At 34.8% G+C, this 115,343-nt stretch carries 104 protein-coding genes and 6 tRNA genes; 47 read left to right on the top strand and 63 right to left on the bottom strand.

Annotated elements, in window-relative coordinates; all coding sequences use genetic code 11:
• Positions 1-643: 643 nt before the first annotated feature.
• Positions 644-1,618, bottom strand: coding sequence for an ornithine cyclodeaminase family protein (locus FcAc13_RS01410; protein WP_187754423.1), 975 nt, complete (start codon positions 1,616-1,618; stop codon positions 644-646).
• A gap of 287 nt (positions 1,619-1,905) precedes the next feature.
• Here FcAc13_RS01410 and purL point away from each other — a divergent pair, with 287 nt between their 5' ends.
• Positions 1,906-5,790, top strand: a complete 3,885-nt coding sequence (gene purL / locus FcAc13_RS01415) for a phosphoribosylformylglycinamidine synthase (RefSeq protein WP_223064496.1) — start codon at positions 1,906-1,908, stop codon at positions 5,788-5,790.
• Between the two features lie 79 nt (positions 5,791-5,869).
• Here the strand turns inward: purL and pflA are convergent, their stop codons facing one another.
• The 21 genes from pflA to focA all read right to left on the bottom strand — a co-directional run bounded on the left by pflA (position 5,870) and on the right by focA (position 30,029).
• Positions 5,870-6,649, bottom strand: coding sequence for a pyruvate formate lyase 1-activating protein (pflA, locus tag FcAc13_RS01420; protein WP_223064497.1), 780 nt, complete (start codon positions 6,647-6,649; stop codon positions 5,870-5,872).
• A gap of 343 nt (positions 6,650-6,992) precedes the next feature.
• Positions 6,993-7,568 (bottom strand): TerD family protein, encoded by a 576-nt coding sequence (locus FcAc13_RS01425; RefSeq protein WP_187754424.1) that lies wholly within the window; start codon positions 7,566-7,568, stop codon positions 6,993-6,995.
• Between the two features lie 16 nt (positions 7,569-7,584).
• Complete coding sequence (locus tag FcAc13_RS01430) at positions 7,585-8,163, bottom strand: TerD family protein (RefSeq protein ID WP_187754425.1); 579 nt, start codon at positions 8,161-8,163, stop codon at positions 7,585-7,587.
• Between the two features lie 29 nt (positions 8,164-8,192).
• Entirely contained in the window at positions 8,193-9,227 is a 1,035-nt protein-coding gene (locus FcAc13_RS01435; RefSeq protein WP_187754426.1) for a TerC/Alx family metal homeostasis membrane protein, read from the bottom strand.
• Between the two features lie 142 nt (positions 9,228-9,369).
• A complete protein-coding gene (locus FcAc13_RS01440) occupies positions 9,370-10,539 on the bottom strand; it encodes a TerD family protein (protein WP_425499461.1) in 1,170 nt (389 codons plus the stop codon).
• Complete coding sequence (locus FcAc13_RS01445) at positions 10,539-11,132, bottom strand: TerD family protein (RefSeq protein ID WP_187754428.1); 594 nt, start codon at positions 11,130-11,132, stop codon at positions 10,539-10,541. Before FcAc13_RS01445 ends, FcAc13_RS01440 begins: the two co-directional genes overlap by 1 nt.
• 76 nt (positions 11,133-11,208) lie before the next feature.
• Positions 11,209-12,117 carry an HpcH/HpaI aldolase/citrate lyase family protein gene (locus tag FcAc13_RS01450; protein ID WP_187754429.1) on the bottom strand — a complete coding sequence of 303 codons (909 nt, stop codon included), beginning with the start codon at positions 12,115-12,117 and terminating at the stop codon, positions 11,209-11,211.
• Complete coding sequence (locus FcAc13_RS01455) at positions 12,117-13,193, bottom strand: cysteine protease StiP domain-containing protein (RefSeq protein WP_187754823.1); 1,077 nt, start codon at positions 13,191-13,193, stop codon at positions 12,117-12,119. The genes FcAc13_RS01450 and FcAc13_RS01455 overlap by 1 nt, the downstream gene beginning before the upstream one ends.
• A gap of 2 nt (positions 13,194-13,195) precedes the next feature.
• Positions 13,196-13,984, bottom strand: a complete 789-nt coding sequence (locus FcAc13_RS01460) for an HAD family hydrolase (protein ID WP_187754430.1) — start codon at positions 13,982-13,984, stop codon at positions 13,196-13,198.
• Entirely contained in the window at positions 13,977-15,098 is a 1,122-nt protein-coding gene (locus FcAc13_RS01465; RefSeq protein ID WP_187754431.1) for a phosphoribosyltransferase domain-containing protein, read from the bottom strand. Before FcAc13_RS01465 ends, FcAc13_RS01460 begins: the two co-directional genes overlap by 8 nt.
• On the bottom strand, positions 15,095-16,165 hold the full coding sequence (locus tag FcAc13_RS01470) for an ATP-grasp domain-containing protein (RefSeq protein ID WP_223064498.1): 1,071 nt from the start codon (positions 16,163-16,165) through the stop codon (positions 15,095-15,097). The genes FcAc13_RS01465 and FcAc13_RS01470 overlap by 4 nt, the downstream gene beginning before the upstream one ends.
• Before the next feature lie 36 nt (positions 16,166-16,201).
• Complete coding sequence (locus FcAc13_RS01475; protein ID WP_187754432.1) at positions 16,202-16,807, bottom strand: HAD family hydrolase; 606 nt, start codon at positions 16,805-16,807, stop codon at positions 16,202-16,204.
• Between the two features lie 123 nt (positions 16,808-16,930).
• On the bottom strand, positions 16,931-18,430 hold the full coding sequence (locus tag FcAc13_RS01480) for a helix-hairpin-helix domain-containing protein (RefSeq protein WP_187754433.1): 1,500 nt from the start codon (positions 18,428-18,430) through the stop codon (positions 16,931-16,933).
• Positions 18,431-18,471: 41 nt separating this feature from the next.
• Positions 18,472-19,980: a PP2C family serine/threonine-protein phosphatase gene (locus FcAc13_RS01485; RefSeq protein ID WP_187754434.1), complete on the bottom strand. Its 1,509-nt coding sequence runs from the start codon at positions 19,978-19,980 to the stop codon at positions 18,472-18,474.
• Positions 19,980-21,005: a TerY-C metal binding domain-containing protein gene (locus FcAc13_RS01490; RefSeq protein ID WP_187754435.1), complete on the bottom strand. Its 1,026-nt coding sequence runs from the start codon at positions 21,003-21,005 to the stop codon at positions 19,980-19,982. The genes FcAc13_RS01485 and FcAc13_RS01490 overlap by 1 nt, the downstream gene beginning before the upstream one ends.
• A 17-nt stretch (positions 21,006-21,022) precedes the next feature.
• Positions 21,023-21,661 carry a vWA domain-containing protein gene (locus tag FcAc13_RS01495; protein WP_187754436.1) on the bottom strand — a complete coding sequence of 213 codons (639 nt, stop codon included), beginning with the start codon at positions 21,659-21,661 and terminating at the stop codon, positions 21,023-21,025.
• On the bottom strand, positions 21,661-22,302 hold the full coding sequence (locus tag FcAc13_RS01500) for a TerD family protein (protein ID WP_187754437.1): 642 nt from the start codon (positions 22,300-22,302) through the stop codon (positions 21,661-21,663). The genes FcAc13_RS01495 and FcAc13_RS01500 overlap by 1 nt, the downstream gene beginning before the upstream one ends.
• Before the next feature lie 37 nt (positions 22,303-22,339).
• A complete protein-coding gene (locus FcAc13_RS01505) occupies positions 22,340-22,978 on the bottom strand; it encodes a vWA domain-containing protein (protein WP_187754438.1) in 639 nt (212 codons plus the stop codon).
• 957 nt (positions 22,979-23,935) lie between these two features.
• Complete coding sequence (gene ltrA / locus FcAc13_RS01510; RefSeq protein WP_223064499.1) at positions 23,936-25,600, bottom strand: group II intron reverse transcriptase/maturase; 1,665 nt, start codon at positions 25,598-25,600, stop codon at positions 23,936-23,938.
• 1,225 nt (positions 25,601-26,825) lie between these two features.
• A complete protein-coding gene (pflB, locus tag FcAc13_RS01515) occupies positions 26,826-29,108 on the bottom strand; it encodes a formate C-acetyltransferase (RefSeq protein ID WP_187754439.1) in 2,283 nt (760 codons plus the stop codon).
• Positions 29,109-29,177: 69 nt separating this feature from the next.
• Positions 29,178-30,029, bottom strand: coding sequence for a formate transporter FocA (focA, locus tag FcAc13_RS01520; protein ID WP_187754440.1), 852 nt, complete (start codon positions 30,027-30,029; stop codon positions 29,178-29,180).
• Between the two features lie 352 nt (positions 30,030-30,381).
• Between focA and serS the strand changes: the two genes are divergently transcribed.
• Complete coding sequence (gene serS / locus FcAc13_RS01525) at positions 30,382-31,674, top strand: serine--tRNA ligase (protein WP_187754441.1); 1,293 nt, start codon at positions 30,382-30,384, stop codon at positions 31,672-31,674.
• A gap of 212 nt (positions 31,675-31,886) precedes the next feature.
• On the top strand, positions 31,887-32,786 hold the full coding sequence (gene rarD, locus FcAc13_RS01530; protein WP_187754442.1) for an EamA family transporter RarD: 900 nt from the start codon (positions 31,887-31,889) through the stop codon (positions 32,784-32,786).
• A 61-nt stretch (positions 32,787-32,847) separates the two neighbouring features.
• On the opposite strand, the gene FcAc13_RS01535 is transcribed toward rarD, so the two are convergent.
• Together FcAc13_RS01535 and aroB are read right to left on the bottom strand one after the other, a co-directional pair.
• Positions 32,848-33,921: a 3-deoxy-7-phosphoheptulonate synthase gene (locus FcAc13_RS01535; protein WP_187754443.1), complete on the bottom strand. Its 1,074-nt coding sequence runs from the start codon at positions 33,919-33,921 to the stop codon at positions 32,848-32,850.
• 346 nt (positions 33,922-34,267) lie between these two features.
• A complete protein-coding gene (aroB, locus tag FcAc13_RS01540; protein WP_187754444.1) occupies positions 34,268-35,350 on the bottom strand; it encodes a 3-dehydroquinate synthase in 1,083 nt (360 codons plus the stop codon).
• A 130-nt stretch (positions 35,351-35,480) separates the two neighbouring features.
• On the opposite strand from aroB, the gene FcAc13_RS01545 reads away from it, so the two are divergent.
• Positions 35,481-37,100 carry an NAD+ synthase gene (locus FcAc13_RS01545; protein ID WP_187754445.1) on the top strand — a complete coding sequence of 540 codons (1,620 nt, stop codon included), beginning with the start codon at positions 35,481-35,483 and terminating at the stop codon, positions 37,098-37,100.
• Between the two features lie 34 nt (positions 37,101-37,134).
• Complete coding sequence (glnB, locus tag FcAc13_RS01550) at positions 37,135-37,473, top strand: nitrogen regulatory protein P-II (RefSeq protein ID WP_187754446.1); 339 nt, start codon at positions 37,135-37,137, stop codon at positions 37,471-37,473.
• On the opposite strand, the gene FcAc13_RS01555 is transcribed toward glnB, so the two are convergent.
• Positions 37,466-38,122 carry a hypothetical protein gene (locus FcAc13_RS01555; RefSeq protein WP_187754447.1) on the bottom strand — a complete coding sequence of 219 codons (657 nt, stop codon included), beginning with the start codon at positions 38,120-38,122 and terminating at the stop codon, positions 37,466-37,468. The genes glnB and FcAc13_RS01555 overlap by 8 nt on opposite strands.
• Before the next feature lie 377 nt (positions 38,123-38,499).
• Between FcAc13_RS01555 and FcAc13_RS01560 the strand changes: the two genes are divergently transcribed.
• A complete protein-coding gene (locus FcAc13_RS01560; protein WP_187754448.1) occupies positions 38,500-38,715 on the top strand; it encodes a DUF4177 domain-containing protein in 216 nt (71 codons plus the stop codon).
• Between the two features lie 594 nt (positions 38,716-39,309).
• On the opposite strand, the gene FcAc13_RS01565 is transcribed toward FcAc13_RS01560, so the two are convergent.
• Positions 39,310-39,672: a hypothetical protein gene (locus tag FcAc13_RS01565; RefSeq protein WP_187754449.1), complete on the bottom strand. Its 363-nt coding sequence runs from the start codon at positions 39,670-39,672 to the stop codon at positions 39,310-39,312.
• Positions 39,673-40,158: 486 nt separating this feature from the next.
• Between FcAc13_RS01565 and FcAc13_RS01570 the strand changes: the two genes are divergently transcribed.
• Positions 40,159-40,791, top strand: a complete 633-nt coding sequence (locus FcAc13_RS01570; protein ID WP_187754450.1) for a TfoX/Sxy family DNA transformation protein — start codon at positions 40,159-40,161, stop codon at positions 40,789-40,791.
• Positions 40,792-40,918: 127 nt separating this feature from the next.
• Here FcAc13_RS01570 and FcAc13_RS01575 read toward each other — a convergent pair whose 3' ends face one another.
• On the bottom strand, positions 40,919-41,284 hold the full coding sequence (locus tag FcAc13_RS01575; RefSeq protein WP_187754451.1) for a hypothetical protein: 366 nt from the start codon (positions 41,282-41,284) through the stop codon (positions 40,919-40,921).
• A gap of 332 nt (positions 41,285-41,616) precedes the next feature.
• Here FcAc13_RS01575 and rpsF point away from each other — a divergent pair, with 332 nt between their 5' ends.
• The 7 genes from rpsF (at position 41,617) to tadA (ending at position 45,246) form a co-directional block, all read left to right on the top strand.
• Positions 41,617-42,021, top strand: a complete 405-nt coding sequence (gene rpsF, locus FcAc13_RS01580) for a 30S ribosomal protein S6 (RefSeq protein WP_187754452.1) — start codon at positions 41,617-41,619, stop codon at positions 42,019-42,021.
• A gap of 3 nt (positions 42,022-42,024) precedes the next feature.
• Complete coding sequence (gene priB / locus FcAc13_RS01585) at positions 42,025-42,324, top strand: primosomal replication protein N (protein WP_187754453.1); 300 nt, start codon at positions 42,025-42,027, stop codon at positions 42,322-42,324.
• A gap of 18 nt (positions 42,325-42,342) precedes the next feature.
• Positions 42,343-42,570 carry a 30S ribosomal protein S18 gene (rpsR, locus tag FcAc13_RS01590; RefSeq protein WP_039103572.1) on the top strand — a complete coding sequence of 76 codons (228 nt, stop codon included), beginning with the start codon at positions 42,343-42,345 and terminating at the stop codon, positions 42,568-42,570.
• 21 nt (positions 42,571-42,591) lie between these two features.
• Entirely contained in the window at positions 42,592-43,044 is a 453-nt protein-coding gene (rplI, locus tag FcAc13_RS01595) for a 50S ribosomal protein L9 (RefSeq protein ID WP_187754454.1), read from the top strand.
• An 80-nt stretch (positions 43,045-43,124) separates the two neighbouring features.
• A complete protein-coding gene (gene bamJ / locus FcAc13_RS01600) occupies positions 43,125-43,736 on the top strand; it encodes a BamJ family beta-barrel-assembly machinery protein (protein WP_187754455.1) in 612 nt (203 codons plus the stop codon).
• Positions 43,737-43,902: 166 nt separating this feature from the next.
• On the top strand, positions 43,903-44,724 hold the full coding sequence (dapB, locus tag FcAc13_RS01605) for a 4-hydroxy-tetrahydrodipicolinate reductase (RefSeq protein ID WP_187754456.1): 822 nt from the start codon (positions 43,903-43,905) through the stop codon (positions 44,722-44,724).
• Between the two features lie 21 nt (positions 44,725-44,745).
• A complete protein-coding gene (tadA, locus tag FcAc13_RS01610) occupies positions 44,746-45,246 on the top strand; it encodes a tRNA adenosine(34) deaminase TadA (RefSeq protein ID WP_187754826.1) in 501 nt (166 codons plus the stop codon).
• On the opposite strand, the gene mltF is transcribed toward tadA, so the two are convergent.
• A complete protein-coding gene (gene mltF, locus FcAc13_RS01615; RefSeq protein WP_187754457.1) occupies positions 45,223-46,695 on the bottom strand; it encodes a membrane-bound lytic murein transglycosylase MltF in 1,473 nt (490 codons plus the stop codon). The genes tadA and mltF overlap by 24 nt on opposite strands.
• A 349-nt stretch (positions 46,696-47,044) precedes the next feature.
• Here mltF and nadR point away from each other — a divergent pair, with 349 nt between their 5' ends.
• Positions 47,045-48,274 carry a multifunctional transcriptional regulator/nicotinamide-nucleotide adenylyltransferase/ribosylnicotinamide kinase NadR gene (gene nadR, locus FcAc13_RS01620; RefSeq protein WP_187754458.1) on the top strand — a complete coding sequence of 410 codons (1,230 nt, stop codon included), beginning with the start codon at positions 47,045-47,047 and terminating at the stop codon, positions 48,272-48,274.
• 12 nt (positions 48,275-48,286) lie between these two features.
• Complete coding sequence (gene pnuC, locus FcAc13_RS01625; protein WP_187754459.1) at positions 48,287-48,961, top strand: nicotinamide riboside transporter PnuC; 675 nt, start codon at positions 48,287-48,289, stop codon at positions 48,959-48,961.
• Between the two features lie 70 nt (positions 48,962-49,031).
• Here pnuC and FcAc13_RS01630 read toward each other — a convergent pair whose 3' ends face one another.
• On the bottom strand, positions 49,032-49,358 hold the full coding sequence (locus FcAc13_RS01630) for a YnfA family protein (protein ID WP_187754460.1): 327 nt from the start codon (positions 49,356-49,358) through the stop codon (positions 49,032-49,034).
• A 196-nt stretch (positions 49,359-49,554) separates the two neighbouring features.
• On the opposite strand from FcAc13_RS01630, the gene FcAc13_RS01635 reads away from it, so the two are divergent.
• Positions 49,555-50,151: a hypothetical protein gene (locus FcAc13_RS01635; RefSeq protein WP_187754461.1), complete on the top strand. Its 597-nt coding sequence runs from the start codon at positions 49,555-49,557 to the stop codon at positions 50,149-50,151.
• A 41-nt stretch (positions 50,152-50,192) separates the two neighbouring features.
• Here FcAc13_RS01635 and acuI read toward each other — a convergent pair whose 3' ends face one another.
• The 4 genes from acuI to FcAc13_RS01655 form a co-directional block, all read right to left on the bottom strand.
• Positions 50,193-51,176: an acrylyl-CoA reductase (NADPH) gene (acuI, locus tag FcAc13_RS01640; protein ID WP_187754462.1), complete on the bottom strand. Its 984-nt coding sequence runs from the start codon at positions 51,174-51,176 to the stop codon at positions 50,193-50,195.
• A 25-nt stretch (positions 51,177-51,201) separates the two neighbouring features.
• The gene (gene acuR / locus FcAc13_RS01645; RefSeq protein WP_220679481.1) at positions 51,202-51,867 is read right to left on the bottom strand and encodes an acrylate utilization transcriptional regulator AcuR; all 666 of its coding nucleotides are present in this window, start codon (positions 51,865-51,867) and stop codon (positions 51,202-51,204) included.
• Between the two features lie 227 nt (positions 51,868-52,094).
• Entirely contained in the window at positions 52,095-53,366 is a 1,272-nt protein-coding gene (locus tag FcAc13_RS01650; RefSeq protein ID WP_187754463.1) for an MFS transporter, read from the bottom strand.
• Positions 53,367-53,378: 12 nt separating this feature from the next.
• Complete coding sequence (locus FcAc13_RS01655) at positions 53,379-54,815, bottom strand: M20 family metallopeptidase (RefSeq protein ID WP_187754464.1); 1,437 nt, start codon at positions 54,813-54,815, stop codon at positions 53,379-53,381.
• A gap of 537 nt (positions 54,816-55,352) precedes the next feature.
• Here FcAc13_RS01655 and FcAc13_RS01660 point away from each other — a divergent pair.
• The 3 genes from FcAc13_RS01660 to FcAc13_RS01670 are packed head-to-tail and all read left to right on the top strand — an operon-like array spanning position 55,353 to position 60,375.
• On the top strand, positions 55,353-56,426 hold the full coding sequence (locus FcAc13_RS01660; protein ID WP_187754465.1) for an HlyD family secretion protein: 1,074 nt from the start codon (positions 55,353-55,355) through the stop codon (positions 56,424-56,426).
• Between the two features lie 12 nt (positions 56,427-56,438).
• Entirely contained in the window at positions 56,439-59,240 is a 2,802-nt protein-coding gene (gene rbbA, locus FcAc13_RS01665) for a ribosome-associated ATPase/putative transporter RbbA (protein ID WP_187754466.1), read from the top strand.
• 4 nt (positions 59,241-59,244) lie between these two features.
• Positions 59,245-60,375, top strand: a complete 1,131-nt coding sequence (locus FcAc13_RS01670; RefSeq protein WP_187754467.1) for an ABC transporter permease — start codon at positions 59,245-59,247, stop codon at positions 60,373-60,375.
• Between the two features lie 233 nt (positions 60,376-60,608).
• Here the strand turns inward: FcAc13_RS01670 and FcAc13_RS01675 are convergent, their stop codons facing one another.
• The 8 genes from FcAc13_RS01675 to rpsU all read right to left on the bottom strand — a co-directional run bounded on the left by FcAc13_RS01675 (position 60,609) and on the right by rpsU (position 69,450).
• The gene (locus FcAc13_RS01675) at positions 60,609-60,827 is read right to left on the bottom strand and encodes a helix-turn-helix domain-containing protein (RefSeq protein WP_187754468.1); all 219 of its coding nucleotides are present in this window, start codon (positions 60,825-60,827) and stop codon (positions 60,609-60,611) included.
• A gap of 13 nt (positions 60,828-60,840) precedes the next feature.
• Positions 60,841-61,410: a DUF2975 domain-containing protein gene (locus tag FcAc13_RS01680; protein ID WP_187754469.1), complete on the bottom strand. Its 570-nt coding sequence runs from the start codon at positions 61,408-61,410 to the stop codon at positions 60,841-60,843.
• 407 nt (positions 61,411-61,817) lie between these two features.
• The gene (uspA, locus tag FcAc13_RS01685; protein ID WP_187754470.1) at positions 61,818-62,279 is read right to left on the bottom strand and encodes a universal stress protein UspA; all 462 of its coding nucleotides are present in this window, start codon (positions 62,277-62,279) and stop codon (positions 61,818-61,820) included.
• Positions 62,280-62,341: 62 nt separating this feature from the next.
• Entirely contained in the window at positions 62,342-63,844 is a 1,503-nt protein-coding gene (gene pitA / locus FcAc13_RS01690) for an inorganic phosphate transporter PitA (protein WP_187754471.1), read from the bottom strand.
• A 232-nt stretch (positions 63,845-64,076) separates the two neighbouring features.
• The gene (locus FcAc13_RS01695) at positions 64,077-65,048 is read right to left on the bottom strand and encodes a bile acid:sodium symporter family protein (protein WP_187754472.1); all 972 of its coding nucleotides are present in this window, start codon (positions 65,046-65,048) and stop codon (positions 64,077-64,079) included.
• A 185-nt stretch (positions 65,049-65,233) separates the two neighbouring features.
• Positions 65,234-67,072, bottom strand: coding sequence for an RNA polymerase sigma factor RpoD (rpoD, locus tag FcAc13_RS01700; RefSeq protein WP_187754473.1), 1,839 nt, complete (start codon positions 67,070-67,072; stop codon positions 65,234-65,236).
• A 274-nt stretch (positions 67,073-67,346) separates the two neighbouring features.
• Positions 67,347-69,134, bottom strand: a complete 1,788-nt coding sequence (gene dnaG, locus FcAc13_RS01705; RefSeq protein ID WP_187754828.1) for a DNA primase — start codon at positions 69,132-69,134, stop codon at positions 67,347-67,349.
• 100 nt (positions 69,135-69,234) lie between these two features.
• Positions 69,235-69,450, bottom strand: a complete 216-nt coding sequence (gene rpsU / locus FcAc13_RS01710; protein WP_039103609.1) for a 30S ribosomal protein S21 — start codon at positions 69,448-69,450, stop codon at positions 69,235-69,237.
• Between the two features lie 439 nt (positions 69,451-69,889).
• On the opposite strand from rpsU, the gene hemB reads away from it, so the two are divergent.
• Positions 69,890-70,897, top strand: a complete 1,008-nt coding sequence (hemB, locus tag FcAc13_RS01715; protein WP_187754474.1) for a porphobilinogen synthase — start codon at positions 69,890-69,892, stop codon at positions 70,895-70,897.
• Positions 70,898-70,965: 68 nt separating this feature from the next.
• Here the strand turns inward: hemB and ybaK are convergent, their stop codons facing one another.
• The 4 genes from ybaK to glyQ all read right to left on the bottom strand — a co-directional run bounded on the left by ybaK (position 70,966) and on the right by glyQ (position 75,486).
• On the bottom strand, positions 70,966-71,451 hold the full coding sequence (gene ybaK, locus FcAc13_RS01720) for a Cys-tRNA(Pro) deacylase (RefSeq protein ID WP_187754475.1): 486 nt from the start codon (positions 71,449-71,451) through the stop codon (positions 70,966-70,968).
• Entirely contained in the window at positions 71,435-72,265 is an 831-nt protein-coding gene (locus FcAc13_RS01725; protein ID WP_187754476.1) for a YciC family protein, read from the bottom strand. The genes ybaK and FcAc13_RS01725 overlap by 17 nt, the downstream gene beginning before the upstream one ends.
• 203 nt (positions 72,266-72,468) lie before the next feature.
• Positions 72,469-74,541: a glycine--tRNA ligase subunit beta gene (gene glyS, locus FcAc13_RS01730; RefSeq protein ID WP_187754829.1), complete on the bottom strand. Its 2,073-nt coding sequence runs from the start codon at positions 74,539-74,541 to the stop codon at positions 72,469-72,471.
• A 9-nt stretch (positions 74,542-74,550) separates the two neighbouring features.
• Positions 74,551-75,486: a glycine--tRNA ligase subunit alpha gene (glyQ, locus tag FcAc13_RS01735; RefSeq protein WP_187754477.1), complete on the bottom strand. Its 936-nt coding sequence runs from the start codon at positions 75,484-75,486 to the stop codon at positions 74,551-74,553.
• Positions 75,487-75,621: 135 nt separating this feature from the next.
• Here glyQ and FcAc13_RS01740 point away from each other — a divergent pair, with 135 nt between their 5' ends.
• The 3 genes from FcAc13_RS01740 (at position 75,622) to FcAc13_RS01750 (ending at position 77,710) form a co-directional block, all read left to right on the top strand.
• Entirely contained in the window at positions 75,622-76,191 is a 570-nt protein-coding gene (locus FcAc13_RS01740; RefSeq protein WP_187754478.1) for a DNA-3-methyladenine glycosylase I, read from the top strand.
• Positions 76,192-76,200: 9 nt separating this feature from the next.
• A complete protein-coding gene (locus tag FcAc13_RS01745; RefSeq protein WP_187754479.1) occupies positions 76,201-76,626 on the top strand; it encodes a MerR family transcriptional regulator in 426 nt (141 codons plus the stop codon).
• A 127-nt stretch (positions 76,627-76,753) separates the two neighbouring features.
• Positions 76,754-77,710: a hypothetical protein gene (locus FcAc13_RS01750; RefSeq protein WP_187754480.1), complete on the top strand. Its 957-nt coding sequence runs from the start codon at positions 76,754-76,756 to the stop codon at positions 77,708-77,710.
• Between the two features lie 231 nt (positions 77,711-77,941).
• Here the strand turns inward: FcAc13_RS01750 and FcAc13_RS01755 are convergent, their stop codons facing one another.
• A complete protein-coding gene (locus FcAc13_RS01755) occupies positions 77,942-79,288 on the bottom strand; it encodes an MFS transporter (RefSeq protein ID WP_187754481.1) in 1,347 nt (448 codons plus the stop codon).
• Positions 79,289-79,590: 302 nt separating this feature from the next.
• Here FcAc13_RS01755 and mnmE point away from each other — a divergent pair, with 302 nt between their 5' ends.
• The 4 genes from mnmE to FcAc13_RS01775 all read left to right on the top strand — a co-directional run bounded on the left by mnmE (position 79,591) and on the right by FcAc13_RS01775 (position 83,349).
• A complete protein-coding gene (gene mnmE / locus FcAc13_RS01760) occupies positions 79,591-80,952 on the top strand; it encodes a tRNA uridine-5-carboxymethylaminomethyl(34) synthesis GTPase MnmE (RefSeq protein WP_187754482.1) in 1,362 nt (453 codons plus the stop codon).
• Positions 80,953-81,072: 120 nt separating this feature from the next.
• A complete protein-coding gene (locus tag FcAc13_RS01765) occupies positions 81,073-82,008 on the top strand; it encodes an ABC transporter ATP-binding protein (protein WP_187754483.1) in 936 nt (311 codons plus the stop codon).
• The gene (locus FcAc13_RS01770; RefSeq protein WP_187754484.1) at positions 82,001-82,771 is read left to right on the top strand and encodes an ABC transporter permease; all 771 of its coding nucleotides are present in this window, start codon (positions 82,001-82,003) and stop codon (positions 82,769-82,771) included. Before FcAc13_RS01765 ends, FcAc13_RS01770 begins: the two co-directional genes overlap by 8 nt.
• A 41-nt stretch (positions 82,772-82,812) precedes the next feature.
• On the top strand, positions 82,813-83,349 hold the full coding sequence (locus FcAc13_RS01775; protein ID WP_187754485.1) for a ClbS/DfsB family four-helix bundle protein: 537 nt from the start codon (positions 82,813-82,815) through the stop codon (positions 83,347-83,349).
• Positions 83,350-83,367: 18 nt separating this feature from the next.
• Here FcAc13_RS01775 and pth read toward each other — a convergent pair whose 3' ends face one another.
• The 3 genes from pth to mnmC2 all read right to left on the bottom strand — a co-directional run bounded on the left by pth (position 83,368) and on the right by mnmC2 (position 85,840).
• On the bottom strand, positions 83,368-83,952 hold the full coding sequence (pth, locus tag FcAc13_RS01780; RefSeq protein ID WP_187754486.1) for an aminoacyl-tRNA hydrolase: 585 nt from the start codon (positions 83,950-83,952) through the stop codon (positions 83,368-83,370).
• A 59-nt stretch (positions 83,953-84,011) separates the two neighbouring features.
• On the bottom strand, positions 84,012-84,959 hold the full coding sequence (locus FcAc13_RS01785) for a ribose-phosphate diphosphokinase (RefSeq protein WP_187754487.1): 948 nt from the start codon (positions 84,957-84,959) through the stop codon (positions 84,012-84,014).
• A 170-nt stretch (positions 84,960-85,129) separates the two neighbouring features.
• A complete protein-coding gene (gene mnmC2 / locus FcAc13_RS01790) occupies positions 85,130-85,840 on the bottom strand; it encodes a tRNA (5-methylaminomethyl-2-thiouridine)(34)-methyltransferase MnmC2 (protein ID WP_187754488.1) in 711 nt (236 codons plus the stop codon).
• Between the two features lie 119 nt (positions 85,841-85,959).
• On the opposite strand from mnmC2, the gene FcAc13_RS01795 reads away from it, so the two are divergent.
• From FcAc13_RS01795 to rfaC, 5 genes are all read left to right on the top strand, one after another.
• A complete protein-coding gene (locus FcAc13_RS01795) occupies positions 85,960-86,706 on the top strand; it encodes a 1-acylglycerol-3-phosphate O-acyltransferase (protein WP_187754489.1) in 747 nt (248 codons plus the stop codon).
• A 12-nt stretch (positions 86,707-86,718) separates the two neighbouring features.
• Positions 86,719-87,480, top strand: coding sequence for a methyltransferase domain-containing protein (locus FcAc13_RS01800; RefSeq protein ID WP_187754490.1), 762 nt, complete (start codon positions 86,719-86,721; stop codon positions 87,478-87,480).
• Positions 87,481-87,577: 97 nt separating this feature from the next.
• Positions 87,578-88,510 carry an ADP-glyceromanno-heptose 6-epimerase gene (rfaD, locus tag FcAc13_RS01805; protein ID WP_187754491.1) on the top strand — a complete coding sequence of 311 codons (933 nt, stop codon included), beginning with the start codon at positions 87,578-87,580 and terminating at the stop codon, positions 88,508-88,510.
• Between the two features lie 21 nt (positions 88,511-88,531).
• Positions 88,532-89,593 carry an ADP-heptose--LPS heptosyltransferase RfaF gene (rfaF, locus tag FcAc13_RS01810; protein WP_187754492.1) on the top strand — a complete coding sequence of 354 codons (1,062 nt, stop codon included), beginning with the start codon at positions 88,532-88,534 and terminating at the stop codon, positions 89,591-89,593.
• A complete protein-coding gene (rfaC, locus tag FcAc13_RS01815; RefSeq protein ID WP_187754493.1) occupies positions 89,594-90,565 on the top strand; it encodes a lipopolysaccharide heptosyltransferase RfaC in 972 nt (323 codons plus the stop codon).
• Positions 90,566-91,433: 868 nt separating this feature from the next.
• Here rfaC and FcAc13_RS01820 read toward each other — a convergent pair.
• The 8 genes from FcAc13_RS01820 to FcAc13_RS01855 all read right to left on the bottom strand — a co-directional run bounded on the left by FcAc13_RS01820 (position 91,434) and on the right by FcAc13_RS01855 (position 94,471).
• Positions 91,434-91,508: transfer RNA gene (locus FcAc13_RS01820), tRNA-Gln, on the bottom strand.
• 8 nt (positions 91,509-91,516) lie between these two features.
• A tRNA-Leu gene (locus tag FcAc13_RS01825) sits at positions 91,517-91,602 on the bottom strand.
• Positions 91,603-91,937: 335 nt separating this feature from the next.
• A tRNA-Gln gene (locus FcAc13_RS01830) sits at positions 91,938-92,012 on the bottom strand.
• Between the two features lie 239 nt (positions 92,013-92,251).
• Positions 92,252-92,326, bottom strand: a tRNA-Gln gene (locus tag FcAc13_RS01835).
• Positions 92,327-92,346: 20 nt separating this feature from the next.
• Positions 92,347-92,431 (bottom strand) — tRNA-Leu (locus FcAc13_RS01840).
• 17 nt (positions 92,432-92,448) lie between these two features.
• Positions 92,449-92,525, bottom strand: a tRNA-Met gene (locus tag FcAc13_RS01845).
• A gap of 125 nt (positions 92,526-92,650) precedes the next feature.
• Complete coding sequence (locus tag FcAc13_RS01850) at positions 92,651-93,832, bottom strand: multifunctional CCA addition/repair protein (RefSeq protein WP_187754494.1); 1,182 nt, start codon at positions 93,830-93,832, stop codon at positions 92,651-92,653.
• A gap of 9 nt (positions 93,833-93,841) precedes the next feature.
• A complete protein-coding gene (locus tag FcAc13_RS01855; RefSeq protein WP_187754495.1) occupies positions 93,842-94,471 on the bottom strand; it encodes a TIGR04211 family SH3 domain-containing protein in 630 nt (209 codons plus the stop codon).
• A 347-nt stretch (positions 94,472-94,818) separates the two neighbouring features.
• Here FcAc13_RS01855 and moaC point away from each other — a divergent pair, with 347 nt between their 5' ends.
• The 4 genes from moaC to FcAc13_RS01875 all read left to right on the top strand — a co-directional run bounded on the left by moaC (position 94,819) and on the right by FcAc13_RS01875 (position 96,820).
• The gene (gene moaC / locus FcAc13_RS01860) at positions 94,819-95,325 is read left to right on the top strand and encodes a cyclic pyranopterin monophosphate synthase MoaC (RefSeq protein ID WP_187754496.1); all 507 of its coding nucleotides are present in this window, start codon (positions 94,819-94,821) and stop codon (positions 95,323-95,325) included.
• The gene (gene moaD / locus FcAc13_RS01865; RefSeq protein WP_187754497.1) at positions 95,318-95,563 is read left to right on the top strand and encodes a molybdopterin synthase sulfur carrier subunit; all 246 of its coding nucleotides are present in this window, start codon (positions 95,318-95,320) and stop codon (positions 95,561-95,563) included. Before moaC ends, moaD begins: the two co-directional genes overlap by 8 nt.
• A 4-nt stretch (positions 95,564-95,567) precedes the next feature.
• Complete coding sequence (locus tag FcAc13_RS01870; RefSeq protein ID WP_187754498.1) at positions 95,568-96,017, top strand: molybdenum cofactor biosynthesis protein MoaE; 450 nt, start codon at positions 95,568-95,570, stop codon at positions 96,015-96,017.
• Between the two features lie 74 nt (positions 96,018-96,091).
• Positions 96,092-96,820, top strand: a complete 729-nt coding sequence (locus FcAc13_RS01875; protein WP_187754499.1) for a Bax inhibitor-1/YccA family protein — start codon at positions 96,092-96,094, stop codon at positions 96,818-96,820.
• A 95-nt stretch (positions 96,821-96,915) separates the two neighbouring features.
• On the opposite strand, the gene gloA is transcribed toward FcAc13_RS01875, so the two are convergent.
• Positions 96,916-97,323, bottom strand: coding sequence for a lactoylglutathione lyase (gene gloA / locus FcAc13_RS01880; RefSeq protein ID WP_187754500.1), 408 nt, complete (start codon positions 97,321-97,323; stop codon positions 96,916-96,918).
• 17 nt (positions 97,324-97,340) lie between these two features.
• Positions 97,341-97,823, bottom strand: a complete 483-nt coding sequence (locus FcAc13_RS01885) for a glycine zipper 2TM domain-containing protein (RefSeq protein ID WP_187754501.1) — start codon at positions 97,821-97,823, stop codon at positions 97,341-97,343.
• A gap of 655 nt (positions 97,824-98,478) precedes the next feature.
• Between FcAc13_RS01885 and FcAc13_RS01890 the strand changes: the two genes are divergently transcribed.
• The 4 genes from FcAc13_RS01890 to copM all read left to right on the top strand — a co-directional run bounded on the left by FcAc13_RS01890 (position 98,479) and on the right by copM (position 102,414).
• Entirely contained in the window at positions 98,479-98,988 is a 510-nt protein-coding gene (locus FcAc13_RS01890) for a replication initiation regulator SeqA (protein WP_187754502.1), read from the top strand.
• Positions 98,989-99,074: 86 nt separating this feature from the next.
• Entirely contained in the window at positions 99,075-100,709 is a 1,635-nt protein-coding gene (pgm, locus tag FcAc13_RS01895; RefSeq protein WP_187754503.1) for a phosphoglucomutase (alpha-D-glucose-1,6-bisphosphate-dependent), read from the top strand.
• A 225-nt stretch (positions 100,710-100,934) separates the two neighbouring features.
• Positions 100,935-101,756: a hypothetical protein gene (locus tag FcAc13_RS01900; RefSeq protein WP_187754504.1), complete on the top strand. Its 822-nt coding sequence runs from the start codon at positions 100,935-100,937 to the stop codon at positions 101,754-101,756.
• A gap of 370 nt (positions 101,757-102,126) precedes the next feature.
• A complete protein-coding gene (copM, locus tag FcAc13_RS01905) occupies positions 102,127-102,414 on the top strand; it encodes a CopM family metallochaperone (protein ID WP_246415076.1) in 288 nt (95 codons plus the stop codon).
• 79 nt (positions 102,415-102,493) lie between these two features.
• On the opposite strand, the gene FcAc13_RS01910 is transcribed toward copM, so the two are convergent.
• The gene (locus tag FcAc13_RS01910; RefSeq protein ID WP_187754506.1) at positions 102,494-103,672 is read right to left on the bottom strand and encodes an aminotransferase-like domain-containing protein; all 1,179 of its coding nucleotides are present in this window, start codon (positions 103,670-103,672) and stop codon (positions 102,494-102,496) included.
• Positions 103,673-103,845: 173 nt separating this feature from the next.
• Here FcAc13_RS01910 and alr point away from each other — a divergent pair, with 173 nt between their 5' ends.
• The 4 genes from alr (at position 103,846) to nrdG (ending at position 108,866) form a co-directional block, all read left to right on the top strand.
• On the top strand, positions 103,846-104,958 hold the full coding sequence (gene alr, locus FcAc13_RS01915) for an alanine racemase (RefSeq protein WP_187754507.1): 1,113 nt from the start codon (positions 103,846-103,848) through the stop codon (positions 104,956-104,958).
• A gap of 18 nt (positions 104,959-104,976) precedes the next feature.
• Positions 104,977-105,996: an endolytic transglycosylase MltG gene (gene mltG, locus FcAc13_RS01920; RefSeq protein WP_187754508.1), complete on the top strand. Its 1,020-nt coding sequence runs from the start codon at positions 104,977-104,979 to the stop codon at positions 105,994-105,996.
• A 239-nt stretch (positions 105,997-106,235) separates the two neighbouring features.
• Positions 106,236-108,371, top strand: coding sequence for an anaerobic ribonucleoside-triphosphate reductase (gene nrdD, locus FcAc13_RS01925; protein ID WP_187754509.1), 2,136 nt, complete (start codon positions 106,236-106,238; stop codon positions 108,369-108,371).
• A 24-nt stretch (positions 108,372-108,395) separates the two neighbouring features.
• Positions 108,396-108,866, top strand: a complete 471-nt coding sequence (gene nrdG, locus FcAc13_RS01930; protein WP_187754510.1) for an anaerobic ribonucleoside-triphosphate reductase-activating protein — start codon at positions 108,396-108,398, stop codon at positions 108,864-108,866.
• A 113-nt stretch (positions 108,867-108,979) separates the two neighbouring features.
• Here the strand turns inward: nrdG and can are convergent, their stop codons facing one another.
• A complete protein-coding gene (can, locus tag FcAc13_RS01935; protein ID WP_187754511.1) occupies positions 108,980-109,642 on the bottom strand; it encodes a carbonate dehydratase in 663 nt (220 codons plus the stop codon).
• 221 nt (positions 109,643-109,863) lie between these two features.
• Between can and FcAc13_RS01940 the strand changes: the two genes are divergently transcribed.
• Together FcAc13_RS01940 and FcAc13_RS01945 are read left to right on the top strand one after the other, a co-directional pair.
• The gene (locus FcAc13_RS01940) at positions 109,864-112,131 is read left to right on the top strand and encodes a heavy metal translocating P-type ATPase (protein WP_187754512.1); all 2,268 of its coding nucleotides are present in this window, start codon (positions 109,864-109,866) and stop codon (positions 112,129-112,131) included.
• Between the two features lie 149 nt (positions 112,132-112,280).
• Entirely contained in the window at positions 112,281-112,481 is a 201-nt protein-coding gene (locus tag FcAc13_RS01945; protein WP_187754513.1) for a heavy-metal-associated domain-containing protein, read from the top strand.
• A gap of 61 nt (positions 112,482-112,542) precedes the next feature.
• On the opposite strand, the gene FcAc13_RS01950 is transcribed toward FcAc13_RS01945, so the two are convergent.
• Both FcAc13_RS01950 and FcAc13_RS01955 read right to left on the bottom strand, forming a co-directional pair.
• The gene (locus FcAc13_RS01950) at positions 112,543-112,995 is read right to left on the bottom strand and encodes a surface-adhesin E family protein (protein ID WP_220679505.1); all 453 of its coding nucleotides are present in this window, start codon (positions 112,993-112,995) and stop codon (positions 112,543-112,545) included.
• Between the two features lie 1,093 nt (positions 112,996-114,088).
• Positions 114,089-114,931 (bottom strand): DUF6708 domain-containing protein, encoded by an 843-nt coding sequence (locus tag FcAc13_RS01955; RefSeq protein ID WP_187754515.1) that lies wholly within the window; start codon positions 114,929-114,931, stop codon positions 114,089-114,091.
• Between the last annotated feature and the right edge of the window lie 412 nt (positions 114,932-115,343).

Raw genomic sequence — 115,343 nt, forward strand, 5'->3', positions numbered from 1 at the left:
TTATCTAAATCCATTAATCGAAAGTGTAGTTTATCTTTGATGGGCATTCAAGCTTTATGTTTAATATTAGAAATAAATATTATTATTGTTAAACTAATTTGTTGTTTATTCATCTAAATTTAATTGGACGGTTTTGGGGGGCTGTGCTCTTTAGAGTAGGGATGATAAAAGCGATACCCACAGCATTGCTTTTTTGTAAGGGGTTATTGTTTCAATGATTAAACTCGGTCCAACCGCTACATGAGCTTAAGCAATAGCAACAAATAAACGTAAATTTATTTGGCAGAATAATATTAACCTTTATCATGAAAAAGGTATCAAGTGAAGTGAAAACATTCTGTACGCTTAGCTTTGCTAGTGCTGATTTTAGTGGTTAATATCTTGGTTCGAATTTGGCTTAACGAATAACCCTTTAAAAACTATCTGAAATACCAATTGAGGTATGATCCAAACTAAATTGTTTTTCGCATTTAGAAAAATGTAAAACCTATATTGGCACGCTCAACCTTAGCTATGGTATAAATATCAAAAAATGACATAACTCACTAGTGATAGTGAGTATTTTTATAAAGTAGTTTGACATAATTTCCATCAATAGACCTTATTAAAGGTTATAAAATCATTGTATTTTGTCTGTAATTAATTAAATGTTAATACCAATATTCATGGCTTTTGCTTTGCAATAAATATCATAACCAACATAGACATCTAATATTGCCGTACCCACACTTTTAAAGAGTGTAATTTGCTGATCATTTTGCCGCCCATATTGTCTATTTAATACTAATTCTCCTAGTTCGATAAATTCTTCAGGTTTAACGAGGTTAGCTTGTATTGGGTCAATAATATCACCGGCTTCGCTAAATACACCTTCTTTCGTATCTAGGACTTTTAATGATGCTTGTTTAACAATGTTTTCCGGAATTTCATGCATTTCGGGTGTGTAAGAACCGATTCCATTAATATGTGTACCTGCTTGTACTAATGCACCATTAAAGGTTGCTTGATGTGATGTTGTAACAGTTGTAATAATATCGGCTTTGGCAATATCTGCATCAAGATTTTGGGAATAATACATATTAGCACCAAAATGGGCAAATCGATGATTCATATCATAGATAAATTGCTGAGCTTTAGCTTTGTTTAACCCATAAATTGCCACATTTTTCAATTTTCTTACGGTTAGCATGGCTTCTAACTGTGAGGCAGCTTGCCCACCAGTACCAATTAATACTGCGTTATCGCACTCTTTTTTAGCCAATAATTCGGTCGCGGCACCTTGTACGGCTCCGGTACGCAACTGTGTTAAATAAGTACCGTCAATCATTGCACATACTTCACCTGTTTGTGGCTCAAGGATAAAAACTTGTGCGGGAACGGCTGGTTTGCCTAATTGTGGATTAGCTGGGAAAATTGATACGACTTTTAAACCACAAATATCTAAATCTTTAATGTGGGCTGGCATAATCAGTGTTTGCCCATGCTGTGAACGAAAATGGTTACGTAAGGGTACATCACTTTGTCCTTCAGTGTAACTTTTCAAAGCTTGTTTATCCGCTTCGATAGCATCGCGCATAGTATAAATTTGCTGAATATCATTGGCACGGAGTATTAACATAGTTTTTCCTTGCTAAACGTTAGTGGTATCAGATAATAATTAATATGAAGCTATTTTTTATTTATAGGCAAATACTAACTTTAAGGTTTAAAGCTAAATTGCTACCAAAGCATATGCTAGGTTAAATTGAACGTCAAATAATAGTTTTTGCTGAAAAGTAATCTGATAATAAGTCATGATTTATCATTCACTTCACTGAAGAGATAATTTAAATTTTAACCATTTTCATTTATACTAATGCTCTATTTTCAGTTAGCCGATTATAATCTTAATAAAAGAGAATTATTATGGAAATCTTACGTGGCTCACCTGCATTATCGACCTTTCGAATAAATAAATTGCTTACTCTTTGTCATAATCAACACCTCCTTATTGAAAAAATTTATGCTGAATATGTACACTTCGTTGATTTATCTGCGCCATTAGAACGTGATGAAAAGTTGACCTTAAATCAGTTATTAAGCTATGGCCCTCACGCTGAACAACAGGAATTAACGGGACAGATTTTTGTGGTGATACCAAGAATTGGTACAATTTCACCATGGTCTTCAAAAGCTACCGATATCGCACATAATTGTGGTTTAAAACAGATTAGACGAATTGAACGTGGGATTGTTTACTGTATTGAAGGTGAATTGTTAACAGAGTCTCAATTCACTGAGTTCAGTGCATTAATTCATGACCGTATGATGGAAAGTGTATTAACGAATTTAGCGGATGCTGAACAATTATTTTCCTTACAGCAGCCAGCGCCATTAACTACAATTGATATTTTAACGCAAGGTCGCCAAGCGTTGGAAGAAGCCAATAAACAATTGGGATTAGCGCTAGCAAGCGATGAAATTGAATACTTATTGGAAAGTTTTAATCAATTACAACGTAATCCGAGTGATATTGAACTGTATATGTTTGCGCAGGCAAATTCTGAGCATTGTCGGCATAAAATTTTTAATGCTGATTGGATAATTGATGGAAAACCGCAAACGAAATCATTATTTAAAATGATTAAAAATTCCTTTGAAAAAACACCAGAGTTTGTCTCTTCAGCATATAAAGATAATGCAGCGGTGATGGATGGCTCAATGGTGGGGCGTTTTTTTGCTGATAGTGATAATAATAGCTATCGATTTCATCAAGAATATGCTGATATTTTGATGAAAGTGGAAACACATAACCATCCGACTGCTATTTCACCTTGGCCGGGTGCGGCAACGGGGAGTGGGGGTGAAATTCGTGATGAAGGTGCAACGGGTCGAGGAGCGAAGCCAAAAGCGGGCCTAGTCGGTTTTTCCGTATCTAATTTACGGATCCCGAATTTTGAGCAACCATGGGAAGAGGACTTTGGTAAGCCTGATCGTATTGTTTCGGCATTAGATATTATGCTTGAAGGTCCTTTAGGTGGTGCAGCATTCAATAATGAATTTGGTCGTCCGGCATTGCTTGGGTATTTCCGCACTTATGAAGAAGAAGTGCAAAGTCATAATGGTAAGGAATTACGCGGTTATCATAAACCAATCATGTTAGCCGGTGGTATAGGTAATATTCGTAAGGAACATATTCAAAAAGGTGAATTTCCACCCGGATCAAAATTAATCGTATTAGGTGGTCCATCGATGAATATTGGTTTAGGGGGGGGAGCTGCCTCATCAATGACTTCCGGTCAATCAGACGAAAATTTAGATTTTGCCTCCGTACAACGTGATAATCCCGAAATGGAACGACGCTGCCAGGAAGTAATTGACCATTGTTGGCAATTGGGCGAAAACAATCCAATTTTATTTATTCATGATGTCGGCGCTGGGGGATTGTCTAATGCTATGCCTGAACTAGTGAGTGATGGCGGTTGTGGCGGACAGTTTGAATTACGCAAAATATTAAACGATGAGCAGGGAATGTCGCCGTTACAAATTTGGTGTAATGAATCTCAAGAGCGTTATGTATTAGCGATTGCACCCGAAAGTTTATCATTATTTGAGGCATTATGCCGGCGAGAACGGGCGCCTTATGCCGTTATTGGTGAAGCGACGGCTAAGCAAGATTTAGTCTTGCACGATGAGTATTTTAACAATAATCCCATTGATTTACCGCTAGATGTGCTACTAGGTAAAACGCCTAAAATGTTACGTAATGTCACCTCACAACAGGCTAAAGGTGATCATTTAGCGCTAGAAAAAATAGATATTGCTGATGCGATTAAACGAGTCCTTCATCTACCAACCGTGGCAGAAAAAACCTTTTTAATTACCATTGGTGATCGCTCGGTAACTGGGATGGTAACGCGTGATCAAATGGTTGGACCTTGGCAGATTCCGGTTGCCGATTGTGCTGTTACATCTGCTAGTTTAGATAGTTATTATGGTGAAGCGATGGCGATGGGAGAACGAGCACCGGTAGCCTTACTCGATTTTGCTGCCTCTGCCAGATTGGCAGTTGGTGAGGCATTAACTAATATTGCAGGCAACCAGATTGGTGATATAAAACGGATAAAATTGTCGGCTAATTGGATGGCGGCGGCCGGTCATGCAGGTGAAGACGCAGGGTTATATGCCGCAGTAAAAGCCGTTGGTGAAGAACTTTGCCCTGCTTTGGGGTTAGCCATTCCAGTGGGTAAAGACTCCATGTCAATGAAAACAACATGGCATGAAAATGGTATTCAAAAAGAGATGACAGCACCATTATCTTTAGTGATTTCAGCATTTGCGCGCGTTGAAGATGTGCGAAAAACGGTTACACCGCAATTAACGACATCGGCTAATCGTTTATTGTTTATTGATTTAGGTTGTGGACAGCAAACCATAGGAGCTACTGCATTAGCACAAGTTTATCGTCATTTAGGTAATCAAGCTGCCGATGTCCGAAATGTGGAAGTATTGGCGAACTTCTATCGAGCAATGCAACAGTTAGTGGAAAAAAGTCAGATTGTTGCTTATCACGATCGTTCTGACGGGGGATTGATTGTCACATTATTAGAAATGGCTTTTGCAGGACATTGTGGTTTAGCCATAGATATTTCAGCTTTAGGCGATAATCCAATCACCGCATTATTTACTGAAGAGCTTGGTTGTGTTATTCAGGTTGCTGATAACGCACTGAAGGATGTAAATCATTGTTTAGCTTCTTTTGGGCTGGCTGATTATGTTTATGATCTAGGTCAGTCAACGGTGGGCGATCAGATAACCATTATTCATAATCAGCAATTGATTTACCAACAAAAACGCAGCCTGTTAAGAACTGTATGGGCTGAAACAACGTGGCAAATGCAACGGTTACGAGATAATCCAGAATGTGCTGATGATGAACACTTTGCCAAACAGCGTGAAGAGGATCCAGGATTGAACGTTAAATTGACGTTTGATATTCATGAGGATATTGCTGCACCTTATATTGTAAAAGGTATTAAACCTAAAATTGCGATATTGCGTGAACAAGGTGTGAATTCTCATGTTGAAATGGCTGCTGCATTTTATCGTGTTGGATTTGCTGCGTTTGATGTTCATATGACGGATCTCTTATCAGGCAGAACGCAATTAGATGATTTTCAAGCATTAGTTGCCTGTGGTGGTTTCTCTTATGGTGATGTTTTAGGTGCAGGTGGTGGTTGGGCTAAGTCAATTTTATTTAATCCTGCAGTGCGTGATGCCTTTGCGAGATTTTTCCAACGTTCAGATACCTTATCATTAGGAGTATGTAATGGTTGCCAAATGATGTCACACCTCAAAGAGTTAATACCTGGCGCTGAGTTATGGCCACGTTTTGTTCGTAATTTATCTGAACGTTTTGAAGCACGTTTTAGTTTAGTGCAAATTCAAAACAGTCCATCACTCTTTTTTGATGGTATGGCTCAATCGCATATGCCTATCGCCGTATCACATGGTGAGGGACGTGTTGAGGTTAAGGATAATGAACATTTAAATGCATTGGAACAATCACAGTTAGTCGCCGTGCGCTATATTGATCATTTTGCAACTGTTACCGAGGATTATCCAGCTAATCCAAATGGTTCGCCACGCGGTATTACAGCCGTCACTACGCCAGATGGTCGAGCAACGATTATGATGCCACACCCAGAGCGGGTGTTTAGAACGGTGAGCAATTCATGGCATCCTGATAATTGGGGCGAAGATAGTCCGTGGATGCGAATGTTCCGTAATGCGCGTAAACAATTAAATTAAAAATGGTAGTAAAAATAAAAGGGGCATCATTAAGATTAGCCCCTTTTTAATTGTAATCACCATGATTTGATAACAATCACTATTTACTAAAGGTAACTTCATGGCCATAGCTTTGGATAATTTGTTGAATACGATCCATAGTTTCACGTGGTGGTGGTTCGACTCCTTCCAACATATATTTATCGCCTAAGGTAGCCCATTTGTATGCCCCCATTTTGTGATAAGGAAGCATTTCGACTTTTTCAATATTTTGCATACCTTGAATAAATTTACCTAGACGATGGGCTGAATCATCATCATCAGACCAACCCGGTACAACCACATAACGAATCCATGTGCGTTTATTAATTTTTTGCAAATATTTGGCGAATTCTAAAACACGTTTATTCGATACGCCGACTAGTTTTTGATGAATATCATCGTTAAGTTGTTTAAGATCAAGCATAACTAAATCAGTTTGTTCCATTAAAGCATTGGTCGTTGCATCAATATTACGTGCATAACCATTAGTATCTAAACAGGTGCCAATACCTTGCTCATGACAGGCTTTAAACCATTGTGTTACAAACTCGGCTTGCAGCATGGCTTCACCACCTGAAGCAGTAACACCGCCGCCATTGGGAATGATGAAATGTTTGTAAGTTACAATCTCTTTCATCAGCTCATCAACGGTAACTTCACGACCTGCTTTAAGATCCCAAGTATCGCGGTTATGGCAATACAGACAACGCATTAGGCAGCCTTGAAAAAAAACGATAAAACGAATACCGGGACCATCCACCGTACCAAAGGATTCAAAAGAGTGAATCCGACCCTTTATCGCTTGTTTGGTTGTCATAATAATATTTTGTTGCTCCATAAATAATCTCTAATAATTGCTCACATTGTTGTAACTGAGACATTTTAACCTAGATAACTTTCGATATATATCAATTGTAACAATTAAATATGGGTTTTATTTTTCCCATACAATCTATTTTAAATGATCAATGTGGGATTTTTAACGCAGCCAATTGGGTTAAACAATAGATAACGTGAAGGTAAAATACATAATAGAGGAATAAAAAATAGTGCCCAAAAGGACACTATTTTGCTTTTTAATTACTTTATTGCAACGTTTAATAAAATGTTAAGTCAATTTATAGGAAAACCTAAAAAGTAGACTAATTAATATTTTATTCGTTTACATGCTGTGAAAAAGGTTAAATGGAAACACCATAGTTTGCAGCAACGGCAGCTAAACCACCGGCAAATCCCTGACCGACGGCTTTGAATTTCCATTCAGAACCATGGCGATATAGTTCACCGAATATCATAGCGGTTTCTGTTGAAGCATCTTCTGACAGATCGAAACGCGCTATTTCAACACCAGTATCATTATTAAAAATGCGAATAAAGCTATTACTTACCATACCGAAGTTTTGCTTACGCTTTTCAGCATCATAGATAGTTACACTAAATACCAGTTTTTTTACATCAGCTGGCACTTGCGTTAAGTTAATTTTAAGTTGTTCATCATCGCCGTCACCTTCACCAGTTAGGTTATCGCCCTGATGCTCAACTGAGCCGCACGGGCTCGTTTTGTTATTAAAGAAAATAAAATGAGAATCTGACAAGACTTTATCATTCTCGCTAACCATAAATAAGGAAGCGTCTAAATCAAATGCTTGTCCGTCTGTAACTCTTGCATCCCAACCTAAGCCAACCATAGCTACAGTCATAGTAGGTGCTTCTTTAGTTAATGATACATTGCCACCTTTAACTAATGATACTGCCATTTATAATACCTCCAGATTAAGATGCATTAATACCATATTGTTGACATACTGAAGCTAAACCACCGGCATAGCCTTGTCCAACAGCGCGGAATTTCCATTCACCATTATGACGATAAAGTTCACCAAATAACATTGCTGTTTCAGTAGAAGCATCTTCGGTTAAATCGTAACGAGCAACTTCAATTTGAGAATCATCATTAACTAAGCGAATAAATGCCCCTGTAACTTGACCAAAGCTTTGTTTACGAACTGTAGCATCGTGAATGGTTACCACAAACACTAATTTAGCAACATCAGCGGGAATTTTATCCAGTTTGATTTTAATTGATTCATCATCACCTTCACCTTCACCGGTTCTATTATCACCCGTATGTTCGACAGAACCATCAGCTGAACGTAAGTTATTATAAAATATGAAGTCTGAATCACTACGCACTTTGCCATTGTCAGCTAAAAGGAAAACTGAAGCATCAAGGTCATAATCTTGACCATCGGTAGCACGTACATCCCAACCTAATCCAATTAGGACATTCTTCATACCTGGATCAGTTTTACTTAAAGAAACATTACCACCTTTAGAAAGTGAAACACCCATTTTAAACTCCTTGTATTATTAAATTACATTTACTTATTTTCATCTTCTTGTTTAGAAGGGAATAAAAAACTGGCAATAATACCGATAGCTAATACAACTAATATGATAATTAGGCTTGCTGTAGCTGAAATACTATAACCATGATGCCATAAATGCTCTGAGGCATTTAAAAATAATTTAAAAGCAATAAAAAATAATATGACAACAACGGATTTTTCGAGATGCACTAAAAATCGTTTTAATGCTTCTAAAACAAAATATAAACTACGTAAGCCAAGAATGGCGAACATCATTGCGCTATAAATTATCAATGGTTCGCGACTTACCGCAATAACAGCTGGCACTGAATCAAATGCAAACATGACATCGGAAATTTCAATAACTGCTAAACATAAAAATAGAGGCGTGGCATAGATGGCAGATTTTGCTGTGCGATTTACCACAAGATCTTTATTTTCGGGTTTAGTTAATTCTTCATCGACATGTTGCCGATTAATAAAGAAATTGTGACCATATATTTTTGGCCAAACGGGGAAAAATCGTTTAACTAAACGATAAGCCAAATGTTGAGAATAATCTTCGATTTCTTCTTCATTATCATTACTTTTTAGCATCATTACTGCAGTCCACCCGACCACTAGTGCAAACGCTAACTCAACATATGAACCTAAACTAAGTAATCCCGTTCCTATAACAACAAAAATACCTCTAAATATAATGGCGCCTATAATGCCCCAATACAAAATTCGATGCCAGTATTTGCTTGGTATGGAAAACCAAGAGAAAATGGCCATCATCACAAAGAGATTATCAACTGACAGCACTTTTTCTAAGGCATAACCGGTTAAAAACAAACTTCCGACCTCAGAACCAAAATCGTAAAAAAGATATGCTGCAAATAGCATGGATACGGCAATCCAAAACACAGACCAAAGTGCAGCACTTTTTAAACTAATTACACTATCTTTACGATGTGAAAAGAGATCAATAAAAAGGGCACCAACCAATAAAACTACAAATACAATGGCGGTTTGAATTGGGAAACCAAGAAATGTTGTTGTCATTTTCATCCTAACTTATTCATAAATTTATTTATTAGTTCTAATACATCATATGATTTACCATAACATTGTTTTAGAACGACTTTCTTACTTCTATTTATATTTTAATGATTTATAGGGATTTTAACACAATTAATTACTTAATTTATTTTCTCCCTGCACTCCATCTAAAACCCCAACCATAGGCATAATCTAATTCTCTTTGGCTACGAAAATAGCGATTAATACGTTCGACGTTTATCGCCCCATTATCATTTTTTAATCGTGCTATAGCACATAAGATATTGCTGTTATTGCCATCGGTGAGAAATGTTTCAATGACAGGTTGATCGGGTACATGAATGCGGACGACACCATCGGCTTGGCTCCAATTAGGCAGTCCTTCGTAGATAAAGGTGTAAATTAACACTTCATCAATATTATTCCAATGTGAGCCATTAATGTATATCCATTCACCATCTTGATTTGCACCAGTACGATCATCACCCATAAGTTCAACATAACATGGAGATTGAAATGAGCCAAAACAATTACCAAGCGCTTGAATCACATGAATACTCTGATCTTTTAACCTTACAAAGGCCGCTAGATCTAAGTCAATATTTGGAGACCGATTAAAGAACTCTGATAAGAATCCTTTTTTCGTGGGCTGTTCTTGTTTGTTCCAGTTTAAGTTTATGCCAATTTTTCCATAATCATTTCTTTTCGAAAGACTGACGGATGTTCTATCTTTAGATAATGAAATTTTATTTAAATTTACACTACTGCTTGTGGTGGTATTATTTACTGTAGAAGTAGGAACGGGAGGCGTCGGTTCATCGATGACATTGACACCAAAATGTTCGGCTAAAGGTTTTAATCCACCATTGAATCCCTGTGCAATAAATCTAAATTTCCATTCGGTATTACGACGATAAATTTCTCCCATAATCAGCGCTTTTTCTTGTCGGTTGTTGATATCAACTTCACCAAGTGCGATGACTTCATTATTACAATCGAGTTGAATCGATAAATTTTTTAATTGACTAATTGGCGAGTATTGATCACAAGTAATAGTAAAAGCAATTTTTTGTACTTCGGCAGATAACTTTGTCAAGTCAACCCGAAACTCATGATTATTATTATGGGTTTGTTGCCAAATAATAGAAGCATCTTGATTTTTTGGTTGACCATAAAAGATCATATCTAAATCATCTTTAACTTTATCATTGGCAAATAATCGAAATGCTGAGGCATCAACAGGTAAGCCAGAATTGATTTTAATATTGATGACACCTTGATTAAGGACTATATTAGCACCTAAAGATAAATTGATCATGGTTTCACCACCTTTTCGACTATCTGTGGATATATATCTTTAATCGTTCTTCCATTACAAGGGAAACCTTGGGCGGTAAAATCCCATGAACCACCATTACGTTTTAATGTGGCAATAATAATGCCAGTATGCGGACCTTGCTCCGTTAATTGATAACGTGCTAATTCTTGATTATTTTGATCTAACACCCGACAAAAGGCATTATCGACATCATTAAAAGTTTGGCCCCTAAAACTATTCACAGTAAAGACTAAATACTCAACCTCAAAAGGCAGTTTTGTTAAATCAACTTTTATGACTTCATCATCACCGTCACCTTCTCCGGTTAGGTTGTCCCCACTATGAATAACAGAACGGCATTTGGATTTTAAATGACAAAACCAAACCTCATCGATATTCTTACCGTTAACATCTAACATTATACAACTAGCATCTAGATCAATAGAGTCGGTAATGCCACCAAATAATGATGATAAAAACCCTTTTTTCTCTTTTTTAATCGGATCCCAGCCGAGACCAAAATGAAGTTTACTTAATGCGGTAGATTGTTTTTTTAGTGAGATGGTTTGGTTCTTATTCAGTGATACCATGTAAATTTCCTCTATCCCTAAAGTTTTCTGATTTTAATAGTATTTAAAATGATTATTTGCTGATGATAACATTTGATTAATAAATTCCAAAATATTTTGCTCGTTCTAAAATATCGGCTGCCCAACGGTGTTGGGTCGTCGGTTCACACATTGAGCCATTTACTTTGAAAACACCTTGTGTGGTGGCTAATATTTGTTGTGCTTCTGTGAATTCTTGTTGTGAAACACGATAGGCCTGATCAATGACTGTGAGTTGTGAAGGGTGGATAATGGTTTTTCCAATTAGACCATGGTTAATATCTAAGATCACCTCTTGCCTTAATAAATCATTATCGGAAAAATGTTCACAAACCGGGGCAGTGAGATAAAAATTGTTCTGTGCAAAAACTGTCACTAACATTTTGATTAGGTAACCAATTGGTCCATCATAAAGCGTCATATTGCGATGGCGGCGTAAACGCAGACCATTCATTAAATCATTTCCACCAATACGTAATACTAGAATTTTATCTCGACAGGGGTGAGCATTTAAAGTATCAGATAATTGCTGCATTTTGATAATATTATAGACATCTTGTGTTTCAAGGGTTGGCATCCAATAGAGTGATGTTGTGCGCAAAGCTTGCCACCAATCATCTAGACAATTTGCATCAAATTTTGGCAATACAAAACCCACCATATAGCTTAGGTCAACATTGGTAATAATCCATTTTGCCATGGCGATATTTCTGGGGCGTACAAAAATAAGCGGTAACTGATTACCAGATGGGTTATTTGTATAAAAACTGGCGACTTGTAACATGGTTTGCTGTAAATTGTGTTTAGCAAACAAAATATCTTCACTTTTAATCGCATCTTCTAGACAAATTATTATTGATTTAAGAGTCGGATATTTATTATTAATAATAATTTTTGTCAGATCGGGATGATTTGCCGGAATATATAAACTGGAACCAATATTCCATGGTGATATCGTCTTATTCATTAAGTAACCTTTTTTATAATAGTGACTGCACGATAATTACCCAATTGACTCTTATCTTCAATAATTTCAATATTTTTATTCTTAGCTAAATAAACTAAGAGTTCAACATCAGGATCATGAATATCTCGAACGAGGACATGATCGGGCACACGTCTAAGTACTGCTCTTGTTGCTTCAGCAATACCAGGTTTAATTCGGTTTAAATTTGAAATATGATATTTATCGGCTAAATGATGAATAACTTGTTGACTTTTTAAGCGTAATTTTTGTTTTTCATCTGGATTAAGGCTTAAAACAGGTAGTTGTTTTAAATCCATCTGGGAACGATGTTGATCAACGATATCGGCTATATATTGGCTGCATTCAAATCGAGTTAAATGATGGCATTCAATACAACCGTGTAAACCTTCATTCAACCAAATAGAACGAGAAATCATGCCCGATACGGGAGCACCCATGATTCCAAATGGAATAAGCCAATCATCATCACTGGCAGATGCCCAGGCATAACCACAGGGATCAGCTAAAACGACCAGTTTTGGACTGCCATGATAACCCGGTCTTTCGGCTAGTGATTGTTGTAATTGTTGGGTAATTGCACCTTTACCGGTCCAGCCATCTACAAAAACAATGCCTGCATGTCCATGTTTTTTTTCAATCCAATCCATTGCGGTGGTATCAATACCACGATCACGAATAATGCTAACACCATAATGATAGCTGGTTTTTCCCAGATCATTTAATGCTCTTTGCAACATGACACCAAGTGGCACACCGGCACGAACTAAGCTAACTAATACGATAGGTGTCGATATGTGTTGTGCTAAGAAAATGGCAAGTTGTAACACTTCTTTGGCTAATCGCGACCCTTCTTTTTGGATCGCTTTTTCAAAGAGATCTAAATGCCAACTGGTTGGTTCAGGTTCATGACTGATCATCTCTGAATAGTGCTTTTTGCCAGATTGGATTAATTTTTCTTTAAGTTCTACCGGTGTCGTTGCCATTTCCACACGTTTAAGTAAGAATTGTACGTCTTGTGTTTTATATGAACCAGAAAAGGGTTTAATATTCTCCATCATCACGCTTTCCCAAAAATTGATTGTTTAATGGTGTCACAAAACTGGCTTTTTTGTGGAATACAAAACCAATTGCATAATTGCATAAAACTAAAATCGCTCAAGCTATCTCCCATACCCAATATTGGGAAAATGCCTCTTTCACGTTTTAATTTATCGAGTAACCAAGCGGTTGCTTTACCTTTTTCTATTGGGGTGGGGATCCACGCAATGTTGTTACCATTGCGATGAATATAAAATCCTTCACTATCCAAAAGGGTTTCTAGCTCATCAGCAAATTGGTAAAGTTCTGCAATGTGATTACTATCACGATGTTTCATTACAAAATAGATAGGTACATCATCATATTCATAATTAATTCTTACCCATGCATTGAGTTTTTGTTGTTGCATCATCTGCTCAATCTGTTGTTGTAAAGTGATTAAACGCTGACTGTAAGGGTGCATGGCGTGGCAAATTTGTTGTTGCCAAGCTGTATCACAATGTCCATTGGGATCTATGATTACCGCGCCATGGGTGGTTATTGCCCAAGAACGAAACGGTAATTTGACCCGTTTTATTTCTTCAGTACCACGTGCTGTAACGGGAATAACATCAGCATATTGTAGTAGCCATTGTACTAATAAAAATTGCTCTTCGGTCATAAAACTGCGAGGCATGAGTGTTCGGTCAAGTGCAGCTATATGTTGAGCTGTAATTTGCCATTCTTGTTGCATTTTGCGCTTAGTTTGAAATAACGTATCATCTAAGTCAGTCAAAACAACTGGTCTGTTTGTTAATGGATTAGGCATAACAAATTACCTCAACATTAGATGAAATCGTTTTTAATTGTTGGATAAATGTGGGATCAATACTATCAACTGACGTTTCAATACATAAGCGGATTTTGTCAAATTGTTGATGAGCAATATTATAAATAAAGTTAGGAATACCTTGTCCATAATTATCCGCAAAGGATAGAGCAGATTTTATTGCCATTCCCTGTGCGATTGGGGAACGGGTGGTGGAAGCAAATAATACTTTCTCACCTTGTTGTTCTAAACGCTCTGCTAATAAAAATGGTTTCCACAGAAATTCCCCCGTGCCAATTACTAAAGTAGTTTTACCAGGATGAGCGGTAACATGGTGACCTAAATTATCTTGACTATGAGTGATACCTAATCGCCCCCAATCTTGTGGACCTACGATAATATTATGCTTTTGACTAGTAACATTAACCGCCGGCATGATAGGTGGTTTGGCATTTAAATTAGGTTGCCATGACCACTGGCCATTTAATAAAGCATAAGTTTGTATTGTAATATTATTATGGCTAAGTTGGTTTTGATTCCAATTGATAAGCGTTAATATAATGATATTTTCAATGTTTTTTAAATAATTGGTATCTAATAAGGCACTGATAAGATTTCTAAATGTGTTACCGGTCGTCATTTCATCATCAATTAATACTAACGTCTTGGCTTGATTCAGACACGATCGCATCGTTGGTTCTGTTGGCAAATAAATAAGATGATCAGTTGCATGGCTATGATTTTCTTTAAATTCACATAACAATTCAGCATCCATCGTATGGCGAGTTGACGTTAATAGAATTGCCTGTTCGAACTTGTTTTTTGCTTCATGGAATACTCCTGCAGCTAATCCAACAGCGGTTTCTGCCATACCGATGAATACTGCGTTACCAGCAATGTCATTCGGTAACATGTGGCTTAATTCGCGATAACTATTACGCATCTTAGCTGGCGAAACAGGAATATGTTTACCTAATATTTTACTGACAAATAAAAAGGCACGTTTAGGATTATTTCTTTCAGCAATATCAAACAGATCTTCTGCTGAAAATTTTCCTTTTTGATAATTAAATGAAAGTGTGCCTCTGATTAACTGTTTTTTATTATAATTCATAATGATATTGTGATTAGATTAGATAAATTTTCTGGATATTCAATTACAGAGGTTGCCGAAATCACCTCAGCTTTTTTGAAATGTTGCTGACAGTAGGTTTGAATTTGTGCTTGGCTAAGGATATCGAGATGGAATAAGACCATCAAACCAGCTAAATTAACCCCACTATATTGGGTATAGCCTACACCACCAGATGGACGCATATTGATTTCTAATAGTAGTGGATGACCGGATTTGTCCATCCGTGTTTGAACATTGACTAGTCCATCTGCCTGCATGATATTTGCACAGCGACAAGCAAGTTCATAAGCGGGACCACTATTTTTAAGATATTGTTTTGACCCGTGCTTTTCTCTAGCTATGGCACATATTACTTCCCCCCGATTGACTACCATATCGACCGAATGTTCTGGCGAATGTAAATATGGCATTAAAACCATTGGTGGGAATGAATCTGCTGCGGCATAAAGCTGAAGATATACACTTGGTTTTACTACTCGTTGTTCAGGATGAGAAAATATTTTGGCTGCCGATACATTGTCATCAAAACGCCAAAAACCCATGCCATAAATACCGTGTACTGGTTTAATACATAATGAATCATAAGGAGGATTATCAATATGTTGTTGTAACTGTTCTAAATGTTCAATCAATATGGAAGGCACAACCGGTAATTGATGCTGTTGCATAAATAAGGCAAAATCCATTTTATTATTTGAGCATTTTAATAAATCTATATCACTTCCGCCGGTGATTAATTTCACACCCATTGCTTCAATTTGTGTTCGATGTTGTTCGAACCAAATAGCATTTTTCACAATATACATAACATCAATATGATATTGAGCAAGAACGTTGATAATAAAAGGTAACTTTTGGTGTTCTTCAGTTGGTTCAATGAAGGCAAAATCAGCAACAGATAAAATTTCATTGCGATTTTCGCGGTGCGAAGCAAAAATTTCTATTGTCAGGTTTTGTTCTTTAATAAATTTCTTTACGGCTAAAATGATGTCTCGTTGAGACGAGAAACCTTCCATAAACCAAATTCTTTTTATTTTATTATCCATATTATCCTAAATGGTGTTGATAGATTTAATTAATATTTATTTTGCATTAATTTCGATAAATTGTTGTTGTTTGTTGGACCACATAAAGCCTTTTTTAGCTAATTTAAGCATCGGAATATCGCCGATGGTATCACCATAGGCATAGCAATTTTCAGTTTGAATTTGGGGATATTGTTTTAAAATTTGATCGACTTTTTCTTCACCATAACAATTCTGGCCTATCATTAATGGCGGTGTACCTAAAAAAGGCGTTGCAATGACATGGGTAAAGTGATTTTGTTTTGCCCATGGTACTAAATAAAGATTAATTGAAGCACTTACCAAAATGCATTCGTCGCCATTTTTAACATGTTTTTCTAATATAGCCATACCTTCAGGACGCATCATCCTCGGTAAAATTGAATCTATGAATTGCGTAACAAACTGCTCCAATTGCGTTGGTGTATATTTTGATAGATAAAGTAATAGGGCTTTATTTTTAACTTGTCCACGTAAATTTCTATTAAAGAAATAACGACAGATTAAAGGTAATATAAAGATCGATTTTAATACAAACCTCGGCCAACCGACAACAAATAAAAGAAAAGGTAATAATGAATCTTTAGTGGTTAAGGTACCGTCAAAATCAAAAAAGACTTTCATTTTTAATGTTAGATTCCTATTAATTTAAAATAAATGTATTCAATCAACTAATTATAATTAATTGTTTAATGATTGAAATTAATTAGTTAATTATATACTTCTAATAATAGATATAAAGATATTTTAATTGTCAATTAATTGGACAACAACTAAACGCCCACCATCTTCGCGTGATAATACAAACTGTGTACCATCTTGAAGCGCTATTTTATCTCCGGTAGCAATTATTGTTTTGTCAGGAAGCGACATTAAATGCTCAATACCTTCATTGACTAACCACCATTGATCTTTGTGCAATATGAAATAGCCGACTCTCTTTTTTAAGTTTTCAGCAAGTCGTTCATTAGGTGCGATCAACCGATTTACATGCCATGGAAATAACGATTGTCCACTCCATACCATTAAACGGTGGTCATCTGGGCGGTAGCTGCCGGTCATTCTGGATGAATAGAGGTTTAAAATAGGTAGTTTACCTTTATAAGGTGTACCACAATAGGGACAAGATGGCGCAGTTTTTCCTGAGAAAACATACCATTGTTGTTCACATTGTTTATTTTGACAGGGTTGAATTAAATCAATGGTTTTAACCAATGCGGTTTCCCATTCATCAGCAGTTGGTCTTTTGGCGGGATCATGAAGACCATCGATGAATGCACGTTCAAATAGTTTGGATAAATATGGACCAGTTATAGTATAAGGAATTTTCGTTGGGTCGCCCCATGGTAATGCCGCTGGGGAGATTTGTTTTATTTTAACAGCATTACTTTTGTCTGTCGGATGTTCAATAAATAAGGCTTTTTCGCCCATTGTCATCGATTCATCTCGCATTTCATCATTAATATCGTGTACCTTGCCACCTCTTAAAGGATGGCGATATAATAAATACATATAAATTAAAACCGCTAAAGCATGACGATCAGTTGTAATACTTGGCAATACCCGCTTAGGATCATCTTTGTTGAGATGGGCTGTTTTGACTACTTCTGGGGCGATAAAATCTGGGGTACCTACAACGTCAGGTGGAAATTTTCCAGGTACAACTAATCCATCGATATCAATGATACAGGCGTGACCTAATTCAGGGTCAATTAATACATTTTTATAACTTAAATCACTATGACATAAACCGGCAGCATGCATTCTTCTTACTGCACGCGATAATTGTAGACATATTTTTAAATAGGTCAGTAAGGTTCCTTTTTCACGTGGATCAAGAAATTTGTTACGATTGCTGGCACTGGCAAACCATTTGCCTTCTTTTTCTCGTCCTTTTATATTCAGGAAATCATTATTTTTCGAACCATATTTGAAAAAGAAATGTTTTTGATAAGTAGGGATAACGAGTCCTAATTGTCCCTGATGTTCAACAATATCAGTTGGCCAACAAAATAGATTGTACCAATAATCACCACCTTGCTGAGTAAAAATATTTTGGAAATAACGTCCAGTAATCATTTCAATCCGTTCACGCGATTGTTGATTTTGTGGTTTTTGATAAAATGCAATGACATAGGATTTATCAGGTGAAAAATAGACGTTTTTCATCGTTCCAGCACCGATAATTTCATCCACATAACTGACTTGTTTACCACTTTTAGTCACACAATTTATAATTTTAGCCATATATCTATTTCTTATATTTAGTACCGATTTATTCTATTAAATTACCATAACACAATTAAAGTTCGATCATCATGGTTGCCAGGAGAAGCAAACGTCATCCAATCTAATAATGCTTTTGATGGATCTGTTGCTGTTTCTAAATATGGGGTCAGCTCATTAGTTAATTGATACCATTTATCTTTATTATTTAGTTGAAAATCTGTTTCAAATTTTGGATCCGAAATACCATCCGTCATTAAGAAAAAATAATCAATATCTTGCCATTTGCCGATCCGAATACGATTGTAAAAATCGAGTTCACGCATAATCGTATTATCGAGGAATCGTGTTTGCCCAGCAAATTCGCCACTATCAGCTACGCTTAATAAGCGAAGGTTATCTTTATAACTAAATGCGGCTATTGCCCCATCACCGACGGAAAATGTTGCAGCAAAAAAGTCATTACCGAGCTTCAACGTTACTGCGGCTAAAACCGTTGTAGAATAGGTTTTAAAGGCATGGTTTGTTTTATCAGCTTCAACTTCAAGCTGTTTTATTGCTAGTACTGCCGCATCACGAAACCAATTTTTAAATTGTAGTCCTACTTGTTGTGTAGCAATATGATCCCATTGTGTAACAAGGCTCACTAATGATTGATTCTCTGTGTCTAAAAGCTGATGTTTAAGGTATTCACCTATGGTAGTAACAGCTAATTTTGACCCCTTTCTGGAGTTACTTGCACTCCCTGCACCATCAGCAACAATGGTAATATTCCATCCATTTGCTAAGTGTTCCACGAAAAAATCATCATCTCGAAATGAGCCAACGTGAGCATGAGAGCGCCCACGACGACTTGCCGCAGCAATTTTAATTTCAGTCGATTCAATATATTGATTGGCAAGGCTAGGTTTAAAATAGGGATCCTTCTCATCGGCCGGGATATCTTTCCATAAACTATTAGGGTCTGGATTAACAATTACCTCAATTTCTGTCGACTCAGTTGCATAGCCCTCGACCCGCCATTTAATTTGTATAGTATAGGTTCCGGCCCTTTGCGGTGTTCCTGCAATGGTTTTGGTCGTATTATTATAATCAAGATTGAGATCAGTATGATTAAACAATACCTGTTCGATAATTAGATTAATATCTGCGGGAAACGATTTAACTTCAATGGCAGCTGAATAAGATTCAGCAACTTTTAGATTAGGTAGACAAAATTGTGGTGTATAACCCATTAATTGCGTGAATATTGGGAGATTAGATTGATTAATATTTTTTTCACTAATTGTCATGCTGTCTATGGCAGATACTATTGAGCTGTTGGTTTTATACTCGAGCCAATGTGTGATCGGTACTGCAAAAGGTAAACTAACTGAAAAATAATCATTTGATTCGCCATAGCCGTCTATTGTCTGTTCTAATTGCTGATGGATGTTGGTAATCAACTTAATAGTTTTATCAAGACTATTTTTAACTGATTCTTGTTGTATTAACTGTGCGATCTTATCTTGAGAAATCCCTGTAATAATTATAGCGATAATTTGTTGGTAAATCTCATCAGTTTTAGACATTATCCTTTTCCTCTTATCACATCAAAATCCTCGTCCGGGCTATCCATATTAAATTGTAACTGCTGTTCACACCACGGGCATATTGCGTCACCTGTATGGTCGATACATAAAAGATTTCCACAATTACAAACAGCAAAAGCGATATTGTTACCACAATGTGGGCAACCTGGTGCACCAATTAATTGATTTGTATTAACTAATAATGCAGTATTTTTATTATCACTCCAGTCAAAATATTCATTATCAACTGGATAACACCCATCTAACTTATATTTATGCTGGTGATTCAGATCAGTTACATTATTGGCAAGTGTATATTTGATCAAATACGGTTGTCTTACATTTGAGCATTTACCGACCAGAACAACACAATTTTCATCATAATACTGAGATGCTTTCGCATCAGAAAAACTAAGGACATTACTATAACTATTAATTGATGTGATATCTTGATTGATATTTTGGCTATGCGCAGAAACAGAAGAGGTTATCCATTTAATAAATTGTGCAAAATCGTCTTGGCTATTGTCATTAAATAATATTACCGTTTCTGTTAGCTGATGCAATATGCTCATATCAGCAGAATGACCAAGGCTAATCGCAATAAAATTGGCTTTATTAGCATATTGTTCTTGCCAAATTTTTATTTCTTCATGAACTTTATCCGTAGGACGACCATCAGTAATTAAGTAAACGATAGGTTTCCAGTCACCTTTGCTTTCCGATGTAGTTTTCTTAAGTGTTGTCTCCATCTGTTGCCGTAACTCACGTAAGGCTGCTCCTAATGATGTTCCTCCCCCAATAGGTAACATCGGGGGATAAAATGAAATCAAATCAATAAGTGGCACAATGGTTTTGGCTTTTCCGGCAAAAGCAATAACTGAGATATATACTGTTTCAAGCGCATGGGGATCGCGTCTTAAATCAGTCACGATTTTTTGGATCCCCTTTTTGAGTTTCTCCAGATTACCGCCTATCATTGATTCAGAACAATCCAAAAGAAAAAAAACCGGCAATCTTCTCATTTTTGTATACTCTATTATTATAAAACTAATTGTATTTCAGGAGGTGGTGCGGGTAAATTATCGGAATTATTATTTACTCCAGCACTGAGACTTCCAGATGCGACACTGGCGGATACCCATTTAAAAAAACCAGCAAAAGCACTTGAATCTAATGTTTCTAAAGCGACAACATGTGATGTCAGTAATTTTAAATGATCAGTATCGGCCTTTTTACCGATTGCACAGGCAATTATAGAAGCAATAGCAAAATTTTTGATGGATTTACATGCTTCAGTATACGCAAACATATCGGAAGGTTTGCCATCGGTCATTAAAAAAACCATTGGCCGCCAGTCACCTTTTTGCTCACTATTGGATTTTTTTATATCCCGATTCATACTGTGCATTAAGCACTCTAATGCTGCACCTGTGAAGGTCGCCCCAGCGTTAGCAACTGTTATATCTTGAAACTGAAACTGTTCCAGCGCGGTTAAAGGTACCACTTCTCTGGCTTCATTATCATAAGTAATGATTGAAATATAAGCACTTTCTAACGCATAGGGATCTTGTCTTAAAGCATTAAGCATTGATTGTATACCGACATTCACTGCGTAAATTGACTCGCCACGCATTGAACCTGATGTATCAATCACTAAATAAACGGGTAATCTTCTCATTATAAATAACTTTGTATATATGATACGAATGTATCGGAATCACTGGCTTGACCAATCGCTTTAAACTGCCAACCACTTGTTTCACGATTTAATTCTGCAAAAATCATTGAGCGTTTATGATTAAATTCAGAGCTAGTTGAGAGATCAAAACGAACCATTTCTAAACCTTTAGCGTCTACTGCTCGAATAAAGGCATTTTGGACTTCACCAAAATGTTGTTTTCGTTTAGTTGCATCATAAATTTGGACGATAAAGACGATTTTTTGATATGTGACATCAAGATCATTTAACTTCAAAATGATTTGTTCATCATCACCATCGCCTTCACCAGTACGATTATCACCTGTAAGCCAAACGTGTCCAGATTTGTGTCGCAAATTATTGAAAAAAATGATATCACCATTATCAAGGGTTTGTTTACCATTTTGTATACTCCCTAGATTGGCTATTTTACCATTGCTGTTGCATAGAAAGGCGACCACATCAAGATCATATTCCTCATTTCCACCACTAAATAGCGTTTGGATAAATGATTTTTTCTTTTCTGCAACATCCCAACCAAGGCCAATTGTGACGTTAGATAAATCATATTGGCTTTTTGATAAACTTACTCCTTGCCCCTTTTTCAAACTGACTGACATAATTTCCTCTCAATATTTGATTCGTGTTTTTTTAATATTATAAAACTATATTGACTTCAGGTGGTGGAGGAGGTAAGTCATCTAGACCAATTACTTCTTTATGGTTAGATTCTACTTTTTGACTTCCTGTTGAGATACTTGCTGAAACCCATTTAAAAAACGCTTTAATCGAATTTGAATCAGCTGTATCTAGCTGTAATACCACTTCTGTGATTTGTTTTAATACGTTGGTATCAACAGATTGCCCTGCAGCACAGGCGATGACCATCCCTTTTTTTACTTTTTCAAAGTCTTTTAAACCTTGTTGCCAATTGTCTGTTGGCATACCATCAGTCATAATAAATACTAATGGACGCCAATCACCTTTGGTTTCATAAGTTGTTTTAACTATTTCCTGTTCAATACATTTAGCTGTAAGTTCTAACGCTTGACCTAGAGATGTTGTTCCAGCAGCCTTTAACTCTGGTGTTTTGAAATTTAACAAATCAGTCAAAGGGATAATTTGTTTTGCAGAACTATCAAATGTGATAACGGAAATGTAGGCAGTTTCTAACGCATAGGGATCTTGCCTTAGTGTTGTTAGTAGAGTTTGTACTCCATTTTTTACGGCTTCTATTGCTTCCCCGTGCATAGAACCTGATGTATCTAATACGAGATAAACGGGTAATCGTCTCATCTATTTTGTCCTCTTAAAAGGAAATATATATTTATTCTATAATGTTATTATTATGCTGATGCGATGATTCGTTATATCAGTTTCAATTAATGAATAATCTGTTCTCTTTAGAAATACTAACATAGTATATTATTTCGATGATAACTTAACGATAATACAGTTGTCAGTTGAGCTTATTATTTATTATTGAGATTATTAATATCATTATTCGTGGTTTATTTGTAAAACAGATTCAATTAAAAACTTCATTCCGTTTGGCGAAATCTTAACATATTTTTTCATCCTAAATCCAATGTAATTTTATTCTTTTCTAAAGGATGAAAAGTCTTTTTTATGTTGTCATCATATAAATCGTTGATTGACATTATCTATATTACAGTAAGTTTAAATATAGCGTTAAAAATGGTTTTCAACATTTTAGGAATTGATAAAAAATTTATTGCTAACAATTTATTAATTGAAGACGAATTGTGAATTTAATTAGTAAAGTGTTACTTAAAATATTCATTAAAATGAGTAACTTATATTTTTGTAAGAATATGATTTGTTAAAACTCAAAACACCAGTAAGGAATGTTTAAGGAATTACTGAATGTGATAATGAGATCGGATTACTTATAAAAAAGGAGGAATTTTCATTCCTCCTATCTTGTTATTACTCACTTGAGTAGGTGTCTCTCTCAGACTAAGACATATTCTTTACCGAATATAGGCTATACAATATCCTTTCGGACATCGTATAACCCCCCTACTCGGATATTGTGAGGGGTAGCTAATTAAAGTTGTTCACTTTAATAGTTCACCTAATTTTTTGATTAAAAAATCAAATGGTTAGGTGAAGAAGTGCTCCCCTTGTCGCACGTCGGGTAGCAACGACACATTACTGTGTCGCCGCCCCCTAAGAACTGTACGAGCGAATTTCTCCGCATACAGCTCAAGCCTTTCTATTAACTTATTGCTAAGTCGGTTTCAATACCTCCAACTTCAGTGCATGAACTTTAGTATGACATACAGGATGTAATAATACCCTATTTTTCAGTTTATTATCTCCACCCTGTACACGGTATATAATATGGTGGTCATGCCATCCCGTCTCTTTTGTGATAGGGAGATGACATAATCCACAACGCCCTTTTTGTTCCTTATACAACCTTTGCCATTGACTTCTGTGCGAATAATCCTCGTACATCCGTTTTTGGTATAATGTTTCGCCGTATAATTCCCATTCAGGTAAAAACGGGTTGTATTCCGATTTTACCTTAACATGACGTTTAATCTCTGTCCTATTGCAAAACAGTAATTCAGTCCATATTTTCTCGCCGTGTCGATTCGTTGTATGTGTCCCGAATATCCAGTCTCTGCTTTGTATCTTTGTAAAGTATTTCTCTTTAACAAATCGTTTCCGCCTATTACCGTGTCTTCGGCAACACCATTTCCAAATCGCTTTCCAGACTAAGTGGTCTACTTTACTGTACGTTTCTTTAGCGACAATGCTACGGTGATAGTTAGCCCATCCCCTTAACATTGGATTTAATTTTCCTATTAGTATGTCTTGTTTAACCATTTTCATGGCACTTATTGTTTCTTTCACCTTGCGATAAAATGCTTTCACATTCTTTTTGCTAGGCTTAATCAACAATTTGCCTTTAAATGATTTCACCGTCCAACCGAGAAAATCAAATCCTTGCTCGATATTAACAACGTGAGTTTTCTTTTCCGATAAGGTTAATCCCCTCTCTTTCAAAAATTCCCGCATTATTGGCAGAACTTCATTTTCAAGTAATTCTTTCGAACTCCCCGATATAATAAAATCGTCCGCATATCGAACCATATACACCTTATTAGCTCGCCGTTGTCTATTTCCAATTACACCAAAGTGTTTAGTTAATAGCTCGTCAATGCTATCTAGTGCCATATTTGCTAAAGTTGGTGAGATGATACCCCCTTGTGGTGTACCCTCTGCCGTCCGTGTAACCTGTCCCATATCTACTACGCCAGATTTTAACCATTTTGCTAATATCCGTTTATTCATCGGAATATTTTCGATTAACCAATCGTGGTTAATATGGTCAAAACAACCCTGTATATCCGCATCCAATACCCATTGCGCCGTTTGTCTCATTTGACTTCCTTTGCGTGAGAATATTTTATGCACGTGGCTTATCGCATCCGCCGTTGAACGATTGATTCGAAAACCATACGAGTTTTTATCCGCCGTTGTTTCTGCAACAGGCTGTAAAGCGAATAAGTACAGCGCTTGCATTGCTCTGTCTTTCATGGTCGGAATGCCTAAAGGGCGCTTCTTTCCATCAGACTTAGGGATATAAACCCGCCTTAATGGCATCGGTTTATATCCTTTACTTGTCAGCGTTGCAATCGCTTCCCATTTACTCTTAGGTGTTGACCATGTAACTTTATCAACCCCTGCCGTTCTTTTACCTCTGTTTTCTGTCACTCTCCGCACCGCTAATTGCTTAGCATACGTTGAGCGTGTTAGTAACCGTTGTAAGCGTTTAACCTTACGGTAGTCACCTTCAATTGTCGCCTTCGCAATCCGTACCTGCAACCCTTTAACATGCTTTGTTGCTTTGACCCAATCAATTTTGTGCCATAGCTCATTCATGTCAGGAGTCGCTGGAGCTGGACTACTTTTAACTTTTTCGTTAAACTTAGTGTACTCTTTCATACTTACTCCTGTAGTAACAGAAATAAGCAGAAATCTACTTGGTTTTTTTGTGAATAATTTCTTCGAGTTGGACCACAAGAAGAAGAATTATTCAGGGTACCAAATAAATTCTACTTCTCTGTCACATGGTGAATTGTTAGAGTAGGGAAATGGGCTTGTTTTCACTTGCCTATTTCCTGTCCTCACCCAATCATTCCCGAAGAAATGACCACAAAAGGATTTGCCAACATCTTACGATGAAAGACCAGTTAGAAGTCTGCACCCTTTCGGATTAGGTCATGTTTCATACCCTATATCAGCCATTACAGCCAATCATTCGCTTTCTCTAACCTCCTTTACCTGCACCCCCATCAGTATCGCTTGCGCTTTACCTGCCCTAAGGCGGAAATACAGGCTTACCAAGTTCCATTATTATCACACAAATAGTTAAGATGTTGTCTGTTCGCCGATAGTGTTATGATGACGTATCTCCAATGTAAAAAGAGATATCCCACTATATACCTTTTTGGTTAGAGCTTGTCAGTAGCTTAAGCTCTTTACAATTCACGACGTTTATCAACAATTCACTTACGTTCATCTTTCTATTTAGCCTAGCCCCTCATGACATGCTACTTGCCATTACTTAATGTTACCTCACGATACGCATTAACCTTGCTGTTCCTCAAGGGGGTACATTGTCAGGAAGCTCCACACCAAACCGTTGCCAGTTTCGCATTATCCCTAGGCTACTGTTAGTCATATAACAGGTTGACTCGCACTTTTACCTAATCTATAGGTAATTGTACTTCAACAATGATAATAACAGCTTATGCACTTATAAACTTCACAATAGGTCAATTCTAACTTAAACTATATACTGATGAATTCTTTCGTTTCCTTGGGCGATTCAATAATTTTATTGAATTCCTTGGTATCTTCCAGAATATCAGATAGGATTAATTGAATTGTCCAAAGAATTTTGTTCTTTAGATATGAGAGGTGCCTCTCACAGACTAAGATATATTCTTTACCGAATACAGGTTATACAATATCCTTTCGGACATGTGTAACGCCCTACTCGGATATTGTGAGGATGGCTAATTAAAGTTGTTCACTTTAATTAACCCACCTAACTTTCGATTAAAATCAAATAGTTAGGCGCATAAGTGCGCTCTTGTCGCACCTACATTGATTGAGTGAAAGTACGAGTAATAACGTCTTTTTGTTGTTCTTTAGTTAATGAGTTAAAACGTACTGCATATCCAGAAACACGAATAGTTAATTGTGGATATTTTTCAGGATGTTCCATTGCATCTAATAATGTTTCACGGTTTAAAACGTTAACATTTAAATGCTGACCACCTTCAACAGTTGCTTCGTGGTGGAAGTAACCATCCATTAAACCAGCTAAGTTACGTTTACGTGCACTATCATCTTTACCTAACGCATTTGGTACGATAGAGAAAGTATAAGAAATACCGTCTTTAGCATAAGCAAATGGTAGTTTAGCAACAGATGTTAATGAAGCAACCGCACCTTTTTGGTCACGTCCGTGCATTGGGTTAGCACCTGGTCCAAATGGTGCACCAGCACGACGACCGTCTGGAGTGTTACCTGTTTTCTTACCATATACAACGTTTGAAGTAATGGTTAAAACAGATTGTGTAGGAATTGCATTACGATAAGTTTTAAGTTTTTGAATTTTCTTCATGAAACGTTCAACTAAATCAACTGCGATATCATCTACACGTGGATCGTTGTTACCGAATTGTGGGTATTCACCTTCGATTTCAAAATCTACAGCTAAACCGTCTTCATCACGAATCGTTTTCACTTTTGCATATTTAATAGCAGATAATGAGTCAGCAGCAACAGATAGACCAGCAATACCACATGCCATTGTACGAATAACGTCACGATCGTGTAGTGCCATTAATGATGCTTCGTAGCTGTATTTGTCATGCATATAGTGAATTGCATTTAGTGCAGTTACGTATTGTTTTGCTAACCAATCCATAAAGTGATCTAAACGAGCAAATACTTTGTCAAAATCAAGGTATTCGTCAGTGATTGGATCTTCTTTTGGTCCAACTTGCATTTTAAGTTTTTCGTCCACACCGCCATTGATTGCGTATAGAAGAGTTTTAGCAAGGTTGGCACGTGCGCCGAAGAATTGCATTTGTTTACCAACAATCATCGGGCTTACACAACATGCGATTGCATAGTCATCGTTATTGAAGTCAGGACGCATTAAATCATCATTTTCATACTGTAATGAAGAGGTATCAATAGATACTTTAGATGCGAACTCTTTGAATCCACTTGGTAACTGTTCTGACCAAAGAATAGTCATGTTAGGCTCAGGTGATGGACCCATTGTATATAGTGTGTTTAAGAAACGGAATGAAGTTTTAGTAACTAAAGTACGTCCGTCAACACCCATACCTGCGATGGATTCAGTTGCCCAAATTGGGTCACCAGAGAATAATTCATCATATTCAGGAGTACGTAAGAAACGAACCATACGTAATTTCATAACGAAATGGTCAACAATTTCTTGAGCGTCTTTTTCAGTAATTAAGCCTGCTTCAAGGTCACGTTGGAAGTAAATATCAAAGAATGTAGAAGTACGACCAAGAGACATTGCCGCACCGTTTTGAGATTTAACTGCCGCTAAGTAACCGAAGTATGTCCATTGCACCGCTTCTTGGGCTGTTTTAGCTGGTCCAGAGATGTCGTAGCCATATTTAGCTGCCATTTCTTTGATTTGACCAAGAGCACGATGTTGTTCAGCGATTTCTTCACGACGTTGCATAGTCATCGCTAAGTCAACACCATTTTCGAAATCAGCTTGTAATGAGTTGAATTGTGCAAATTTATCTTGCATTAAAAAGTCGATACCGTAAAGCGCAACACGACGGTAGTCACCAATGATACGACCACGACCATAAGCATCAGGAAGACCAGTGATAACACCTGATTTACGACAACGAAGGATATCCGGAGTATAGATGTCAAACACACCTTGGTTGTGGGTTTTACGATAGTCAGTGAAGATTTTTTTGACTAATGGATCAAGCGTTCTGTTGTAAGCTTTACAAGAATTCTCGATCATTTTGATTCCACCAAACGGGATAATCGCACGTTTTAATGGTTTTTCAGTTTGTAAGCCAACGATTTTTTCTAAATCTTTCTCAATATAACCTGCATCATGAGCAGTAATAGTTGAGATCACACTTGTGTCAAAGTCAACAGGAGCATGAGTTGAGTTTTCGATTTTAATGCCTTCCATAACTTTATTCCACAATGTTGTGGTCGCATCAGTTGCGCCAGCTAAGAAAGACTCGTCACCCTCATAAGGTGTATAGTTTTTTTGAATGAAATCGCGGACATTGACATTATTTTGCCAGTCACCCTCTTTAAATCCTTTCCAAGCGTTGGCTTGTACTTCGTTTAAATTACTCATATTTTTCACCTCAGTTTTTCTAAAAGCTTTACCTACTCTCTATTATAAATATGGGTAGATATTGTAAAATCAATGAGACTTACGTAAATAAAGTCCCCAGTAGGATAGCGCGATGGCTAATCCCCCTAAAATATTACCTATTGTAACAGGAATGAGATTATTAATAACAAAATGTTCAATTGTTAGACTGCTAAAAGCATTAGGAGTCAAACCAACTGATGTCCAAAATTCAGGTGTTGCATAATTGTGTATGACAATTCCCATAGGAATCATAAACATATTTGCAATGCTGTGTTCAAAACCACTTGCAACGAACATTGCAACGGGAAGAACCATTATTAACATTTTATCTAACAGTGAACGACCCGCGTAACTTAACCAAACTGCTAAACATACCATTAGATTAGCTAAAAAACCTAAACAAACGGCTTCAATAAAAGTATGATGTAATTTATGGTCGGCGGTTTGTAGTACATTCAATCCCCATGCACCATTCACTGCCATATATTGACCGGAAAACCAAATAACGCCAACAAAGAACATGGCACCGATAAAATTACCAAAATAAACCAGCATCCAGTTGCGGAACATTTGGTACCAACTAACTTTATGCGTCATTTTCGGTAAAATTGTTAAAACCGTTGAAGTAAAAAGATCTGCGCCACAACAGACAACTAGCATTAAGCCTAATGAGAAGCACATTCCCCCAACAAACTTAACTAATCCATAAGGTGCATTGCCAGCACCGGTTGTTACTGTAATATAAAAAACAAAAGCTAAAGAGATAAATACACCAGCAGTAATCGCTGAATAGATAGTGGTTAAGGGGTGTTTATTAACTTTATAGTTTCCTATTTCTTCTGCGAGCGCAGTCATCTGTGCGGGAGACAAGGAATCAACAATTTTGTTGTCACTACTCAAAACTAACATCCTCAAAAAAACTATGGTTTTATGAGAGGCATAGTATACTCAAAATTAGAACTAGATCACCTTTTTTTTATGTTAAAAAAGAATAAAATGATAAGTTGTTATTTTATAACAATATTTACAAAAAGTTACTTATTGTTAGGCTAGTTTTGTATGATGGTTAACTTACTATGCTTATTTGGTAAATAAAGTGTAATAATATTATAAAATATGCTTTACGTTTTGCTTTATATTAATTTAATCGACTATGAATACGATTCTAATCTGTACGATGATTTAAAATGGCGTATAATGAGGGCAATTTTTAACTTTATTTTCTAAATAATAAAAAATAGGTCATTTGAATATGTTAGATCCTAATTTACTACGTAATGAGTTAGAGCAAGTAGCACAAAAATTAGCACGACGTGGGTTTGCTTTAGATGTTGCTTTGATTCGTGAACTTGAAGAAAAACGTAAAGTTTTACAAGTAGAAACTGAAAATTTACAAGCAGAACGTAATGCTCGCTCCAAGTCGATTGGGGCGGCAAAAGCACGTGGTGAAGATATTACCGCTGTACGTGAAGAGGTCAATAAATTAGGTGAAAAATTAGATATTACTAAAAAAGAGTTAGAAAACTTACAAAACGAAATAAAGGATATTTATTCAACCATTCCCAATATTCCTGATGATAATGTTCCTGATGGCAAAGATGAAGCAGATAATGTAGAAGTGACCCGTTGGGGTACTCCACGGCAGTTTGATTTTCCGATTCAAGATCATGTTGCATTAGGCGAAAAATTTGGCGGATTGGATTTTGCAGCTGCTGTTAAATTGACAGGTGCCCGTTTTGTAGTAATGAAAGGTCAAATTGCTCGCTTGCATCGCGCTATTGCGCAGTTTATGCTAGATTTACATACCGAGCAACACGGTTATTCTGAAATTTATGTGCCTTATTTAGTTAATCAGGCCACGCTCTATGGTACTGGACAATTACCGAAATTTGGTAAAGATTTGTTCCATACAAAACCACTTGAAGAAGAGTCTGATTCGAGTAATTATGGCTTAATTCCTACTGCTGAAGTGCCCGTCACTAATTTAGTACGTGATGAAATTTTGGATGAAGACTGTTTACCAATAAGAATGACAGCTCATACGCCATGTTTCCGTTCGGAAGCGGGATCTTACGGTAAAGATACCCGTGGTTTAATTCGTATGCATCAATTTGATAAAGTGGAATTAGTACAAATTGTTAAACCTGAAGAGTCTATGCAGGCATTAGAAGAGCTAACGTTGCATGCTGAAAAAGTATTACAATTATTAGAACTACCTTACCGTAAAATTGTATTATGTACAGGTGATATGGGATTTGGTTCGCGTAAAACATATGATTTAGAAGTATGGGTACCTGCGCAAAATACCTACCGTGAGATTTCATCTTGTTCGAATATGTGGGATTTCCAAGCGCGTCGTATGCAAGCTCGTTATCGTAGTAAAGCAGATAATAAAACCCATTTAGTTCATACATTAAATGGTTCTGGATTAGCCGTTGGTCGTACATTAGTAGCGATTATGGAAAATTATCAGCAAGCAGATGGTCGAATTAAAATACCGAATGTGTTGATTCCTTATATGAATGGTGCTGAGTATATCGGTTAACTATCATATTAAATAATGGCAATAGCGTTAATTATAAGATTAGCGCTATTTTTTTGCCTTTTTTCATTACTATTTATATGAATGAAAATGCGTTTAGCTGTAAGATTTGCTATTTATTCATATTTTCTATTAACGTTAATTATAATAATATAATATTCAATGAGTTAAGTTTAAATACTCACAATTTGGCATTTATCACGATTGAGAAATTTATGTATAAAGGAATACTGCTATCATTGACAGCTTCATGTTTGTTTGGGTTGGTCTATTACTATCCTATCTTATTGCAACCTCTTTCAGTCATCGATATTTTTTGCTGGCGATTATTAATGTCATTTCCTGCAATTTTATTATTAGTCTTGCTTGAACGCCAATGGCATACCATTATCGAGCTTTGGCAGCGTATTCGACAACAACCACTATTTTTACTGGCGCTAATTTTTTCAGCTATGCTTGTGGCAATTCAAATGCTGGTTTTTGTCTGGGCGCCATTAGCTGGTCGTGCTTTATCGACTTCCTTGGGGTATTTTATGTTACCTCTAACTATGGTTATCTGTGGTCGAGTTGTTTATAAAGAAAGGTTTAGTTTTTTTCAAAAAATAGCTGTAGCTTTAGCATTTTCGGGAGTTATTTTAGAAGTCTATTTAACAGGTGCTTTTTCCTGGGAAACTGTCATTATTTCGTTAGGTTATCCGATCTATTTTGTTTTTCGACGACATATGAAAATTGATGGTATTGCCGGTACATTTTCTGATTTCTTCTTTATCGCCTTAGCATGCTTAATTTATTTTATATTACAGTATCCTTTAACAAAAGTTGTGAATGATATAAGTCATTTTCCTGTGTTTATTCCGTTTTTAGGCATGATAACGGCGATTGCTTTTGCGGCTTATTTTTCTGCTTGCCGAATGTTACCGTTGGGCATATTTGGTTTGTTAGGATATGTTGAGCCGATTTTATTAGCGATTGTTTCGATTGTATTTCTGCATGAAAAGATTTCACCTAATCATATGATTTCTTATGGTTTAATATGGGGTGCAGTATGCATGCTTGTAATAGAAGGTGTCATTTCAACAATACGCAATATCAAACGTAAAAGATTTAACACATAAAACCCTATCTTACCTTGCAATAGTGAAGGAAGATAGGCGAAAGTTATACCGATTGAAAGTGTTATATATGCTGACGGTCAGCCAGTACTGAAGCTAAATCATTTGCCATTTTATGCATTAATGTTTCAGTAGTTGACCAGTTAATACAAGCATCTGTCACTGATATACCATATTTCATTTCATGTTTTGGTAATTCTGAAGATTGATTACCTTCATGCAAATGACTCTCGATCATTACACCGATAATAGATTGATTACCGTTTTTGATTTGTTCAATAATTGAATCAACGACCATAGGCTGGCGACGATAATCTTTATTAGAATTACTGTGGCTACAGTCAATCATTAAATTAGGTGTTAAACCAGAGTTCTTCATTTCTATTTCACATTGATTAACGTGTTGGGCATCGTAATTGGGGGTTTTACCGCCACGTAAAATCACATGTCCATGTGGATTGCCTTGTGTTTGTAGTATACTTACTTGACCAAATTGATTAATACCGACGAAGCGATGTGGCATTGATGCAGATTTCATCGCGTTGATTGCAACATCCAAACTGCCATCAGTTCCGTTCTTAAAACCAACAGGCATTGAGAGTCCAGAAGCCATTTCACGATGGGTTTGTGATTCGGTGGTTCTGGCACCAATCGCAGCCCAACTGATTAAATCTGCAATGTATTGTGGTGTATTGGGATCAAGCGCTTCAGTAGCAATAGGTAAACCAATTTTAGTTATATCAAGAAGTAATTGACGTGCTTTTTTTAAACCATGATTAATATCAAATGTGCTATCCATATGGGGATCGTTAATCAAACCTTTCCAGCCTACCGTAGTTCGTGGTTTTTCAAAGTAAACGCGCATCACAATATACAATTGTTCGTTAAGTTTATCCGATAATTTTTTCAATTTTTTGGCATATTCAATAGCCGCTTTGGTATCGTGAATCGAGCACGGTCCAACCACAATTAATAAACGTGGATCTTTATGTTCTAAAATATTAACAATATGTTGTCGGGATGTGGCAATTTGATTTTCAAGTAGCTTATTAAGGGGAAGCAGCGTTTTAATTTCATCAGGTGTAATCAAGGGATCTTCCTTTTCAATGCGCACGTTATTTAGTGTATCTTTTATCATGTTATTAAACCTCAAAATTCATTATTTGTTATTATTTTTTTACGGTAGTAAAAAAATATTTACAACATTACATTAGACATATAACCACAAAACCCTAATTTAGTAAATAAAATACCAAAAAATATTAAATATTTTTATATGTAACATTATCTTTACGATTTTAAATGAAATTAAGATAAAAGGATGTGTAATAAATGATTTGTCTTCATTGTGAACTGAAGTTGATTAAAAATGTATCTAAAATGTTATAACAAGTTGATTTGGTTAATAGTTTAACGATTTAACTGATAATGACATCATAGTTTAAATATTTTGATGAAAATGTGTGGTGTAAGTATTTACATACTCACTCACAGCATTCAATTGATTGTAGCACCAAATCTTGATTAACATCATCGACCACTTTCACATGACCAATCTTAGTTGGTAAGACTAAACGCAATTTTCCTGATAAGACCTTTTTATCACGTAGCATATGAGGAATATATGCAGTAGGCAGCATTGACTCTGGTTTAACCACAGGTAACTTGGCACGAATTAGTAATTGCTTGATACGAGTAATCTCATCATCACTGAACTGGCCCAGTAATTTTGCTGTGTGTGCTGCCATTAACATACCTACGCTAACAGCTTCGCCATGTAACCAATTACCATAACCCAATTCGGCTTCAATCGCGTGACCATAGGTGTGACCTAAATTTAAGATCGCACGGATATCTTGCTCGGTTTCATCAGCAGCAACCACTTTAGCTTTAAGTTCACAACAATGGGCAATGCAATAGCGCATGGCACTGGGTTCTAAAGCCAATAAGTCGTCAATGTGATGTTCTAACCAAACAAAAAAATCATAATCTAAAATAATACCATATTTGATCACCTCAGCAAGACCAGCAGATAATTCCCTAGGTGGTAGCGTTTTTAAACAGTTAAGATCCACTATAACCGCTTGTGGTTGATAAAATGCACCAATCATATTTTTACCCAATGGGTGATTGATGGCTGTCTTTCCACCAACTGAAGAATCCACTTGTGATAATAACGTTGTGGGGACTTGAATAAAACGGATGCCACGTTGATAGCAGGCGGCGGCAAAACCGACCACATCGCCGATAACTCCACCGCCGAGGGCAATCAAAACCGATTGGCGAGTATGATTATTGGCAAGTAATTGGCTTAAGATGGTATTCCAGGTTGCCATTGTTTTATATTTTTCACCATCAGGTACAATAACCGAATCAGTTTTAATACCATTTTGTTCCAACATAGTTGTCAGCGTTGGTAAATAAAGAGGGGCAATAGTATCATTGGTAGTGATTAATACTCGGTCACCAGCTTTTAATTGAAAGTGTGGAAAATCTAAAAGCGCATTTTCGCCAATGTTAATGGAATAACTACGTTCATTTAATGAAACTGTCAGTGTTTTTAACATGATATTTCCTGTTATGATTCAAACTAAGGCGATAGCCGATATTTTGACTATGTTAAACATAAAAAACTAGCAGCGCAACTTAGAATCATTTAAACTTAACGCTTATTTTTATTCGCATTATGAGTTATCTATGTCTTTTTCTTTTGTGTTGGCTCAGCAAAATTTTCGGGTTGGTGATATTGAAGGTAATACGACTCGAATTATTGAATTAATCAACCATCATCATCAACATGATTTATTGATCTTTTCTGAGTTAGCAATATGTGGTTATCCGCCAGAAGATCTGATTTACCGTAGCGATTTTAGGCAACGTTGTGAACAAGCTTTGCAAGAAATTAAGGCGGCAACTAAAGAATGTGGAGTAGTTGTTGGTCACCCATATTGGCAAAATACCGATGATAAAAATCCACAAATATATAATTCATTATCATTGATATATCAGGGTAAGATTTTATTGACTTACCATAAACAGTGTCTACCAAATTATGATGTGTTTGACGAAAAACGTTATTTTACTGCTGGCACTGAAAATGGCGTGGTGATGTTTAAAGGTAAAAAGCTCGGTTTATTGATTTGTGAAGATCTTTGGCAAGATTTGCCGGCTGCTCGATTGAAGCAAGAGCAAGTTGATTACATTATTAGTATAAATGCCTCACCGTATGATTATCAAAAACAAGCAATGCGCCAGCATCTTATTGAGAAACATGCTAAACAACATCAAATACCGATTATTTATGTTAACCAAATTGGCGGGCAGGACGAACTGGTTTTTGATGGCGGCTCTTTAGTTTGTAATAAGCAGGGGGTAATAAATTATCAATTTGCTTCGTTTGTGGAACAAGTCGAAGTTATTAATGAAATGATAATGGCTACAGCCAATTCAGTGGTTAAAGTAACTAATCATTTAGCCGATATCTATCAAGCATTAGTTTTAGCAACACGTGATTATGTTACGAAAAATGGTTTTAACGGTGTACTTTTAGGTTTATCTGGTGGTATTGACTCTGCGCTAACTTTAGCTATCGCAGTGGATGCATTAGGTAAGGATAAAGTTCAAGCAGTGATGATGCCATTCCGATATACGGCTGATATCAGTATTGCTGATGCGCAAGAAGAGGCGAATATTTTAGATATCGAATTTAATATTATTTCAATAGAACCTATGTTTGATGCATTTATGGTTCAATTAGCGCCAATGTTTACTAATACTATACGTGATACAACCGAAGAGAATTTACAAGCACGTTGCCGTGGCGTTATTTTAATGGCATTATCAAACAAACGTCGACAGTTGGTATTAACAACAGGTAATAAAAGTGAAATGTCGGTAGGTTATGCTACACTCTATGGCGATATGGCTGGAGGGTTTGATGTTTTAAAAGATGTGCCTAAAACTTTGGTGTTTGCACTATCTAAATATCGCAATACATTATCATACGTGATTCCTGAGCGAGTGATTAGTCGTCCGCCATCAGCAGAACTAGCACCTGATCAAAAAGATGAAGATAATTTACCGCCCTATGAAATTTTAGATGGTATTTTGCAAGGTTATATTGAGCAAGATCAATCAGTCGACCAATTGATTGCTCAAGGATATGATGAATCGACAATAAAACGTGTTATAAAATTAGTAGATATCAATGAATACAAACGTCGTCAGGCAGCTGTTGGGCCTAAAATTACTTCTCGTAATTTTGGTAAAGGAAGACGTTATCCTATTACGTCAGGATTTGGAACTAAGAATTGGTAAATTTGAACATCTTAAGGATTAAAGAGAACTGATTATGAAAAAGATAGAGGCAATAGTTAAACCTTTCAAACTTGATGATATTCGTGAAGCCTTAGCAGATCAAGGTATTACAGGTATGACAGTGACTGAAGTTAAAGGGTTTGGGCGGCAAAAAGGGCATACCGAGCTTTATCGTGGAGCTGAATATATGGTCGACTTTTTACCTAAAGTAAAAATTGAGATCGTTGTGACAGATGATATTGTTGAAATGTGTATTGAAACCATTATGAAAACAGCGCAAACAGGTAAAATAGGTGATGGCAAAATTTTTGTTTATGATGTGGAACAAGTAATTCGCATTCGTACCGGTGAAATGGATGATGCAGCTATTTAACGTGGTCTTCTAATTTATTTAAATCAGGGCGGATTGTCGTTAGCAGTTCTGGCGGAAAAAAACCTTGTAATGAGCAGACTAAAAGGTTCATGTTTGGGGTTTTTTCCAACAGAAGTAATTTTTCTGCTGTACCTTGTGCAGGTATTGTCCTCACACCAATATTAGTATTAAGATTGTCATGCCAGGCTTCGATACTGTCATCTGAAAAGTGAATTTTCATATTGGAAGTATACATCGACTCTTCCTCAACTTCGGTCCATAATAAAAAATCTAATTTTGAACGAATATCCTGCAAAGAATTATCAACAGAAAACCCCCAAAAATAGTAATCACCATGTTCACCTAGCGCCAATGAATTATCATAATACCCCGTTAGTTTTAATGATTGATATAATATTGGTTTATCGAATTGAACATAATTATTGGCATTTTTTTTTCTATCGTTTACCGCTATATAAGCTCGATTAGGATTGATTTCTTTGATGGGCATTTGATCATCAAGATTTTGTTTAAATTCAAATAAATTTAAAAAAAATGAATCATCACATTGAATAAATGATTTAATAATAAAATCAATATAGTTTGATTGATCATTTGCATAAACAAAAGTTGAAAAAAAATAAAAACACAGTGCAAAAACTTTTTTCATTATCAAATTATTATCAATTTTTTATAAATCATATGTGAATTGTATTATCTTTAAGTATTAATAACAACCGTATTATTCTTCTAGTGCCGAATTAATTGATAAAATATAATTTTAGGCTATTTAACATTTGTTTTTATTCATTATTAAGTTATGTTAAATTTATGAAATAAATCACTTAATTAAGTAACATAATGTCATTTTTAGTTAACTGTGATTAATAGGAATAATATTGTTATTGAGTTTGCCAACTAGGGCTTGTGTTAAGTTTATTGTTCGGATAAACTGAGTCAGTTTTTAGTGATACAACTGACTATTGGTTAAAAAAACTAAAAAACTATAAATACTAAAATATAATTAATCAATAATAGGATAATTCAATGAAAGAATATAGAGTCGTCATTTATCAGGAAGATATGCTCTCAACTTTACTTTTCGGTTCCGCCAAAGTAGATCCAATTAAATTTTCTAACTTTCTAAATCAACGGGCTAGGGAAGGATGGCGGGTTGTGACTATGGAAAAAGATCTACGTCGCATGTTACTATTTTGGAAACGTGAGGCATACGTTGTTATTATGGAAAAGGATAATTTATAAATAATCAATTTCAAATACGATTATTTGCTCTAAAATTTCTTAAATATAACATTCATTAAGAGAATAAACTAAAAATTAAATTAAATTCTTTTGTTGAAGTTAGGAAATAAATACTTGAGGGCGTGTGTTATGACTGATTGTGACATCTTCGTTTTGTTGTTAGTAATATTAATTCCTTTTGCGAAGCTGATAATCTATTTATTATTTAAAGATTGTAAGAGTGATAAAGAATTAAAAGAGAAAGGTTACTTAGAATAAGCTAAGTTATGATTTCTTTATCTTGATACATATAAGTAATATTTTATTCTGAATTTAGCAGAATAGGTTTATAGTCCTAAAAATTACAAAATGACTTATACATCTCCTTTATTGGATATGATGAGTTAGTTAGCTGTTAAACCTCTCGTTATTGAGGTTAGTCTTATAAATAAGTTATGACAATATTATTAGGTTAGTCATCAACAATGGCAAGATAAAGCTAAATCAACTCAATATTGAGTTATTAAAACAATTTGGACCTTTTAAAGTATATTAACCATTACATCGATAAAATAACAATATTTCTCTAAATATTTATTTTCATTGTACTGTGCTTTAAAAGGTTTTCATGTTTGTTTTTTCCAACAGAAGTAATTTTTCTGCCGTACCTTGTGCAGGTATTGTCCTAACACCAATATTAGTATTAAGATTGTCATGCCAAGTTTCGATACTGTCATCTGAAAAGTAAATTTTCATATTATAAGCATACATCGACTCTTTCTTAACTTCGGTCCATAATAAAAAATCTAATTTTAAACGAATATTCTGCAAAGCATTATCAATAGAAAACCCCAAAAAATAGTAATCACCATGTTCACCTAGCGCCAATGAATTATCATAATAACCCGTTAGTTTTAATGATTGATATAATATTGGTTTATCGAATTGAACATAATTATTGGCAATTTTTTCTATCATCTACCGCTCTATAAGCTTAATTAAGATTCATTTCCTTGATGGATATTTGATCTTTAACTTGTTGTTTAAATTAAAATAAAAGAATCTTCACATTAAATAAATGATTTAATAATAAAATCAATATAGTTTGATTGATCATTTGCATAAATAAAAGTTTAAAAAAAAGCGCAAAAATTTTTTCGTCATAAAATCATTATTAATTTTTATTAAAGTATTTATGAATTGCATTATCTTTAAGTATTAATAACAACTGTATTATTCTTTTAGTAGCAAATTAATTATAATTTTAGCTTATTCAATATTTGTTTGAATTTATGATTAGTTGTGCAATTTTATATATCATTTGGAATAGAGATCGCAAAAAGTAGTGTTCCTTACAACATTTGTTTTTATTCATTATTAAGTTACGTTAAATTAATGAAACCAATTACTTAATTAAGTAACATAAGGTCATTTTTATTAAATTGTGATTAATAGGAATAAAAAATGGGAAATAACTATAAAAAAATAATAATCCATGTATTGACTGAGATTCTTCAATATAATGGTAAACTCATATCGACTAAAGCATTATTTGGCGGTTCGGGTATTTGTTATAATAATATTATATTTGGCTGGTTTTATAACGAGCAATTTTATGTCCGTGGTCACGCTAGCTATTTGTCTATGATGAGTGAGTTAGATATGAAACCTCTCATTCTTGAGGTTGGTATTAGAAATAAGTTATTACAGTATTATCAGGTTACCAATGAGCTATGGAAAAATGAAGCTAAATTAGCCAATATTATCCATATGGTTATTGAAACTTCCCAACAAGATAAATTATCAAAATGTCAGATTAAAGAAGCAAGAATCAAAGATTTACCCAATATGACATTATCATTAGAGCGTATTTTGTTTAAAGCAGGTGTTATCAATATTGAGTTATTAAAACAATTAGGACCTTTTAAGGTCTATTACCAATTACAACAACAAAATAACAACATCTCTCAAAATATCTTATTTTCTTTGTATTGTGCTTTAAAGGGTGTTCATGTTGCTATTTTAACAGAAGAGAAAAAATCGCAACTCATTAATGAATATAACGCTTTTCTTAGGAACAAAAATCATTATAAATAAAATCAGTGAATGAGAGATAAATCTTTAAATAATATCAACAACTGAAAATAAACTATCCTAATTTTGGTTTTTTAGCGATAGTGCTCTGTTGTTGATTATTTAAACTATCATTCTCCCGGTTTTATTACTATTTATTAGATGTTGTTTTATTAATTAGAAAATTAATTAATATAATAATTAAACCGATTGGAGCAATAATTATGGCTAATCCCCAGCATAAAAGTATCGTAAAAAATTTTATAATCATAAATAATTTTATATTTACCCATATTGCTGTTTTCTCACTGAAAATATAGTTCAAGATAGCTTCATAAGCATAACGTGAAAAAGGATAAAGTAATGTATTGATGCTGAAATTAAGCAATAACGGTACATTAATTTTTATACCAGAAATAGGTGTTAAAGCGAAAATATAAACGGCGATAAATATTACAATTCCAAATAAGAAATGTTGTATATATACACGGATATTTAACCCTAGAATGGTTTTCATTAGTTTTCCTTTCGTAATATTTAAATTTTAATAATATTTATTTATATAAGTTTTACTTATTTGATTTAAAAGTAAAAATTTTTCTAATAATTTTTATTACTATTATAGAAATTGTTACGCATTAATAAAGTATTTTTATTTTATTTTAGTCAAATTCATAGAGTTGCAGTTATAACAGTGCGATAATTGATTTGAAATTTAGCTACTGGAAATTGTTAGCGTAATATTATATAATGCGCCGTCGATTTCAGCCGTCTAATATTCATGTTCCTTGCTTTCATTGGGCTACGGCTGACCCGGACAGAAAGCTGATTAATCCGTAGGGAGCGATAATGCGTCATTACGAAATTGTTTTTATGGTTCACCCAGATCAAAGTGAACAAGTTCCAGGTATGATTGAGCGTTATACTGGTACATTGACTACTGCAGGTGGTACTATTCATCGTTTAGAAGATTGGGGTCGTCGCCAATTGGCTTATCCTATCGAAAAATTGCATAAAGCACATTATGTTCTTATGAATGTAGAAGCTACTCAAGAAGCGGTTGATGAGTTAGAAGATAACTTTCGTTTCAACGATGCAGTAATTCGTAGTTTAATTATGCGTACTAAACACGCTGTGACAGAAACATCACCAATGCTTAAAGCAAAAGATGATCGTAAAAATTCGCAAGAAGAATTTAACGAAACCAATATGGATGATGTAGATTCAGATGATGTTGAAGGTTCAGAAGAGTAATCAATGTCAAATCGTTTGGAGTTGTCCGGCCTTGTTTTAAAGACGCCCATACGAAAATTAAGTCCAAATGGTATCTCGCATTGTCAGTTTTATTTAGAGCATGTATCTGAACAAATTGAAGCCGAATTACCAAGACAATCGTGGTGTGTTATGCCAGTAATTGTTACAGGACAAAATGAATTAACTCACAGTATTAAAAAAGGTAGTAAAGTATTAGTAAGTGGTTTTATTAGTACACATAATAAACGTAGTAATATTCCACAACTTGTTTTACATGCCTGCGAAATTAAATTAATTGTTTAAATTTAGGAGAACCGCCAAATGGCTCGTTATTTCCGTCGTCGTAAATTCTGTCGTTTTACTGCAGAAGACGTGAAAGAGATTGATTATAAAGATATCTCTTTATTAAAAAGTTACATCACTGAAAGTGGTAAAATTGTGCCAAGCCGTATCACCGGCACATGTGCAAAATATCAACGTCAATTAGCTCGTGCAATTAAACGCGCTCGTTATTTGGCTTTATTACCTTACACTGATAATCATCAGTAATTAGCAACAGAGGAAGACAGAATGCAAATTATTCTACTCGATAAAGTTGCTAACTTAGGCAGCTTAGGTGATCAAGTTAATGTTAAAGCAGGTTATGCTCGTAACTTTTTAATTCCACAAGGTAAAGCAGTTCCAGCGACAAAGAAAAATATTGAATTTTTTGAAGCTAAACGTGCTGAATTTGAAGCTAAACTTGCTGATGTTTTAAAAGCAGCAGAAGCGAAAGCTATGCAAATTAATGCATTGGAAAAAGTTACTATCACATCGAAAGCGGGTGATGAAGGTAGATTATTCGGTTCAATTGGTACGCGTGATATCGCCGATGCGGTTAAAGCTCGCGGCGTTAATGTATCAAAAAGTGAAGTGCGTTTACCGAATGGTGTGTTACGTACTGTGGGTGAGCATGAAGTTTCATTCCAATTACACAGTGAAGTATTTGCCAAGATCATTATTGATGTTGTTGCTGAAGCGTAATAAATCATATTAATTATGATATATTGAAACCCGCAGAAATGCGGGTTTTTTATTATTGAGATATATTGAAGGAGAAAGTTATGCAGTTGGATTCAACTAAAGCAAAAGCAAGCTATGCAATTGGTTTACAAATTGGGCAACAATTAAAAGATTCAGGGTTAAAAGACCTCGATCTCAATGCCTTAAAACAAGGTCTTGAAGATGTTTTAACTGAAAGACAACCAGCGCTAGCTTTGGATGTGCTACATGATGCATTACGCCAAATTCATGAGCAAGCGATGGAAGCAAAAAAGAAAGAAGCTGATAAGGCTGCTCAAGCAAGTATTGATTTCTTAAAACAAAACCTCACTAAAGGTGGAGTCAAATCGACTGAATCAGGTTTACAGTATACAATATTGAAGCAAGGGAATGGTAATATTCCATCAGCTACGGATCGTGTTCGTGTTCATTATACCGGTCAATTAATAGATGGTACCATTTTTGATAGTTCTGTGGAACGAGGTCAACCAGCAGAATTTCCCGTTAGTGGCGTGATTCGTGGTTGGGTCGAAGCTTTACAATTAATGCCTGTTGGTTCTAAATGGCGTTTATATATTCCACAAGAACTGGCGTACGGATCGCAAGGTGCTGGGGCATCTATTCCACCATATAGTGCATTAATTTTTGATGTTGAATTATTAGATATTCTTTAATTGATTTGTTGTAACGTGCGGAATACCGCACGATTATTTTCATTGTGGATTATAAATCATCAATACTTATAGTAATTACTAATATAAAAGAAACGTAACTCAACTTATTTATCGTGTTTCGTTATAATGTTGACAACTAGAGCTAATAAATAAAGAGAATATAAATATGAGTAAAGCTGAAATTCGTATTGCCGTTGCTGGGGCCGGTGGCAAAATGGGGCGCCAGTTAATACAAGCTGTTTCACATATGGATGGTGCCATACTTGGTGCTGCTTTTGAACGCACAGGATCTTCCTTGTTGGGGACAGATGCAGGTGAATTAGCTGGAATTGGTCAGTTAAATGTTAAAGTGACAGATCAGCTAACTAATGCGAAAGATCAGTTTGATGTTTTTATCGATTTTACACGTCCGGAAGGGACATTAGAATATTTAGATTTTTGCGTAGCTAATCAGAAAATGATGGTTATTGGGACTACCGGTTTTGATGAAGCTGGTAAGTTAGCAATCAATAATGCTGCAAAAAAAATTGGAATTGTATTTGCAGCTAATTTTAGTGTTGGGGTTAATTTAGTGCTTAAATTGCTAGAAAAAGCAGCAAAAATTATGGGTGAATACGCAGATATCGAGATCATTGAAGCGCATCATCGTCATAAAGTCGATGCACCGTCGGGCACTGCCTTAGTAATGGGAGAAGCAATTGCTAAGGCATTAAATATTGATCTTAATCAACACGCTGTCTATTGTCGTGAAGGACATACTGGAGAACGACCAAAAGGATCGATAGGTTTTGCAACTGTTCGGGCTGGTGATATTATTGGTGAACATACTGCAATGTTTGCTGATATCGGGGAAAGAGTTGAGATTACTCATAAAGCATCCAGTCGAATGACGTTTGCTAATGGTGCCGTACGTGCTGCTATCTGGTTAAAATCTCAGCCAAAAGGTTTATACGATATGCGTGATGTGTTGGGTTTGAATAATTTATAATTGAAGATAGATTTTGCTGCAATGATGATACCTTTTTCCGATGAATATTGGATGCAATATGCATTAACCTTGGCCCGCAAAGCAGAAGCCCATGGCGAAGTACCAGTGGGTGCTGTTATTGTGTTAGGCAATAACATCATCGGGGAAGGCTGGAATCAGCCAATATTAAATCATAATCCCACGGCACATGCCGAAATTGTTGCGATTGAGCAGGCGGCTAGTTATCTTAAAAATTATCGTCTACTTGATACTACGTTATATATCACTTTAGAGCCTTGTGCTATGTGTGCTGGCGCGATTATACATAGTCGTATTAATCGAGTAGTATTTGGCGCCACTGATTTTAAAACCGGTGCTGCCGGCTCATTTATGAATATACTTGACCATCCTGGAATTAATCACCGACCAGAGATTAAATCAGGTATATTAGCTGTTGAATCTGCTCAACTTCTTAGCGATTTTTTTAAACGTCGTCGGTTCGAAATTAAGCAGAAAAAGTTACTCACTCGCGAAATCCAGTGAGATTAAGTCAAATTTTTCATCAATGTGTTTTTGACGAAGTTCACTTTCTAGTAAGTAACCAACTAGGCTCATATAATACTGTTGAATACTATCAACAAAATGTACCGCTTGATAACCACGAGCAAAACCGTATTTTAGATCGGTATAATATTCTTCTTCACTTAATAGCGGTAAGATCTGGCGAACATCTTGCCAACTATCAGGATTTTTATTCAATTTGATAGCTAAACTGCGCGCATCCCATAAATGTCCCATGCCCATATTATAAGCAGCTAAGGCAAACCAAATGCGTTCTTCATTAGGAATGGTATCTGGGATACGGTTAATAATTTGTTTTACGTAAATGGTGCCACCTTTGATACTTTGTTCGGCATCTAAACGGTTTTTAATGCCTAGTGAATCAGCAGTGGGTTTAGTTAGCATCATCATTCCTCTAACTCCAGTGGATGAAGCTGCTTTGGGATTCCAATGTGATTCTTGATAAGATATTGCAGCAATTAATTTCCAATCTAATTCATTAGAGGAAGCATATTTTTCAAAAAAAGCTTGATATTTGGGTAAAGTTTGTTTTATTGCTTGTATAAAACGTTGTGTATCAACGTAATCGAATTTATTCATATGATTAAAATAGTGATATTCTAATTTTTGAATAGTTCCGTCTTTATAAGCTTTTTTAATAAAATGATTAAATTTATCGCGTAGCGAATGGTCTTGTGATTTTGGGAAATACCAATTTTGAGACCAATTATCATCTACCGTAAAGGCTACTGTTAATAATGGATAAATACGTTGCATAATAGCAATGGTATTGTGATTGGCTATGGTGTAGTCAATTTTTTTATCAACGACGAGTTTGAGTAGTTCTTCTTGATTAAGAATATCTGATTCATGCCAATTTAATTCACTGTATTGTGTACTTATGTTTCTTAAAATATAGCTTTGCGATGAATATTTTGGAATAGTTAAATTACCTTTGATATCCTCAAAAGAGTATGGTTTAGCGGAACCCTTTAAATATACCAATTGTTGTACGATCGGGTGGAAAGCTTCACTAGCATCAAAATTAGTTAATTCTTCGGGATACCCTTTAATTTGCGCTGCGAGCAAATCAATCTTACCATCACGGCTTTTTTCGATTAGTTCAGGAAGTGTGTTAGCGAAAATAATTTTCAATTTAACATTCAGGGAATCAGAAAATTTTTTAAGTAGAGCATATTCAAATCCACCGACTACATTAGGATTCCGATAATCGACGTAAAGTGTAGTTAGTGAACGTAGCATTCCTACCCGAAGCTCTTTTTGTTCTGAAATTTTTTGTAGAATGGTGCTTTGCGGTTGAATTTCTTTAGCACGGATTTTTTCTTTAAAAAAAAGGGCAAAAACGATAGCTAAAATAATTAAAATAGTTGTAACTAGGCTACCACTCCATAGGGCGACTTTTTTAATCAAACAGTAATTATCCGGTTAGTAAAAATCGCCGCATTATAGCATGTTACTTTTTCACCGCAAATTTAATATATAGTCATATCTCAAAGCATAAATAACAAAATTAATTTAATCAATTAGTTATTTTATATAAATCAAATAACAATTTTGTAAAGAAGCAACCTATAAAAATACTAATTAATTATATTTTATAAAGTTATTGATTTAGCTAATCAACCCAATTCTCGCCTAAAATTATTCATAATTGCACATTTTGTGCTTAAAAATTCATACAATTTAATCGATGTTGTATATTGAACAAATTTTGATTTTAGTTTAAATTATGTTTAATATATAAAACAAAGAGGTTAATATGATGAGTTATAATTATTTAAAAACATCAATAAAGCGGAAAAACTTATCTTTACAAACCGTCGCTGAAGCTTGCAATATGACCAAAGGTTATTTAAGCCAGCTGATTAATGATAAAGTTAAAATGCCCAGCGCGCAAAAACTAGAAGCTTTGCATCAATATCTTAACATAGAGTATCCAATAAAAGATAAAAAAGTAGGCGTAATTTTCGGTAAGTTTTATCCATTGCATACAGGTCATATTCACCTTATTCAACGTGCAATAGGTCAAGTTGACGAGCTATATATTGTGCTTTGTTCTGATACTCTACGTGATGAAAAATTATTTAAAAATAGTGCCATGTCACATCAACCAACGCTTAATGATCGTTTACGTTGGTTACTGCAAACATTCAAATATCAAAAAAATATCCATATTGAAATTTTAAAAGAAGATGGTATCCCAAGTTATCCAAATGGTTGGCAAGAATGGAGTAATCGAGTTAAGTTACTATTTAAAGAAAAGGGGATTAATCCCAATTATGTTTATTCGAGTGAACCACAAGATGTCAATATGTATAGTCAGTTACTTAACCTTGAAACTATTTTGATCGATCCTGAACGCAGTTTTATGAAAGTTAGTGGAACTAAAATTCGGCAAGCACCTTTGCAAAATTGGCAATATATTCCTACTGAAGTTCGTCCATTTTTCGTTAGAACGGTTGCAATTTTAGGTGGTGAATCGAGTGGTAAATCGACTTTGATTAATAAGTTAGCGAATGTATTTAATACAACTAGTGCATGGGAATTTGGGCGTGAATATGTATTTTCCCATCTCGGTGGCGATGAAAGGGCTTTGCAGTTTTCTGATTATGACAAAGTTGCTTTAGGTCAAGCACAATATATTGATTTCGCTATTAAATATGCTAATAAAGTAGCATTTATTGATACAGATTTTATAACAACACAGGCTTTTTGTAAAAAATATGAAGGTAAAGAACATCCATTTGTGCAAGCAATGATTAATAATTATCGTTTTGATTTAGTCATTTTACTTGAAAACAATACCCCTTGGGTTGCCGATGGCTTAAGAACATTAGGTAGTGTTTCGCAGCGAAAGGATTTTCAAAAATTACTGATAAGTTTATTAAATAAAAATAAAGTTAAGTATACAACTATCAACTCATCTGACTATGATGAACGTTATTTACAATGTATTGAACTGGTATCTAAGCTCATCGAACATTCATAATAAGGAATACATATGACTCATTTAATTCTACTTATTGGACGTAGTAAAATTTATCCATATATTTGTCTGGTACTCGTGACTTTAGCTTTTTTATCAACTAATCCTCTACAGGATTTTGATCAACGTTACGCTATCTCTTTTGTGGGATCCATGTGTGGTTTATTGTGTGTAATATTATTAGCTAAACGAAAAAATAGCGGTAATGTTTTGGGTATGATGGCGGCATTTGGCGAAAGTACTGCCAATTTTCTCGGTAATAATATAGGAGCAGCGTTACCTTCTATATTTTATTTTTTGTCACATGTCTATGGGTTAGTGAATTGGCGTAAAAATCAAGATACGGATAAAGCCGTAAAAGTTAGACAATTAAAAGAAAATCATTTTTTAACAATTTTATTTTTCTTGATTATAGCTGCTTTTTTAAATGTTTTTTTAACAACTGAATTGGAAGCAAAAAATACTGAATATCAATTAATTGCAAATTGTTTTATATTCGGCTTGGGGCTGATTGCTCAATTGTTATTAATGATGCGTTTTTCATTTAATTGGTATTTATGGATTCTCCTTAATGTTTTGACCATCGGTTTGAATATTTATACTCATAATCCAATTATTGCTACGCAATATTTAATATACTTGTTTAATGCCATTTATGGGGTGATTGAATGGAAAAAGAGCCAAAAATAAGTTAACACTTTTTATTTTTATCGTCCGAATAAACGAATTCTAAGCTAGCAAAAACTCGGTATAATAAAATTTATACCGAGCGCCAGCCAGTAATAATAATTAAACTACCTACTAAAATCATACTTGCGCCAATTAAGTCAAAAGCCGTTAATTTTACATGATCGACTAAGCGTAACCAAACTAACGAAGTTATAATATAAATGCCACCATAGGTGGCATAAATTCGACCGCTTGCTTCTGGATGCAGTGTTAATAACCAAGTAAAAATCATCAGGCTAATGGCTGCTAAAACTAAAATCCAAGCTGATGTTATGTGCTTAATCCAAAGATAGACAAAATAACAACCGGTGATTTCAGCCAATGCAGTTACTAAAAATAATAATATAACTTTAACCATGCAATATCTTCTCATTTATGTATAATTTAGGTGTTCTATCAAAATAAACGTATTATGTTGTTATAAGATATAAAATCACAATTATTTGTTACTGTGCATTAAATATTAATGGGTTGCTAAAGTTTCTCTTATTAGATGCAACATGTATAGTAATACAGAAATAAATGATCAAAATAAAAATTTAAGGGAATAAACGATGCATTTGTATATTTTTTTTATTATTGGATGTGTGATATCCATTTTTGGTTATCAAGTTATTGTGGCTTATATAATAGGCTTAGCCTTTGTTTTTTCTATCATTGTTGGGATTTTGATCGATAGTTGGAAAAGAAAAAATCAAGTATTGGTTGAAAGTTCTAAAGATCGTCTTATTTTTGATATTAATGGCTTTCCAGTCGAAGAAGATGTAAACAGTTTAATCAATATATTTGCTGACGATGAACAAGTATTGGCATCTAAATTTATAAAATTATTTAAACTAAAACTCTTTTTCTTAACTATGGTAACTGCTTATAGCGTTTATCAACTAATTAATATCTATAGCGCTACTATAGATTATCAACAAGATTATATGCAATGGGGAATACTAATTATAGGTTGTTCATTTACCCTTTATTTAATATATCGTTTAATTAACTGCTTATCCATTTTAAATTCTGTTCATAAATTGCGTTGGCACATTGATTATCATGATTCTGATCATCAACGTTACTACGCGGCCTATTTTTCTTGCGCAAAAGCGTCACAATCTAATTATTTTATACCTCTCTTAGCTTTGGTGTTTAAAATTTAAGTGTTGTAAAGGGTGAGCCATTCACCCTTGTATATTGATTATTAATGATTTACATCGACAATGATGCGACCTCGGATTTGGCCTTGCAATAATTTTTCGCTTGTAGGGATGACTTGTTTTAATGAAATTGTTTTGCCAATGGTGTCCAATAATGGTGCATCTAGGATAGTTGCTAAATGCTGCCAAGCTTCAACACGATCAGCATAAGGGCGCATAACACTATCGATACCGATAAGGCTAATACCGCGTAAAATAAAGGGCGCTACACTACTAGGAAAATCCATACCTTGTGATAAACCACATGCGGCAACTACACCACCATATTGTGTGCTTGCGCAAACATTAGCTAGCGTTTGACTACCTACACAATCGATGGCAGCTATCCAACGTTCTTTCATTAATGGTTTACCCGGTTCAGACAATTCATGACGATCAATAATTTCGTTAGCACCTAATTGCTTTAGGTAAGCACTTTCATTTAGTCTACCGGTAGCCGCAATTACATGATAGCCCAATTTAGCTAAAATCGCGATCGTAAAACTGCCGACACCACCATTTGCACCCGTGACTAAAATTTTTCCTTTTTTCGGTGAAATGCCATGTTTTTCAAGAGCGATAATTGCTAACATTGCCGTATAACCGGCTGTACCAATTGCCATACATTGCTTACCGGTCAAATTTTGTGGTAATGGAATGAGCCATTGGCCATTCACTTTAGCAAATTGCGCTAGGCCACCCCAATGTTTTTCCCCTACTCCCCAACCATTAAGTAATATTTTATCGCCCTTTTTGTATTGTGATGTTTGGCTGTCGATTACTGTCCCGACGAAATCAATGCCTGGCACCATAGGGAATTGTCGTACAACTGGGCTTTTACCTGAAATGGCTAAGGCGTCTTTATAATTCAATGACGAATAGTCTACCTGAACAGTGACATCACCATCAGGTAATTGGGATGGTTGAAGCTGAGTGAGGTTGGCGCGATAGCCTTTATCATCTTTCTCGATAAGAATTGCATTGAACATGGTGTTTTCCTTTTATAACAAGTCATTAATGGGAATGATCTGTACCTAGATTTGGTTTGTAATCTAAGTTGTTTAGAAAATAGTTGATAAATATTGTCATCGGTTCGGCATTTTTAATTAATTTTGCACGCATGACAGCGCCTTCCCAGCCAATCCAAAAAGAGTAGGCTAAAGTTTGACTATTGAGTGATTGTGCTATATCACCATTTAATTGTGCTTCAGTTAAACAATTAGCTATACAATGTTGCCAATCCAGAAAAATTTCATTTAACCGTTGCCGAAAACTATGGGGTATGGTGCTAATTTCTTGCCCTAAATTGCCCACTAAGCAACCACGGTTAAAATGGTATTTTTCCATACCTTGTTTTGCATCAAGATAAAATTGATAAATCCGTTCTAGAGGTGAAATGGTCTGATTATTGAGATATTTATTGAGTTTGTGAGCAAAATAACTTGCGTAATTTTCTAAGATTGCGTGTCCAAAGGCCTCTTTATTTTCAAAATAATAATAAAATGATCCTTTGGGTATACCAACACGTTTTAAAATACTGTCGATATCTGCAGTCATATATCCGCGTTCGGTGATTAATTCAACCCCACTACGAATCAAAGCTTGTTTGGTATCTTGATGATCATGCGTTGATTTAGGAGGTCTTCCTCGCTTAGGTTTTTGTTGTATCACTTTCATCATAAAATTTCTCAAAACATTTTTTAATAATATAGACTGATTGTCTACAAAAATAAAGTCTTCACATTTTTTTTATTTGATGATTAATGATAGTAAGTGGATAAGATGTGATAATAGAGAGGTTCTGTTAATTAAAAAAAATCATTGTGTTAAATTAAATAACATCTTATTAAAACTTCCCTAATAAGATATAGGGAAGTTTTATTGATAAAGAGATAGACAATTAAAAATTATTTTTTGAGGGCATTCGCTTGATATAAAGCAAATAAGCTAATGAAGCCAATGGCAATTAAATAATAACTTGGCGCAAGATCACTTTTAGTTAATCTAATTAATATTGTACAAATCATAGGTGCAAAACCGCCAAAAATTGTTACTGAAACATTGTAACTTAACGCCATGCCAGTAGCCCTTGTTTTGACTGGGAAAATGTCTGCCATCATAGAAGGTACGGTTGCAAAATAAATTGATTTTAATAAAGCTAACCAGCTAATTAACAAAATTAACGATGTTGGGCTGATAAAATCGACGGTAAGAGCAAACCCGGGATAAACTGTGACGAGTAATAAAACTAAGGATGCAAACATTAATGGAATACGACCGACTTTTTCTGCCAATAAACCAACTAATGGAGTAACAAAAGTTAAAATTATACCCGCTACTAACGTTGCCGTATATGCAGTTGAGCTATCTAAATGAAGGTTTTTCGTCGCATAAGTAGGCACATATTGTAACATATAGTTAATAGCAGTTGAAATCATCATTAAACCAACGGCGATGAAGAACAATGATTTTTGATTGAGAATGATCTCTATTAAAGGATATTGAGTTTTTTCGGCTTTTTCAAAGGTTGGCGATTCATCAATGTAACGTCGAATATAGAGACCAACCGGACCAATTAATAGTCCAAAAGCAAAAGGAATTCGCCAACCCCATTCACTTATTTCAGATTCAGTTAAAGTGTTAGTTAAAATTAAACCAAATAACGCTGCAAGTAAAGTACTAACACCTTGTGTGGCAAATTGCCAACTGGCAATAAAGGCTTTACGTTCGGGAAAATGTTCAATTAAAAAGGCGGTCGAACTACCAAATTCACCACCAGCAGAAAATCCTTGAATAAGACGCGCAACAATCATCAAAATTGGCGCTGTTAATCCGATAGTTTGATAGGTTGGCATGATAACAATCATTAAACAACCAATCATCATTAAAATCATTGATGCCAGTAATGATGCTTTACGACCATGTTTATCAGCATAATTACCTAAAAACACGGCTCCAATTGGTCTGATAAGAAATGAAATACCAAACGAAGCAAAAGTCATAATGAGTGATAATGTTTCATCGGTATTAGGAAAGAAAGCCTTAGCAATGTAATTAGCAAAAAAAGCATAGACAGCAATATCAAACCATTCCAAAGCATTACCAATACATGTAGCAAATAATGTTTTATATAGATTAGGTTTTTGGGGTGAATTTTTTTCAGTGTGTATGGACTGCATAAATTGTATTCCTTATTTTTTATTTTTTTCTTGGTGATGCTTGTGTTGAAGTAATAATTCATTACCTCGTTCACCAAGATCCCAAAATAGTCGAGCCATTATGTTTAATCCCTCATAGGCTATTGATTTGAGCATATGCTCATTAACTGCATGTTGACCGCAAGCCGGATAAGAGTGAGGAATCCAAAGGGTTGGTAAGCCTAAAATATCGGCGAAGATATCATTTGGTAATGAGCCACCTAAATTAGGTAATAAAGCTGGTTTTTTATCCGTCGCTTGTTGAATAATACTTAATGCCCAATCAACCAGTGGGTCAGTTGGATCAAAGCGTGTTGCAGCAGTGATACCACACGATTCAACTTCGACATTATTAAAACCATGTAAGTTAAGATGTTTTTTAATATTGTTAATAATATTTTTGGTATCAGTGCCAACCACAAAACGGAGCTGGCAAGTAGCCGATGCATTAGGGGGAATTGCATTCACGGGTTTTGCCGGATTTCCTGCTGTGTAAGCCAATACCTCTAAACTATTCCATGAGAAAAGCCGTTCAGCAGGGGTAAGGCCGGGTTCTCCCCAGTTGATGTCAATATCGGGATCACCTAATTGCCCAGCTGGTTGGATATCACTTAAAATATGGCGGATAGCTGGGCTTAATGCCGGTGGTCTTAAACCATCGACAAGTATTCTACCTTGTTTATCTACTAAACATGCTATCGCATTTGCTAACTGTGTTGCCGGATTGGACAACAAGCCCCCCCAATTACCCGAATGGTAACCTTGTTCACGACTATTTATCGTAAGTTTAAAATTAATACAACCACGAGATCCTAAGAATAACGTCGGTTGATCAGCAGATAAACGTGGACCATCAGAAGCAATGAAAAGATCGGCTTTTAATTGATCTCGATACTGTTCGGCAATTTTTGCCAAACCGGGTGATGAGATTTCCTCTCCCATTTCAAATAATACTTTGCAGTTAAATCCTAATTTTTTACCCCGAGCAAGATATACTTGCTCTAAAGCTGCAAAGTTAATGGTATGTTGACCTTTATTATCTGCTGTACCGCGACCATACCAGCGATCGCCTTCTTCAATCAATTGCCAGGGTTCTAGTCCTTTACGCCAATGTATGGCATCACCAAATACCACATCGCCATGACCATAACATAAAACAGTTGGTAGTGTAGGACTTTCGATACGCTCGGCAATCAAAAAGGGACAGTTTTCTGTTTCGGGATTATCAATTTGGGTAGTGGTAAAACCCATAGAATTTAATTCAGGTTGAATAACTTGTTGTAAGTATTCAACTAAACTCTGTGGTCTAGGTTGTTGCTGACTTTCAGTTTGATAACCAATCCTATGAGCAAGTCGTTGTTTGAATGTATTGTTATTAAAAATAAGTTGTAAATTTTCTAATAAACAATTGAGTTTAATATTTTGTTCCATCGTGTTTTAACTGCTTATCTTATTTTATGGTGAGTAAAGACTCCTTTTAAAACAAATATACTACAATAAGTAAGGTAAATAAAAAATAAAACCATTCATTGCATAAATTTGTTTTATTATCTTGAGGCAAAAATTAGCGCTAGAAATAATACTTCATTATGTCATTGTGTTGTATATTAAATGGGCAACATTACCTTAAATAATAATTTTTGAATAGGCATAAAATGATTATGCTTTACAAAATAATTAGCATAAAATAAACAAAATATCTAGATAAAAATACTAAAAATAGTGGTATTTGGTATCAATCTGAATCCAACATTGGATAGTGATTTTGATTATTAATATCTTACTTTATTTTGCTTTTTAAGATTTAAATAAAGTTAAAGGATATTTTAATGAAAAGTGGGCTGATTTCTCTATTTACTATCATTGTTGTTGAAGTTTGAGTTTCGCTTTTAAGCTATCAGTATACATATTAGATAAACTTTATTATCAACTTTAAGATTTAAATAAGGATATTATTAGGATATTACGATGAAACAGTTAAATAGAAAATGGCTTATTCTTTTCCTTACCGTTGTTGTTGCTGGAACCTTAATTTGGTTTCTAACTAAAGATGACGGCTTTGGACCTAATTTTATTAGTGGCAATGGTAGAATTGAAGGTACTGAAATTAATATTTCTACCAAGCTTGCTGGTCGAATTGAACAAATTAAAGTTCAAGAAGGTGAATTTGTACAAGTAAATCAACCACTGGTTATTATGCAAACCGATACTTTAAATGCGCAATTAAATGAAGCTAAAGCACAGTTATTGCAAGCAATGAGTAATGAAGAAAATGCGAAAGCGCAACTTGGTCTTAGCATAAGTGATAAAGCAGCTGCCGAAGCAATTGTTAATCAACGTGAAAGCGATCTTGATTTAGCTATCAAACATTTAGCACGTACAGAAAAGCTATATAAAACTGGTGCTTTGTCAGTACAACAGTATGATGATGACAATGCGAAAATGGAAAGTGCCAAAGCGGCTTTACAATCTGCAAAATCACAAGTTGATTCAGCGCAAGCTTCTGTTGAATCGGCTCAAGCGAATATCCAAAGTGCTGCTGCAGCAATAAAAGTTGCTGAAGCCAATATTACGCAGATTCAAGCTGATATTGATGATAGTACATTGGTTGCGCCAGTGGGCGGGCGTATTCAATATCGTATTGCGCAACCGGGTGAAGTGTTAAGTGCTGGCGGTAAAGTGCTTAATTTAGTCAATCTTTCTGATATTTATTTAACATTCTTTTTACCAGAAACTGTAGTAGGTAAAGTAGCTATTGGTGATGAAGTCAGAATCGTTTTAGACGTAATTCCGAATAAATCAATCCCCGCATATGTCTCATTTGTTGCAAGTGTCGCACAATTTACGCCAAAAACAGTTGAAACTAAAGATGAACGTCAAAAATTAATGTTCCGCGTTAAAGCACAAATCAAGCCAGAGTTACTTAAATGTTTTATTAATCAGGTCAAAACAGGATTACCGGGTGTTGCGTGGGTAAAATTAGATTCTAATGTTGCATGGCCGCAAGAGTTATCGGATTTAGCTGCATGTCCAAACCAATAATGGAGTGTGGTTATGTCAGAGCCAAAACAAGATTTAGTTAATGCTTTAGCTAAAATAGATAACGATTATGTGGTGAAGGTGGAAAACACCACACTTTGTTACAAAGATGTGCGAGCTTTGGATAATATTAGCTTAAATTTTCCATCACGCTGTATGATTGGTTTAATTGGACCAGATGGGGTGGGAAAATCAAGTTTATTGTCATTAATTGCTGGCGCACATGTTATTCAAGATGGTAGTGTTTATGTGCTTGATGGTAATATGGCTGATAAAGGTCATCGTAAATCGATTTGTACACGCATCGCTTATATGCCACAAGGGTTAGGTAAAAATCTTTATCCAACTTTATCAGTTGAAGAAAACCTCCAATTTTTTGCCCGTTTATTTGGACATGATGCACAAGAACGCCGGCGTCGTATTGATGAACTCACGTTAAGTACGGGACTGTATCCATTTTTATCTCGTCCAGCAGGTCGCTTATCAGGTGGAATGAAGCAAAAAGTGAGTTTATGTTCTGCGTTGATTCATGATCCTGATCTTCTTATTTTAGATGAGCCAACCACTGGCGTGGATCCGCTTTCTCGAGCCCAATTTTGGGAGCTGATTAACAAGATTCGTAAGCAGCGTCCACAAATGAGTGTAATTGTTGCCACTGCCTATATGGATGAAGCACAGAATTTTGATTGGTTAGTTGCCATGTATGCGGGGAAGATTCTTGAAACAGGAACACCTCAGCAATTACTGACACAAACAGGTAAAACCAATCTGGATGACGCATTTATCCAATTAATGCCTGAAAATGCTAAACAAGGTTACCAAGCGGTTGAAATTCCACCATTAGAGGGGGGCGATAAAGCGCAAATAGCAATAGAAGCAAAAGGGTTAACTAAAAAATTTGGTAATTTTATCGCAGTTGATCATGTCAATTTTTCGATTCAACAAGGAGAAATATTTGGTTTTTTAGGATCCAACGGCTGTGGTAAATCAACTACTATGAAAATGTTAACAGGGTTATTACCAATATCAGAAGGAGAAGCTTGGTTATTTGGTAAACCTGTGGATGCGAATGATATTAATGTTAGAAGGCATCTAGGTTATATGTCGCAAGCATTTTCATTATATAGTGAACTTACTGTTGAACAAAACTTAGTATTACATGCACGTTTATATGGAATCAAGGAAGCTAATATCCCGCAACGAGTAAGCGAATTAGTAAAGCGATTTGGTCTTGAAGAACATCGACAAAGCTTACCGGATAGTCTACCGCTGGGGGTGAAACAGCGTTTATCGTTATCTGTAGCTGTGGTTCATAATCCAGAAATTTTGATTTTAGATGAACCGACCTCTGGGGTTGACCCGATTGCACGTGACGATTTTTGGCGCTTAATCATTGAATTGTCGCGTAAAGATAAAGTCACAGTGTTTATAACCACCCATTTTATGAATGAGGCAGCACGCTGTGATCGTATCTCATTGATGCATGCTGGAAAAGTATTAGCGAGTGATACGCCAGCTAATATAATAGCTGCGAAACAAGCACAAACACTCGAACAAGCTTTTATCAGTTATTTGGTTGAGGCTGGTGCTGATGATTCTGCTAAGCAAGTTGAAAGTCAAAGTTCCGGTGATAAGGAGCATATTGAACGTCCTAAAGAGAAAAAAAATGACCAACAAAGTAAAATTCCAGGCTTTAGTTTGACTCGGATGGTCGGATGTTTATGGCGTGAAGCATTAGAATTATCTCGCGATCCATTACGGGCTGTATTAGCGCTACTTGGTTCAGCTATATTGATGTTAGTAATGGGATATGGAATTACTTTAGATGTTGAGGATTTACATTTTGCTGTATTGGATCGAGACCAAAGTGGTCTAAGTCATAATTACACGCTCAATTTATCGGGTTCAAAGCGCTACTTTATTGAGGAAAAACCGTTGATTGATTATAAGGATATGGATCAGCGTATGCGTAGCGGTAAAATTTCTCTCGCAATAGAAATCCCGCCTAACTTTGGTCGTGATATACAACGTGGTGATCCAGTTGATATTGCTATTTGGATTGATGGCGCTATGCCACTACGGGCAGATACAATTAAAGGTTATGTGCAGGGTATGCATTTAGCATGGCTTAATGATCAGGCGCGAGAAAAATTAGGTCAACAAATTGCCGGATTAGCAAATGTTGAAACTCGATATCGCTATAATCCTGATGTAAAAAGCCTACCATCCATGGTGCCTGCGGTTATTCCTATTTTATTATTAATGATTCCGGCAATGTTAGCGGCTTTATCGGTAGTACGAGAAAAAGAGATGGGTTCAATTATCAATCTCTATGTTACGCCAGTCACACGGGCAGAATTCCTACTCGGTAAACAAGTTCCCTATATTGTATTATCAATGTCGAGTTTTTTTATTTTGCTATTTATGGCAATTACTATCTTTAATGTTCCAATTAAAGGGGGAATATTTACGCTCTGTATCTCAGCCTTAGCATATTGTATTATTGCAACAGGAATGGGATTGCTTGCTTCGACTGTAACACGTAGCCAAATTGCGGTTATTTTTCTGACCTGTGTCGGTACGATGTTACCTGCAATTCAGTTTTCTGGGTTGCTTAATCCAGTTTCTTCATTAGAAGGCTCCGGGCGCTATATTGGTGAAGTTTATCCAACGGCTCATATGCTGATTATTTCGCGTGGAGTCTTTAATAAAGCGTTGCAATTTGCTGATTTACATACTTCAATATTTTCCTTATTGATCACCATTCCGATTATATTAGGGATGAGTATTCTTTTACTAAAAAAACAGGAAGGATAGCCCTATGCAAAGTGTGATTAATATTTTTCGATTAGGGGTTAAAGAGTTATGGGGATTGTTGCGTGATCCAATCATGTTGATCTTGATAGCTTACTGCTTTACCATTGATATTTATACCGCTGCTACGGCAACCTCTGATTCTTTGAATCGGGCAACCATTGCGGTGGTTGATGAAGATGATTCTCCTCTGTCACGGCAAATTACTTCCGCTTTTTATCCACCGATGTTTATGCCTCCAGTAAAAGTTTATTCAATGAAGGAAGTTGATGCTGGTATGGATACCGATAGTTATACCTTTTCATTAAATATTCCACCTAATTTCCAACGAGATGTATTGAATAATATGCGTCCTGAAATTCAATTAAATGTTGATGCTACTAGGATGGGGCAAGCTTTTGTGGGTAATGGTTATATAACTCAAATGATTAATGATGAAGTTAATCAATTTGTTAATCGTTATCGCTCAACCGCTTCATCAGCTGTGAATATTCAAGTTAGAGCGATGTTTAATCCTAATTTAACTCGTTCATGGTTTGGTTCGGTAATGGAAATAATCAACATTGTGACAACGTTATCTATTATCTTAACAGGGGCTGCCTTGATGCGTGAACGGGAGCATGGCACCATTGATCATTTATTGTCAATGCCTGTTACTCCCTTTGAAATTATGATATCAAAAATTTGGTCAATGGGATTGGTGGTATTAATATCGACATGGGGTGCTTTAATGCTGGTAGTGCAGTGGTGGCTAGAAGTTCCTATTGCTGGTTCGGTGGTACTATTTTTGATTGGCGCATCATTACATTTATTTGTAACTACGTCATTAGGTATTTTTCTGGCAACGGTTGCTCGTTCAACTGCGCAATTTGCTATGTTGTTGATCTTGATCTTACTACCATTACAGATGTTATCTGGTGGTTCGACACCACGTGAAAGTATGCCTGAATTGGTACAAAATATAATGATGTTCGCCCCGACTACTCATTTTGTCGAATTAGGACAAGCTATTTTATATCGTGGTGCGGGTTTGAATGTCGTTTGGGTTTCTTATGCCTGGTTACTTGGTATTGGCATTGTTTTCTTTACTTTTTCATTAATGCGTTTTAGAAAAGCAATAGCCGGTATGGGGTCGTAATGAAATTTATCATTTAGTTAGTAAATAGATCATTACATTAATAGTGCAAAAACTTTTGATAAATCATCAGGTGTTACCAAAACGTATAAATAGATTAAGTTAATATGAACTAATCCTAAATTTTAATAAAGGGTTGTAATCTACCAAAATAATTGATTATAACCCTCTTATTTTCTACCATAATAGTAACACGATGTAGATTATTAACGTGAAATATTTTATTAATCTGGTTTTTAATCAATTTTGCTATCTGCTCGATATTCTAAAATATCACCCGGTTGGCAATCTAGATATTGGCAAATCGCTTCAAGTGTGGTTAAACGAAATCCTTTTACTTTACCTTGTTTTAGCAAAGATAAGTTTTGCTCAGTGATGCCAATTGCATTAGCCAAATCTTTAGATTTAATTTTACGTTTAGCCAACATAACATCTAAATTAATGATAATTGCCATGATTCATTGATCCTTATATGAACTGTTCGTTTTCTGTGGCTATTTGGGATGCTTTTAGCAGAATTCGCCCTATAATCATGATACAAAGTGCAGGGAAAAAGGTGATGATATCGTCACCAGTTAGACTCACGTTAATGAACTTTTCTTCATTATTTAACGTTAAAATTAATGATAATAATGGCTCAAAAATTACGCCTAATACAACCCAAGCTACTAATGCTTTACCGAAATTGTAACAGTGATTCGATGCATTTACAGTGAAATATTCCGCTTTCGCATAGCAAATAAATTGCAATCGCAGTTGATAAAAACCATACAATAAAATCACTATGGGTAGGGTATCGATGCAAGTTGCCAGTGCTGATTGCCACCATGTTAATGTTTCAGTATTAGTATCAAATCCAACATATGAAGAAAATAAAGAATAATTATCCGAATCTAATCCAATATTTTGTATATTAAAAAAATAAAATAGTAGGGGAGAAAAGCAACCAATAAAGATACAAATGATCGGCACCCACGTAAACCATGCCACATAGTTTGAATAACGCTTTAAATGTTCAATATTTGATGAATTACGCATAAATGCTCCTTAATAGTATGTAAATGAATTAAGGAGATTATATTCTTTGTTTATTATTAATCAATAAAAAATTATCGTAAAACAATAATAATTTATTGTTAATTATGATTAATGCTTGATTTACCTTATTGATTTTACCTAAAGTTACCTTTTCATTGTTTTAAATCATTTTAATGATAAAGGAATTAATATAATTTAAATAATTATGTACTTATGAAATACTAGAAAAGCAAGAAACCTTATATTGATAATTTTTTGTATACTTTTTTAATGTCATTGGTCATGTTTATAGGAACACTATTGTAGGTATTGGGAATCGATATGAAAATAAAAACTTAACAAAAAGGTCCAACATATTATTGTTAGACCTAATTATTTTTATCTTATGGCTAAAATTCTAAATGTTTTTAATTAACTTCAGAAGGTTTTTCTTCAGTGACTTCATCATCTTTCAGTGGCACAATTAAGGTATCAACATGAGTATTATTGATTAATTGGCGCGCAGAAGACATCAGTTTACTCCAAAAATCTTGATGATGACCACAAACCACAAGATCGGCACCATATTCATGAATAGCTTCAATTAATACTTGACCAAATTCACCATTACCTGAGAGTGTATGAGTTATTGGATAACCCGCATTATCGGCTAACTTATTAAGTACAATATGGGCATCTTCAGTAATACGATCTTTCATGTCATTCATATTGATATCCACTAGTCCAGTATAGAGATCGGAATAGTTGATACCGACATGAATCAATGAAATTTGTGCATTATAAGGCCTTGCCATTGAAACAGCTTTTTCAACTAAAATATCGCTTTCAGGTGAAAGATCTACTGCTACTAAAATATGTTTATAAGCCATAACACTTTCCTCTATCTTTTTAACTTGCAGAAAATTTAATTACTCTCCGGTTAGTTGTACTACTAAATTAACATTTGAGCAAGCCAAAAAATTAATGCTGATAGTAATATAGAAATTGGTAAAGTTAAGATCCAAGTTAAAGCAATGCTCTTCATGGTTTTACTTTGTACACCACCACCATCGACGATCATCGTTCCAGCAACAGAAGATGACAATACTTGTGTCGTTGACACCGGCATACCTGTAAAGCTAGCAATACCAATTGAAATAGCGGTAGTAACCTGAGCACAAACACCTTGGGCGTAAGTCATCCCTTTTTTACCAATTTTCTCACCAATTGTGATGGCAACACGACGCCAACCAATCATAGTACCTACAGCTAAAGCAGAAGCTACAGCAATAATAATCCAAATAGGTGCATATTCTACAGTTTTTAATAAATCATTTTTTAATGCGGATAAATAATTCTTATCCTGCTTAGGTAGATTTGCTTGTTTAGCAATATGATTTACTGTGTCAGATAAACAAATTAGAATACGACGAGTTTGCGCACGTTGATCAACGGTTAAAGTTTCATAATCATTTAAATTATTGAATAATGTTTTGGCAATATTCAAAGTTGTAAAAGAGTGTGAATAATCACAATGATATTCAGTAAGGTCAGTATGTTGAATTTCATTGCTTACAATGGGTTGTTTACCGATTACTTCGGATAGAATTTGCTGGTGGGTAGTAAAATATTCTTCAATATTATGGATGGCGCTTCGTGTGTTAGCAATATCATAAGTCGGTGCGTTCATATTAACAATAAAACCTGCTGGCGCGACACCCATTAATACCAACATTAATAATCCTATTCCTTTTTGTCCATCATTGGCACCATGTGAAAAACTGACTCCAGCAGCTGAAATGATTAACATAATCCGGATCCAAAATGGAGGTTTTTTCTTACCGTATAGTTTTTCACGTTGTTCAGGTGTCATAAATATACGTTCTCTTTTCTTACCACTCTTCTTTTGGGTCCACATTTTTCTTAATATATAGATCATTAAACCTGCCATTAATAAGCCTATCAATGGTGAAATGACTAAAGAGAGTAAGATTGAAATCATTTTTGGAATATTTAGTGCTTCGATTACTGATGTATTTGTCAGAAACGCATTTGCCAAAGCGACGCCAATAATTGAACCGATTAAGGTATGAGAACTTGAAGCAGGGATACCCAAATACCAAGTTCCCAGATTCCAAATGATCGCAGCAAAAAGAATAGAAAATACCATTGCTAATCCGTGCGAAGAACTGACATTGAGTAATAAATCAGTCGGTAACAGGTGAACAATAGCATAAGCAACGCTCAAACCACCAAGTAATACACCAAAGAAATTAAAAATACTCGCCATAAGCACTGCTAGTCGTTCTTTTAGTGCTTTGGTATAAATCACCGTTGCAACTGCATTGGCGGTATCGTGGAATCCATTGATTGCTTCATAAAATAAAACAAAAAATAGCGCTATAGCTAATAACATAAGTGTCGAAATATCTAAATCAGAAAATAGATGGAACATATCGGCTCTTCACATAAATAAATAAACGTCGCTATTATCCTAAAGAATATTAAATGAGCAAAGCAATTTTTGAAATTTTATTAATAAATCCTTGAAAGGATTCTAATATAAGCAAAAAGTGTGCGCGAAATAGCACATCAGTTATGGTGTAAAATAAAATATACAAGATATTGATAACAATTATCAGTAACGATTGAAGAGCAGGATAAACAATGGTTGTTTGATTTTTGTTTTAGTCCTGACGTTTAGCATAATGTGCGGCCAATATAGCACAAACCATCAGTTGTATTTGATGAAAAATCATTAATGGTAATACCATCATTCCCGTTACGGCGGCTGGAAAAATAATACTAGCCATAGGAATACCACTGGCTAGACTTTTTTTCGAACCACAAAATACAATCGTAATTTCATCTTGTTTATTAAAGCCGAGTAGTCGTGAACCATAACGTGTAATGACTAATACAATAGTGAGTAATATAAGAGAGAATATAATAATAGTGATGAATGATATGATATCAATTTGTTGCCAAATGCCATTTATTACCGCATTGCTGAAAGCAACATAAACCACTAATAAAATTGATAAACGGTCGGTTTGATTGATGATTTTGCGATATTTATCGATCCACAAACCAATAAGTGGTCTGGATAAATGCCCCAAAATAAAAGGTAGCATTAATTTAAGCATTATAGAAATAACCGCTTCGGAGATGTCCATGGCATTGTCTGATTGAGCATGCATAAAAAGACCAATAAGAATAGGAGTAATAAAAACACCCAGTAAAGTTGATGCCGAAGCACTACAAATAGCAGCAGCAACATTACCGCGTGCTATTGATGTAAAAGCAATAGCAGATTGTACTGTCGCTGGTAAGGTACACAGATATATGAATCCTAAATAAAGATTATGCGTTAATAAAGCAGGGACAAAAATCTGTAATCCCACTCCGAGTAATGGAAAAATAGCAAATGTCGTTATAAAAATCATCAAATGAAGTTTCCAATTTTTAATGCCATCAATAATGGCATTAAAGGATAATTTTGCACCGTGCATGAAAAATAATAACGCGATTGCAAGGCTAGTTAAGGATTCAAAAAAAGTATTAATCCTACCTTCGCAAGGTAAAAATGTTGCGGTAGCTACTACAATAACTAGGGTTAATAAAAAAGGATCGATTTTTAGTAATTTGATGATATTCATGGAGATTCTAGTCTGTTTTATCAATACAAACGAACGATACGTTAGTATATACGAGATAATCGGCAAATTATATAGTAGCGACGGAATGCAAGCTGATAAAACGCAGGTTAATTAAATAAAAAAATTCCGCTACTTAATGATTTCGGCAGCGGAATTTTGGTAAGTGAATAGTTGCGATTAACTATTTATTCATCGAGAAAACTGCGTAAAACGTCAGAACGACTTGGATGACGTAATTTGCGAAGTGCTTTTGCTTCAATTTGACGTATACGTTCACGAGTGACATCAAATTGTTTACCGACTTCCTCCAAGGTATGGTCAGTATTCATATCAATACCAAAACGCATTCTTAACACTTTTGCTTCACGTGGCGTTAGACCGCCTAAAATATCGCGTGTAGCTGCGCGTAGGCTTTCTGATGTTGCCGCATCAAGAGGTTGTTCCATTGCAGTATCTTCAATAAAATCACCAAGATGTGAATCTTCATCATCACCAACCGGCGTCTCCATTGAGATGGGTTCTTTGGCAATTTTTAGTACTTTACGAATTTTGTCTTCAGGCATTTGCATTTTTTCAGACAATTCTTCCGGCGTTGGTTCTCGACCTATCTCTTGTAAGATCTGGCGTGAAATACGATTGAGTTTATTGATTGTCTCAATCATATGAACTGGAATACGAATAGTTCTAGCCTGGTCAGCAATTGAACGGGTAATTGCTTGACGAATCCACCAAGTTGCATAGGTTGAAAATTTGTAACCACGACGATATTCAAATTTATCAACAGCTTTCATTAAACCAATATTACCTTCCTGAATTAAATCAAGGAATTGTAAACCACGATTAGTGTATTTCTTAGCAATCGAGATAACCAAACGTAAATTTGCCTCAACCATCTCTTTTTTGGCACGTCTGGCTTTAGCTTCACCAATTGACATACGACGATTAATATCTTTGATTTGTTCAATCGAAAGATTAGTCTCTGTTTCAATTTGTTGGAGTTGCTCGGTTTGTTGCGCAATGTCTTTATCAAATTCACTTAACTTTTCAGCATTAGCACCCTTTGATTTCATTGCCTTTTCGAACCAATTCATGTTATTTTCGTTACCGGTGAAATAAGTCATAAATTGTTTTTTCGGCATTTTGCATTGTTCAACGCAGATTTTCATAATTACCCGTTCATGAGAACGCACACGTTCCATCATTTCACGCATGCTATTAACCAGAATATCAAATTGCTTGCCAACCAAACGAAATTGTTTAAAGATTTCAGATAGATTTTCAATTTCTTGCCGTGCTTTTTTATTCGATCTGCCGTATTTTTTGATCGCTTCAGATGTTTTCTCATGTTGCACTTTTAAGGCTAAGAATTTTTCTCTGGCTACTTCTGGATCAATCGATGTATCATCATCAGTAGAATCAGTTTCTTCGTCTTCATCATCTTGATCATCGTCAAGATTAAGAGTGCTATTTTCATCCTCTAATTCTTCAGGTAAATCTTCTATGCTTTCTTGAGCATTGGGATCGACAAATCCGGTAATTAAATCGGATAAACGTACCGTACCTTGTTCAACCAGATTATATTGCTCCAAAAGGTAAGTGATTGCTTCTGGATATTCTGATACTGATGTTTGTACTTGGTTAATACCGTCTTCAATACGTTTAGCTATATCAATTTCGCCTTCACGAGTTAGAAGTTCTACGGCACCCATTTCGCGCATATACATGCGCACAGGGTCTGTTGTGCGACCAATTTCTGATTCAACGTTCGATAATACCAAAGCGGTGGCTGCTTCGACTGCTTCTTCATCAGGCACGTTTTCTGATAAAAGCATGTCATCAGAATCAGGAGCTTCCTCCAGAACCTGAATCCCCATATCATTGATCATTTGAATAATATCTTCGATCTGATCGGAATCGATAATTTCTTCAGGCAAATGATCATTCAAATCTGCATAAGTTAAATAGCCTAGCTCTTTACCGCGAATGATCAGATGTTTGAGTTGTGATTGAGAGTTTTGCTCCATATCAAAATATCCACATTTTGTTGTTTAGTGATAGGGTAAAATCATCGTTACCCAGACTAAATACTTTCCAGATTTCGCTGATAGCATTGAATTGAGCACTATAAGTATAGTGAGGGCGAATCATTTATGTTGCCATTAATTTTTTCAATGAAACCAAAGCGATAAACCATAAAAGTATATTGCTTCAAATTATTACTTTAAATTTATGCGCTATAATTAATATAACATTATAGCTGCTCCAATATTGGTAATTAAATTACTGTTTTATATATATTTAGTCTTTTTTTGATAAAACAAGTATTAATGTTGCTAGTTCTTTTTTTTCCGCTTCAGTTAATTTAGATATTCTGTCTTTAGCTATAAGCTCATCTCTTTTTTGGCTCAATATATTATCATACAACTCTTTCAATGTATGAGAAAAAATCTCGCTTATTTCCTCATCAGGATATTTATGTTCCCAAGAGGATAAGATATTTAATTGCTTATAAACTGGCGTATCTGCGTATTTTGCCAAAATTTGCGCAGTTGTTATATGTGCATAATGGTGGCAGAGATCCAATAATTCAAGGAACAAATCAATACCGGCTAATTTTACGCTTCTTAAGGCCTTAACATCAGTAATCAAATTAGCTAATTCAGGATTTTGTATTAATAAGCCGATCAAAATCCGCATCGTTGTTAATTTCATTTGTAACACAGGCACTTTGTTTTTCGTTGCTGGTAATGAGTCGGTTACTTCATGCTGTTGTAATAACTTATCAATTTGGCTAACATCCAGATAGCCAAGATAGTCACCTAATTGTTGTTTAAGATTGAGACTAAAAGATTGCGCTTTTATTTGCGCAATCAATGGCAAAGCGAGAGAACTTAATTTTGCCCGACCTTCAGATGTTTTTAAATCAACTTGTTTAACCAGTTCTTCAAATAAAAAGTTAGATAAAGGCACCCCCTGAGCTAAACGAGTCTCAAAGGCAATTTTACCTTCTTTACGAATTAATGTGTCAGGATCTTCGTTTTCTGGCAAAAAAACAAATTTAATTTGTTTGCTATCAAGCAAGGTAGGTAATAAGACATTTAAAGCTCGCCATGCTGCCCGACGTCCGGCCTCATCGCCATCAAAACAAAAAATCACGTTATCAGTAGCTCTAAACAATAATTTTATATGTTCTTCTGTCGTTGCTGTGCCTAAAGCTGCAACAGCATAGTGAATACCAAATTGCGCTACCGAAACCACATCCATATATCCTTCAACCACCAATAATTGTTCTGGATTACGATTAATTTGCAATGCTTCGTACAAACCATATAGTTGGTAACCTTTATGAAAAATATTGGTTTCTGGAGAGTTAATATATTTAGCTGAATCTGTGCTACTAATCGTTCGGCCTCCAAATGCAATTACGTTACCTTGTCTATCGCGAATTGGAAACATGATACGATTACGGAAGCGATCATATTGTTTGCCATTGTCATTGGTGACTAGCATACCAGCTTGATCATAGAGTTTGCGATCTCTTGCCGTTTGAGCAACGCTAGTGGCTGTTTGGTGCCACTCATCGGGCGCGTAGCCGATTTTATAATGTTCTATGACTTGAGAATCTAACCCACGTTGCATAAGATAATCTCGTGCTTTTTGGGCTGCTGGTATATTCAATTGTGTTTGGTAAAAATTAGCTAATTGGTCCATGAGTTGATAGAGATCACGGCGAGTATTTTGACCACTAATTTGAGTTTTACTTTTATTCTGGTTTGGTGAGGAATCAATATAAGGAACGGTAATACCTTGTAAGCTAGCTAATTCTTCAATGGTTTCTGGAAATGAAAGTCGATCATATTGCATAATAAAATCAATTGCATAACCACCAGCACCGCAACCAAAACAATAATAAATTTGTTTTTTCTCACTAACAGAAAAAGAAGGCGTCTTTTCATTATGGAATGGGCAATTTCCCCAATAATCTTTTCCTCGTTTTTTGAGTTTGATTCTATTACCTATAACATCAACAATATTGGTGCGTGCAACAAGATCAACAATAAAATCCTGAGGAATATGTTTCATAATATGATTCTATCCGCTAAAGACAACAAACCGCACATATTGTACGGTTCATTATATATTAGATACTATATGAATTATATAGTGTTTTCGATAGACTAACTAATTAGTGTAAACGAATACGACGTGCATTTTCTCTTTCAAGTTTTTTTGCGTGGCGTTTTACAGCAGCAGCTTTAGCGCGTTTACGAATAGTAGTTGGTTTCTCATAAAACTCACGATTACGAACTTCAGCTAGAATTCCTGCTTTTTCGCAAGAACGTTTAAAACGACGTAACGCAACATCAAAAGGTTCATTTTCACGTACTTTAATTACTGGCATGTGCCTCTCACCTCAAAATTAATTGAATTTACCAGCCATGACCATATAAATTGGCTAGTGTTAAAAATTAGTGCTGAATTGTACTGCTAATAGCTACTGTTTGTAAAGCATTTTATCGGATTTAATTTTAAGCAATTTGTAATTTATGTTATTAATAGATGTCATCTATTTATGTATTAATAAAATCCATTATTGTCGAATAAAAATTCGATATAGTTGTAAACTAAATAAGTTTGTTAATTTAATTGAATTTTAGCATCGGTTATATAGTTATTTGATAAGTTTTAATTATGACTAAATTAATTCGGTTAAACTTATCAACCGATAGACGATCAGTGAAATTTATTTGATTATAATTAGCTAGCGTCAGATAATAGCCAAAATTTAGTTTTAATTACAATTAATCATTATTTTCTATTGATTGTTAGGAGTGTTTGTTATGATACCGCTGATTGCTGGACAATTTCCTCAGCGTCGATTACGCCGTTTGCGTGCTCATGATTTTAGCCGTCGTTTAGTGGCCGAAAATCACTTAACCGTTGATGATCTGATTTATCCGGTTTTTGTTGTAGAAGGTAAAAATATTGTGCAGCCAGTTGCATCTATGCCTGATGTTAATCGTATGAGTATCGATGTGTTATTAAAAGAAGCAGAACACATTGCTAAGTTAGGTATTCCTGTTTTATCACTTTTTCCTGCCGTTGAATTTGAAAAGAAAACATTATTAGCAGAAGAAGCGTTTAATCCAGATGGGTTGGTGCCCCGTACGATTCGCGCATTAAAAAAAGAATTTCCTGAATTAGGTATTTTAACTGATGTCGCCTTAGATCCTTATACAACACATGGACAGGATGGTATCATTGACACACAAGGATATGTGCAAAATGACATCACGGTTAAGGCATTAATAAAGCAAGCGATAACTCAAGCTGAAGCTGGCGCTGATATTATTGCACCGAGTGATATGATGGATGGGAGAATTGGAAGTATTCGCTGTGAATTAGAGCAACAAGGTTTTAGCAATACCCAAATTATGGCCTATTCAGCAAAATATGCATCGAGTTTTTATGGACCATTTCGTGATGCGGTTGGCTCTGCTGCTCATATAAAGGGTGGAAATAAGAAAACTTATCAACTTGATCCAGCGAATAGTGATGAAGCATTACATGAAGTTTATCAAGATTTGCAGGAAGGCGCGGATATGGTTATGGTTAAACCGGGTATGCCTTATTTGGATCTGGTACGACGAGTGAAAGAGACTTTTGCCGTGCCTACTTTTGCTTATCAAGTTTCCGGGGAGTATGCTATGTTGCAAGCGGCGATCCAAAATGGATGGTTACAAGATGTAGTTATTATGGAATCATTACTCTGTTTTAAACGTGCTGGAGCCGATGGTATATTAACCTATTTTGCAAAAACAATAGCGCAACGCTTACAGTCATATTAGTTATTTTTTTATGTATCCTTTGTTTATTTGCAAAGGATGCATTAATTTAAAACATTAAATTTAGTTTATTAACCAACAATATCCTGCAATTGTGCGTGAATAATTTTGGCCAAATCATGTGGTGCTATTTCAATTTCTAGCCCACGACGTCCACCTGAAATAAAGATAGTATTAAATTGGTTAGCACTCTGGTCAATTAAAGTGGGTAGCATTTTTTTTTGTCCTATGGGACTAATGCCACCAACTAAATAACCAGTGATTTTTTCTGCTAAATTCGCATCAGCTAAATCGATTTTCTTGCAATTAAAAGCTCTTGCGGCTTTTTTAAGATTTAGATGACAGTCAACCGGGACAATACAAACTGCTAAATCTTTATTACTACTATTTATGCTAACAACGAGAGTTTTAAACACTTGCTTAGCAGTGATACTTAAGTTTGGATCAAGTTTTGCTACTGCTTCTTTGCCAAATTGTATTTCATTTGTATCATGCTGATAATGATGAACATGAAACGGGATATTTAATTTTTTTAATATATTAATGGCGGGTGTCATAAGGTGAAACCTGTTGTGTTAATAGATAAAGACGATATATACAACAAAGAGATGTAAATACTAATAGATTTTCAGCGATAGTGTTGAAGAAAATCACTATCATGCTATTACCCATAAGATTAAAAAAGGTATTTAACGCCATGGTAGCGAGTAACCAAAATAGAAATATCATTAAAATAAGCTGAGTTTGTTGTTTAATAAATAATAATGTATTTTTTAAGGATGCAAGAAATTTTCCTGATGAGCGAGCATCAATAATAACAGCAGTGAACACAACATAAGTGAGCATATAAATTACGATAGCAAGCAAAAATAAAATAGGGGCTAAAGGTTTAATGATTAATAATATTGAAGATAGCAACATGAAATAGGGTATTGCACAAATAATGAATATTGCAATTTGTGGAATTAATCGCAAGCTATTAATAAACAAGCTTGACCCACAAAATTGGTTGACTGATAAAATGCGGATTAATGAGCCAATGCAACTTAGGGTTATTATGTTATTAATAAACAATACTAGGCAAATTTTAAATACGTAGTTTAAAAGGTAGCTAGTAAATTGTTGTTTTTCTATATCGGGAAGCTGTGATATGGTTTGCATAATATTGTCAAGCGAAGCTGCATCTGTTTTCTGTGCATTTATTTGATTAATGATTGCTTCAAATTGATTATTGATTTCAATTGTAGGTAGAAAAAGATAGTTAAATAACTGTGTCAATAGAGATACTGTAACAATAACAAAAATAATAATCATAAAATTATTTTTAAAAAAGTTTTTTGTATCTGTCATAAGTGAAGTAAACGTTGGCAAAATATACCCCTTGATGTTTACAAATTAGATTAATAAGTTTTTAAATGAACAATGGTAAAAGTTTGAATTTTACCATTGTTAGTGTCAAAGTTATTTATGACATTGATTATTAATACTAATCTTAAAATAAAAAATAATAAACTATCGATAGTATAATACTAATCATTATGCATAATCGTGTTGATATTGTGGGTACAATCTAATTATGCTTGTAATAATGAAATATCTGCAATTTTTAAGAATAAACTCTGTAGTTTTGATAATAATGCTAAACGATTTAATTTCACTTGTTCATTATCAGTCATGACCATTACCGAAGTAAAAAAGTTGTCCACAGGTTCTTTCAAAGCAGCGAGTTCAACTAATGCTTCTTGATAGCGACCTTGATTAAAATAAGGCGCTAATTTATCCGTTAAGACGACAACATGTTTAGCTAATTCGCCTTCAGCGCCGGCTTCTAACAATGCTGCATTAATGTGTTCAGGTATGATCACTTGCGCTTTAGATAAAATATTGGAGACACGCTTATTTGCTTCAGCTAAAGATAGCGCAACAGGTAAAGTTCTGAAGTGATTTACTGCTTTTACACGTGCATCAAAATCAGCCGGTTTAGTTGGATTACGGGCTAATACTGATTGAATAATATCAATCGCAAATCCTTGTTCTTGATACCAAGCACGGAACCGGCCTTGCATAAAGTTAACAATATCATCGACGACATTTTGATTGGTTAATTTATCCCCATAAAGTAAGGTGGCATGACGCGCTAACACCATTAAATCTAGCGGTAGATTTTTTTCAACAATAATACGTAATACGCCGATAGCAGCTCGACGTAAAGCAAAAGGATCTTTATCGCCTTTAGGATGTTGGCCAATGCCAAATATTCCAGCTAAGGTATCCATTTTTTCAGCAATAGATACGGCACTAGCAACTAAAGAGCTTGGCAGTTCATCACCGGCAAAACGTGGTTTGTATTGTTCTTCAATAGCGATGGCAACGTCGCTATGTTCACCATCTTTGACCGCTAAATAACGACCAATGATGCCCTGAGTTTCAGGGAACTCAAAAACGGTATTTGTTACTAAATCACATTTAGCAAGTTTACCAGCACGTTCAGCATGTTTAACATCAGCATGGATTTGGTGAGCAATATAGCCCGCTAACGCTTCAAGGCGTAATGCTTTATCTTTAACTGTACCCAGTTGTTGTTGGAATAAAACCGTTTCTAAACGTTGTAAGCGTTTTTCTAAGGATTGTTTTAAATCGGTTTGATAGAAGAATTCTGCATCCGCTAAACGTGGACGTACCACTTTTTCATTACCGGAGATCACCACTTGTGGATCTTTTGATTCAATATTGGCAACAAAGATAAAATGAGGTAATAACCGATTTTCTTTATCGTATACTGGGAAGTACTTTTGATCACCTTTCATAGTGTAAACTAACGCTTCTGCTGGCACTTCAAGGAACTTTTCCTCAAATTTTGCTGTTAATACTACTGGCCATTCTACCAATGCGGTGACTTCTTCTAGCAGACTATCTGTCAAATCAGCCCGACCGTTTAGTTGAGCAGCGGCTTGCTCTGCTTGTTGCTTAATAATGGCTTTACGCTGCTGATAATCAGCAATGACTTTACCGCGCTCAGCCAAAATTTGTGGGTACTGATCAGCATTATCAATGCTAAATTCAGCTTCTCCCATAAAACGATGACCGCGAATAATGCGATCGGATTGAATATCTAAAATTGATCCCGGTACTAATTCATCACCATATAACATGGTAACGGTATGACTTGGGCGAATAAATTCTACTTGTTTAGCGGCCCAGCGCATTGGCTTAGGAATAGGTAATTTGCTCAGCGCAGCTTTAACTATATCACATAACAGATTAACAACCGGTTGACCAGGTTGATTTAGCGTATAAGCTAACCATTCACCTTTATCAGTTGTTACACGCTCTGCTTGATCAACTGTAATACCACAACCACGCGCCCACCCCTCAGCAGCTTTGGTCGGTTTGCCTTCTGCATCAAATGCAGCACTCACTGCCGGACCACGTTTAAATACTTGGCTATCAGGTTGGGTATCATCCAAATTTAGTACTTTTAACGCTAAGCGACGTGGTGAGGCGTACCAAAGTACTTCACCATGGCTTAAATTCGCATTATCTAATTGCTCAATAAAATTTGCCGCAAAACTTTCGGCTAATGTTCGCAGTGCTTTTGGTGGTAACTCTTCAGTACCAATTTCAACTAAAAATGTTTTTTGCATGATCGTGTCTCCTTACTTTGCAGTGATTGGCGTTGGTTGATTGTCGTTATGACACATCGGGAATCCTAACGCTTCACGCGACGCATAATAAGCTTCGGCGACCATTTTAGTTAACGTTCTGATTCTTAAAATATAACGTTGACGTTCTGTAACAGAAATGGCTTTACGTGCATCAAGTAAATTAAAACAATGTGCAGCTTTTAAAATGCGTTCATAAGCCGGTAATGGCAACGGTTTTTCTAGTTCTAATAAGTAACGTGCTTCTTGTTCATGTTGATCAAAGCAATAAAATAAGAAATCCGTGTTAGCATACTCAAAGTTATAAGTAGATTGTTCAACTTCATTTTGATGGAAAACATCGCCATAAGTTGTTTTACCAAAGGCTCCATCACTCCAAACAAGATCATAAACACTATCAACTCCTTGAATATACATCGCTAAACGTTCAAGTCCGTAGGTGATCTCGCCGGTGACTGGCTTACACTCTAATCCTCCAACTTGCTGGAAATAAGTGAATTGAGTGACTTCCATACCATTTAGCCACACTTCCCAACCTAATCCCCAAGCGCCAAGGGTTGGATTTTCCCAGTTGTCTTCCACAAAGCGAATATCATTAATAGTAGGATCAAGACCAAGTTGTTTGAGAGAACCTAAATAAAGTTCCTGAATGTTTTCTGGTGATGGTTTTAAGATAACCTGAAATTGATAATAATGTTGTAACCGATTTGGATTTTCACCATAACGACCATCGGTCGGGCGACGAGAAGGTTGCACATAAGCAGCATTAATCGGTTCTGGTCCGAGCGCACGAAGGCAAGTCATTGGGTGCGATGTTCCAGCACCTACTTCCATATCTAAAGGTTGAATAATTGTACAACCTTGGTTTGCCCAATAATCCTGTAGCGTTAGGATTAATCCTTGAAAGGTTTTGACATTAAACTTTTGCATGATGTTATCTTTTTGAATTGTATGTGTTCAGAATAAATAATTGGCTATTTTATACTGTTTATTATTCATTGTGGAAGTGTTAATCTTAACAGATTGTAATTAAATTGAAAAAGCGACCTGGTAGGGGAGATATATTTGAACCAGAATCATATTCGTTGTGCTTGGGTAACGAACGATCCAATATATATTCATTATCATGATTATGAATGGGGACAACCCCAATATGATAGTCTGAAGTTATTTGAAAAAATATGTTTAGAAGGGCAACAGGCGGGTTTATCTTGGATTACTGTTCTTAAAAAGCGCGATGAATATCGCCGTTGTTTTTTTAATTTTGATCCGCATAAAATTATCAATATGACTCAAAATGATATTGAAAAGTTAATACAAAACCCTGGTCTTATTCGGCATCGTTTGAAACTTAATGCCATTATTAAAAATGCACAAGCTTATCTAGTGATGCAGAATAACGGTGAAGATTTTGGGAAATTTATTTGGTCGTTTGTAGATGGTAAACCTATAATTAATGCTTATCAGAATATTCATGAAATTCCAACCCGTACTGTGATTTCACGCCAAATGTCTATCGCATTAAAGAAAAAAGGGTTTGTTTTTGTGGGCGAAACCATTTGTTATGCTTTTATGCAATCAATGGGGTTGGTTAATGATCACTTAGTAGATTGTTATTATCGTTGTTTTAAGTAATGGAATAAAATGAAAATTAATGAATTGGCAAAAGTAGTTGGTTGTTCAACTGAAACAATACGTTTTTATGAAAAAACAGGTTTACTTTTTCGGCCAGAACGAGGTGCAAACAATTACCGTATTTATCATAAGAAGCATCTTGAACGCTTATTATTTATTCGTAATTGTCGGGCGCTTGAAATGAGCCACGATGAAATAAAAACATTAATCACTATTATGGTAAATCCAAACAATCAGGCGGAACATGATAATGCCCATCAGTTATTGCAAGCCCATTTACAACATATTGATGAACGGATAGAAGAATTAACCAATTTACGTCAGCAACTAATGAAATTACAAAATCATTGCCATTCTTCCAATCAATCATGTGGTATTTTGCAAGAGCTAACAGAAATGTCAGTGACTGTAAAATCGACTAAAAACCATCTATAATCTCTTTTTTCTATGGATTAAAACTTAATTAAATGTAAAAATAGACTTCGTAGGAATGATCTTTCTTTTTAAAAAGAAAAAAATAATTTAAAAAACAAAAATAATTTTAAAATGCGAAGTTAATAAGATGAAAAAAAATAATACTAATTATAAAATCATAACAGGCTGTATCACTGATCTCCAAATATTTAATACTGAAGATGAATTTATCGATGCTCACAAACAGTCAGGGCTAACTGAAATTGATTTATCGAATATTGGTGAGTTAAAACGAGTTAGGACGGATGATATAAAATTTAGGCAGAATCTGTCAGAAAACGATGATCCTAAATTGGGATTAGTTCAATTTTTCAGTTGTAAAATAGGAACTAATGTGGTTGAAGGTGTCTTCTCACGTATCATATTTAATGAAGGTGACCATGTCGAGATAGTTGCTGAATCTATGGGGGATGGTAGCTATTTTGCCTTCGCATTACATCGCACATCAGATCGCTATTTATTTCTACATCCTTATACGGATAAGGGAACCAGAGCGTACCTAAATTTTGGACCAAGTCAAAATAAAATAATTTTTGCGCTTAGTTGTATTGGAATTTTAGGATTATTTATATTAATTTATTTTTTTAGTATTTCTGAATTACCCTCTTTTAGCGTAGAAATGATCTTTATTTTGTGCTGTCTATCAATTTTGCTATGTCCCAGTTATATTGTGCTTTTAAAATATAAAAATTTAGGTTCAAAAATAGCTGATAAAATATTTAGAACATTAGGGTATCAAAAACCTAGGCACATTGATATTCAATTAGAAGTGAATAAATTTAATGATAAAATGTTAGAATCATTTGCCGCTTTTGGTTATTTCAAAGCGCAAGAGGGGGAAAGCGTTTTGCAATTTAATGATTTCTTGGAATTTTATGAAGAGTTTGAACGTGAAGATGATACGGAAGATGATATTTATTTTAAAAAATATTTTATTGATAAATTCAAAATAAAAGGACTTAATTGGTTTTATGTTAAACTCGATCCGTTAACAGTTCCAAAAGAAGTTGAGATTATTAATACTCAAACAGATCAAATTGATTAAGAGCAATAATGATTAAATAATAGGCAGACATTATAAATCGTTTTATTTGTGTTCGTCTAAATCTGGTCATTATTAATGATAATTGGAATAAAATGCCAAGATAGAGATAGGGAATCTTGTCTCGATATCAAAACAAAGCTTCAATGCAACCTAAAATTAATTTAACTCCAATATATAAGATTGAGTCATATGATTAAGATGCCAAATAACTCAATCTAAGGTTAATATCATTTATTTACTGACTGGTTGCCAACCTTGTTGGGCTAAGGAAACAAAACCAACCACAACACCAAGTAAAGCAACAAATGCTATATAAACACCAGCTCCTATGTAAGCATAATGACCCAATAAATGGTTAGGATTAAGTAGGTACAGCGTTAATGTAGGTGTAATCGCACTAAATAATGCGTAAGCTAAGTTATATGCAAATGATAATCCAGAGTAACGAATTGAAGGGGGGAATGCCCGAGTACCGACAATTGGTAAGGTGGCAATCGCTCCGGTAAATAACCCAAAAATTGCACAATGGATATAAAGTGCGGTTAAACTCATATCAAGACTTAGCGTAGCATAAAAATAGATGCTGGTTATAGCAAGACCTCCCCAGGCGATAATCATATTTCGCTTAGTGCCAATTTTATCTTCTAACCAACCAAAGAATATGCACCCTAGTGTTAGCATTAAAGCAACAACACAACCGGCTACTCGACAGTCAATTGATGGTAAATGGTACATGCCACCAAGAATCTTTCCTGGTGTAATCAATACACCCACCATAACCGTAGTTGAAAGTGACCAGGTTAATATTGCGACTAAAAGGCAGGCAAATTGATGGTTTTTTATAACGGAAATTACCGGGATGTTTTTCTCTAATGCTTTACGTGATGCCAGTTCTTTAAAAATGGGTGTTTCTGATAAAAAACGACGTAAATAAACAGAAATAATGCCAAATATTCCACCAATAATAAACGGAATACGCCATGCATAGTTTAGTATATCCACTTTAGTAAAGAGCATATCAATGATGATTGTAATTAGAAAACCTAATAATATACCGCCGGTAATGCCCGACGTTAGGGTACCAATACCAAAACCATAACGTTGTTTTGGCGTATGTTCGGCAATAAATACCCAAGCCCCAGGCATTTCACCGCCAATTGCTGCACCTTGTAACATACGCATAACCAGTAATAGGATTGGTGCCAACATACCAATACTATTATAGGTAGGTAAAATACCAATAATAAATGTCGGTAACGCCATAAGCGCAACACTTAAAGTAAACATCTGTTTACGACCAACTTTGTCGCCAAAGTGCGCCATTATAATACCACCAATTGGTCTAACTAAATAACCGGCGGCGAAAATACCCCATGCAAAAAGTTCTTTAGTAAATAAACTAAGCGAATCAGGGAAAAAAAGTGGCGCGACGATAAGATCGACATAGAGTGCATAAATGACAAAATCATAAAATTCAAGTGTGCCACCTAATGATGACAAAATAAGTGTTTTAATGTCTTTTGGGTTTAATGGACGAGCTTCAGGTCGTCCTTCGGCAGTGATATCTGAATGACTCATGAAAATACCTTATTAATATTATTAAATTAGTGGGTTAGTTCTACATTGCACTGTGTATTAATCTAAATTCATCAAATCTTTGGTTAAAGTATTAGCATAAATAACGACAGATATAATGTGATAAAATTTCGAAAATTTATCTTAAATAAAACGATAAGATATTCAATTATGCCATAAAAATAAACAGTTGCCAGAAAAATTGATGAATATTGTCGTCAGTTAATGGCATGTAACTGGTTTTAAAAAAAAGGGTATTAATGTTATGATTAGCTTAATTTTTAGATAGGTTAGAAATGTTATAAATGAATTTAGATACAATTATTGCTCAGGCAACAGCACCAGGTCGTGGTGGTGTTGGTATTTTAAGAATATCTGGTCGTCAAGCACAAACCGTCGCGCATGCTGTTTTGGGTAGATTACCCAAACCTCGTTATGCTGAATACTTGTCATTCTATGATGAAAATGGGCAAGTCATCGATCAAGGTATTGCACTTTTTTTTCCTAACCCACATTCATTTACTGGGGAAGATGTTTTAGAACTGCAAGGACATGGCGGTCCGGTTATTTTAGATTTATTAATCAAACGTATTTTATCTATCCCATCAGTTCGAATTGCCAGACCAGGCGAATTTTCACAGCGCGCATTTTTAAATGATAAACTTGATTTAGCACAAGCTGAAGCGATTGCCGATTTAATTGATGCCAGTTCAGAACAAGCCGCTAAATCTGCTATTTCTTCTTTGCAAGGTGTATTTTCGAATAAAATCAATGAGTTAGTTAACTTGTTGATTAATTTGCGTATTTTTGTTGAAGCTGCAATTGATTTTCCAGAGGAAGAGATAGATTTTTTATCCGATGGTAAAATTGAAGCACAGTTGAAGGATGTTATTGCGCAGTTAGATGCTGTAAGACGTGAAGCCAAACACGGTTCATTATTGCGCGAAGGAATGAAAGTAGTAATTGCTGGTCGACCAAATGCCGGTAAATCCAGTTTGCTTAATGCCTTAGCTGGGCGCAATGCGGCAATTGTTACTGATATTGCCGGTACCACGCGAGATGTTTTACGTGAACATATTCATATTGATGGTATGCCACTACATATTATTGATACAGCCGGGTTACGAGAAGCGAGTGATGAGGTTGAACGTATCGGCATTGAAAGAGCATGGAATGAGATAAAACATGCTGATCGTGTTTTATTTATGGTTGATGGTACGACGACGGATGAAATTAATCCAGAAAAATTATGGCCAACGTTTATGCAACGTTTACCAAGTCATATTCCGGTTACCATCATTCGTAATAAAGCAGATTTAACGGGTGAAACATTGGGCTATAGTGAAGTAGATCAATATGCACTAATACGGCTTTCTGCTCGAACCGGTCAAGGTATTGATTCGTTGAGAGAACATTTAAAACAATCAATGGGCTTTTCAACCACGACTGAAGGCGGTTTTTTAGCCCGAAGACGTCATTTACAAGCGCTGGAAAATGCTGCTAAGCATCTTGACGCTGGTTTAGAACAATTAATAGTATTTCATGCAGGTGAATTATTGGCTGAAGAACTGCGTCTAGCACAAGAATCACTGAGCGAAATTACTGGTACTTTTACTTCAGATGATCTACTCGGTAAGATCTTTGGTTCGTTTTGTATTGGTAAGTGATTATTTTTATTAATAAATTTGTTATTACGGTTATTTTCCTCATATCATGGGGGTTATCTGAATCAGTATTAAATTGAGATAATTTATTGTGTTAATAATCTTTTAATTTTGGGAAACGTTATGTCATCGGGGTTAGCACTGGAGTTAGTGGGTCTTAAAAAAATCTACAAAAATGGGGTTGTAGCATTAAAAGGTATTGATCTACAAGTTAAAGCAGGTGATTTTTATGCATTACTTGGTCCAAATGGTGCAGGTAAATCAACTACCATTGGCATTATTAGTTCGTTAGTCACCAAAACATCAGGTCAGGTAAAAATTTTTGGTTATGATTTAGATCATGATGTTGTCAATGCAAAGCGTCAACTTGGTCTAGTGCCGCAAGAATTTAATTTTAATCCCTTCGAAACGGTGTTTCAGATTGTTGCAAATCAAGGTGGATATTACGGTTTGCCTCGTAAAGTGGCAATACAAAGAGCTGAAAGATATCTGCGTATTCTTGATTTGTGGGAAAAACGTAATAGTCGAGCCAGAGCACTATCTGGTGGAATGAAACGGAGATTAATGATTGCCAGGGCATTAGTTCATGAACCAAAATTATTAATTCTTGATGAGCCAACTGCTGGAGTTGATATTGAACTACGTCGTTCAATGTGGGAATTTTTGCGAAAAATCAATCAACAGGGTATTACTATTATTCTCACGACACATTATTTGGAAGAAGCTGAAATGTTATGTCGTCATATAGGTATCATTCAACACGGCACTTTAATTGCCAATACCTCAATGAAGCAATTACTAGCGAATTCTAAATCTGAAACGTTAATCTTTGAGTATTTACCTATTGAGAAACAACCACAATTACCGGGTTATCAATATAAAATCACTGAACCAGGTTCCCTCGAAGTGGTGATTAGTAAGGAACAAGGGTTGAATCAGTTATTTAGTTTATTGTTGGAACAAAAAATTACAGTGATGAGTATGCACAATAAATCGAATCGTTTAGAAGAATTATTTATTGACTTGGTGAGTCAACCGCAAGGTGGTAATTATGTTTAACTTATACTGGATTGCTTTAAAAAGTATTTGGCGTAAAGAAGTTACACGTTTTTTGCGTATTTGGGTACAAACGTTAATTCCTCCAGTTGTAACGATGTCGCTGTACTTTATTATTTTTGGCAATTTAATTGGCGCTCGAGTCGGGCAGATGGGCGGTTTTAGTTATATGCATTTTATTGTACCGGGATTGATTATGATGTCGGTCATTACTAACTCTTATACTAATGTGTGTTCATCATTTTTTAGCGCTAAATTCCAACATAATATTGAAGAACTATTGGTTGCGCCTGTTCCAACGCATATTATTATTTGGGGATATGTGGGAGGCGGTGTTGCTCGGGGTATATGTACTGGGGCTTTGGTCACAGTTGTATCTATGTTATTTGTAACATATGATGTCCATTCCTGGTTGATTGTGGTGATAACGTTGCTGTTAACCTCTATTTTATTCTCATTAGCTGGATTACTAAATGCTGTGTATGCAAAGTCATTCGATGATATCAGTATCATTCCTACTTTTGTTTTAACACCATTGACCTATTTAGGTGGTGTATTTTATTCATTAATATTATTACCAGAATTTTGGCAATGGGTATCTAAATTAAATCCGATTGTCTATATGATTAATGGTTTTCGCTACGGATTTTTAGGGATTTCTGATGTGCCATTAATAGTTACCTTTGCTATGTTATTCTTGTTTGTCGTTGTGTTATATGCTATAACTTGGAAAATTATTGAATCTGGACGCGGTTTACGTAACTAGTTTTTATACATTAAAAAGGCTGTTTTAGGAGGCATATCATAATGATGAAAGAAATCAGTAAACAATTATTATTGCAGGAAATTCGTCGTACCGCTCAGTTATTTATTAACGAGTTTGATAATATCCAAGAAAATGACAAAGATCGTTTTTTTGCCGGTGTTGACAAAACACCGGCACAGATGATTGCTTATCAACTAGGTTGGCTTAAATTAGTCAAATCATGGGATGATACGGAAGTAAGAGGTGATGTGCCAATCCTGCCTGCTGCAGGTTATAAATGGAATAGACTTGGAGCGCTTTATCAATCATTCTATGACAATTATCAATCTTATAGCTTAGCAAAACTTATTCAAACATTTGAGCAAGAACTTACTATTTGGTGTCAGTGGGTAGAATCGTTAAGTGATGATGTGTTATTTATTAAAGATAAAAGGAATTGGACTAAACCTTATCCTGAAAATTGGACAGTGGCGCGTTTTATTCAGATTAATTCTATTGCACCATTTAAGTCATTTAGAACCAAAATTAGAAAATGGAAAAAGCTAAATGATGCCACCGTAGCTGATAGCATAGTATGATTAAGATAGTGCCATTGTTTAAGCTTTGAAGGCATGCAATCGATTCATTGCTGCTTCAGTACCTTGTTTGACTAAGATTTCTGTGCATTGTACTGATTCATCAATGGCGCGATCGATAAGATCTTGTTCGGGTTTGGATGGTTTATTTAATACAAAACTCACCACTTTACTTTTATCACCTGGGTGACCAATACCAATTCTGAGACGATAAAAATTAGGATTGTTGCCTAATTTATTGATAATGTCTTTTAAACCATTATGACCACCATGACCACCCCCCAGTTTCAATTTTGCTACACCAGGATTAAGATCAAGTTCATCATGAGCAACCAGAATTTCTTCCGGCTTAATTTGATAAAATGTTGCCATAGCTTGTACAGCTTTACCACTTAAATTCATATAAGTTGTCGGGACAAGAAAACGAATGTCCTGACCTTGAATGTTAACTCTGGCTGTATAACCGAAAAATTTGCTTTCATTTTTGAGGGACTGGTTATAACGTTGTACAAGTTGCTCAATATACCATGCACCTGCATTGTGGCGGGTTGCTGCATATTCAGCACCAGGATTAGCAAGACCTACGATAAGTTTAATGGTAGACATATTCGAATTAAAAGCAGTTTAAAACCAATAAAACATTGGCTTTAAACCTGCGCTAAGCATTAGTAATGGAACATTGCAGAGATAGATTCTTCATTGCTGATTCGTCTTATTGCTTCTGCAAGCATTCCGGATAAGGTTAATTGGCGAACATTCTCAAGCGCCTTAACTTCTGCAGTTAATGGAATCGTATCACATACGACGATCTCATCAATCTTCGAGTTTTTAATATTCTCAACGGCTTTACCAGAGAAGATGGGGTGAGTTGCATAGGCAAATACTCGTTTAGCTCCACGAGCTTTTAAAGCTTCAGCTGCTTTACATAGTGTACCAGCAGTATCAATCATGTCATCAACCAAAATACAATCACGATCTGAAACATCCCCAATAATGTTCATGACTTCAGCTTCATTGGCGCGCTGACGACGTTTATCAATAATGGCCATGTCAGTATCATTAAGTAGTTTTGCAATTGCTCGAGCACGTACTACACCACCAATATCAGGAGAAACCACAATTGGGCGTTCAAATTCTCTTTGTAGCATATCTTCAAGTATTACAGGGCTACCAAATACATTATCAACTGGGACATCAAAGAAACCTTGTATTTGTTCAGCATGTAAATCAACCGTTAAAACTCTATCTACTCCAACGGTAGAAAGAAAATCAGCTACCACTTTGGCTGTAATTGGTACACGCGCCGAACGGACACGACGATCTTGTCGAGCATAACCAAAATAAGGAATAACCGCTGTAATCCGACCTGCTGAAGCACGGCGCATTGCATCGATCATAACCAGTAGTTCCATTAAATTATCATTGGTTGGAGCACATGTAGATTGAATAATAAAAACATCCTCACCTCGAACATTTTCATTAATTTGAACATTCACCTCACCATCACTAAAACGACTTACAATGATATCGCCAAGTGATGTATAAAGACGATTTGCTATATGTTTTGCTAGTTCAGGAGTTGCATTCCCAGCAAAAAGCTTCATGTCAGGCACGAGTAAACCTCAGGATTGTATAATGATTACTTAGTTGTAATCGGTTAAATCGGGAGCTTAATTATATAATTATTTGGGCATGATGCTCAACTAGATTGTCTAAATTTATCGCAATGTTATGATTTATTTAAATAAAATTTAATAATTGTGATCTTTAAGATAAAGGATATTTAAAATTCTCTTAAGCCGATTAACATTTCTCGCTTTTTGCCATAGCCTTTAATCTTCTTAATGGTAAATCCAGCATTGATTAGATTCCGTCTTACCTGACCAGATGCGGTAAATGTGGCGAACGTTCCTCCCAGTTGGGTTAGTGGAAAGAGTTGTTTAAATAGTGATTCTGACCACATAGCAGGATTTTTGTTAGGCGAAAATCCATCGAAAAACCAAGCATCAATCAGTACATTGTGTTTGTTTAAGAAATGTGCATACTGGTCAATATCATCAAATAAAAGATGTAATTTAATAGTATCAAATTGGTGAATAGGTGTGGGCCAAAATTGTTGTAGTTTTCCAGCTAGTATATTAAGAGTGTTATCACAAATAATTTGCTGATGGATTTTACGCATGTCCAAGAGGGATAAAGGATATTTTTCAATGCTATAAAAATGTATCTGTTTTAAAATATGATTTGGATAATGTTGTTTAAATTGTAAAAATTGTTGCCACAATACCAAGAAGTTTAACCCAGAACCAAACCCTGTTTCAGCCACAGTAAAAATAGGTTGATCAAATTCGATGAAGCGTTGCATCAATTGATTGCCTTTGATAAAAACATAGTCAGTTTCTGCAATAGCGTTATCGTTGTTAAAATAGATATCATTAAAGTGGATGGACACAGGGGTATTATTTATATTCCAAAAAATATTTTGATTATTCATAACAATTTTTATTCAATTTAGACATGCAAATCTCATAATAAACAATAGGGTAATTGATTTACGTGCATCTATAAGTGTGATGAGTATATAATAATTCACGATAATTCGAGAGGTAAATTATGATTTTTCTGTTGAGGCTTGTTGCAGTTGTTGCTTTAGGGCTGCTAATTTGTATTTTTGGTATTCTATTTTGTTTATTTAACCCACGTAATCCAACTAATGTCGCACGGTTTGCCCATATTTTTGGTGTGGTATTAACGCCATTATTTGGTATTAAAGTAATTACTCGACAATCTAAAGCAGTTAAAAATTTAGGAAGTAGCGTCTATATTGCTAATCATCAAAATAATTTCGATGTTTTAGCAGCAGGGGATGTTGTCCAATATAAAACGGTAACTGTCGGCAAAAAAAGTTTAGCGTGGATTCCTTTCTTCGGACAATTATATTATTTAACCGGGAATATTTTGCTCGATCGTGATAACAAATCCAAAGCACGTGATACATTATCTCAAATTGTCGACATAATGAATAAAAAAGATATTTCAATCTGGATGTTTCCAGAAGGTACACGTAGTCGTGGACGAGGGTTATTGCCTTTTAAGACTGGAGCATTTAGAACAGCGATTGCTGCAAAAGTCCCTATTATCCCGATTTGTATTTCAGATACGACAAAGATTAAATTAAATCGTTGGAATAATGGTTATATCATTGTTGAAATGATGGATCCTATTGAAACGAAAGAGTTGACAAAAGAAGATGTTAAAGGATTAATGGATCATTGTTATCAAATCATGGCGGATAAAATACAGCAATTAAATGATGAAGTTAAGCAATTAAACCAAAAAAAGTTCAAAGATAATATATAAAAGAAAATACTCATGGATACAGATCGTAATTTTGATGATATTACTGATAAATTTGCCCAAAACATTTATGGTACAACTAAAGGCAAAATTCGAGAGATCATTGTTTGGCAAGATATTGAAAAAATATTAGCCCTTTTTCCTAAACAACAAAAACTCACTATTTTAGATGCTGGAGGAGGGCAAGGTCAAATTGCTTGTAAATTAGCTAAATTGGGACATGATGTGACGATTTGTGATATTTCAGCACAAATGCTTGAAGTCGCAAAAAATCATGCTCAAACACAATTTGTTACCCTTAATTATCTTAATAAGGCAATTCAGGATTTACCGGCAGAATTTGCGCAATCTTATGATATTGTGATTTGTCATGCTGTATTAGAATGGGTAAATAACGGTAAAGGTTTAATTTATGCATTAAAACAGCTACTTAAGCCATCGGGATTTTTATCATTAATGTTTTATAATTTACATGGACTGTTATTTAGAACAGTGACATTAGGTAATTTTGGTTACGTGCAAATGGGATTAAATAAGCGCAAAAAGAAAACGCTATCGCCTGATTATCCAAGAAATCCTGATGAGGTTTATCAGTGGTTAAGTGAATTTAGTCTACGAATTCTTGAAAAAACAGGTATTCGGGTTTTTCATGATTATATGCTTGATAAATCGAAACAACAAAATCGCTTTAATGAACTTTTGGAATTAGAAAAAAAATTCTGTCGGCAAGAACCATATTTACAGCTGGCGAGATATATCCATGTTATAGCACAGTAAAGTTAAATAATGTAGAACGTTAAATAACTTAATAGATTATGCAAAATACTCATTAGTCGCTATTATATTAATAATTTTTTTATATAAGGTAATCATTATGATCGTAGTAACGGGCGGAGCAGGTTTTATTGGCAGTAATATTATTAAAGGGTTAAATGCACTTGGTCGAACTGATATTTTAGTCGTTGATGATTTAACTGATGGCACTAAATTCGTCAATTTGGTTGATTTAGATATTGCTGATTATATGGATAAAGATGAATTTATAGGTTTAATTGTAAGTGGTGAAGATTTAAATATTGACGTCGTTTTTCACCAAGGGGCTTGTTCATCAACCACCGAATGGAATGGTAAATTTATGATGGAAAATAATTATAATTATTCCAAAGATTTGCTGCATTACTGTTTGGATAATCGAATTCCATTTTTGTATGCCTCTTCAGCTGCCACTTACGGTGGATGTAATGATAATTTCGTTGAAGATAGACAGTTTGAAAAACCGTTAAATGTTTATGGGTATTCGAAATTTTTGTTTGATCAATATGTTAGAACGATTCTACCAAAGGCAAAATCACAGGTTTGTGGTTTCCGATACTTTAATGTTTATGGACCACGTGAACAACACAAAGGGAATATGGCAAGCGTGGCATTCCATTTAGATAGTCAATTAAAGAAAGGTGAAACACCAAAATTATTTGAAGGTAGTGAAAATTTTAAACGTGACTTTATTTATGTCGAAGATGTGGTCGCCGTTAACCTTTGGTTTTGGCAGCATAATAAATCAGGGATCTTTAACTGTGGTACTGGACATGCAGAATCTTTCCAAGCAGTTGCGGATGCTGTGTTAAATTATCATGAAAGTCAAGTTATTGAATACATCCCTTTTCCTGAGCATTTAAAAGGTCGTTATCAAACTTTTACACAAGCTGATTTAACTAAATTCAGAGCAACCGGTTGCCCAATTGAATTCAAAACAGTGGCAGAAGGTACTGCAGAGTATATGCAATGGTTAAATAATTATATAGATTAATTGAGTCTACAGAGTAAATTGATGAAAACCTTAATTATTGGACCTTCATGGGTGGGTGACATGATGATGTCACAAAGCCTTTATCGTACCTTGAAAGTACGTTGTCCGGAAATCGAAATAGATGTTATGGCACCAGCGTGGTGCCGACCACTATTAAATAAAATGCCAGAAGTTAATCAAACCATTGCCATGCCAATAGGACATGGAGAATTGGCTTTAAAACAGCGTTATCAATTAGGTAAATCTTTGCGAGATCAACATTATGATCAAGCGATTGTATTACCAAATTCGTTAAAATCAGCGTTAATTCCATTTTTTGCCGGAATTGCCAAACGTACGGGGTGGAAAGGGGAAATGCGCTATGGTTTACTTAATGATATACGTTCATTAAATAAACAAGCTTTTCCTTTAATGGTTGAACGTTATATCGCTTTAGCATATCCCAAAAAAGATATAAAACGCGCTTGTGATTTACCACAGCCACTGCTTTATCCAAAATTATCAGTAGAATTGTCAGATATTCTCGTTACACAACAAGCATTTAATATCAGTAATCAAATGCCTTTAATTGGTTTTTGTCCGGGTGCCGAATTTGGTCCAGCAAAGCGTTGGCCTGATTATCATTATGCCGCTTTAGCTGATATGTTAGTTCAACAAGGCGCTAAAATAGTGATTTTTGGTTCTGAAAAAGATAAACAAGTCGGAGATGCTATTATTCGGCAAATGACATATTCTAAATCATGTATTAATTTAGCTGGCTCAACAACGCTTGAGCAAGCAGTTAATCTAATTGCTGGTTGTAAAGCGATAATCACTAATGATTCAGGGTTGATGCATATTGCGGCTGCATTAAATAGACCTCTTGTGGCTCTTTATGGTCCAAGTAGCCCTGATTTTACTCCCCCTTTATCTGATAAAGTGGCGATAATTCGATTAATTACAGGTTATCACAAAATTCGTAGAGGGGATGCGCAAGAAGGATATCATCAAAGTTTGATTGATATTCAACCACAACAGGTATTTGAGTCATTGATGCAATTATTAGCTAAATTTACTGAATCGTCGACTATACAGGAATCATAAATGGTGAAACGTGTTTTAATCGTTAAAACATCGTCTATGGGTGATGTTTTGCACACTTTGCCTGCTTTGACAGATGCAAGCAATCTTATTCCTGGTATTAGATTTGATTGGGTTGTCGAAGAGAATTTTGCACAAATCCCCAGTTGGCATTTTGCAGTGGATCATGTAATTCCCGTAGCAATTAGAAGATGGCGAAAAGCATGGTTTACTCGAGATATAAGGGCGGAAAGACAACAGTTTTATGAACACCTTAGCCAAAATACCTATGATGTAGTGATTGATGCTCAGGGATTAATAAAAAGTGCTTTTTTAATTACGCGTAAAGCAAACGGGATTAAGCATGGGTTAGATCGAAAAAGTGCACGTGAACCGATAGCAAGTTGGTTTTATGATGTAAAACATGCAGTAGCTAAAAATTTACATGCAGTCGAACGCGTCAGGTTACTTTTTGCACAAAGTTTAGGTTATCAATTGACTAATGATAAAGGAGATTATGCGATTGCTCAGCATTTTCTTAACAATTTACCATTAGATAATCAACAATATTTGGTGTTTTTACACTCTACAACCCGTGATGATAAACATTGGACAGAGGAACGGTGGCGTGATTTAATTAAATTGGTTGCTGCAGATGGTTATAAGATTAAGTTACCATGGGGAAGTGAACCAGAATATCAACGTTCATTACGTCTGGCTGAAGGATTTTCGAATGTTGAAGTACTGCCAAAGCTCACACTAGCTGAAGTTGCCAATGTATTAGCTGGAGCAAAGGTAGTGGTATCAGTTGATACCGGATTAAGTCATTTAACAGCAGCTTTAGATAGACCGAATGTGACGTTATATGGTCCAACGGATCCTAAATTAATTGGTGGATATGGCAAAAATCAATATTGTGTTATTTCAAATGATCAACAAATGAAAACTATTTTAGCTGACAATATTTATAACAGAATTAGAGCATTGATTACTTAATATTGTTAGAAATCTTAAAATTAGATATAAAAAATCCCGATAACCTAAAAAGATTATCGGGTAAGAACTACAGTAGGAATACAACTCGCATATAGATTAGCAAAATCGATTTAGCTAATCAAGTAAAATCGAAAATATTTTTATATTATTTAATAAATTAATTGTAAAATCATCAACGTATTGTTTATCAAAGTTTAAATTACAATCTATTTTAAAAGTGGATTCGCTAGCGAAATTTCCACATTTCTTAATTTTCATGGAATATAAATCTGATTAAATCTTGGTAAAATATATTCATCAATATGTAAAATAAAATTCAGATCAAGTTAACAAATTAGTAGAATAAGATATTAAAGTTTAATTTTTTATAGAAATAATTCAACTTTATTTTTGTTTAATGTTCTTAAATAAATATTAATTCTTTATTTTAATTAAAATATATTCTTCTAAATTTTATAATATTAGTAAATATTAACTGGGCGATTAATATCACATAACAAAGATAGCTCTTAGTACAAATTTCGGAAAATTATTTCTAGCCTTTTTAGCTAAATGGTATGTGATGTTACTCACTATTTTAGTTAAACAAATAAAGATAATCCTTTTTCCAAAAGTCCCGCTTTATTGAATTGCTTAAAAACTTAAAACAAATAATCTATATGCAGTAAATTTCTCGATATAAGTAATCGAACAGATAATAATAAACTGGAATAGCTATTTAATTGTAATCTTAAATAGGTTTTATTGGATGAATTTCTTCTTTTGAAATGAAATTACAAATGTTTTGTTCATGAATCAAGGTTTTCCTGTAATATGACATAGATATGTTTATAGTACTGATAAAAAAGGGATAATAAAGAATTGAAAATGGCTGGGGTACAAGGATTCGAACCTTGGAATGGTGGAATCAGAATCCACTGCCTTACCGCTTGGCTATACCCCAAAATTAGATGGTGCGGGTAGTGAGATTTGAACTCGCACACCTCATCGGAACTAGAACCTGAATCTAGCGCGTCTACCAATTCCGCCATACCCGCTTAATGTTGGCTATTATGATACTTAATTTTTACTTTATCAACCGCTCAATTTATAAATTAATCTCAAGTAAGTATTTTTACTCATTAAACGAGAGAGCTTCATTATTAGATGACATATAAATGAATAAGTCACGAATATATGTGACATAAATGGATGATGAAGCACAAGATATAACCTATCATGTCATATATCTGTTTTTGTGAAAAGATTGCTAATGTAACACTCAAAACGTTGCTCGATACAATTTATTAAAAACCAATGTTCTTTTATCTTAGTACGATATAAGTATGTATACAGCGTGTTGGGTAAAAAGGTGATACTAAAGACTTAAAAATGGCTGGGGTACCAGGATTCGAACCTGGGCATGGCGGGATCAAAACCCGCTGCCTTACCGCTTGGCTATACCCCAATAGGGAAATTGTAATTAAATGTATTATTTAACGAAAAACCATATGAATTTTTATAGACCACTCAATTCATCTTCCAATTATGAACCATATTTGTTTAAGCGTTGATGGAAATAGTAAATATTAGATGCACCCAAGGTGTGGTTTAATTCCAATTATATTTAAATTCTTAATAAGAACAAAGATAACAAATTATCTGCCTTATCAAAGAACTGAAATTCATCAAATGCGCATAAAATTATGGCTGGGGTACCAGGATTCGAACCTGGGCGTGGCGGGATCAAAACCCGCTGCCTTACCGCTTGGCTATACCCCAAAAGGGAAATTATAATTAAATGGTGCGGGTGAAGGGACTTGAACCCCCACGCCTCGCGGCGCCAGAACCTAAATCTGGTGCGTCTACCAATTTCGCCACACCCGCATTTAATCAAAATTTAATGGTGGCTACGACGGGATTCGAACCTGTGACCCCATCATTATGAGTGATGTGCTCTAACCAACTGAGCTACGTAGCCATTTCATTCGCAACGTCGTAAGCAACACTGCGAGGCGCATTATGCTTGTCTTAAACAAAATCGTCAACTATTTTTTTACATATAATGACAATTTTAGGTTTGATTGTTTGAGATATAAACAAATTCTAGTTTTTAAGACTTATTAATGCTTGAATTCGACGGTGGTTTAATTCTATTTGAATACCTTTACCGACAAAACCTTGCGCGATGATTGCTTGTATTGATACTGCTTTAGTGATTTGATAAGCTTTTTCAAGGATATTTTTAGGTTGATAGATTAATTTATCATCATTGTATGTTGCTTTTGCATTTGCATAACAGACAAAAAGTAACTGCTGTAAGTGTTGTGGATTGCGCCAAACGTCAATATGATTTAATAAATCAACAACTTCAGCTGCAGATAGTAGCTCGATATTATCAACAAGTCGATAATATCGATTCGCAATATTGGCTATTTTCTTATATATTGTTGGAATTTTAAACCTGTTATATAGTTGATCTAATGTTGTTAACGCTCTTGACGGAATATCAGCCTGCTGAATAATTGCGTTAATATGACAACATAGCGCAGCAAAACGGGTTACAGGATCATTTGTCATTTGGCTGGTGTATTTAAGCGTGTTGAATGTTAATTGCCCTAAATTTTGTTGGTGCAATGATTGAGTAAATAATCTCGCAATTTCTGGAAATAGAATATGCAATGCATGGCATTTTTTTAATACAGAAAAGAAAATTTGCGGATTTTTTGTTTTTAAAGCTTTTTCAGTTTCCAACCATACTCGCTCTACGGTTAAGGTTTCAATTTCACCTTGTTCAACAATTGATTGCATAAGTTGCATCGTTTCTGGTGCAATGGTAAAACCTAGATGATGAAACCGAGCAGCAAATCGTGCAACTCTCAACACGCGTAATGGATCTTCAGCAAATGCTGGTGAAATATGACGTAACACGCGCTGATTAATATCGGCTATACCATTAAATGGATCGATGAATTGATTATTTTCATCCATAGCGATAGCATTGATGGTCAGATCGCGTCGTTCTAAATCTTGTTCAAGCGTGATATTTTCATTAAAATCAAAGACAAAACCTTTATAACCTTTACCCGATTTCCTTTCGGTACGGGCGAGGGCATACTCTTCTTGAGTTTCTGGATGTAAAAAAACCGGAAAATCTTTACCAACTTGATTAAAACCTAAGTTTAATAGATCTTGTGCTTTAGCCCCAACGATCACCCAATCTTGATCAATAACTGGTTGATTAAGTATTAAATCTCTTACCGCTCCACCGACAAGATATTTTTTCATTGAAACTCCTTAATTCATCCAGCGATCTCTTTTACGACGTTTAGGTATAAGATAAGGTAATATCAAACCGAGAAATAAACCCGAACCAGCAACTAATCCACCTCGTGTAAACCAGGTTAACATAATATTTTGACTGCTTTCGTCTATTTCTCTATTTAAGTTTTCTAATTTTGTTATGTTTTCTGCTAATTGCGTTTCTAATGAAATTTTTACTTTTTCTAATTCATTAACTCTATTTTGGGCAATAGTAAGCTGTTTACTATAGTCATCAATAACGCTTTGTTTTTCTTGATCTGAGTTGGCTATTTGTTCTTTCAATATTTCAATTTGTTGTTCAAATTGAGGTAATCTTATTTTTGCACTTGGTGTACTAGTTAATAACTCTGATTCAATCCAAGCGATACGATTTTTATCATCTTTTATCTTAGTAAAGGTACCATCTTCACTTGTATCTAATATTGTAACTTTATCACCCGCTTTTAATGAACCTGTCAAACCATATCGAGTTCCCGGACCTCTTCTTACGTAAACCGATATATTATCAGTAATATATTTGTCATCAGCCAAGGCAGAAAAAGAAGGAATTGTAATTGGAATAGTAACTAGTATTGCTAAGGTCAATATTAATTTTTTATTCATGATTTTTTTCTATATTTTATGTTAGTGGCGTTAAAAATTATAACATAAATTTTTTCTATCTGCGCTTTGATATCATTTTACAGAGAAATAACCGGGTAATTATTTACATAATTATATGAATAAAAAAATTTTTTTAGAAAAAATAATCTATAGTTTATTGATATTTTTTGTTAATTAATCATGTATTATGATGAATTGATAAGATATTTTATGCTGATATTGAAATGATAGATTGAAAAATAATCCCGTTTTGGTGGTTTTTATGGTCACAGATATTATTGATGTTGTATTTTCAATAACGTTTTATTTTGTTATCTTAACGTACCGATCGAACAATAAGATAAAGTATGTCTTCTATAGAAAATAAAAATAGGCAAACAGCCTTTAGCCATATCAATGCTCAAGGTGAAGCAAATATGGTGGATGTCACAGAAAAAACAGTTTCAACCCGACAAGCTATTGCACAAGCAATTATTCAAATGCATTCCGATACACTGTCTATGATCATCACGGGTAAACACCATAAAGGTGATGTTTTTGCTGTAGCAAGAATTGCAGGTATCCAAGCTGCTAAGCGAACTTGGGATATTATTCCTCTATGTCATCCCTTGTTACTCAGTAAAATTGATGTTGATATTCAAGTGGATCAAAAAAATTCGCAAGTGATTATTCGCTCTTTGTGCAAATTAAATGGACAGACTGGCGTGGAAATGGAAGCTTTGGTTGCCGCTTCAACCGCAGCTTTGACAATTTATGATATGTGTAAGGCTGTACAAAAGGATATGGTAATATCACAAATTAAATTAATCTCTAAAACCGGAGGAAAATCAGGAGATTTTAATTGTCATGATTAAAATTCTATTCTTTGGTCAAACTCGAGAACTGATTGGAGTACCATCGTGTGAGTTCCAACAATCATCTCTCACCGTTTTAGAACTTCGCGATCTGCTCAGTGCTAGAGGTGATAATTGGTATTATGCATTAACAGAAAAAAGTTGTTTATGTGCAGTGAATCAAATATTAGTTGATGATACGCATTTAATTGATAATGGTGATGAAGTCGCTTTCTTTCCCCCAGTAACGGGAGGATAGATTTATGAATGAGAACCTAGTGATAATCGATGCGACCCCAATTAAAATAAATAAATATTATGATTGGTTGTCACAATCTCCTATAGATGGTGCGATCGTTACTTTTACTGGTAAAGTAAGATCCGAACAAGAAAAAGTTCAGTCACTATATCTTGAACATTATCATGGTATGACTGAAACCGTAATGGTAAAGATAATGGATGAAGCTCGTCAACGCTGGCAGATTAACCGTGCGATTATTGTGCATCGGATTGGTCATATTTTGGCTAATGAACTGATTGTTTTTGTTGGGGTCAGTAGTTTGCATCGCCTTGAAGCCTTTATGTCAACACAATTCATTATGGATAAGTTAAAAAATGATGTCCCATTATGGAAAAAAGAAAAAACGTTGTATGAAGAATCTTGGGTTGAAGCAAAAAAATCGGATAGAGATAGCTTGAAAAAATGGTATTAACCTATATTTAATATATAATATGACTCATTCATACAGCACTTGCAGTATAAATTTTTTGAAGAGGATGTGAAAATATGAATAATTATTATGGTAATGATTCAATCGTTGAACAGGTAGGTACTCGGGTTCAAACCTATATGAGTCATGTTTATGGTTGGATGACTGTTGGTCTAGTTTTGTCAGGATTAGTTGCGTGGTATGCATTATCAAGTCAGCAAATGGACTATCTGTTATTTAACACAGGCTTAGGTGGTAAATCCTTAAGTGGTTTTTCATGGTTTTTATTGATTGCTGAATTTGGATTAGTATTTGCTTTATCTGGTATGATTAATCGCTTATCTGGAAGTATGGCAACAGGTTTGTTTTGCTTATTTTCTGTTCTGAATGGGTTATCCCTCATGCCTATTTTCATAACGTATACATCATCATCGATTGCGAGTGTTTTCTTTATTACCGCCGGTATGTTTGGCGCATTATCGTTTTATGGTTATAGCACTAAACGTGACCTTTCGGCAATAGGTCGCTTCTTATTTATGGGGCTCGTTGGTATTGTCATTGCATCAATTGCGAATTTCTTTATGAAAAGCGCGCCAATGATGTGGGCAATTACTTATATTTCGGTATTTATTTTCGCGGGATTGACAGCTTACGACACGCAAAAATTAAAAGAGTTTGGTATGAATGTTTCTAGTGAAGATAGCAATGTATTTAGACGTTTTGTGATTTTGGGTTCATTAACATTGTATCTTGATTTCATTAACTTATTTATTATGTTATTAAGAATCTTAGGTGATCGACGATAAACACTTGGTATCATAAAGCTTTAATAATAAAAGGGTCATAATGACCCTTTTTATTTTCGTGAATTTTTATATTGATTCGCGTTTTGCTTAATGAATTAATTGCCTAATGCTTGGTTGGCTTGATTATTTTGAATTAATTCGATTTTATAACCGTCAGGATCTTCTACAAATGCAATTACCGTGGTTCCTCCCTTAACCGGTCCGGCTTCACGCGTTACATTACCACCTGCTAATTTGATGTTTTGACACGTTTCGGCTACATTATTAACCCCTAAAGCAATATGGCCAAATGCATTACCATGATCATATTGCTCTGTTCCCCAATTGTAAGTTAATTCAATTACTGAACTATGAGCTTCATCATCATAGCCAACAAACGCCAATGAATATTGATATTCAGGATTTTCACTCGTTCTTAATAATTTCATACCCAGTATTTGGGTATAAAAATTAATCGAACGCTGCAAATCGCCAACTCGTATCATAGTGTGTAATATACGCATGATTAATCCTTATTTTTTTAGTTTATACGCGGTGCAACACTGATTTGTTTTCCATTAGTCACTATACGAACTTGTTGTCCAACATGGAATTGATTTGCGGTTGCTTTTTGTACTATAAGAATTGTATCTCCGCTGTCACGAAGAATTACCAGTTCTACTGCATTGGTTTGGCTAGCTAAATCTTGAGCTTTATTGCCAAGAAGGGCACCGCCAATTGCTCCACTAGCAATGGCCAACTTATTACCTGTTCCGCTACCGATAGTATTACCGATAAATCCACCAATAATTGCTCCACCAACTGAACCAATAACACTATTTGACGAACCGTTAGAAGCATTAGTTTGGATTTTTACTGGACGGGCTGACACAACTTTCCCATAATCTATTTGCTGCACTTGCTTTGCTTGATCAGCTGTGTAGACATCACCTGAATAAATATCACTATTTTGACAAGCAGTTAACATTAAGGCTAAACAAGTAAATGTCATTAATTTTTTCACAACTCAGTACCTCATCTAATTAAACCCAAAAATATTGTAACACTTTAACTGTAAGTAATTGAAACTATTAATAATATTATTAAAACCTTACAAATAATATTGTTATTTTGAATCAATTAGTAAGCCCTCTATATTGACAGAATAGAACAAGAAAAAATTGCCATTTTGGCTTTTATGTGGTTATTTCAATCTAAATGCCAGCTTAAGGTATCGTTTTAAAGTAAAAAACGGTGATGACGATTAAAAAATTGGAATCATATGGGAATTATATCACTAACATGATGTAAATATAAGCTGTTACTTTAATAATTTCCTATAAAGAATCATGTGATTTTTTATCTTTAGCTAAAAAGATGTTACAATAATACTATTATCAATTAATTAATTTGTGTTTTACCAATATGAGTAAATTAATAAAATATTGTTTTGTTACTTTTATGTTATTTACGTTAATGGGATGCGATAAGCTAAATCACTCACAAAATAATTATTCTTCTGATAAAGTTGAAACAAATGAACTTGATGATTGTGATGAAAATGTTTCAACCAATTCACATTCCGCGCTTCAATCTATTGTCGTTCAAGGGTGTAAAATTTATTAAACTTATTACTATTTATTTATTATTTATAGATAGGAACTTAAAAGGAATATGATATGAAGACCATCGAAATCGATGATGAACTTTATCAATACATCGCTAGCCAAACCTTACACATTGGTGAGAGTGCATCCAGTATATTGCGACGCTTACTGGCTATTAAGTCTAAAGATAATAAGATGAATCTTGCTCATACGGCGCAATCGAAGAATGCTGCAACGTCATTAGTCACTTTATTAAAAAGTGAAAATTTTTTAGCAGAAAAAAAATTAGTTAATCGTTTTTTAATCATTCTTTCTACCTTATATTTATTAGATAAAAGTATGTTTTCTGTTGCTGCAACTTCATTACATGGAAGTAAAAGACGTTATTTAGCTAAAGATGAAGCGACATTATTAAAATCAGGGAAAAATACGAAACCTAAATCCATACCAAATACGCCTTATATGGTAGTAACAAATAGTAATACAGCTAGAAAAATTTTTATTATGGAATCATTAATGAGAAATATGGAAATCTCTGAGGAAATTATAAATCAGGTTAAAACCCAATTTGTGTTGAAGTGATTTTTTCAGGAAAGTATTTACGTTAATTGAATTCAGATCAAACAACAAAAATTTTTGATTGAGTATAATACAAGGTAGATAATGATATGATTCAGGAAAGAGCAGGTCAACTTGCAGATGATAGCGATTTGATTGATATTGATAATTTATTAAGTCATTACTATCAAATTCAGCCGGATATTTATGAACCTAGTCAACGTGTCATTTTTGGCACCTCTGGTCATAGAGGCAGCGCTAACAAAGCAACATTTAATGAAAATCATATTTTAGCCATAGCACAAGCAATCGCCGATTATCGAAAAAAGTATCATATTGATGGTCCTTGCTTTATTGGTAAAGATACTCATGCATTGTCAGATCCTGCATTAAAAACGGTTCTTGAAGTTTTTGCTGCCAATCAAATTGAAAGTGTGGTAGCTAAAGATTGGGGGTATACACCTACACCAGTTATTTCCCATGCCATTATTGTTTATAATCAATCTAGAAAACAACATTTAGCTGATGGTGTCGTCATTACGCCATCACATAATCCACCAGAAGATGGTGGCATTAAATATAATTCAATTAATGGTGGTCCAGCCGATACCACGGCAACGTCTATTATTGAAGCAAGAGCTAATGAGCTATTAAAACATCATTTAGCAGAGGTCAAACGACTTTCTTTAACTAATGCATTAAACTCAGGTTATATTCATTTTAAACAGTATGAAGATGAATATGTTAATGATTTAACCAATATAGTGGATTTTGAAATAATTCGTAATGCCCAATTGCATATTGGTGTTGATCCGTTAGGTGGTGCTGGAATTAGTTATTGGTCAAGGATTGCTGAAAAATATAGATTAAATCTGGATATCGTTAATCAAAAAATCGATCCAAGATTTGGTTTCATGCATTTAGATTATGATGGCATTATTCGTATGGATTGTTCCAGCGCATACGCAATGGCCGGCTTAATCAACTTAAAAGATAAATATGATTTGGCATTTGGCAATGATACCGATTTTGATCGTCATGGTATTGTCACCTCACAAGGTTTGATGAAGCCAAATGCCTATTTGGCAACCTGCGTTAATTATTTATTTAATCATCGACCATTGTGGGCTAACCAAATCGCTATTGGTAAAACATTGGTTACTAGTTCAATGATAGATCGTGTTAGCAAAATTTTACAAAGAAATTTATTAGAGTTTCCAGTTGGTTTCAAATGGTACGCGAACGGATTATTTAATGGTAGTCTTGGATTTGCATGCGAAGAAAGTGCCGGAGCATCATTTTTAAGAAAAAATGGCCAAGTTTGGACTACTGATAAAGATGGCATTATTTTATGTTTGTTAGCTGCTGAAATGACGGCTAAATTGGGTAAAAATCCACAAAACCAATATTTTGATCTTGAACAAAAATTGGGGCAATCTTATTATGGACGAATTCAAGCGTCAGCTACCTATGCTGAAAAAGTGAAATTAGCTAAACTTGATGCCAGTCAGTTAACAACAGATACTTTAGCTGGTGAAAAAATTGAACAATGTTTAACCACTGCACTAGCAAATGATGTTTCAATTGGTGGGTTAAAAGTGATAACAGAAAACGGTTGGTTTGCTGCTCGTCCATCAGGTACCGAAGATGCTTATAAAATTTATGCTGAAAGTTTTATTAGCCAACAACATTTGATTGATATTCAACACGAAGCCCAATGTATCGTTTCACAGGTCATCAATTAATTATGCTCAAGTTATATATCATTAGAGCAATAAATAAATTGCTCTAATGATATCGTTGTTATTGTGGTCAATTTTTATATTATTGATTATGTAATAGTAGTTTTAGATAGTAGAAACTTATTCAGGTTTCAATTGAAATTGATGATTTGTAATATTTTACCTCTCAAAACAAACTTATCGTTTTTCACGGAAAATCATTTCAATTCACTTATTATTGGATAACAAATGTTGGCTAAATTAAGTCATTCACTGATAGCATTAGGTTGTTTATTTATTAGCGGTGCTAATGCTAATTTGTTGACTAATCAACAAATAAATTTATTGCTCGAAAATGATGATGTTCAAGTTTTTACTCCACACTCAAAAGTAAAAAAAGTAACTTTATCTATCGCAAAAAGTACTGACCATAGTCAGGGTAAAACGATTGCGGAATATACCAAAGATGGTTTATTAATTAATTATTATCAAGTATCTGTAATTAAAGATGAAAAAAATGATCTGAGCCATAATCAAAACACGATGATTACTACGTTGATAAATATTGCAGATGGCCAATGGCAACGTAAACAAACTTTAAATACGTTAGAGATTGATAATAGTGTTTATACCCTAAAAAATGATCATATAAGTATGGTGATGATGTCTGAAGGAATGGCATATGAACAAAATATGGCACAACACGTTTTCCCTTTAAATAAGCATTCTGGTATTTGGGTAAATTTTAGTTATATGATTTTCCCTAAAAATGAGCAATTAAATATTGATTATCAGTTTGATCAAAATAGCCAGCTTAGTCATTATCAATATTTTATAACTGATGAGTATGGTAATCGAACAAAGGTTAAATTAAATTTTCAATATGATCAACAACAACGCTTAATTCAGTGTAATGAAGAAGATGATTATCAGACCATTAATAAACCTGCAGAAAAAATTTTCAGCCATTTTAATTACTATGATTTTGACCGATTAGGCAACTGGCAAACTAAAATTGAAAAAATGCATTCACAGACAGTGATTTATAGTAGAACAATAGAATATTGGTAATCATTAGAAAACAACATTGCATAATACTATTTACTGAGTGTTATAGGTAGCAATAATAGCGCAAATGTCACTATTTGTATTAATTATTTATTCGTTAATAAATGTTTTTACTCTTCTCCCTTGATAACTTTTATGTAACAAAAAGATCATCCATTTAGCTTCCTTAGTAAAACAAATAATAAAAAATCTTTATTTTTCAAAATGTTAAATTGATTAATAGAAGATTCCTAAGCAAAAAATGGTTAAACTGAATAAATAATATTTGTTCACAATAAAGGAGTTTTAAATGAAGAAATTCGTGTTAATCACTTGTTCAGTTTTATTCGTTTTATGTACAACACACAACGCCATGGCAAATAAGGAGACAATTATGAAATCAATGCATAATGAACAGACTAACCCAATGATGTCTGATTATATGGCTGCAATGGATAAAATGCATAAACCAATGATGGATGGTATAAAAAACCATAATCCTGATATTGCATTTATTAAAGGCATGATTCCACATCATCAAGGTGCTATTGATATGGCAAAAATAGAATTGAAGTATGGTAAAGATCCTAAAACTAAAGCGTTAGCAGAAGAAATTATAAAATCGCAAGAAAAAGAAATTGCGTTAATGAAACAATGGCTTGAGACTCATAAAGATAAGTAATATTTAATTGATTTAATGCGTTAGTTTAAAGTCATCAGTATTGATGACTTTTAATTTCGTTTAATTGAAAAAACATATATTATTTAATTAGCGATGCTAATGTTTTAATTCCTTGTTCAATTTGTTCTTCTGATACGGTTACAAACGCTAAACGTAAATAGTTTCTTTTTGGGTTATTAGCAAAAAAGCTTTCACCAGGAACAAAAGCAACTTGGTGATTGACTGCTAGTGTTAATAATTCAGTGGTATTGATATGCTCTGGTAATTCTACCCAGATAAACATTCCACCTTCTGGTTTATTCCAATGTACCGTTTTAGGCATATATTTTTCAAGTTGCTGTAACATAAATTGGCAACGATGTTGATATAACTTACGAATATTAGGAATATGTTCTAATAGATAGCCATCTTTTATGACTTCATAAGCAATATATTGTGTAAAACTTGGAGTATGCAAATCTGCTGCTTGTTTTAATTGCACAAGTTTACTAATCAATGCAGTGGGGCCAATTATGTAGCCTAACCGCATACCAGGTGCTAAAATTTTCGAAAATGATCCTAAATAAACAGTATTATTTGGTGCGTAACTGATCAAGCTTGGTAAGCGTTGACCTTGATAATCCAATTCGCCATAAGGATCATCTTCGACTAATAATAAAGCATTTTTAATGGCTTTCTCAGCAAGTTTTTGGCGACGAGCTAATGATAAACGACGCCCTGTAGGATTTTGAAAATTAGGAATAGTATATAAAAAGCTTGCTGTTCGTGCATCTTCATCGGTTAGTAAATCAGGATTCAATCCATATCTATCGCTGTCAATCGCAATGTATTGGGGATCGTATTGGGTAAATGTTTGTAGACCACCTAAATAGGTTGGTGTTTCAACTAATATTTTCGTACCATGATCAATTAATGCTTTCCCCAGTAGGTCTAATGCTTGTTGCGATCCGGTAACGATCAATACATTATCAACGGTTAATTGTAGCTTTTCACGATGATTAATAGTATCAATAATCCATGTCCGTAGTGGCTGGTAACCCTCGGTTGGTCCATATTGTAGAGCATGCAATGCATCTTCACTATTGAAAATATCATCAACGGCTTGTTTAATTTTCTTAACAGGAAACGAACTTGGTGAAGGTAGTCCACCAGCAAAAGAGATAACGTCTGGACGTTCAGTGACTTTAAGAATTTCACGAATTGCTGAACTTTTTAATGTGATTGCACGTTTAGAAAATTGCCATATTGTAGGTGACATAAAATACCTAATTTTTATTATGTAAAATAATAAATATAATACTTGTAAATTTGTTTGTCATTATGAAAAACAGAAATTAGAATAGTTAATTAAACAAGATAATTTCATCATAATAATCGGTTTTGTTTCATCATGCTATTAACCGAGCAAAAAGTGATGTAATTGAGGAAGGTATGTCAGTTGCGACAATTGAAGTCAGTTTAACCGCGTTATTAAATAATGTAGCTTATTTAAGAAAAATTTGCCCTACTAGTCAGATCATGGCAATTGTGAAAGCAAATGCTTATTCGCACGGTAAGGAAAAAGTTGCTATTTTATTAGATAATTATGTTGATTATTTTGGCGTTGCCCGATTAGAGGAAGGGATTGACTTACGGAAAAAAGGAATTCAATCACCGATTGTTTTATTAGAAGGATTTTTTTTGCATGATGATCCGAGCCTATTACAACAATACGGCTTGGAGACAGTCATCCATTGTTCGCAACAAATCGATGCATTAGCGCGGTTACCTAAAACTATGTCAATTTCCTGTTGGTTTAAGATTGATACGGGTATGCATCGATTAGGTTTTCGTATTGATCAGGCTGTTGATTACTTTAAACAACTCGCATGTTGCGAAGCAGTAAAAAAACCGATCAATATAATTAGTCATTTTTGTAGTGCTGACAATTTAACAGCTAACGAAACTATGACGCAAATCTCTTTATTTGATCGGTTTATCGATCAGATAGATGATTCATCATTGCTAGGAAAACAGACGATTGCTGCTTCTGGTGGCATTTTAGCATGGTCAGAATCGCACCGAGATGTGATTCGACCGGGTATTGCACTATATGGTGTTTCTCCATTCGACTATAATGAAGATGGTAAAGCGACGGGAATGCAATTAGGTTTGAGGCCTGTGATGACCTTCAAATCAGAAATTATCACAATACGCGAACATAACAAGAATGAGGCTGTAGGATATGGTCAAATCTGGAGAAGTGAACAAGATACATGTCTAGGTGTTGTGGCTATGGGGTATGGTGATGGTTATCCTCGGGATATTTTACCTGGCACACCTGTATGGATAAATGGCCGCTTAGTTCCAATTGTTGGAAGAGTCTCTATGGATATGATCTTAATCGATTTAGGTTTAAATAGCGATGACCAAGCTGGCGATGAAGTGATATTTTGGGGGAATGAAGCGCTACCCGTTGAAAAAATTGCGGCCTATTCAGGGATGAGTGCGTATGAATTACTTACCCGTATTACTGAACGGGCTAAACTTCGTTATGTTGATTAACTTACATTATGACTAAGTATGAAAGCTAAAATAATTACTTGTTGTTTAATAATATTTATTGTTTCTTTGTTAACGGTAGTCGCAACAGGGTGTTGGTATGTTAACCATTTTTTTCAACAACCAATACAATTTAATTCCGATAATAATCTATTTACCTTAAAACGTGGCACATCGATAAATCAATTAGCTAATCAACTTGAGCAACAAGCTTTAATTAAAGATGCTTTCTTACTACCTTATTTACTTAAAATGAACCCGTCATTAAAGAATATAAAATCGGGTACTTATCAATTAACAGAATCAATGAATTTGAAACAATTTCTGCAATTACTTAATAGTGGTAAAGAAGCACAATTTAACGTAAAGTTAATTGAAGGGAAAACGTTTAAAGATTGGTTACTGGTTTTGAAAAACACTAACTATATTGAACATCAGTTGGCTGAGCTTACCCCTTTGGAAATTGCTCAGCAATTAAAGCTAGATACCCCCTTAGAAGGCTGGCTTTTTCCTGATACCTATAGTTACACCATAAATTCTTCAGATATTGATTTAATTAAACGGGCTTATCTCAAAATGCAAATGGTACTAGAGGATATTTGGGAAAACCGTGCCGAAGATTTACCCTATAAAAGCCCATATGAGTTATTAATTATGGCTTCAATTATCGAGAAAGAGACCGGACTTGATAGTGAACGCAGTAAGGTTGCTTCAGTGTTTATTAATCGGTTGAAAAAACGAATGTTATTACAAACTGACCCCACCATTATTTATGGTATGGGAGATAACTACAATGGACAAATCCTTACGAAAGATTTGCGTGATAAAACCAATCCTTATAATACTTACATCATCTCAGGACTACCACCAACACCAATCGCTATGCCGGGGAAAGCATCCTTAGAAGCAGCAGCTCATCCAGACCAAACAGATTATTTGTATTTTGTTGCCGATGGTCTTGGTGGGCATACATTTTCGACTGATTATACCTCTCATAAAAAAGCTGTCGAAAATTACTGGCGATTAATGCGGAGTCGTTAAAGCAGTAATAATTAAATAAATATCTAAATCACTCAATATATACAATCGTAATAGGACAGTTTAAGCATTTGAATTAGCGATATTAACCATTCTTTTATGACTTATAAGATGATTTTTTAAAATCAAAACTATTTCCTATTAATCAGATTCACTGTATATAAAAACTAGAAAAACACAATATATAGTGTATAATCCATAAAAAATATCCATATATAGTTTTTAAGAGGTTGGGTGAGTTTATGCCAGTAGTAATTAAACGTGACGGATGCCAGACAGCATTCAATGAAAGTCGCATTCGTGATGCCATTCTTAAAGCCGCTGTTGCCGCCAATGTGAATGATTCCGAATATTGTTCATCAGTTGCTCAAGTTGTCACTAATGAGATGATTGATCGTGAGCATGTTGATATTAACGAGATCCAAGACTTGGTTGAAAATCAACTTATGGCAGGACCTTATAAAAAATTAGCTCGAACTTATATAGAATATCGCCACGACCGTGATCGAATTCGTGAGCAGCGCAGTCGTTTAAATCAAGATATTAAAGGTTTGATTGAACAAAGTAACATGGCGATTTTAAATGAAAATGCCAATAAAGATAGTAAAGTTATTCCAACCCAGCGTGATTTATTAGCAGGAATTGTTGCTCGTCATTATGCCAAACAATATTTACTACCCAAAGATATTTCACGTGCACACGATCGTGGTGAAATTCATTATCATGATCTTGATTATGCGCCATTTTTCCCTATGTTTAACTGTATGTTAATTGATCTTGATGGCATGTTGACCAACGGTTTTAAAATGGGTAATGCGGAAATTGAACCCCCAAGATCAATCGCGACAGCTACTGCAGTCACCGCGCAAATTATTGCGCAAGTTGCTAGCCATATTTATGGTGGCACTACCATCAATCGTATTGATGAAGTGTTAGCAAAATTTGTTAAGATTAGCTTTGAAAAACATAAAAAAATAGCGGAAGAATGGAATATTCCGGATGCAACAGCTTATGCTGAAAGTCGTACGCGCAAAGAATGTTATGATGCATTCCAGTCCTTAGAGTATGAAGTTAATACCCTACATACAGCAAACGGCCAAACGCCTTTTGTTACTTTCGGTTTTGGTTTGGGAACCAGTTGGGAATCAAGACTAATTCAAGAATCTATTTTAAAAGTGAGAATTTGTGGTTTAGGAAAAAATCATAAAACAGCAGTATTTCCAAAATTAGTTTTTGCCATCAAAGATGGCGTTAATCATAAAGCCGGTGACATTAATTATGATATCAAGCAATTAGCTTTGGAATGTGCTTCCAAACGAATGTATCCTGATATTCTTAATTATGATAAGGTGGTTGAAGTAACGGGTTCATTCAAAACGCCAATGGGATGCCGTAGCTTTTTAGGTGTTTATGAAGAAGATGGTAAAGAGGTTCATGACGGTCGTAATAATTTGGGTGTTATTAGCTTAAATCTGCCACGTATCGCCATTGAAGCTAAGCATGATGAAGCACGTTTTTGGCAACTGTTAGATGAGCGTTTATTAGTATGTAAAAAAGCATTGATGACTCGTATTGCCCGTCTTGAAGAGGTTAAAGCCCGGGTAGCACCGATTCTTTATATGGAAGGAGCATGTGGTGTAAGACTTAAAGAGGATGATTCGGTTGCTGAAATTTTTAAACATGGTCGAGCTTCTATCTCACTTGGTTATATTGGTTTACACGAAACGATTCAAGCGTTATATGGTGATCAAATTCACCCGTTTGATAGTGAGGAATTGCGCCAGAAAGGGATACAGATTGTTAGCAGATTACGTAAAGCGGTTGAAGAATGGAAGCAAGAAACCGGATATGGTTTTAGTCTCTATAGTACACCAAGTGAGAATCTTTGTGATCGATTTTGCCGACTTGATACTGCTGAATTTGGTGTGATACCGGGTGTGACCGACAAAGGTTACTACACCAATAGTTTTCATTTGGATGTACAAAAAAAGGTTAACCCTTACGAAAAAATAGATTTTGAAAAACCTTATCCTGAATTAGCAAGTGGTGGATTTATTTGTTATGGTGAATATCCTAATATGATTCATAACGTAAAAGCCTTGGAAGATGTTTGGGACTATAGTTATACTCGCGTACCTTATTATGGAACTAACACGCCAATTGACGAATGTTATGAATGTGGTTATACCGGTGAATTTTCTTGTACTAGTAAAGGGTTTGTCTGTCCAAGTTGTGGTAATCATGATTCAGCTAAAGTTTCTGTCACGCGACGCGTTTGCGGGTACTTAGGCAGCCCAGATGCCAGACCGTTTAATGAAGGTAAACAAGAAGAAGTTAAACGTCGAGTTAAACACTTGAATAATGGTCAAATTGGTTAGTCTTCTGGTATTGCTGTATTGATTATGAATTATCATCGTTATTATCCTGTTGATGTAGTTAATGGTCCGGGAACTCGTTGTTCACTGTTTGTCGCAGGTTGTATACATCAGTGTCGTGGCTGTTACAATAAAAGTACTTGGTCACTAAATTCTGGTGTGCCTTTTACACAGGATGTGGAAGATAAAATCATAGCCGATCTGCAAGATACCGAGATTAAACGGCAGGGATTGTCACTATCGGGTGGCGATCCATTGCATCCAAAAAATGTCCCAGTTATTCTTAAACTGGTAAAGCGTGTAAAAAACGAATGTCATCAAAAAGATATTTGGCTCTGGACTGGGTATAAAATTGACCAACTAACGCTACAGCAGCGTCAAGTGCTTGATTATATAGATGTATTAGTTGATGGAAAATTTGTACAAGACCTCGCTGATCCCAATTTAATTTGGCGCGGTAGTAGTAATCAAGTGATTCACCATCTCAATCATAAATAAAAATTACCAATTGTGAAAACAAAGTGATATAGCGAATTGAGATAAATGAAAGCTTAACATTCGCTATCGATTATTCTTTTGATAAAATTGATGTTTTTTGCACCTTATGTTGTTTATATTAGATTTTCGTTCATATTTAATAGACTCGAAATTGCTTCACGATAATGAATTTCTAAATTTTCACGACTATTGGAGCTGATCTTTAAATCGGTGATGCGCCCATTATCAATGCCATATACCCAACCATGAATACACACTTTTTGCCCTCGTTGCCATGCTGACTGAATAATCGTTGAGTGACCTAAATTATAAACTTGTTCAATCACATTTAATTCACATAAAATATCCATCCGTTGTTCAGCCGGAAAATCACCAAGTAATGAACTATAGCGAAACCAGATATCGCGAATATGTAATAACCAGTTATTGATAAGACCTAAATCGGGATTCTCAACAGCGGCGCGAATACCTCCACAATCGAGGTGACCGCATACAATAATCTCTTCTACTTTTAGCACATCTATCGCGTATTGCACCACAGAAAGGCAATTTAAATCGGTATGAATTACTAAATTGGCAACATTACGGTGTACAAAAAGCTCACCAGGTTCAAGCTCAGTTAATTTTTCTGCTGGGACGCGACTATCTGAGCAACCAATCCATAAAAATTTAGGTTTTTGGCTATTTGCAAGACGGGAAAAGAAAGTTGGATCTTCTGTGGCCATTCGTTGTGACCAAATATGATTATGCGCGATAAGGTCATTAATATTTTTCATTTTTATTTCTCTTTCTTATATGGGATCAGTAGTTTACTGATTGTCGTATTAAATATCAAATCGTAATCTGATTCCCAAATATAAGCCTAACTATTAATCAAGTAACTTGATGTAAAATTGTTTGACCTTGTAGTAACTTTAAGGATTATAGTGATGTTAAATACAAGATACTGATCGAAATTAGTTAAAATTATTAAACATATCACTTATGAGGTAGATTTATGGTTAGTCAGCCTGGACAATCACATAATAATCATGTTGAACTCAATGAAAAACGTGAAAGTAAAGAGCATCGCGAGCATGATCATGCACATTGTTGCGATAGTGTGAAACAGCTACCACAACTCGATACTCATTTAATGATTCCTAATACCACATCAACGCGAGCTGTATATCGAATTCGTAATATGGATTGCCCGACTGAAGAGGCATTAATTCGTAAGAAGCTAGCTAATTTTCCTGAGATAACGCAACTTGATTTTGATTTAATACAGCGGATTTTAACCATACATCATCAACAGGCTTCGCTATCCGACGTTGAAGCAGCATTGGTCGCAATCGATATGTTACCAGAAGCGATTATTCAAACTGATGATCAAAATGTTAAAGAGTTTGCATCAGATATTAACTGGCTTCGGTTAGGCTTAGCTGGTACGATGGCTTTGACCGCTGAAGTTGCCCATTTTGCCAATGCACCAGATTGGATAACACTAATTTTGGCGCTTGTTGCTATCATTATTGGTGGATTTGAAACATATAAAAAAGGTTGGATTGCGCTTAAGAATTTTAATCTTAATATGAATGCATTGATGTCATTTGCTGTGACCGGTGCGTTGCTTATTGGACAATGGCCGGAAGCTGCTATGGTAATGGTATTATTCGCCTTAGCTGAAGCTATCGAACAAAAATCAATGGATCGGGCTCGTAATGCTATACAACAATTATTGTGTATTACTCCTGAACAGGCAACAGTATTGCAAGCTGATGAGCAATGGTTAGCCGTTGATATTAAATCCGTGCCAGTCGGTAGCATCGTTAGAGTAAAACCGGGTGAAAGAATTGCTCTAGATGGTGTGATTGTATCAGGCCAATCTACCATTAATCAGGCCGCCATCACTGGAGAAAGTTTACCGGTTGAAAAAGCGATTGGAGATCAAGTCTATGCCGGTACGATGAATGAATCAGGATCTTTCGAATTTAAAGTAACTGCGATCGCGGCACAGTCTACTATCGCCAGAATTATTAAAGCTGTTGAATCTGCGCAGGGAAGTAAAGCCAATACTCAGCGTTTTGTCGATATTTTTGCTCGAATTTATACTCCGGTGGTATTTGTCATCGCACTAGCTATCGCTATTATTCCTCCGTTAATAATGGGAGCGTTATGGTTCGATTGGATTTATAAAGCACTGGTTTTATTAGTCATTGCTTGTCCTTGTGCTTTAGTCATTTCTACGCCAGTTACAATTGTTAGTGGATTAGCAGCAGCAACACGTTATGGTATCTTAATTAAGGGAGGGATATTTTTAGAACAAGGACGTAAAATATCAATCCTTGCGGTAGATAAAACGGGAACTTTGACCAATGGTAAACCCGTACAAACAGATTTTGTTAAAATAGGAACATTAACTGAACAAACATGTCGTGAAATTGCAGCAAGTTTAGCAAATCATTCTGATCATCCTGTATCTAAGGCAATTACTTATGCAGCAGAACAAGATGGTATTGATTTATATAATGTGACTCATTTTGTGGCTGTATTGGGTCAGGGTATCAAAGGCATAATTGATGATCAGCAATGGTATTTGGGAAATCATCGTATGGCAATTGAACATGGACTCGATCAACCTGAATTAGCACAACAAATTCAATATTTTGAACAACAAGCTAAAACCGTGGTGTTATTAATGAATGATAATACCGTGCAAGCTTTATTTGCTGTAGCGGATACAATTAAACAAAGTAGCTCTAAAGCAATTAAGCTGATTAAGCAAATGGGCATTAAAACATTAATGTTAACCGGTGATAATACTCTAACTGCAAATATTATTGCCAATGAAATTGGCATTGATGAAGTCAAAAGCCATTTATTACCAGAAGATAAATTAACTATAGTTAATGAACTTTTATCGATGGGGGTGGTTGGTATGGTCGGTGATGGTATTAATGATGCGCCGGCCTTAGCCAAAGCAAATATCGGATTTGCAATGGGATCTATTGGCAGCGATACCGCTATTGAAACGGCTGATGTTGCACTTATGGATGACGACTTATGTAAAATTCCACAATTTATCCAATTATCCAAAGCCACATCCAGGATATTGATTGAAAATATTGTGTTTGCATTAGTGGTAAAAATGCTATTTTTTATTTTAACGTTTATGGGGCTGGCAAATATGTGGATGGCGGTGTTTGCCGATATCGGTACCAGTTTGTTAGTGGTTGCGAATGGATTACGATTATTAAAAAAACGCTTTGATTTATCTAATTAAAAGATATGCAAGCTTATCATAAAATAATTAAAATTATTGCTAATATTACAAGTCATTTAGTTACAATATATTGGTAAATTATTTAGAATTATTTTGAAATAGATATAAAATAGCTTTAAATTTAGTAAACGTATTGTAAGAGGTGAAAGATGAAATTAGTTGTGGATAATATGAGTTGTCATCATTGTGTGAAAGCGATCACCAAAGCAATTAACAATATTGATTCAAAAGCACAAGTGACTGTCGATCTTGCCCAGAAAGAAGTGACAATTGAAGGTGGCACAATTTCGCAGGAAGCCGCAATCAAGGCCATTGATGATGCAGGATATCAGTTTGTTGGAATTCGTTAATATCCGAAAAAATTATGCTGATTAGATTTGATCAGCATAATTGTCAAGTTATAATATTTTGTCACTTATGATTTTGTGCTGGTAGCGCTTTATCACAGATTAATTCTTTCGTACTGCTTAAAAGGCTGTCTTCTTCGAGCGTTTGCCATTCATCTGTTTGCGCAGTATAAATAAGATTACCATTACCAAAATTATTATCGTATATATAGCTTTCTTGTAATAGATATTTCGGTTCTTGGCAATTGACGATATACAAATTCGCTTGGGAATTTATAAATATCTTATCTTCCTCAACATAAATAGGTACTAACTCATTAAACAACATAATAACTTGCCTTAAATTTTTTTCATTACTATAAGGTGATTGACTGTTTTTGACTATATAAATATCTGTAGTATCGTTTTTACCGACAAATATTAATTGATCCAAAGAATAAGGAGGGGCAATGTTGAGCTGAGCATATGATGTAAACGAACATATTAATAGCATAATATTTAATATAATTATTTTCATGTTATTTTAACCAATTTAAATGTAATTTTGGATGAATTTAACTTAATTCACTAACCGGAAGTTCTCCTAGTAAAGTGCAGTAAAGATCAAATCCTCGTGGGGTAGTTTTTTTCAATGAGTAAAAATGTTGCTGCGATATTTGAGGACCGTTTGATATCTGATACCTCATTATGATTAGATAACCATTTGTTATTTTTTACTATGACAGTGTCACTAGTATAATAATTATTAACTATTTTTTGCCAATTAATCCAGAATAGAGTCTGAGTAATATTGTCAATAAAATGATATGGAATTTCGAATTTCCTCAAAAAGTATTGTTGGTCTTGATCATTTAAATTCAGTTTTCTATAACAAAGTAAATTTAAATCGTTAAACGCGATCGTTTTTGAAAATTCTTGAATACTATAGTTAATTAATGCAAACAAATGAATCATTTCACTAGTAATATTTGTTTGTATAGCATTTGAGTGATTGTGTTCGTAATAGGAATGATAATAATCAGAAATCAAAGTGGAATAAAATTTATCGTCGCATTGTATAAAATACTCTAATAAATTTTTTATATCTCTGCCATCATCAGGTGAATACACTCTGAGATAAAAAGGTAGGAAGAAACTTATCAATATCATGCGTTTTTTTTTCATTTTTTAAGCCATGTTATTGTTATTTATTATAATTATCTTAGTTTATAGCAGGTTGAAAGTTTGAGCAAACTGATTTATATGGTGAGTAGTAAATTTTGTGATTGTTATGAATCTTTGTGATGTGCAAATTGAGTGTAATTTGATATAAGTCAATTTAAATAATGGTTTAACACAAATCAATACATAAAATTATGAACGAATTGCAAATAAAATTTATAAACATTAACTAGTCAAACATCACCATTATCGCATTATAAATATCAAGTAATGATTAATGGTTAAGCTAGCAGTTTATTTTGATATAAATAGATGTGGGAACTCATAAATATTTTTATTATGATGTTTTCCATGTTTAAATAATTATGTCATGGATTAAAAAAGATTATTAATTTTTTATGTTAATAATCTTTTAATTTATCAATTGTCATATGGATGTTTCATTATGATTAATTTTCAGGATAACGTTGTTTGATTGCTGATAAATGTTGCAATGAAATAGCATTAAATGCTTCAATCATCCACTTTGGCCAACCTTGTCCTTCGATATAATGGTATTTGAAATTATGTTCTTGGTGAGCTTTATAATTTCCATGATTGAGATTAGCTAAATCATGGAAAGACATAAAATTATTGATCCAAAACCATATATCAACATTCTCTTTTCCAATTCTATCACGGTCTAATATGATATGATCTATTGCTAAACTTGAGTTTGGTTTAAAGACCATTAACACGATACTTTGTCTTCGACCTCTACTTTCGTATCGCATGACCCCTTGTAAAAGCCGCCAATCATATTCTTTAATCCGTTTTTTAAACGGCAGAAGATAATATAACGGGTTACGCAATAATTTGAAATTAAAAAAATAGTTTTCATTGATATAGACTTTTTGCGTTTTACGATTAAAAATAATTGGACATCCGCGTCGACTAAAAATATCCATATATAACCTTGGTAAAAAGGCCAGATAAAGAAAACAAACAAGACCAAAAATCGTCAAAAATTGAAAAAAGATTTTTCCTTCTTTACCACACTGAAAACCAACATCTTCCTGAAGGTCAACCTCATACAAAAATTCACAAGCATGTTTTAAAATAAGTAACGCCAATAAACAAATGACAAAGAAGACTATTGATCCAAAAACTTGCCACGTTTTTTTTATTCGGCGAATAGCACAATAATTGTCATTGACATAAATAATATTTTTTTCTGGACTTGATAAAAGATTGGATCCTTTTTGCAAATCCGCATGCCAACAGAACAATTGTGGCTGGTACTTAGATGGCATAATCTCTCCTACTGTTGGATATTATTAATTATTGAATAGTTAGAGAATAATAGTGTTAATTAGTATGATTAAGCCAATTCACCCTGTTCAATCATGATGAATAGTTAACGGAAAAATTAGGCTACATAGATATTATGCTATTATATTTTTTAAGTCAATTTAACTTATTGAGTTAAGATTTGTTGCTATTTTTTATAATATGAATTTATTAATTAATAATAAAAAGATACATCTAAAATGCATGCTTTTACGAAATTATACGACTGAAAAGCAATTATGTTGCAAATAATAACGCTTCATCTATGTTAAAAATGGTGTAGTGGAGTAAGTTTTAGTATGTCTTTGGTTACTATCTTAACTAAATTGGGATTTATTAATTATTGTCACGTCAAAAAATAAGTGGATATATTGA

It is taken from the genome of Frischella japonica, assembly GCF_014489845.1.
Lineage (GTDB): Bacteria > Pseudomonadota > Gammaproteobacteria > Enterobacterales > Orbaceae > Frischella > Frischella japonica.

Coding starts and splice junctions, on each gene's coding strand:
- FcAc13_RS01410 (WP_187754423.1), bottom strand. CDS start 1,618: ATGTTAATACTCCGTGCCAATGATATTCAGCAAATTTATACTATGCGC.
- purL (WP_223064496.1), top strand. CDS start 1,906: ATGGAAATCTTACGTGGCTCACCTGCATTATCGACCTTTCGAATAAAT.
- pflA (WP_223064497.1), bottom strand. CDS start 6,649: ATGGAGCAACAAAATATTATTATGACAACCAAACAAGCGATAAAGGGT.
- FcAc13_RS01425 (WP_187754424.1), bottom strand. CDS start 7,568: ATGGCAGTATCATTAGTTAAAGGTGGCAATGTATCATTAACTAAAGAA.
- FcAc13_RS01430 (WP_187754425.1), bottom strand. CDS start 8,163: ATGGGTGTTTCACTTTCTAAAGGTGGTAATGTTTCTTTAAGTAAAACT.
- FcAc13_RS01435 (WP_187754426.1), bottom strand. CDS start 9,227: ATGACAACAACATTTCTTGGTTTCCCAATTCAAACCGCCATTGTATTT.
- FcAc13_RS01445 (WP_187754428.1), bottom strand. CDS start 11,132: ATGGTATCACTGAATAAGAACCAAACCATCTCACTAAAAAAACAATCT.
- FcAc13_RS01450 (WP_187754429.1), bottom strand. CDS start 12,117: ATGAATAAGACGATATCACCATGGAATATTGGTTCCAGTTTATATATT.
- FcAc13_RS01455 (WP_187754823.1), bottom strand. CDS start 13,193: ATGGAGAATATTAAACCCTTTTCTGGTTCATATAAAACACAAGACGTA.
- FcAc13_RS01460 (WP_187754430.1), bottom strand. CDS start 13,984: ATGCCTAATCCATTAACAAACAGACCAGTTGTTTTGACTGACTTAGAT.
- FcAc13_RS01465 (WP_187754431.1), bottom strand. CDS start 15,098: ATGAATTATAATAAAAAACAGTTAATCAGAGGCACACTTTCATTTAAT.
- FcAc13_RS01470 (WP_223064498.1), bottom strand. CDS start 16,165: ATGGATAATAAAATAAAAAGAATTTGGTTTATGGAAGGTTTCTCGTCT.
- FcAc13_RS01475 (WP_187754432.1), bottom strand. CDS start 16,807: ATGAAAGTCTTTTTTGATTTTGACGGTACCTTAACCACTAAAGATTCA.
- FcAc13_RS01480 (WP_187754433.1), bottom strand. CDS start 18,430: ATGGCTAAAATTATAAATTGTGTGACTAAAAGTGGTAAACAAGTCAGT.
- FcAc13_RS01485 (WP_187754434.1), bottom strand. CDS start 19,980: ATGTCTAAAACTGATGAGATTTACCAACAAATTATCGCTATAATTATT.
- FcAc13_RS01490 (WP_187754435.1), bottom strand. CDS start 21,005: ATGAGAAGATTGCCGGTTTTTTTTCTTTTGGATTGTTCTGAATCAATG.
- FcAc13_RS01495 (WP_187754436.1), bottom strand. CDS start 21,661: ATGAGAAGATTACCCGTTTATTTAGTGATTGATACATCAGGTTCAATG.
- FcAc13_RS01500 (WP_187754437.1), bottom strand. CDS start 22,302: ATGTCAGTCAGTTTGAAAAAGGGGCAAGGAGTAAGTTTATCAAAAAGC.
- FcAc13_RS01505 (WP_187754438.1), bottom strand. CDS start 22,978: ATGAGACGATTACCCGTTTATCTCGTATTAGATACATCAGGTTCTATG.
- ltrA (WP_223064499.1), bottom strand. CDS start 25,600: ATGAATGAGCTATGGCACAAAATTGATTGGGTCAAAGCAACAAAGCAT.
- pflB (WP_187754439.1), bottom strand. CDS start 29,108: ATGAGTAATTTAAACGAAGTACAAGCCAACGCTTGGAAAGGATTTAAA.
- serS (WP_187754441.1), top strand. CDS start 30,382: ATGTTAGATCCTAATTTACTACGTAATGAGTTAGAGCAAGTAGCACAA.
- rarD (WP_187754442.1), top strand. CDS start 31,887: ATGTATAAAGGAATACTGCTATCATTGACAGCTTCATGTTTGTTTGGG.
- FcAc13_RS01535 (WP_187754443.1), bottom strand. CDS start 33,921: ATGATAAAAGATACACTAAATAACGTGCGCATTGAAAAGGAAGATCCC.
- aroB (WP_187754444.1), bottom strand. CDS start 35,350: ATGTTAAAAACACTGACAGTTTCATTAAATGAACGTAGTTATTCCATT.
- FcAc13_RS01545 (WP_187754445.1), top strand. CDS start 35,481: ATGTCTTTTTCTTTTGTGTTGGCTCAGCAAAATTTTCGGGTTGGTGAT.
- glnB (WP_187754446.1), top strand. CDS start 37,135: ATGAAAAAGATAGAGGCAATAGTTAAACCTTTCAAACTTGATGATATT.
- FcAc13_RS01555 (WP_187754447.1), bottom strand. CDS start 38,122: ATGAAAAAAGTTTTTGCACTGTGTTTTTATTTTTTTTCAACTTTTGTT.
- FcAc13_RS01560 (WP_187754448.1), top strand. CDS start 38,500: ATGAAAGAATATAGAGTCGTCATTTATCAGGAAGATATGCTCTCAACT.
- FcAc13_RS01565 (WP_187754449.1), bottom strand. CDS start 39,672: ATGATAGAAAAAATTGCCAATAATTATGTTCAATTCGATAAACCAATA.
- FcAc13_RS01570 (WP_187754450.1), top strand. CDS start 40,159: ATGGGAAATAACTATAAAAAAATAATAATCCATGTATTGACTGAGATT.
- FcAc13_RS01575 (WP_187754451.1), bottom strand. CDS start 41,284: ATGAAAACCATTCTAGGGTTAAATATCCGTGTATATATACAACATTTC.
- rpsF (WP_187754452.1), top strand. CDS start 41,617: ATGCGTCATTACGAAATTGTTTTTATGGTTCACCCAGATCAAAGTGAA.
- priB (WP_187754453.1), top strand. CDS start 42,025: ATGTCAAATCGTTTGGAGTTGTCCGGCCTTGTTTTAAAGACGCCCATA.
- rpsR (WP_039103572.1), top strand. CDS start 42,343: ATGGCTCGTTATTTCCGTCGTCGTAAATTCTGTCGTTTTACTGCAGAA.
- rplI (WP_187754454.1), top strand. CDS start 42,592: ATGCAAATTATTCTACTCGATAAAGTTGCTAACTTAGGCAGCTTAGGT.
- bamJ (WP_187754455.1), top strand. CDS start 43,125: ATGCAGTTGGATTCAACTAAAGCAAAAGCAAGCTATGCAATTGGTTTA.
- dapB (WP_187754456.1), top strand. CDS start 43,903: ATGAGTAAAGCTGAAATTCGTATTGCCGTTGCTGGGGCCGGTGGCAAA.
- tadA (WP_187754826.1), top strand. CDS start 44,746: ATGATGATACCTTTTTCCGATGAATATTGGATGCAATATGCATTAACC.
- nadR (WP_187754458.1), top strand. CDS start 47,045: ATGATGAGTTATAATTATTTAAAAACATCAATAAAGCGGAAAAACTTA.
- pnuC (WP_187754459.1), top strand. CDS start 48,287: ATGACTCATTTAATTCTACTTATTGGACGTAGTAAAATTTATCCATAT.
- FcAc13_RS01630 (WP_187754460.1), bottom strand. CDS start 49,358: ATGGTTAAAGTTATATTATTATTTTTAGTAACTGCATTGGCTGAAATC.
- FcAc13_RS01635 (WP_187754461.1), top strand. CDS start 49,555: ATGCATTTGTATATTTTTTTTATTATTGGATGTGTGATATCCATTTTT.
- acuI (WP_187754462.1), bottom strand. CDS start 51,176: ATGTTCAATGCAATTCTTATCGAGAAAGATGATAAAGGCTATCGCGCC.
- acuR (WP_220679481.1), bottom strand. CDS start 51,867: ATGATGAAAGTGATACAACAAAAACCTAAGCGAGGAAGACCTCCTAAA.
- FcAc13_RS01650 (WP_187754463.1), bottom strand. CDS start 53,366: ATGCAGTCCATACACACTGAAAAAAATTCACCCCAAAAACCTAATCTA.
- FcAc13_RS01655 (WP_187754464.1), bottom strand. CDS start 54,815: ATGGAACAAAATATTAAACTCAATTGTTTATTAGAAAATTTACAACTT.
- FcAc13_RS01660 (WP_187754465.1), top strand. CDS start 55,353: ATGAAACAGTTAAATAGAAAATGGCTTATTCTTTTCCTTACCGTTGTT.
- rbbA (WP_187754466.1), top strand. CDS start 56,439: ATGTCAGAGCCAAAACAAGATTTAGTTAATGCTTTAGCTAAAATAGAT.
- FcAc13_RS01670 (WP_187754467.1), top strand. CDS start 59,245: ATGCAAAGTGTGATTAATATTTTTCGATTAGGGGTTAAAGAGTTATGG.
- FcAc13_RS01675 (WP_187754468.1), bottom strand. CDS start 60,827: ATGGCAATTATCATTAATTTAGATGTTATGTTGGCTAAACGTAAAATT.
- FcAc13_RS01680 (WP_187754469.1), bottom strand. CDS start 61,410: ATGCGTAATTCATCAAATATTGAACATTTAAAGCGTTATTCAAACTAT.
- uspA (WP_187754470.1), bottom strand. CDS start 62,279: ATGGCTTATAAACATATTTTAGTAGCAGTAGATCTTTCACCTGAAAGC.
- pitA (WP_187754471.1), bottom strand. CDS start 63,844: ATGTTCCATCTATTTTCTGATTTAGATATTTCGACACTTATGTTATTA.
- FcAc13_RS01695 (WP_187754472.1), bottom strand. CDS start 65,048: ATGAATATCATCAAATTACTAAAAATCGATCCTTTTTTATTAACCCTA.
- rpoD (WP_187754473.1), bottom strand. CDS start 67,072: ATGGAGCAAAACTCTCAATCACAACTCAAACATCTGATCATTCGCGGT.
- rpsU (WP_039103609.1), bottom strand. CDS start 69,450: ATGCCAGTAATTAAAGTACGTGAAAATGAACCTTTTGATGTTGCGTTA.
- hemB (WP_187754474.1), top strand. CDS start 69,890: ATGATACCGCTGATTGCTGGACAATTTCCTCAGCGTCGATTACGCCGT.
- ybaK (WP_187754475.1), bottom strand. CDS start 71,451: ATGACACCCGCCATTAATATATTAAAAAAATTAAATATCCCGTTTCAT.
- glyQ (WP_187754477.1), bottom strand. CDS start 75,486: ATGCAAAAGTTTAATGTCAAAACCTTTCAAGGATTAATCCTAACGCTA.
- FcAc13_RS01745 (WP_187754479.1), top strand. CDS start 76,201: ATGAAAATTAATGAATTGGCAAAAGTAGTTGGTTGTTCAACTGAAACA.
- FcAc13_RS01750 (WP_187754480.1), top strand. CDS start 76,754: ATGAAAAAAAATAATACTAATTATAAAATCATAACAGGCTGTATCACT.
- FcAc13_RS01755 (WP_187754481.1), bottom strand. CDS start 79,288: ATGAGTCATTCAGATATCACTGCCGAAGGACGACCTGAAGCTCGTCCA.
- mnmE (WP_187754482.1), top strand. CDS start 79,591: ATGAATTTAGATACAATTATTGCTCAGGCAACAGCACCAGGTCGTGGT.
- FcAc13_RS01765 (WP_187754483.1), top strand. CDS start 81,073: ATGTCATCGGGGTTAGCACTGGAGTTAGTGGGTCTTAAAAAAATCTAC.
- FcAc13_RS01770 (WP_187754484.1), top strand. CDS start 82,001: ATGTTTAACTTATACTGGATTGCTTTAAAAAGTATTTGGCGTAAAGAA.
- FcAc13_RS01775 (WP_187754485.1), top strand. CDS start 82,813: ATGATGAAAGAAATCAGTAAACAATTATTATTGCAGGAAATTCGTCGT.
- pth (WP_187754486.1), bottom strand. CDS start 83,952: ATGTCTACCATTAAACTTATCGTAGGTCTTGCTAATCCTGGTGCTGAA.
- mnmC2 (WP_187754488.1), bottom strand. CDS start 85,840: ATGAATAATCAAAATATTTTTTGGAATATAAATAATACCCCTGTGTCC.
- FcAc13_RS01795 (WP_187754489.1), top strand. CDS start 85,960: ATGATTTTTCTGTTGAGGCTTGTTGCAGTTGTTGCTTTAGGGCTGCTA.
- FcAc13_RS01800 (WP_187754490.1), top strand. CDS start 86,719: ATGGATACAGATCGTAATTTTGATGATATTACTGATAAATTTGCCCAA.
- rfaD (WP_187754491.1), top strand. CDS start 87,578: ATGATCGTAGTAACGGGCGGAGCAGGTTTTATTGGCAGTAATATTATT.
- rfaF (WP_187754492.1), top strand. CDS start 88,532: ATGAAAACCTTAATTATTGGACCTTCATGGGTGGGTGACATGATGATG.
- rfaC (WP_187754493.1), top strand. CDS start 89,594: ATGGTGAAACGTGTTTTAATCGTTAAAACATCGTCTATGGGTGATGTT.
- FcAc13_RS01850 (WP_187754494.1), bottom strand. CDS start 93,832: ATGAAAAAATATCTTGTCGGTGGAGCGGTAAGAGATTTAATACTTAAT.
- FcAc13_RS01855 (WP_187754495.1), bottom strand. CDS start 94,471: ATGAATAAAAAATTAATATTGACCTTAGCAATACTAGTTACTATTCCA.
- moaC (WP_187754496.1), top strand. CDS start 94,819: ATGTCTTCTATAGAAAATAAAAATAGGCAAACAGCCTTTAGCCATATC.
- moaD (WP_187754497.1), top strand. CDS start 95,318: ATGATTAAAATTCTATTCTTTGGTCAAACTCGAGAACTGATTGGAGTA.
- FcAc13_RS01870 (WP_187754498.1), top strand. CDS start 95,568: ATGAATGAGAACCTAGTGATAATCGATGCGACCCCAATTAAAATAAAT.
- FcAc13_RS01875 (WP_187754499.1), top strand. CDS start 96,092: ATGAATAATTATTATGGTAATGATTCAATCGTTGAACAGGTAGGTACT.
- gloA (WP_187754500.1), bottom strand. CDS start 97,323: ATGCGTATATTACACACTATGATACGAGTTGGCGATTTGCAGCGTTCG.
- FcAc13_RS01890 (WP_187754502.1), top strand. CDS start 98,479: ATGAAGACCATCGAAATCGATGATGAACTTTATCAATACATCGCTAGC.
- pgm (WP_187754503.1), top strand. CDS start 99,075: ATGATTCAGGAAAGAGCAGGTCAACTTGCAGATGATAGCGATTTGATT.
- FcAc13_RS01900 (WP_187754504.1), top strand. CDS start 100,935: ATGTTGGCTAAATTAAGTCATTCACTGATAGCATTAGGTTGTTTATTT.
- copM (WP_246415076.1), top strand. CDS start 102,127: ATGAAATCAATGCATAATGAACAGACTAACCCAATGATGTCTGATTAT.
- FcAc13_RS01910 (WP_187754506.1), bottom strand. CDS start 103,672: ATGTCACCTACAATATGGCAATTTTCTAAACGTGCAATCACATTAAAA.
- alr (WP_187754507.1), top strand. CDS start 103,846: ATGTCAGTTGCGACAATTGAAGTCAGTTTAACCGCGTTATTAAATAAT.
- mltG (WP_187754508.1), top strand. CDS start 104,977: ATGAAAGCTAAAATAATTACTTGTTGTTTAATAATATTTATTGTTTCT.
- nrdD (WP_187754509.1), top strand. CDS start 106,236: ATGCCAGTAGTAATTAAACGTGACGGATGCCAGACAGCATTCAATGAA.
- nrdG (WP_187754510.1), top strand. CDS start 108,396: ATGAATTATCATCGTTATTATCCTGTTGATGTAGTTAATGGTCCGGGA.
- can (WP_187754511.1), bottom strand. CDS start 109,642: ATGAAAAATATTAATGACCTTATCGCGCATAATCATATTTGGTCACAA.
- FcAc13_RS01940 (WP_187754512.1), top strand. CDS start 109,864: ATGGTTAGTCAGCCTGGACAATCACATAATAATCATGTTGAACTCAAT.
- FcAc13_RS01945 (WP_187754513.1), top strand. CDS start 112,281: ATGAAATTAGTTGTGGATAATATGAGTTGTCATCATTGTGTGAAAGCG.
- FcAc13_RS01950 (WP_220679505.1), bottom strand. CDS start 112,995: ATGAAAATAATTATATTAAATATTATGCTATTAATATGTTCGTTTACA.
- FcAc13_RS01955 (WP_187754515.1), bottom strand. CDS start 114,931: ATGCCATCTAAGTACCAGCCACAATTGTTCTGTTGGCATGCGGATTTG.